Raw genomic sequence first — 115,343 nt, 5'->3', positions numbered from 1 at the left:
TGGGAATAGCAGCCATTTCGGTAGGCCCTTCAACTACAACAATCAAATTTTCGTTAAATAAAGCACTATTGCTGAGTCCTATGGATTGACGAATTCTCTCGAGCTGCTCGTTTTCTTCAACAGGATATTCAAACCGCCAAGGGCGATACTCAGCGTTATCAAAAAAGCGAATGCAATCCACAGAAACAGAATCAATGATATTAACAGCGTGTGTTGCCACAATAACTTGAGTGGTGGGGTATTTTCCTGCAAGATCCTGAAGTAATTCATTCACCAAACGCTGAGCAGCATAATCTAGGTTCACATCAGGTTCATCAAATAGGACGACAGTAGGTGTGGGTTCGCTAGTTTGATCCTCAATTTGATCTATGAGCATCTCGTGTTCCCATCGAAATATCCCTAGAGCCATCTCACGTTTTTTACCTGACCCAATTCGTGCCCAATCAATCTCTTTTCCATCGGGTTGGGTAATGAGTACTTTGCTGACTTTTAGCGCGGTGAAGGACGATTCGTCTAGCTTAATAGATACAGCCTGGACGATATTACAGTGTGTGGATAGAGCGGGTAACATGGTGTTTTTTGCGTGAGCGTTAAGAGCAGTTTCCACTTCCTCTCGCACGTGGGTTAGAGCCTTTTGGTGTCCATCTAATAATTCGTTCCTGAAGTACTTGTTTAGGTTATCCGTGATTACTTTGTCAGGACCAGTCTCTTCAACAGATGCGTACAAATTGACCTTAGGCAATGAACTTGCTACCTCATTAGGCAGTTGTATCCACCCATCACGCTTGGGTAATCGATCTCTATAGTTCTTTAATTCCGCGATTAGTGTAGGGTTTGTATCTGAAGTTTTAAACTCAATATCAAAGCGACTACAGAGCCCTTGTAATTCTGTCTTTTTCAGTTGTGTGAAGTCCCTATTTAAGTCAGGTTCGTCGACTATCTGAGCCTCTAGGTGGCGAAGAATAACATTATCTATCCTAGAATAAGTCGTTCTAACATGAAATTTATCGAAGTTTCTGGTTTCGAATTTGATATAGACTTCAAGAGTCTCAGATCGTTGTTGTTCTCCATTTACGACTTCGAACCAACAGTCGTCAGCTTCGAAAGTGCCGTCTTGGTTCAAAGCTTTATCAATAGCTTTCAGAAAGGATGATTTTCCACCATCATTTCGTCCTATCAGGACGGAAAATTTGCTAAGGTTTACTTCCCCGCTATCCCGAAAACATCGATAGTTCACAAGTCGAACAGACGTGATCTGCATTTCGAATTCCTTGAAGGCTACGAAGATAGAGTTCCAACTATTCCCTGCGACGCGCTCTGGGCAAAGCCGTGTTGCGATTGCGATCCTGCACCTGTTCGTCACTAAAGAACTCCTGCCATGTTTCTGAAGCACGAGTTCCCTCTCCTCCATGCGGTGTGAAACGCTTACGAATCTGGCAGATCACAGGCGTATTGACTGCCACACCACTGATGATTGCCTGCCCTTTGTTCAGTGCAGGTAGTTCTTTCAATAGATCGCGTCCAATGCTTTCAACACTCTCAGCTACTCGGGCTTGGTCAACTGGATTGACGATGCGAAGCAGAAACTGTGTGTTACATTGGGACAATACATCGGAGTCCAATTTTCCTGGGCGTTGGCTGATTAGTCCAACACCGACACCGAACTTACGTCCCTCAGAAAGCACCTGCTTCAAAACACCTGTACTGATTGTGTTTACATCGGCGGGGGCGAAGTTATGCGCTTCCTCAATTAGGACGAATACCGGATAGGGAGATAAAAGTCGTCATCCTCGTTTGCATCACCGCGCTCTGACTTGAGACGTGCCTGATAAATGCGTCGCATCAAACTTGCAACAATTACTTGCTGCTCACGTTGATCAACCTGATTAAGCTGCATAACCGTACATTGACCCGGCTTGAGCAACTCAGTCAACCTTGTTTGCGTAGAATTATCAAACACACGTTCAACACCAGTTTGGATTGTACTATTCAGTCGCCAGATTAACGCACCCGCAGATGAGCCGTAATCATTGTCTTCGTCGTTTGCAATATCCTCAAGTGCAGTTTCTAAGTCATTGATAGTCCAACGAGTGGAATCGCCATCATAATCTCGGCGACTCTGGTTTTGCACATTTTGATAAGCAATGCCAAGAACATATGCCATTCGATCTGAAAGATTTGGCAGCAAATAGCGCAGATCACCGATCGGAAGCGTGCCTACACGCATCTTAACTTGACCGGGTTTACGTATTGAGACTTCAGGGCGATAGCTTTCATCCGTGAAATGCGGATGATTCGCAATTTGAGATAATGTATCGTATTCGCCATGAGGGTCGATAACCAGCACGGCTGCCCGATTCTTTGAGTGCAGCATTTCCTCAACGAGCACACTGGCAGTATAGCTTTTGCCTGCACCCGTGCTGGCGATAATTGCTAGGTGGGTGCTCACAATCGCATCGATATCAATTGCAATATTTACATCTTCTTTTGCTCGACTGGATAACCAACCCATAGTAGCGGAACCCGGTTTATTTGATTTCGCCCGGCTCAGAACGCGGGACAGATAATCATTCTCCGCTAAAGAAACTGGGGTACCGACACGAGGTGGAACACCAGGATTGATGAAATCACGAAACGATTCGTCGTAATAGCCAATAATCTCAGCAGTCAGCTCACTTAGGTCACAGATTGTACCGCTGTAACCCACTGCTTCTGAGATAGTATTCGGATCAAGCGAGGGATCAGAAAGAAAGCTATCAGGATAAAGACGAATAGCTCGCCGCCCAGTAATTCTTGCGAGGATCGTTTGTGCAAATATGCTCCACATTCATATTGCATGTCACAAACTCGCCCAAACGGAGGCGCTGATCCGTGTCTGGCGTAACCATCAAGAATGTGTGGGGCTGCTCACCCGGAGATTTTACACGAGCCAGTACATCACTCATTCTTGTCCCCTCATGCTGCTAATTTGAAGTTGCCACTTTAGATCATCAGTAATTGCATGAAGTATCGGCTGGTTTTCTGGCATTAGTTTTCCGAGCTGTTGTAGAACGCCAAGCGCCAAATTTCGCGCCAATAATCCGGTTTGCCCCATCAAGTTGGGCATGTAAGTAAGTTGGAACTTGCCCTGATCTATGTGGAACTGCTTGACTGTTTCACTATCCAATTGACTCACAAGGGCTTCGTTCGTAGCCGCCAGTAAAGGCACTCCCTGTTGAATAGTGCCATCTACGTTCTGCCCAACAACCAGAATACCAACAAGAACGGCACGCTCATTCAAATAGTCTGGAGAGAAAATTCGCAAGTCGCTTTCTGTCGATAGTCGCGGCCCTAACCGTCCGAAATCTGGGTTCAACAGTACAGTATCGTATATCAAACCCACTAGATAGCGATTACCGTGATCGTTCATGTCGATCCTCACAAAAGTCCCAAACGCATAATCGGTGTTTTGCGGAATGTATTCCGCTTCACCTTGACCAACTACTTGGCACACATAGTCCGTGTGCGAGTTTGACTTAACAATTTTCCCCAGAATACACATTAGCGCCGACCCCGTTTGCTCATTGATTTTCGACTAAATTGTAGGGGAATTTCTTCACGTTCCGCGAATTGCTGAAACATCCGTTGAAAGCGTTCACGATCTTGCATTGTCAAAACAGCCGTTGCATCAGCCGTTTCCAGCGGATAGGGATACCCCAATCCCACAATGCACTCAGCGCGCACAATGTCCAGTGCCCATTCATATGTGTTGTCTTCATATAACCAACGTGGAAACTCGATACGCGCAGGCGCATTATCACGTGTTGTCTTTAGGTATGTGATACAAACCTGCTCATAATAATCATTGTCAATCACTTCATCATTGCGGCTACAGAAGTAAACTCGACTGCGATCTCCCCACTGCATTTGTTGACGCAGGAGTAGTGCATCACTGCTACGGACAATGCGGGTTCGCCCCTACAGCGTGCTGAATCAACGTCACAACATCTGAGGAAAAGCTGTTATCAATAAACCCAATGAGCGGCACTCGTGTTTCTTCAGATTTTGTCAAAAGATACTGTACTGCATTTGTGTATTGCTGCTGACGTTCAGGTTGCATGCCGCCCACAAAAGACACAATAAAGGATCCATCGAAGAAGGCAAGAGCACTCTTTCCGCGGTTGGATTCCAAAAACCGCACAATAGCCCTCACTTCTCCATTGAAACGTCGCCATTCCACCTCACGCTGTAAATCCTTATCCACTGCATTATCGAATTCCCGTGGTGTCAGCAGTTCTATCGTCACATCTTTTTCATAAGTCAACGTGCTAGCATGTGGATTCATGAACCAACTAATCTGAACCAACCCAACTTGGATTGACATTTCGCGTGCCGGTGTTATTTGAGAACCATCAGCCGCAAATGTCACTACATTCATCAGTCTTTCAGCTGCCCATGCTCTGGCAGCAGCGTGATGTTGCCAGTGAGTTTGAAACGGCAGGATCATAGGTTGAGTTGATTGCTCATCAGTGGGACGTGATCCCGGCTTAGCAACGTCTGAAATTGCCTCTTCGACTCTAGCCCGATCCATGTCTTTAAACTGCTCAAGAGAGGCTCGAAGCGCATCAAGTTCAAGCTTTGTCTCAGCTTCCATCTGCTTGAAGGTTTCCCGCATGTTCGTGTAGGACGCTACTAACACGATCAATATATAGCGGCATGACTCATCTCCACACGACTTACACCATTTTCCTTTGTAACATTGATTATGTGATTGCTTTCTCCAATGAACGTATCATCATGACTGATGACGAATAGCTGTTGGAGTCCCTTAATCTGGCTGAGACGCTCCGCAAGTTGTATGCGTCGGTTTTCATCAAGGTTGATGGTCGGCTCGTCAAGGAAAATTAAGCGGATACGGGTCATTTGTGTCAGCAGCGTTAGGCGAACTGACAGGGCGGCAATCATCTGCTCACCACCGGATAACACACTGAAGGGACGCGATTCACCGCTCTGTTCGAGATAGATACCGCAATCATCGGCACCCCAGTAAAGTCGCATCGTGAAGTCGTTGATGATTTCGCTGAAGTAGTTCGCCGCTACCTCTGAAACAATCTGAACTTTTACGCTTTCGAATACGCGGGCCAGCTTACGAATACTCTTTCTCACGAACTCGAAAGTTGTCTGTTCTTCTTTTAGTCGCTCACCAGTCGCCTGAAGTTCTTGAATCTGTGCGACGATGGCACGCAATTTCTTGATTTCCTCCTCCGCTTTCGAGAGTTGCTCCTTCAGACTTTCGATCTGTGTAGAAAGTTTTGTTTGTTTTGTATCAAGGTCTGCGTTCTTGCTGGAAAATTCGTACTTCTCCAGATTGAAATCTTCAAACCAGTTTGTCATATTGTTGAACGAGATCCTCCCAGTTGCTAGTAGCCTCTGCCAGTTCAGCCCTGATTTTGGCTAACTGAGTTTCACGCGGATTCAGCAGATCGGCAATCTGTTTGTTCTCGATGTAAAGCTTATGACCTTCAGCAGTGTCGTCACGCTGTTTACGCGAAGAATCCAGATCGTCATCAAGATTTTCGTATATTTGTACCTCTTCTTGGACTGCCTCAATTACTAACTGTGCAGAAGCAAGAGCCCCTTGTTTTTCCTGATGTTGGCTTTCCAGTGATTCGCGCTTATTTGCCTTACTCCGAGCTATCGCCTGCTTCTCACGCGGATTGTCCAAGGTGTCGAGTTCGGTCTTCAGCCGTTTTACCTCATTATCAATACCTGAGAGTTCGCTCAGGCGTGTTTTGCTATGTGTGATCTTATCAACGAGCACGATGTACTCGCCCTCTCGATGCTTAAGTTCATCCTGTGAGGGGAGATCAGCAATTTGCCCGTTAAGGTGAGCGATTTGCTGCATTCTGTCTGTACGATCAGTGGTTAATTCATTGATATGGCTGTTGTGCTGATCGAGAGCGACACTTGCATCTTTTAGGGCAACTTCCGCATAGGCAAAGGACTGCGGTGCATCTTCTATTTGACCCAATGAAGCCTGTAGATCGAGACTGTGCCTTTGACTTGTGATCTTCTTGTCGATACCCATTAGCGCAACTTGGTTCGCCAGTGCATCTCGTTCTATCTCAAATGATGCTTTTTCTGCCCCCCATTTTTGAGAAGGACTGTCAGTCGGGCAATGGTATCCTCGGTTTGCTGTCGCTCATCATTGAGCTTTCGCTCTTGTGTCTCGTAGTAGTCAATGGCTTCTGTGTGTGCTGTACCATCCATCGAACGACGACAAACCGGGCATACAGCATTTTCTTCACCGATCATCTCACGCATCTGGCGAACCTCGTCAAGATCACCGACAATACGTGCTAGAGAACTTTCAGCGACTGCTCTCTCGCCGGTCGTCTGAGTAGTTTTTTCATCTAGATCGTTGATTTGGCTATCAAGTTCCTCGCGCTTCGCGAGGTCTGCACTAATCTGCTTACGTTCACTCTCGGACTTTTCTAGTGCTGCCTCTTGCTGCTCGATTGATTCCTGTAACCGCTTGTATTCCTCGAAACGTTTGTCCGCACTACCAAAAAATCTGCCGAGCCGATTCAAATATCTTTTCGAGTGGAGATCGTCTGGCAGAGAGTTCATTGATTTGGATTGTCAGACGATCTTCTTGCTGACGAAGTTGTTCAACCTGTTCGGCTAACTGCTTACGCTCCCCTACTTTTTCGCGGAGTTCCTGCAAATCGGACTCAAGAGACTCGCGCTTTTGCTCATCAATTGTCCCCTGATCCAGAAGGCGAGCTCGTTCTTTCTGCTTCTCAAGACTCTGCGTCTGCTCATGCTCCAGATGTTCCTGCTTTTGAATCAGTGGTTCGAGTTGTATCACTTGTACTTCGGCAGTTTCGACTTCAGCTAGGTCTTTTTCAATTTGTTCAATTTGCAGTTTGGTGGTATCGATCTTCTTTTCGATTATTCGCTTGTTCTCGATGAGTTCATCCCGCTGTTTGCGCTGTTCTTCTAATCCCTTTAAGCATTCAACTGCCTCACTGTGCAACCGACGGAATTCCTCGTTTTCGATAACAATTTCGTGTGCTGCCTGTGAGTTATTAAAGTCATCCTGAGCAGTTATCAGGTTCTTTTGCAGATGCTGAATATCTTTGTTCGCCTGTTCGATTTGGCGATTGAGGATGTCTAATTGCTGCTTCTGCTGATCAAGCTGCTCCAGAGCGATTTTCAGAGTTTGGAGTTTAGCTACAAGTTCTTCGAATTCATCCTGTTTGGCCGCTATGTCGGTGTGGGTGGCTTGGACGCTGATTTCTAGATCGCGGAGGTGTTCTATTTGTCCTTCTTTGCGGGCGATATCATTCGCATTATTGTTAATCAGGTCTAAGATATGTTTTCTGGTTTCGCCCAATTCATTCCAGGCACCTTCGAAATCCTGAACACGTAACAATGAGTCGAAAGTCGCCTTGCGCCCCCTGGCGCTCTCAAGAAAAATTGCTGTGATTGTCCCTTGCTGTACACCAACCGTATTTTCAAAGAGCGGCTTTAAATCTTCTTGACCTTCAAGCTTGAGATGCTGGCATAACCATCCAAGTAAATCTTCTTTGGATTGAATACCTTCGTCGATATTGTCTTGAACATTAATGACCTTGTATCGAGCAGGAATGGCACGCTCAATGTCATAAACCCGATTATCATAGGCGCTATGTAAGCGGATAGTGATCTTTGTTGTCCCAGATTTGCCACGCCGTTCAAAATCGGATTGACTGTACGGCAGGGCATCAAAAAGGACGAAGCCAATTGCCTCTAGAATCGTCGATTTCCCGGCACCGTTTGCACCCGTGATAAGGTTGATACCTTCTTTGAATTCAATCGTTGTAGGCGTTGAACCGTAGCTTTGATGTTTTGAAGAGTAATTTTTTCGATAAACATCATTCGTCTCCCTTCGCATCATCAGCAAGAAAACTCAAGAATGCCTGATAGATATCTTTGGGAGGCTCATTACTAAGGGCTTTCTGCTTCATGCCGCGTAAGAATTGTCCCCACTGCTCCGAACGATCTCCGTATCCTTTTTTCACGTGCAATATCTGCCAAGACCTGACGTTCGAGTTGTTCGGCAGTCAGTTCATCATCGTAATCACCAATGATTTCCAGGTTATCCAATCGGGTATTGATACGAACGAGCAAACAACCCAGACTATCTTGAGCGAGCTGTCGTAGACCTTCAATATCCAGACGGCTCCTGTCGAATTTTAGGCTACCGGTCAAGAGCAAATTGACAACAGGTGGTTGTGTGTCTTGCCATCCCTTCTTCTCAACTTCAAGCTCTTCACGTAACCGATTTACTAAGGTATCGAAATCAGCATATCGAGTAATGGGGAATTCAACCATTCGAAAGGGTCGTCCGGAAATCACCCTTTTCCTGACTTCAGATTTACCATCATCATCGACTGTGACGATAAATGCACCTTTACTGCCAAAATGTGCTTCGTCAAAACTGTTGTTTTTTCGACAGCACCGGGATTGTAAATCCAAGGAGAATCGGCGGGAGCTTCATAGGGTTTGTGGAGATGTCCGAGCGCAAGATACTGAATGTGCTCGCGCAGTGGCTCTACATCTTCAAATCGCAACATGTCTGGCATATCGAGCATCTGACCTTCAATGCCTGTATGTGCCATCAAGACACTATAGCGAATACCGGACCATGAGAGATGAGATAATTCATCAACTATGGCTTCTAGCACAATTCGCGTGGAACCACCATACCATGGCATCCCAATAAAACGCACACCGTCGAGGTCGATATAACTCTGTCCTTCAACGACGAATTTCCTGTCTTCAGATGTCTCGAGTAGAACGAGCAATTCTCGCGAAGCGAGGTAGTCCAGCCAAGTTTTTACCTGCCCATATCTAGGACGATCATGATTGCCTGATATAGCAAAGGTTTTGATGTTGTGTTCTTGGAGCCTTTTTAGTCCGTTTTCAGCTTGAATAAGTGTTGAGGGGTCAACACTGGACTTATGGAATAAATCTCCAGTAATCAAACAGGCTTTAACGTTTTCTTCTACGGCACAGTTGACAATTTTCTGAAATGCAACGCCAAAGTCTTTAAAACGCTCTGGGTGGTTGTATTGTCGGTATCCGAGATGAATATCCGCTGCGTGAACAAACTTCATAGTATCAATCTCGACAAGAGTAAAACAATTCCGGCAAGCAATTTTTATTGTAGCGTGATTGGCTATGCAATACTATTGATGTTGCATTCAATGGCTTATTTAACTAACTTGATATAATAATAATTATCTGAATGTGTCGTACTGTCAAAGTTTCGGGACTGGCAAATGGGAAACGGCTAAACTCTTTTCGGGGCGGTTCTGAGTTCGGCAAAAGGGTGTGACACACACTCGATTTATTTCTTGCTGTAGTAGAAGTAGAGTTTCGCATGTAAATTCAGCAAAATTATCATGATAAGGGGCAGCAATGACAGAAAGCCTACAAGAACTAGAACGGATGATCGTGTTTCTGGCGAGCGGGCTGGTGGAACTGCACGATCAAACACTGAGAGGTGATTCAGTTCGTAGCCCCTACCCCAAAACATTGCAGCAGGGTATGCATAAGCTTGCTGCTGTCCAAGTCAATGCGGGTTTGTATCCGCTCAGCGGGCTTCAGGACTTTCTTGCTTTGGCACACGAACCGTTAATGATGTGGGAACTAGATTTTCCCGAGGAATTTGCTGAACCAACCGACAGATTAATGGATCGCGGGCTACCGACAAATTTCTGTCTACAGTGGGTCCATGAACAGGGTGCAGATGCTTATGAACAGGAACAATTGTTGCCAAAAGTAATGGAAATTTGTCGAAAAGCGCAGCAACCAGAGGCATACAGTAATTTCCGAGGACTGCTCATTCGTGAGCCAGTGATCGATTCCATGCGCTTACAGGAAGCGAAAATGGAGCCATCATTACGCCTATTAGCTGGAGAACTCGGTGAGGCATACAGGCAGCCCCCCTCAGTGCAGCTCAGGATGGTATTTTTCAACTCTGTAAGCACTGTGGTGGTCTCTTGTTACGAGTCGAAGGCGGTGATTTCCAATGTGAGAATGAGCGCTGTCGGTTACGTGGTACGGTCGTCGGCAATACGATAGAAGCAGACTCTGGTGTACTCTGGTTAACAGGTGGTTTACGCCGATATGTTGCTCAGCCGGGTCTCGCAGAGATCGAATTACAAGATGCACTGGAAAAGATGGGGTTAAATGTTGAAATGTGGCCCAACTTCGATGCATATGATTTGCGGATAATGATAAATGAGGAAGTGTGGGCTGTAGATGTCAAAGATTGGACAAACCCTTTCCGGTTGGCTCGGCAAGCCGGAGCGCTGCGGCAAAAACCACCGTGGGATCAGGCGTTTTACGTTTTCCCCGATGAACGCAAGCAACAACGTTCAGACTATCGAAGAGCTTTTGAAAATCAGTGGCAACGACCACCAAAGACGAAAGCATTAATGCGACGAGAGTTTCTGCGCGAAGTGCGCAAAAAATTGGAAGTGAGTTAACCATGCGGAATATCGGTGAGTGGCACTCGGAATTGAGCAGGATACTGAAAAAAAGTTGGAATGAAGAGACTCCAAGTTTTTCCGCAAGACGTTTATGTGAAATTGAATTAGGGCTAACAGCCTGTGAAGTGTTGGCACCTGCGCAGCCTGTTGATGCGTTGTGGGTATTGCTAACTGGCTACACATTACAGGCAGTGCGACAACTAAACTGGAAACCGGAACAGAGGTATGCTCTTGCAGTTGCGCGACACCTACTTCCGTATTTTCGAGGACCTTACGCATGGGACGAGGCAATGCGATGGTATCAACAATTGCCAAAGTACATACGTGGATATGACCTATCCAACGGCGCGCTGCAACGACACGACACAAGTGTGGCTCCTTGGCGGTTTGACCTATATCATGCGACACTTCAAAAGTCACCGCCCCTTCAAAAACGACCTGTACGATGGGCGAAGGCAGGAAATTATGCCTTTCGCAATGGTCAGCGTTATCAGGATGTTACTATCCCATCTCATTGGGTAAAACCTCTGCCACAAGGACACAACTTAACTCCGAAACCCAAACGTAAATCGCTTAAGGTTAAATGGGAACAGTTGCTTGAGACAGCGGGACAAATGGATAAGTTAATGCCCGGTAATGACTTTTGGAAGCGGCTAGATCGAATAAAGCTCACGTTGTGGGAACACGGCGAAATGCGTGTCAGCCCCACATTGGGAATTGATGGGCTATTACACCTAGCTGGTATGGTCAGTTCAGGAAAAAGTACATTGATGCAGGTACTTACTGTGTGGGCTGCTCAAAATGGTCTCCATGTAACAGTTGTACTTGGCGATGTCGTGAACGTACTCGAGTGGAATGCTCTATTTGTTGCTATAGGGCTAAATGCGGTACCTGTGATTGGCGGCTATAATCGGACTTTACATCTCAATCGCTTACATCGTGTTGAGTCACAACAAAACCCGGATGTGCCGCTCAAACCCCAACATGCGAGTTTCCAGTGGTTGGGGACGGTCTGTGCAGTAAACGGCACTAGCACCCGACCCACCTTGCTCGATCCACGTCAATTTCCTTGCAATCGTCTAGAAAAAACCGCGCAGCTTGATGATGACACGCCAGAATATTATGCCTGCCCCATCTACAACATATGTGGCGTTCACAAAACACAACGTGATTTACCGGAAGCGCAAATCTGGGTAGCTACACCTGCCAGTTTGCTTTATACGCGAGTTGCAGCTCAGATCAACGAAGAGTCTCTGCGATTTGGCGAATTAGTCTCGCGCCGAAGCGATCTGATTCTTGTCGATGAAGCTGATCGGGTTCAAACGCAACTTGACACAGTGTTTAGCCCCAGCGAAATACTTGCAGGGACAGGTGTAGACCCTTGGTTGAACCAATTATCAAGTGCCGTTGAAGAGCAAATTCGACGACGGGGACGCGAGACACTGATTACGCGAGATGTTGAAGCGTGGATGTCTGTTCAACGCAGCACCCAGATGGCGGCTGATAAACTATATGTCCTTCTTCTGCAACGAAAGACCGAACTTGCACGGTTACAACAGGATTATTTTACCGGTTGGACTGTTTGGGAGGCACTCGTCAGCGAAATTCTTGGCATAGCAGACTGGTCTGTCAGCCAGAAAAACACTGATGAAACCTATACCAAGTTGATGGGCGTATTCAACCGATTTGTGCGCAATCCTGTGGACAGCCGCAGTGACGATGACGCGTTCACAGAACGACTGCGCGATATTGTGCGTGCGCTTCTGACGGAACCAAGTTTGAGTGAAACTGACCGTCAGTTGCAAACCGAGTTGCGTGAAGTATTCCCGCAAGCAGTTGCAGACGATAAAAAATGGTCTAGGTGGGCAACCCATTTTGCATTTGCGTTAGTTGTAAGTGTCGTAAGTTGGGGGTCGACTATCTCACTCAAAAATTGGGAGCAGGTCAAGATTCCACTTGAGCTGAAAGACAACAATACCGCTCTATTTTACAACCCTCCACAAGATTACGATGCCGTGATCCCACCTGCACCAATGGGTAACGTGCTGGCTTTCCAGTATTTTACAGGAACAGAGTCCGAAAAAGCAGGTATTCTGCGATTTTTTCGCATATCGGGGGTAGGACGCTGGTGGCTCTTAAATCTTCATCGTTTGTTTGAAGCAGAAGGTATTTCTGGTCCAAACGTGCTATTGTTGTCCGGTACATCTTGGGCTGGAACATCCCCACTCTATCACATTCAGTACCCTATTGGCGGTATTCTACACGCGCCGCAACAAGAACTTGACGCCATTCAGAAGAACAGTCGATTTAGATATACCCCAGTTGTAGATGAAAAGCTTAATCGACCTATTTCTGTCAGTGGCACATCATATGCCAACCGACATGATGCCTTGCAAAAGATTCTTGTTCATTACACACAACCGACCGGACCATCTCGAACGGAACCTAGTCGTTTCGAGCAGGAGCGCGATAGCTTGCCCGTTGGACGCCAACGCTTGATACTACTCGTTGGAAGCTATGGAGAAGCGGAAGCAGTGCGAATCATGCTGGAGCAAATGCGACCCGACTGGCGTGGCAAAGTCTTCAATCTTGTGCGTGATGATGATAGCCCAATTGATAGCTGGATGGGAAGTGAGGCAACTCTCCAGCGTGGTCAGGTCAATCGCTTTGCTGAAACCGACGGATGGATTTTGACTGCACCATTACTCGCCATTGAACGTGGTCACAATATCCTTAACGAGAATAAACAGGCTGCTATCGGTGCAGCATACTTCCTAGTGCGCCCCATCCACGTCCCGATGACCTGAACTTACCTATTTCAGCTATCAATGCTTGGGCAATGGCGAATGGAATGAAGGATTGGGGAAAAGATATCCTAGAGTCAGGTCAGGAATTCCGCAATGCAGCATATGCAACTTGGCGACATTGGTTACGCTTGCCTTGGATTTACAGCACCCTACCCGTTGCTGAACGGGATGGCGTGACGTGGACCCAAATTGTCACGATCTGGCAGGTTGTCGGACGCCTTGTTCGTGGCGGAAGCCCTGCAAGAGTATATTTCGTCGATGCGGCTTTCAAAAGCAAGCGTGTTGAACCTGACGACGAAGAGAGCGATCCCATGTTAGTTCAGCCAGGCTTGTTGGTTGAAATGCAACGGTTGCTTGCTCCTTACTTTGATTTGCAAAGCAAAGTCGATCCCCTTGAACGTGTGCTGGTTCGAACACTCTACGAGCCGTTTTATAAAGCACTATCTCAAATAGGAGAAGTATAAACATGCCGAGATATACAAGTATCCAACCTCTCTCATTCGAGATTATTCCAAATGCAGAAGGGATGCAGGTTCAATACGAACGACTTGCTCTTCCTAACGATTTCAAGGAGGAGGTACTCGTTGCCTTTCAACAGCAGAAACCAAAAGCAAAGAGTCTACCAGTTGACGATCTTAATCGGTTGGTACGTTTGATATTGCCTGATGTTTACTCAATTGACAGTTATGCGGGACAGTTAGGAAAGAATTGGTTACGCGCTGCGCCTGGAAGTATCGATTCAAAGGCGATACGTGTCATATTAAATGCTTGGATGCATGCTCATAACCTTGATACTGTTTCTTTACCTCAGGTCGTTGATTTGCAGTGGCAGCCAGAGGTGATTCAATTGGACGATTGGACACAACATCCAAATGGAACAGCTAAAGCTGGTAATGAAGCAGTCTATGATCTGTTGCCCAATCTCTTGGCGCGTCGTATTGTCGGACAATCCCTTACAATTGGCGGGAATCCTCTCTTCTTTTTTCAGGTTGCAAAAGATCCTGGTGGAAAAGGAGTTGGATTAATTAGCTGGCCGCCATTGCAAACACCTAGACTACAAGGGGCAATTATGGTTTTATAGCTATTATCTAGATATTGCCATAGCTACTATACCATTTATGTCCGTTCCACAGATTAATGTGTATATGGGTATTCGGCGGTGGGTGTCAACATATCACGCTTTCTTGCCCAGAGAGCGGTTGAGTGTTTATATTCGCACGAAATTGCCTTATCTTAGCGGAATACAATCTGCACACAACTTTCAGGTAATTACGGCAAAAATCCATCCTCAATCGGACCAATCAAAGGCAGAATGGCATCTTGTTTGGTCAGACACATTACCGGAAATGTTGAGCTTCCTCAAATTGGATCCGAGATTGCCAGACCCTGAGCAACTCCGAAAAGCCCCCGCAGACTCGCTCAAACGCCAAGAAATGCCCAATATCGCTATGGTTTACTCTAATCGTATATCTGGCATACAGCATGAGGTTGTACCTGGTGTAAGTCCAGCAGATAGAGATGATTTGCTTACCGCACTCACTCCGCATTGGAGTAACTGGCTAAAACTAGCAAAACCCCTTCGAAAAGTCACTAAAACTAGTAAGACACGGAATGAGGATCCATTTCATAGTAAATCACCGGATTACCGCAAGCGTTGGGCACGCCTTCAGCAACAACATAGAGGAGCACCAATTGCTATTGAGGTACATTATCAAAATGATACCAGTCGTGATGCAATGCTTAGTACTCTCGCGGAACTACTCGATTTGACTAACCCAGTTACAGGGTCTCATAACCGCGATGGACAAACCTTGACGGTATCTACATGTCAATTAGGAGCAATCGGGGCAGAGCTACGGCGAACAAAAGGTGATAGTCTGCGCGATGTCGCACAGACACGCCGTGAAACAGTTGTGAATACTCTTGAAAGGCTGATATAACCACAATTGCACTAGTCGAAATATTAAGTAAGGAACAGTATGAAATCGGCACAGATCCCAAACAAACTCTGCGATCTGCTTTTTCACATACTGGTCGCTTAACACAGTTTTTTAATCCAATGAGTCAAAAGGAAATTGAAGCTTATCGTCAGGACAGTAGTGCTAGGAACAATGAAGGCGATGATGAGCAGAAAATACCTTATCGATTTACTAATGCTGCACTCGATGCACTACGCCAATTAGGAGTTCATACAGCAGGTTATCCTGTTCCGGGTAGGCGTTGGCTATTAAATGGTTGGGGTTGGAATGCAGCAGGATATTGGCTCGTCCGGCAATCACGCAAGAAAAGCAAAACCTTTCAGCAGCATTTTCTTCCAACCCTCGTTCTTATAGATGGAGAAAGTGGCATTGTTTATGCATGGGTCAGTGGTATGGAAGAGATGGCTCCCTACCATGAAGTATTGCTGTTAGCGGGACAGGGTAAACTTGAAGTTATTGGTAAGCATAATGAAGTAGCAACCCGCATCCCTCAGGACTTAGATCGAATTGGATTGAATCGAGACGTTGTCCTCGTGGTGGATGCAGCACAATCAAACATGCGTAATAAAGTTTGGCGCTGGCTTCAGGACCAGCGAATTTCACCAGATGAGATCGAATTTAATGATGGACAGAAATGGAGTCCTGAAGATCGCCCCCATTTGAGAGTGGTTCGTGTACGTAGCGTGGAACACGAAACACCGGAATGGTATGCGAAGGGTGACACAATTGGATTAAGTGCTGGCTTGCATAAGATAGGTAATCGCACATTCGTGAGCACTTCTCAGACTGCTACTACACAGCAGTTCAATAGAAACTTAACTAAAACAAACACAGCAAACGCATCAAGGGCAACGCCTTCCCCAGCCTACTATGAATTGACAGTTGGTATGATGCAACCTCATGACGATGCTGAATATGTTGCGGACTTTGTTCACATACTACGTGACGCAAGCACTCAATACCAAGACGAAACTGCACATGCACTACCATTGCACTTAGGCAAACTTATCGAGGAATATCTGTTATGGATTGAAGACGACGATGAGAATGATGAAATAGATGAGGATAAACAAGAATAAAATAGTATGTGCATTCGTATCATAAAATGTCACCGCTGTCACCGCTGTCATCAGTTGCAGATCGTCAGTTCATGAGCAGCTTTATGGGGTGGGGTATTTTTGGGAATCGTGCCGAAATGCCTTATCGAATGTGGTGACATGGTGACAGCGATGACACCCCGCATTGAGAGATGTCATCAGTGTCACCAGAGTCATCAGATCAAGAATCATGCTTGAATAGCGTCTCGATAGGTTTTATGCGTCTCAGCGTCACCGCTGTCCTCGGTGTCACCGTCGAACATTTCGCGTTTGAGGCACCAGACCCATGCTCTGTTTCCCAGTAACCGCTTCTGAATGGTTAGGCGACCATCGGTGGTATTGGGAATTAACCAGCCATCCTCGCGGAGCTGGTCACCAATGGATTTGGTCGTGAAGTTGAGCGACTGCGTGGGCTTCACCTCCCGGAGCGAGATTTCCGGCAGCAGATAGATAAAGCGCCCATCCTGATAACCGATGATCGGCGCGCCGGGTTTCACTTCCTCATCGCTGTCGAGATCGACGAGTCGTACATCGCCACTGGCGAGAAGCTGCCCCAATGTATCGATGAACACCTGTCCGGCGCGCTCCTCTTGCACCGCTTTCGCGGTCTGAACAATGCTGTCCTGCCACGCGGGCAGCCCATCGTCTGCGTCCCGTTCCTCTAAGAACTGGCGCAGCAGTCGGTAGACGGTGATCAGTGCCGCCCAGTTGCCAATTACGCGCCCGGTATTCGCTTGTCTGCCAAGCTGCGCCGTCAGCTTGGCACGGTAGCCTTTGACACTCAGTTCGTATTCGCGGGCAAGGTGACTTTGCAGCGTTCCCGCTTCGACCTGTGCGGCGATCCAGCTGGCAAAGTGTGCAGTGAATCCGGGGAGTGATGAGCGGTATGCTTCAGCCAGTGCCAACCGCTTGCCACCCGGATCACGCTTCTCCCACGGCGGGATTTCGAGGACGAGCATACGCGCCAGAATTGAGGCTTCGCCTTCGATAGTCGTCTCGCCAGTGGAGAGCAGCAGTCCGCGACACGGACGATCCTGCCGCACCTTCGAGTCCTTGGTCAGTCTGCCGCGCCCCATCCCACGCGAATAGGCGTGCAAGAACCGTGTGAAGGTCTTTTCATCCGAGTAGCACGGCTTCCAGTCATCGACCCAGAACAGTGCGTCAGCGAGCGCGTAACCCAAGACTTCGACCGTGTTGACGGTATCGCCCCACTGCGCGGGTGGTGTCGCGCGTGAACTGCCCGTAGAAGCTGGTCATCAGCGCGGCGATCCTTGCCTTGCCGCTGCCGGTCGTGCCAACCAGGTGCAGCGCCGGGCGCATCGCGGCAGGTGGGAAAATCGCTGTACGAGCGGGAGCAGGGCAAAGGCGGTCAGCGCGCCCGCCATGTGCGGCGGAAACACGGCAATCGCCGAATTGAAGGCGGCGAGGCTGTCTTCCCATGACGCATCAACCAAGCCGTACCCGCTCAGGCGGTTTTCGGAGTTCGACTTCGGGTGGTGACCTCGATTGCCCCTGCTGCGCTGACGCTCATCCCCGGCGTGAGAAATGCTCGCTGTCCCTCATGCTCCGCCCAACCGAGAAAGCGATAGGTCGTCTTGCGCGGAATCGCCCCCGATAGGCTCTGGATGGCGTGCGGGAGATGGCGGTGCATGGCGGGATAAACGGTGAAGATGCCGCTCGCCCGCCCCGTGATGAAGCGTCCAAAGCCATTGCTGTCGCCAAACAACTCACCGGGAATATCGAGGGTGGTGGTGTGCATCGGATGCTGCACCTGCGTCCGCATGATGTGTTCTTCCTGCCCGTCATCGTCAACCCGTGTGATCCATTCGATGATGCGCCCTGTCCAATCGGTCACGGGCTGACGGACTAACCCCCGTTCGGTCATCTTCTCGTAAACGATGCCCGTTTCGGTTTCCAGATAACGCCCGGCGGCAGACAATGACCTGATGCCTGACTGCGATCTGCCCTCACGACGCGCCTGCTGGTACATCTGATTCAGGTCTTGCACGCGAAAGGTGTCCCCGGCGATGGCGCGCAGCTGCTTGCGCGTTTCCGCCCACGCCAGCGGATCGAGCACCGCACATGCTTTGACGCCGCGCGGATTTCGTCCACTGTCGGTCGCGTCCCGTCACCGTCGCGCCGACCGTACCGATTGATGAGGGATCTGACTTGCTCCCGCCCAGATCGCTGTGTGGGAATAGGTTCACGCGGCGTGACGGCTGTAGGCGCTACGGATCGTCGCTATCGCCTCGCGTCCGCTGCATCCATCTGCAACGTAACGCGGGACAAGCTGCGACTCCGCTTCGACTGTGAATGACCCGCATCGCGCAGTTGGTACGCCGCTTGAAACAGTTCGGTATTCCGGCTGCCCTCCGTCGCCCCGGAAACGAGATAGTCCTCGGTGCGCTTCGGCAGAGGGTGCCGCCCATTCCCATTAAGCGTGACGACATTCAGGCCGTCGATCCGCTCGACCTGCGACTGGCTCTCCAACCAAGCGAAATCAGTGAGCGGGTAGCGCCGGAGCCGGTGGAGTTCGACCACCGTCACGATCACGCCACCTCTCTCTGGCTTGGTATTTACACTGCCAACCAATCTCATCACCGACGCAACCGACTTCACATACTGCGGATCGCCGCCGAGCGCGCTGAACAGTCCGCGCAGAATGCCCGCCGCCTGTTTTCGAGCCGCTTCATCTATAAGGGATGTCGGCTCGGAGAGCAGCCAGTAGGCGTGCAAGCCACCGCCGCTGTCGATGATCGCTGACGGCAGCGGGTTGAAAGCGTGCAGTTTTTGCCAGGGCCATCGCCCGGCGTGCCGATCGTCGTCACAGTCAAGATCGACCCACAGTGCGGGGAGCAGTGCCGCCAGCTTCCGCTTTGCCCTGCTCTCTGCGAACGCAAGCATGGCGCATAGTACAGCCCGTAGCCGCTCACGGTTCAAGGCGGTTCCGCGATTGAGCGCATTGGTCAGCGTGCGTTTATCCTCGACTTTGCTCCAGAACGAACGGGCATCCCGGTCGTTTGATGGATGCAGCGCAGTTCAAAATACAGTTCCTCCGGTGCGCCGCTGTATAAGGCGCGGAGAAAATCACGCCACTCCGGTCTGTTGCCGGAGGCGTCAGTTTGTGCGATACTCATATTCATTCCTATTCGATGACACACGGGGGTTTGAAGCGCGCTGGTCGCCAAACAAGAGCGCTCCATTCCCCTGTGTGCATGTCGGCTAAAAGTCGAAGTCGATGTCCAAATCCGGTGTTCGATCACTTTCCGGCGGTGAGAAATCCAACCGGCGCACATCGGCGAAGAAGGCTTCCCCGCTCCGCCCCGCTCATCTCGTTGATGCCATCGGCAAGCTGACGCAGCACCGCGAAATCCCCGCCGATCTCACTGTGCAAGAGCTTTGCCAACAAATCCGCCTCGTCGTGCTTCAGCCCGCCGATCAACGGGCGAAACTCCACTGCGTCATCTTTTTGCCGCTCCGGTAGTAGCCCGTCGCGCTGGTCTGTTCGTCCAGGCGCCGCGCTCCTACCCAGAAGTTGATCGCCCGTCATCCGTCTCGAACGTGCCACGAGCGGGCTGCTCGGTGATCGCCAACCAGCGCGGCGCGTGCTGCTGCCAGATCGTCATAGCGTCGTTCCCAGTCGGGACCGACGTAGCGTTCCATCTGCTCGACAGCCTGCTGCTCGGTCAAGTCATGCAGCATGGCAATGTGATCGACGCGCTTGTTCCGATTGAAATACAACGGCACGCGCTCGCCTGGGCTGTCGTCGTAGTAGGTGCCGGGCAGCACGATATGCGTGCGGGTCGTGCCGTCCTGGTGATTCCTGGATCGTCCGTTTGACGGTGATGGGTGACGAACGAGTATCCGAGTCCGCCGTCGATGCCGCGCTGCTCGAAGAACGCCTCCGTCGTCTGTACCGTGAGTTCGCGGACGAACTGCTCCCGCCGCTCCGCTGCGACCATCGCGATCAGATCAGGCTTGACGCTTGTAGACGAGGCTGAACAGCAGCACATGCTGCCTCTGGAATGCGTTCTCGCAGAGGCTGCGCGATCTCCTGACCGGATCCGCCCATGCCGTGATCCTCCCAACGCTCCCGTCCAGCGGCGTAGCGCGCGCCCTCGTCGCGGCTTTCGCGGTAGGTCAGGTAGCGCAGCAGTCCTTGGCGCGCTTCGGCCCGTTCGCGGTCGGTTTTTTGTACTGCACGTTGGCGACGCACATCTGCTTCCGATCCATCCTCAGCCTCCTGTCCGGCGACGCGTCACGCTCAACGAATGCCGCAAACTGCGCCCGCTTCGATTTCCGCGTCAAGTGCATCAATCTTCCCTCAAGGTCTTTTTGGCGATTGCTTGCGCGATCCGACCAGATCAGGCTGGTGCTGGAGGTAGATACCGACCGCCTCACGCACGAGCGCGGCACGGCTTGGTCGTGTCGCCCTTTGCGACTGCGCGTCCGGTGGATCTTCGTCCAGCTTACTGCCTGATCGGGCGTAAAGCCGACGGTGAAGCGGATTTTGTTCTTGTCCTTTTCATGCATCCTCTCCTTAGTTGTGTTCAAGTCCACGACGGCGCAGACTGCCGACCGGGTGAAAGGCGGAAGTACAGCCGTGTCAGACGCTCCGGAGCGGTGCTGCCCAGCGTCCGAACTGCGCCGCTGGTCTTCATTTGCTGGACTTCGACCGTCAGTCTGCCGAAGTCGCGGATCACCACGTCGTCGGACTGCGCCAGCGTCGCGCTCCAGCCACCTCGACCAGCACCTCCAACACGTCTGCAATCTGCTGCTGAGTCAGGTCGGGAAAGCGCCGTGCAGCCTGCTTGATCACCTGTCGATGGTTCATCGTTTTCTCCTTCCGGTTCACAAACGAACCGGTTCACTTTGACCCGCGAAATTGAGCGGTGGTGTAGACGGTACATGGTACCGTCTACACGTTCGGCGGGTGCTCTGCACCGCCGAACCGGCGCGCTGCCGCGAGGCGCTGCACCGAAGCCCCGGGGAGTGATTGAGCAGCCAGCGTTTTAGCTGGCTGTGTTCCGGGAGAGGGACAGGGGGCGCGTCCAAATATTGGACGACGAACAGCGAACGCGCCCCCCGCCTCGAACCGGAACGCCGACGCCGCCCAACGGACAGTCCCCGCATTGCGACGGCGTCGAACGGCTTTGGCTGCTGCATGGCGAACGATCTCACCATCCAACTTTCCCCATCTTTGCTTTGCGGCGCGCGAGCGCATCGTTTGACAGGCTATTGTCGAAGCTGCGTACGTGGCTGCGCCACGCTGATCGGTATTGGATTGACGCTGATTCGTCCGAGCAGCCCTTCCAGATAGGCAGGCATCTCGTTCAACGCCCCGCGTATCCATGCCGTATCATCCCTGAGTTGCAGCACGACACTTCCATCTACCGCGACGGCGGGTCGGCGCGTCGCTTCGTAGAGTGGCAGTCCCCGCACATACCCGCGCAGCAGTTCGCGGATCAACTTCCTGCGCTCGCCGTCCTGCATCCCTCCCACCATTCCAAGATGTCGCGGTCAGTATCGAAGAACGCCTTGAACGCGATTAGCTTGTGTTCCCGTTTGGGCGGTCGTTTGCTGCTCATCCCCCCTCGTTTTCCGGTTTTACCGCCGTCAAACCGCTGGTCTAACTGGTAAAACCCGCTCATCGTGCCGTCTCCGCGAACCGGGCATAGTTCAAGTAGCCCTGCGCGTTGGCGATCTGTGCCTGTTTGACTAACTGCGTCTGTGGATAGGCGCTCATTACGTCGCGCAGTACCAGTTCGCTCCGCCGCCCGGATAGATAGACCATCGACGGTCGTCCCCGCTTTCCACTTTCGCTGAGCAGGTTGCAGCGTGGCGCTCCGTAACGGTGCGAGGGCTTCCTCGACCTCCGCGCTGTAATCGACCAAATCGCCGCTGGCGCGGAACCGGCCCGTCCGGAGTACGTCCTCGACGATCTTGTAGGGCATCTTCTGGCGATAGTCCCGTTCGAGTGATTCCGCGATCCGCTCCTGCGCGGTGAATACGCCGCTCTCCACGCTCCCGCTCTCCGAGTCGATGTACTCGCCGTCGTCATCGAGCGCCACGTCAACCGTGTACGTCCCCACATCACACACGCCTGTCCGCATGAAGGTATGCGCGGGATTGAGATCGCCGCCGGGGTGAGCGTGCGCGAATAAATGGTCCCATACGGCTGCGGTATGACCATGACCTCGGTGACGTTGGCGATTACCTCCGCCGAGTCGGTTTGGACAAGATGCGTCCCCAACAGAGCCTTCTTGAGTTCAGCCGCATCCCGCATGTGATCACACGGCAACCCCGTCGCCAGTCGGATGTGAACAGCATCGCGGTTGTGAACGCCGTTGAAAAGCTTGCCGATGGCGACCTTCGCCAAGCGCAGCCGGAAGGCGTTTCCCATCGTCGCTTCGTTGGCGGTGCGTCCGCGCAAGCGGAGCAGTTCACCTGGCGGGAGCCGCGCCAGGTGCCAGATCGCCCACGAAACTACATGCCTTCGTCGTCGGTGATTTGGTCGCCGGGATGCCGATGCGCGATCTCCGCCTGCTGGAACTTGATCTCACGGGCGTGACCCGCGACCGACGGAAAGGTGATGACAGTCTCGCTGGTCACGGCTTTGACGACGCCATAGCCGATGTCCAGCCCGATGGTGATCACGCCGTTCGGCGCGACCGGAACGAGAGTATTTCGCCGCTTACTCATCTTGATCTCCTGAAGCATCGATAACAGCCTGTTCATCCGACGATTCGCCAGATGCGGCTGTAGAACCAACGGGATTGGGAAAGGTGCTGGCGATCTGGCGCAAACAGCGGGCGAGATAGCGAGAGCGGTCATTGTGTCCGCGCCCGTCCTCAGCAAGCTGGACATATTCCAACGCGAGATTGAGCGCCAGCCGGAACTGCTCTGCCAGTGGCAGTGTGTTCAGCCTTTCCAGATCGGTGGGCGGGGGGTGCAGTCGCTTGACCTCCGCAAACGCCCACAGCAGCACCTCACGGTCACGGGAAGCGCCGTAAGGCATGTGCAGTTCCACGTCTCCCGCGTCGGTGCTGACCGTGTGCAGAATCAAGCCGAGCGGGAGCAGCGCGGAATGCTGCTGCCACTGCCTGACCTGCCAATGTTCCCGGTGGGGAGCGTCTGACTACGTAAATCGACGATTTCTCCTGTTTCATGGGGTATCTCTCCTGAACGCGAAGAACCCGACCACGGTATTGGGATCGGCTTCAGGACGAACAAGTTTGGGGAGAGAACGGTTCTCGAACGCGCGGGCGACTTCGCTCAGGTCAAACGGACGCAACTCTTGTCGAGTTACTGCTCCATCAACAGATGAGTGTCTTTTTGGAGGGGAAATCCCGCCTCATCTTCGAGAACTGCCCGATCCGCGTGATCTTCAGTCAGCGGCAGGGCATGAATGTGTTCCGTGACGATGCCGCCTTCGCCCACTTCAACCAGCAGCACCGCGACATCATCGCGCAGCTGCCGCGTTTCCATTTTGTCCTCGACATACAGGACGAGGGGCTTTTCTACTTGTACGGGAAAAGTACCCCGGGCGAGTTGGCACGCTTCCGCACCACTTGACGAAAAGCTGACGGAGGAGAGATGACATGCCGGCGAAAAACGCGGCGAACGCGCCGTGGCAAGACCTTGAAAAGCAGGCGTACCACGCCTACCGGGAGTGGCCGATCTGGCTGGCGCTGCGCGAGCGGGAACTTGCCGAACGTGGGGCTGCCCCGCGAGCGGACAAGCGCCCGCCGCAAACTGCGGCTGCTGCTGAAGGAACTGAACGCGCGCCGTCTGGCGCGGTTGGAAAGGAAACTGCTGAATGAAACTCGTGATCGTCGAAACACCCGCGCAGGCGAAACGGCTGAGTGATGCGCTCGGTGAGGGCTGGCGCGTCGAACCGTGCTCCGGCATGGTGCGCGACCTGCCCGCCGACCAACTGGGGATCGATCTGGAAGCGGATTTCCGTCCGTCCTTCACCGTCGTGCCGAGCAAGGGCAATCTCGTCCGCCGCCTGATGAAGGCGCTGCGCAATTGCGAAGCGGTCTACGCGGCGACACCGCCCACCGGTGAGGGCGAAGCGATGGTGTGGCAGGTGCTAGCGCTCTCGCCCGATGTCAAGGACAAGCTGGTCTACCGGGTGACACTAACCGCGCTCACGCCCGACGCCATCCGCGCCGCCTTCGCCGCCCCACGTCCACTGGACATGAAGCTGATCGAGGCACACGCGGCGGAACGCATCCTCGACCGCCTCGTTGGGTGGAGTATCAATGTGACGGCGCGCCAGGCGCTTGGCTTCAAGACTGCCTTGACGTTTGACGGCATGGTCGCGCTGCGCCTGCTCACTGAGCGCGACGCGCAGCATGGTGCATTCACACCGGAAACGCGCTGGCGGGCAAGCGTGTCGTTCGTATCCGATGGCATGACCTTCAGTGCAAATGTGCTGAACGCTAAAGGCACAGCGCTGGTGATCCGCACGGCGGAACAGGCGCGACAGCTGGAGACGCTGCTCAAAGGCGGTCAGTTCTGGGTCGATAAGACCGGGCAGACGCTCAAAACGCAGCCTACACCCACTCCGCTCACGCTGCGCCGCCTGATCGAGATCGCGGCGCGTGACCTTGCACTCACCCCAGAACACACGCTGGCGCTGATCGCCACGCTCTATGACGCGGGCTGGATCACGTCCCCGGATACCGTCGCACCACCCGCCCTTCACGAAGCGGCGCAGGCATACATCCGCCGCGAGTTCGGCAAGGAGTATCTGGCGGCAGAACCGAATAACACCGCCGGGATCGCGCCTGCCGACGTGAGCCGTGCCCCGGAGTCGCTGCCGGGGGATGGGGCGGCAGTTTATGCGCTCGTCTGGAAGCACTTCATCGCCGCCCACATGCCGCCCGCTCAGGACAAACTGATGGGCGCGCGGATTCTGGTTGGCGTATCGAAAGACAAGCCGTATCCGCTCGAACTGCGGGCAACAGCGGCGCTGCTCTACTTTGATGGATGGAAACGGGTGCTGCCGTCCGACCGTCAAGACGCGGTACTGCCGATCTTGCCGGAAGGTGCTGCCTTGCAGCCTGCCAGCATCACGGTTGAAGCGGTGACGAGCGACGCGCCCGTGCCGTTCAGCGATACGGGACTGGTCGGCACGCTGGTGGACAGCGGGGTGAGTGTTTCTGCTGCGGTCACTGTGCTCACCACGCTCCGCACGGCAGGCTATGTGGATGGGGAAGGTTCGCTGAGGCTGACCGAAGTGGGGCGGACGGTCGTGGCGTATCTGGCAGAGCATTTCGGTGAACTCACCGCGCCTGCCTTTGCCCGTGAATGGGCAGCTAATCTTGAGCGCATCGCGTCCGGTGAGCGTCAGCGTGCCGACGTGCTGCGCGCGTTCTGGGAGCGTTTCGGCGCGACGCTGCGTCCGGTGCCCGCCGTGCGTGTGGCGGCGGAGCACAAGCCCATCGTCCTACGCCCGGTAGAGGAGGTCTAAGCGATGTCGAACCTGCAACCCCCGGACTGGGACGATCTGCCGCCCCCATCTGATCTCGATTGCTCGATGCCGGACGATCCATTTCCCGAGGAGTTGTTCGGCGGAAACAGCTACGACTACCTGCCGGACGACGATCCGTTCGAGCCATTCAGTCCGCCTGACTTGGAAGAAGTCGGCGCGCCGAGTGCGGCGGCACCCACCTATGACAGTGACGACGGGTGGGGCTGGCACGACGCGGCGATTGTCGCTGTCGGACGGGTACTGCCCGATGGCGAAACCGAGCAGTACAGCATCGGCGCAGTTGACCTGTACGCGAATGCCCACACCGGCGATCTGGGCGGCAGCTATCTGGAAATCGGCACCTTCGATGATATCGACGAAGCCGCCGCCTACTACCATGAGCTGAGCGGGGATATACACGCGCAGGGGCTGCTGCCATTTCAGATGGTCGATTATGCGACTGACCGAGCGGCGGAGCGTGCCGCCGAACGCGGCGACCCAGCTCCCGGATGGCGCGCTGCGAGTGACGTGGAATACGCCGCCTATGAGGAAATGCAATCGCTCGATGCGCCGTCTACTCCCGATCTGCCGCCGGACGATCTTGATCTAGAGGCGCTGTTCGCGGAACCGGAACCCATCCGCGATGTGGCAGAGATCACTGATTCTGCGACCTTCAAGGCGCTGCGTGAGATCGGCATTGATGCCAATGGCTTCGACCCGGAAGGCGATCCGCCGCCGTTCATTGATCCCGATACTGGCACAGCCTACTGGATTGGCGTCTTTCAGCCAGACAAGGGTGATCCCGACAATGCCGTGACCAGCATCCTCTCGCTCGGACGTGACCCGGAGACGGGCGAGGTTGAGGCACAGCTCGCGCCCGTCGTGCCGGGCGACTGGAACAAAGCATACGGTGCAGCGGAATACCTACTCGGCGTGGTCGAGAGAAGCGGTATCGAGCGGGCATTTGAAGCAGCGGAAGGGATGGCACTCGCCGCCGACCAGCGTGACCTGTGGGAACGCGAGCGTGGCATCCCACTTGAACCCGACGCGGCGCAGGATTTGGCGGACTATACCCGTGACCAGTGGGAGATTGACCTATGAACGAGACCTCCAAGAGTTTCTCCCTGCGGTTATCACCCGAAGATCACCTCCGGCTCGAACAGGTAGCAGCACGCTTCGCGTTGGATCGCACCGGCGCGCTGCGCCTGCTCATCCGCCGAGCGGCGGTTGGGCTGGCAGCCGATGGACGCTTCACCACCGTCGAACGTGGGCGCGCCGGGCGTGAAATCCCCGTGCGCTTGATCGAAAGGAGCGGTGATGACCGATTCTAAGGTCGCAAACGAACATCCCGATTGGGACGTGTACGACGATTTCACTGGCGCGGAGCAACCGCACGTTCTCCGCGATCCGACGCTGCCCGTAACGCTCTACGACACGCTCGTGCCGCTCGATCAGGAGGAGCAGTACGTCCCGAACCATCTGGATACAGACGGGACGGTCCATTTCTTCGCGGCGGTCGATGTCTCCAACGAACCGGATGGCGGCGATCTGGCGCACGAGCTGCGCTACTTCCGCGCCGCGCAGACCGACGATGGGCGGTTGGTGCATGACGCGCACCCGATCATGCCGTTGGACAGCCGGGGCGATTACGCATTTCCGCGCCAGACGCTCGAAACGATGCTCATGGACGGCGATCTCGACAACGCACAGGAACTCGCCTACCAGACGGCGCGGTCGCACGGGCTGGCGTTCCCCGAACCGGAGGCGCTGCCCGCGCTCAAGACGGGTGTGGACTACGCCTTTGAGGTGGGCGTGGGTGACGACGGCGATCCGGGGCTCGAAGCGGTCAAGCGCTGGCGCGACGGCGCGCAGGATCACGAAGCCCGCCAGCCGATTGCGCAGTATGGCATGAGCGAAGAAGCCGCACGCGATCAGGCGGAATTATCGGATGTGCGCGAGACACGCGGGCTGGAAGCGGCGATGAATCTCGCCGAGAGCATGGCGGTGTCGAGCGGCGCGCTCCACGACGGGCGCGACGATCCGCGTTTCTTCACCGACGGGCCGCCTGACCCGTTCACCACCAATGCTGAACGGGATCGAGAGATGGACGCGGATACGCAGCGACTCGCGCCGGTTGAACCCGATGCGGCGGTCGCTGCCTTTGAGGAACACTTCGAAGACTCAGCCTACCGCCTGCTCCAGCCCGTTGATCCGACGGTCAACTACTCCTTTGAAGTCATGCCTGCCGACCCGTGGACGCTGGAATTGACCGCCGACAAGTGGTGGTTGGAAGCCAACGGGCGCGTCGGTCACGAAGGGCAGACACTCAAGACGTACTCGCTGGAGTCGTATGAGTGGGAGCGCGAGATCGAGCGCGAAGTCGCAGCTATAGATCGCGAGAACCTGCACCGCACCTATCAGGACGAGGGGTTGGAAGCCGCCATGCGGAGGGCGGAGGGGATCGCGGTGGCAAACGGGGAACTGAACGCGAATCGTGCTGATGGACGGCTGTTCACCGAAGGCCCGCCCGACCGCTTCACGACGGTGCGGGAGGCGGAACTGGTGGGCTTGGAAGAGGCACAGGTCGGCGCACCGATTCGCGACATTACTAACGATGAGACGGCGGAGCTTCCCGGCGTTCGCGCGCCCGATGCGGATGCACCGGAACCGGGGAGTTGGGATGAACTGGTCGCGCAGCAGCAGGATCGCGTCGAACCGGAGTCTGATCCGCACTACTGGCAGATGCACTATCGCCCGGTCGAAACACCGGAGGGTGAGTCACTGGGGACGGCACTGTTCGTGACCGAGTTCCCGCAGCTTCCGCCCGAATTCGACGACTACATCGACGCGAACGGGATGGACGATTCGGTCTATCCGACCGAGGCGCGCACGTTGGAGATGGCGCACTTCGCCAATGACGAGGATGCGCGCAAGTTCGAGACGGAGTTTCGCTCGTATCTGGTGCCGGGGCTGCTCGACGGGCATGAGCTCGCACCAGAGGTGGCGAAGCTCGAAGGGTTGTCCGGCGAGTGGGAGGAGATTGACTATCGCGGCATCGTCGATTATATGAGCGGGAATCGCACCATCGTGCGTGAGGCGGACGACTGGCACCTGCATAATCCGAATGCCGAGCGAGAAGAAAGCGATCTGCCCGACATCTCACCTCTAGACTTCAGTATGTAATTATGAGCGCCCGGCATGACCGGGCGCTCGGTTTTTGCAGACGGGAGCTTGTTGAACATGAATTTATGATCAGCAAGGAAGGTAAACTTGCGCCTCAGTAAAAGTGTTTATTACACTGTTTATGTTTAGCTTTCCACCATACAGCATTGCCAAGCGACGCGCAATAAATAGTCCTAACCCCATACCTTGTCTTTCATATACGGTTCTCTCGTATTGTATGTAAGCATACTGTTGTTCGATTTGTTCAACGCTCATCCCTCGCCCAAAATCCTTAATCGAAACCACGTAGAACTGCCCGTCCTTTTTTCCAGTCACAACTATATACTTGTTTGAAAACTTGAGGGCGTTGTCGAGCAACTCATGTATTATCACTTTGAGGTCAGCTTCGCTTATTTTGACTTGATCGATTGCCTCTAGGCTTAACTGAATGTCACTAATTCTATCGTATTGCTTACCAACGAGTCGGGATTCTGCAGTAATAATTCCCTGAGGGCTGTGAACAAACTGAGACCTTCGACTTTCTATCTGAGCGGGATCAATTTCAGTAGACAATATACGCAAATAGATCAAGAATCGGTCGATGATTGTCCCCAACCTCACTGCACTGTTATGCATTTGCTGCGCCATACTACGCATAAAATCTGTGTCGTTTTCTGTGTCCATCAAAAGTTCTGCAAATCCTAGGAGCGTTGACAACGGTGTTCTGATTTCATGCGGAAGGCTAAACATAACATCTATACCCAGTGCATCAAGACGCTTTTTTACCTGTTCCTGAATCTCAATTCGCTCTAGTTCATCTCTTTCGGCTTCCAACGACGAGTGCAAAAAGGCGTCTTCATCGGCACTTGGAGTATTACGCGTAGCCCACTCTCTAGCTTCTAATAACCTAGGACCTCGGAACAACACATCGGGTGATTGATTGCGCAAAAGCCATTCAGTCACATTGGCTCTTAACATCTGCTGGATTCGAATATCATCTCGATAAGTATTGATCCAACCAGAAAGGCGATCCCATTGTCGTATGAGAGCTTCGTGACTTATTTCGACCATGTTTTTAGTGATCGTCAATAGACGTGCTTCCACAAATTCCGCAATTATTTCCTGTGCCAAGCTACTATGCGATTTATCTGTGAATAGTATTTCTCGTAGAGAAGCACGCCTTCTCGTCACACCCTGCTCAGCCAAGCCGGGTTCGATCAGTCTCATAAATATATGCCGTGACATATCACGATGGTTTGCAGAAGGCAACATTGAATATACTGTTTCGGCATGTAATGCAAGAGCACCGGATAGACCGCCAATATCCATGTAGGCTTGACGAGTGATGTTAAGTCCGTCTCGCTTCCTAAATAACTGATCCAAAGTAAATTGAAGCAGTGGAAGTGCACTATTTTCAGCGTGAACTTCGTACAATAAATCACCAACCAAATTTGCTTCAAACTGAATCTGAACATCTTCCTTTTGAGCGGGGCGTTCAATCACTTGGCGCAATTCATCAAGAGTCATAGGCAACACGGACTTACTGTATTGCTCGATGAGAGTTCCCAAGTTTTCATAATTCATGGGTCGATCATAAAAATCTGCACGAAGCGTGACAACGACCATGCATTGTGAACCCGTTTCCATTACAGCATTTACCAATAAGTCAACAAAATGCTTTCGCTTATTCTCGTCTGATGTTTGTGTAAATAATTCTTCAAATTGATCTATGAAGATAAATACTTTCGCACTTCGCTGTTTTGCTAGGCGACGTATTGTCAAATGCAGTCCCTTATTGCTCCTATCAAGGTCATCTGCAACAGAGCCGATGCTGCTGTCAAGTGCATTTGCCAAAACAATCGATAGCGCTTCAAGCGGATCGGCTCCAGGAAATACTGGATCAAGATAAATCCAAGTATTGCTCGTCGGTAATGCACTATTGCGCAGATGTGGGATTAACCCTGCCATTACAACGCTTGACTTGCCCGAACCGCTTGGTCCAATAACTGACAAGAAATTTGAAGTTCGTAGAACCTCTATCATTTCTGAAATGAATGTCTCTCGCCCAAAATAATCGTCCCTATCGCCTTCAGTAAATGGTCGAAGTCCTTTATAGGGATTTCTGGGTTCGAAACCTGGAGGAAGGGATGACCGAAATGTGGTTCCTGATGGAGATTCGTAAACTGAGGCAGCTGTTGTGATCTTCCTAAGTTCGCGCGTTAGTTGCTCGAACCCTGACTTGTAGTTGGAAGCGCGCATGTTGACATACTGGGTCTTGATCAAGTCTAGCGGCACACATTCTCCCCAGATTTCCCCATCTGCCCATACAGGGAAAACTGGACATCCATACATTCTCGCGACTTCCAGTTCCCCCTGGACATAACGTGATTCATATGAAGCTGGCGACGCAACAAGAACTAATGCATATGCACCTCGGATTGCATCCCGCAAACCTCTCTCCCAATTTGGAGTTCCTGCAGTCAATCCCTCTCGGTCTATCCAAATCCTTAGGTTTGCCTTCTGCAAGTCGTCACGTAAATTACTGACGAAGTCATTGTTGTGCGACGAATACGACAGGAATATGTGCTGCTGTTCCATGTAAAGTCTCAGACTCCGTAAGCGAAACATCTAGGCAGAATTCATGTATTATGTGCATGGTTCAGTTGATGCCGCAAGCGGTTGCTCACTTTCATTACGATCTGTCGGTTGAAGGTGCTATGCTGAGCATCCAGCATTTCTCCATGATCTTTAGGACGTAGGCGGATAACTGTTTTTAGTACGACGAAATTCTCTACCTCGATGCGCCCGCCGCTGACGAGTTCTTCAGTCCACACGTCGACCAACGTCTCAATCACGCGCTCCACGTCGCGGTTGCTCAGGCGCGTGCGCCGTCCAATTTCGCGTACCATCTTCTTCTTGTTCAAACTCATGGCGTCATCTCCGGTTGATTCTTCTTCCATCGGGCGCGCAGATCCGTTACGGTTGTAAGCTTGACTTTGCCTCCTGCGGCCAGTTCGGTCGTTGCTTTCACCTCCGCCAGCTTCGCCCGCGCCGCGATCTCGATGGTCGATGCGCCTCCAGCGATTCCATCCGCTGTGGGCACTTCGGCGGCTTGCGGTTCCGGGTCGTCGAAATCAATGCCGCGCTCCAATAGCAGTGGTTCGCTCCCCTTCGCTCCGGTCATGCTCCGTTTCCAAGCATCGCGCTCATAGAATCGTGTTAGCCGGGCGTTCAGGATCACCTGCGTGGCGAAGCCCGTTTCGACATAGCGGGCGAAAATCGTGCAGTTGCCCACCTGTGGCGTGATCACCTCATCGACGGTCAGCAGCGGACGCTGGCGCAGGTGGCTGTTTGGATCATCCTGATTGGCATCCGTCGTCGCTGTACCGCTCGCCTTGCTGTAGAACTCCGCCGTGTCCGCATCGCAGCCGCCGTAGATCACCTGCGTCGCTAGCCCTGTGAACAAAGCCTGCGTTCCTTCACGCCCGTAGATCATCTCGAACTGCCCCTTCGTCTGTGCGCCGATCAGGATCGAGATACGACGCTTGCGGACGAGGTTCACATCGGCGACCAGACTGTCGAGCTTGCCGAGTGTCGGGAACTCATCGAGGATCACACCGACCGGGACAGGCAAGGGGCCCTTGTTGCGTTCGCCAATCGTATCGAGGTCGAGCATGAGCTTGCGCAGCGTCGCGCCGAGATAGGAGGCATAGACGGCGCGCATTCGCCCCGGACAGGTCAAGACCACGACGGTGGGCTGCTCAACCACCAGTTCGGCATCGAAATCGGAGGCGGAGGTGTTGGCGCGCACGTCGATGGATGCCCAACCGGTGAGTGCAGTTGCCAGCGTCGCAATCACGTTTGATGCGACCTTGCCGTCCGATCCAACCGAGGCGATGAAGCTGTTTGCCAACAGCGCTGCGTCGTCTTTTTTCGACTTAAGGGCTTTCGCCAGCGCTTTCACGTCGTTCATGGCGTTGTAGATCGCGCCGAGGTTGTCGAAGCGGATCAGGCAGGCGGCGAGTAGCGCAGCGGCACTGTCCGTCCAGAAGCGGTTGTCGCCCTGCGCGGATGGCACCAGCACATCGGCAATCGCCCGCGCATCCGACACGTTGTCAATCCCCTGTGCGAGGTTGTAGCGCGGTCCGGCGGCGCTGGTCGGATCATGTACCACGACCAGATGTCGGGTGACAGCAGCATACTTCAGAATATGTGTGGTGATTTCGCCCTGCGGATCAGCCACGACGAGCGAATGCCCAGACAGCATCCGGTCGGCGATTGCTGGAAGGATGATGCCCTGCGTCTTGCCCGAACCCGGACCGCCGAGCGTCAAGATGCCGCGCGCCACGTCTTCTCCACCGAGACAGAACTGCCCAGTTCCGACATCGAGCCGCCGCTTCTGCTCGCCCCAGAACGCGCCGAGCAGGATCAAGCCTTCGGGATCAGGACGGCGAAAGCGGCGGTACTCGCGCAAGGTGCAGAAGTGCGACGACCCCAACGCCCCGCGCTTGATCATCGGCGCACGCAGACGATCGATTTTCTCGCGCAGCCAGCCGCCATTTCTAAGCAGGCTGTGCAGTCCGATGACGGTCATCATCAGCACAAACGCCAGAAATACTCCAAACAGGAACAGACGCATGGTGTTGATGCTGGTTGGTGCACCAACCAGCAGTTTGATCACATCACTGGTATTTGAGCGTCCCCGCTTCACTGCCTGATCGCCGAGCAACATCAGATAGACGGTTGCTACTGTCAACAGCACGAGCGTATAGGTTGCAGCGAGCAGAGCGCGCTGCATCCATGAGGCATTCGCGCCTTCATCGCTTGTCCTACGGATGCTCGCTCCCAGCACTGCCGCTGTGATTAACATTGTCATCGGCGCACAGCACAGCAGTGGAAAGAGCAATCCAGAGAGCGCGTCGCGCCCATCTGTGAACAGCCAGTAAATCATGGGCGCTCCTTCTTGCGACTGCTACGCCGCCCAATCCACCAGCCGATCAACGCGGCAGCGAACACGGTGAGATAGATACCTTCGCCGTTGGGTAACTTAAAAATGCGTCCGATAGCTGCTCCAGCCAGCACGAGCGTGAGCAGCGCGAATAATCCAAGCCAGTGATAATTCTGCATTGCACCTCCTAAAGGGAGAAAAAGTCGTCTAAAACAATCGCGTCGTCGCGCTGCACTTCTGCTTCAGGTTCTTCGCGCAGCGGTCGCCAATCGATACCACGCTCGTCAAGCATGTCGGCAAAGTGCTGCGCAGCGATATCACGGAATAGACGGTCATGCCCTTTCGTCGTGTTGTTGTAGACGGGGATGCGATCAGCCGTTGAGGGTGCTGTGCCGGGCAGAATCACATGCGTGTGCAAATGCTCCTGCGGCGGCTCACCGTCTTTGCCTTTCGTTTTGGCGCTGTGCATGAGAAAGCTGTATTCGGGGACATCGAAGCCGCGCTCGGTATAGTAGTCCTCAACGACGCGCTCGGTCAGTTCATAGAGCAGTTCGCGGCGCTGGTCTTGGGGAACGAGTTCCATTAGGTCAGGTGCAGGGGAGATCACCCACGTCCATGCAAGGACGTGCTTACTTTGCAGCGCGTCGCAATTCTTGAAGATTTCGCCGTAAGACACGCCCATACCGCGATCTTGCCAGCGCTCGTAGGCGTGGTTTTGTGCAAGGTGGTTGTTCTTTTTATCCCGATACTGCAAATATTTGAGCGTGGCTTTCAAGCCCTGCCGCCCCGTGCCGCGTCCGGCACGTTTGTGTCCCTTGTACGCCCAGTCAGGGATGATGATTGGCTTGCTCATGCGTCACCCTTCGGTGGGCGCAGCGCCGCAATCTGTTTGAGCAGTGCCTCGCCATCCCTCGCTGCGGCTGCCATCGCCTCATCAATGGCTTCGCCGCTCTCGTCCCCTAGCACGGTTGCCAGCAGGAACGTCAGCATCAGCATCTGAAAAGTGAGTGTACTTTCGAGCCGATCAAGCCGGGCTTGCAGTGAACGCTGGAAGTGGCGGCGGCTGCCAACCACATCCGACTGCTGATCGAGGTAGTGACGGATGGCATCACGGATCAGGTCGTTCTCTGAGACATCGCGTCCATGTTTAGCGGCAATCTGCGCCAGCAGATCGCGCATTTCCGGGGTCATACTGATACTGCGGCGGACGGTCTTGGTCGCCATTCAAACTACTCCACACTTTGCGCTGTTCCCATTGTGGCAAAGTGCGGCGGACGAACGGCTGTACGATTCCGGCTGCGGGTTGGGAATCGTACAGAGTCAGGATGGAGGATTCCGGGTCGTGTGTTTGCAATGCAGTTGAGGGTGTGGTGTTATGCTTTTCGGACGCAGCCCGAAGGGGTGTGTCCGGTGGGCGGGCATGTGCCTGCCCACGTTCCACGCTGCACCGCATGGTGCGGCGTGGGTGCGCCACGGAGAGGCGCACAATAGCCTCCACCGGCGTATGAGGTGGCGAGGTTTTTACCTCGCGCCCAACTCCGCCGATGATTCAGCTGCGCTGAATACACCGTCGGCAGCCTCCAATGCGCCCGTCTGCGACGGCTGCATTGCGGCGGGGTTGGTCGGCATCGCGAACGCGATGCGGCGCTGCTGCGAGGCAGCGCCATAGGTATGTGGCAGCGACGAGAGTATGAAATGCAATCGCAAACGTAAGTCTACAAGGCGAACATGAGATAATAGGTCGCACGCGTTATACTGTACTTAGTGGGAGTATTGTGGCGGCACGGATGATTACACCAACTGATCTACTCACTCAAATGAGGCAGGCTTCAGAGTTGTACTATAGACTTGTTGTGGTCTGTCAGTCCAAGATGGCTGAGCCAAGCTTACTGTATCGCGCCGCGTCGCAGACTGGCGCACGAGTCCTAAATGTCAATCTTGAACTGTCCAAGTTACTATTAGCGATGACGCAGAGACAGAGAAAATTGCAGCTCGGTTCCGCTCTAGAACAGGCGATAGCTGGCTTTGCAGCTCACGAAACAACAGTTGGCGAGTTTGTGTTTCTTGACCACATCGACATCCTGTTTGAGCCTAGCCTGGAAAGCAATCCACTTGCCTTGTTGCAGCGAGCATCCCGAAGCCGGGTCGTTGTTGCGGTTTGGCACGGTACAGTCGAGGATGGCGTTTTGACCTATGCTCAACCCAATCATCCTGCGTTTCGGCGTTATCCTGTAAAGGATTTTCTTGCGCTTCAGCTCGATTAAGCGACGACAAATTGAGAATAACTTTGGGGAACAGTATCAATGAAATACGGTGAACTGATTCAGTTTGATCCGATTGAGAGCGTGGTGCAGCTTCGTGAAGCGGATGCACTGGATGAAGCCCAGCGCTTAGTTTCGACCTATGTGATCTCCGATGAGATGGCAGATCGCCTCAAGACCGTGCTGATTCCCCAGCTACAATTTGAGTACCCGAACGACAACATGGGACTGCTCGTTGTCGGCAACTATGGCACCGGTAAATCGCACTTGATGTCGGTCATCTCGGCCATAGCCGAACATGCCGATCTGCTGCCCCATGTGACAAGTCCGGTTGTCGCTGAGGCGGCGACCGAGATCGCAGGTCGTTTTAAGGTCATTCGAACGGAAATCGGCGCAACCGAAATGTCCCTGCGTCAAATTCTGGTTGAAGAAATGGAAGCTGGGCTAGAAAGACTGGGGATCAGTTTTCAGTTTCCGCCGATGGATCAGGTAACCGGGCACAAACACCTGTTTGAAGACATGATGGCGCTGTTTCAGCAGGCATATCCTGATCATGGCTTGCTGCTCGTGGTGGATGAACTGCTGGACTTTCTTCGTACCCGTCCCGATCAAGCGCTCATCCTCGACTTGAATTTCCTCCGTGAGATTGGCGAGAGCGCCCGCGATCTGCGTTTCCGGTTCATTGCCGGGGTACAGGAAGCGATTTTCGATAACCCGCGTTTTCAGTTTGCCGCTGACAGCGTACGTCGTGTAAAAGACCGCTTCCAGCAGGTGATCATCGCCCGCCGCGACGTGAAGTATGTCGTCTCACAGCGTTTGCTGCGCAAGACGCCCCAACAGCGCGCCGCCATTCGGGAGCATCTCGCTCAGTATGCCAAATACTACGGCGGCATGAACGAGCGCATGGAGGAATTTGTCGATCTGTTCCCTGTGCATCCGAACTACATTGACACGTTTGACCGCATTGCCGTGATCGAGAAACGTGAAATCCTCAAGTCTCTTTCAGCGATCATGAAGGGAATGGTGAGTCGAGAGGTCCCCGTCGATCAGCCCGGACTCATCGCCTACGATGCCTATTGGGCTTCGTTACGGGGAAACGCCGCTTACCGCTCGATCCCGGATGTGCGCGAAGTGCAGGATTGCAGTCAAACGCTCGAAGACCGCGTGCAGCAGGCGTACACGCGACCGCTCTACAAAGCGATGGCGCTGCGGCTGATTCATGGACTGTCTGTCCATAGGCTGGCGGTCGGTGACACCAATTCGGCGATTGGCGCGACTCCGAGCGAACTGCGCGACAACCTCGCTTTGTATCAGCCGGGAGTCGATGATCTGGGTGGTGAACCCGCCGACGATCTGCTGACTGCGGTCGAGACTGCCCTGCGTGAGATCGTCAAGACCGTTAACGGACAGTTCATCACCTATAACCCGGACAACGGGCAGTACTATCTTGACCTGAAAAAGACGGATGACTATGACGCGCTGATTGAACGGCGCGCCGAGAGTCTGGACCGAGGTCAGCTTGATCGCTATTACTTTGTCGCATTAAGGGGCGTCCTCGAATTGACCGATGCACCTGTGGTGGCCACGGGTTTCAACATCTGGCAGTACGAGCTTGAATGGCGGGAGCATCGTGCCGGACGGCTGGGCTATTTGTTCTTTGGCTCCCCCAACGAACGTTCGACTGCCGTCCCCGAACGTGACTTCTACCTGTATTTCATCCAGCCCTATGACGCGCCCTACTTCAAGGACGAGAAGAAAAGTGATGAGGTCTTCTTTCGGCTGGCGAAACGGGATGATGAATTCGACAGAGTCATTCAGATGTACGCCGCAGCGGTTGACCTGAGTCAGAAATCCTCTGGACATGCTCAAAAGGTTTATCTCGACAAAGCAGCGAGTTTTCTGCGTGAAATGGCGAAGTGGCTGCATAAAAACCTGACCAGCGCGTTTGAAGTCACCCATCAGGGGAAAACGAAATCGCTGCTCGACTGGATCAAGGGCAAAGTGCCGTCAGGTGGAGGCACGCTGAATATCCGCGATTATGTGGATACCGTCGGCGGCGTGTGTTTGGCGGAGCATTTCCATGATCAAGCACCAGAATACCCGGAATTCTCGATCACGGTGCGCAGCACGACGATGGAAGGTCAGGTGCGTGATGCACTCCGCTGGATCACAGGGGCGCTGCGACCGCAGGCAGGTGCGGCGATTCTCGATGCGCTCGATCTGCTCGATGGCGACCAGCTTGCACCATATGATTCTAAATATGCCGCCCATATCCTTGACCTGCTGCGCAAAAAGGGCAGCGGTCAGGTGGTGAATTACGGCGAGATCATGGGCGACGACAAAGGCGTTCCGTACATGGCGGCAGATCGCTTCCGGCTGGAACCGCCGCTGGTAATCGTGCTGCTGGCGACGCTGGTCTACAGCGGTGACATCGTGCTGGCGATTGCAGGCAAAAAATTCGACGCGACCGGCATCAACGAACTGGCGAACACGCCTGTGCGCGACCTGATCCAGTTCAAGCACATTGAGCAGCCGAAAGACTGGGACCTGGCTGCGTTAAATGCGTTGTTTTCGCTGTTACGTCTTGGCGATGGGATGGTCAAATTGCTGACGAATGGTCATCCCGAACCAATTCAGGCAATGCAAAAAGCGACGGGCGAAAATATCACACGACTCGTGACGACGCAGCAGCAGATCCGCGACGGCTTCCCCTTCTGGGGGCGGCGGCTATTAGATGAAGCGACCGCTGATGCGCTGCGCGGGCGTATGGAGGCGACCAAGACGTTCCTTGAAAGCCTGCAACCGTATACGACGGCGGGCAAGCTGAAGAACTTCCGCATGGATGCGCGCACGGTGAAAGCCTACGATGATGGGCTGCGCGCACTGGCGGAAATTGAAGACTATCGCCAGTTAGTCGCCGAGATAGGCACACTTGCCAACTACCTTTCGACGGCGGAAACCGTGCTGCCCGCTGATCATGCGTGGGTGGCTGACGTGAAAGCAGCGCAGCAGACGTTACGCCAGCACATTGAAACCGGCGGCAGATTGGATGCCGAGGCACGCCGCGAGATGGCGCAGACGCTGACCGAACTGAAACGCGGCTACATTCGCATCTATCTTGATCTGCACGCCCGCGCCCGCCTCAGTCACGGGGATGATCGCCGTAAGGGGTCTTTGGTGCAGGATGGACGACTGGCGACGCTGCGCGCCCTGACGACCGTCGAGTTAATGCCGGTCGCGCAGTTGACGGAGTTAGAGCGCCTGCTCACCAGCTTGAAGACGTGCTTTACCCTGACACCTGCCAACCTGGACACTGCGCCCATCTGCCCGCACTGCGGCTTCCGTCCCAACGTAGAGAGCGTCGATGTCCCGACCAGCGTGGCGCTGGATCGGATTGATGCGGCGCTGGATCGGATGCTGGCGGACTGGACGCAAACGCTGATCGACAACCTGCAAGACCCGACCGTGCAGGATGATTTGGGACTGCTGAAAGCCGCTGACCGCGCGCTGCTTGACAGTTTCCTCGATGCGCGCGAGCTTCCCGACCCACTGAGCAAGGCGTTCCTCAACGCCCTGCGTGAGGTACTGTCCGGCTTGGTCAAGGTGAGCATCAGCGCCGACGACCTGCGCGCGGCGCTCCTAAGCGGCGGTTCACCGGTGACGCCTGACGATATTCGCAAACGCTTTGACGACCTGATTTCCGACAAGACGCGCGGCAAAGTTACCGCGAAAGTCCGTATCGTACTGGAATAACCCTGCATGACCGAGCCAATGAAAACTGACGCGATGTTCCCCGACTCCGGCACGCCCGCCGATCAGCCGGTCGAGTGCCTTGGGCAGACCTTCCCCGGTGATGCCGCGCGCCGCGACCATTACCTGACCCGCCTGCGGACGGCGCTGGAAGAACTGAACGCCAAACTGGGCGGCGTGACGTGGACGACGGTGGACGACGCGGTGACGCGCCTGAGCAGCCTTGAGCATTGGGCGCTTGGCGATGGCGACCGCCTACGCGAACTGGGGGAGCGGATGCGCGAGGCGGGACGCGGACAGGGACGCGGTAAAGACCTGCTGCAATTGTGGAAAGATGAAGTGGGCTTCCCGCACGGGGAGCTGGACGATATTCTGCGCCTGAGCGACCCACCCTACTACACCGTCTGCCCGAATCCGTTCCTCGGTGAATTCATCGCGTTCTACGGCAAGCCCTATGACCCGGCGACCAGTGACTACCGCCGCGAACCGTTTGCGGCGGACGTGAGCGAAGGCAAGAACGATCCGATCTACAACGCTCATGGCTATCATACCAAAGTGCCCTATAAAGCGATTATGGACTATATCCTTCATTACACATCTCCGGGGGATATTGTTCTTGATTACTTCTCGGGAACAGGAATGACCGGAGTCGCCAGCCAAAGCTTTGAACGTCTTGCGCTAGAAACTCTACCAAATGCTCAATTTGGAAATCGGCACGCTATCCTTATTGAATTGAGTCCGGCAGCAACCCATATCGCCAATAGTTACAATTTGCTTCTTCATAGCAACAGGGCTGAATTTACTTCCGCTGTGAAGCGGATTCTCAGAGAAGCCGAAGAAGCAGTAGGCGATCTATATTCAACGATTCATTCCAACGGTGCCGTAGGACGGATAGACTACACAGTCTGGTCGGAAGTCTTTATTTGTTCTAACTGTGGACACGAATTAGTCTTCTGGGAAATTGCTGTTGATCACGACAAGAGGAAAATCGGATCGGATTTCCAGTGCCCTAACTGTGGGGTCAAACATACCAAAAGCACAGTTGAACACGCATTGTCAACCGAATTTGATCCTGCAATCGGACACATCACAAAGAAGAACAAGAAGATTCCTGTCTTGATTGTGTACAAACTTGGCAACAAGACTTTTAGCAAAAAACCTGATGAAACAGATCTGGTGCGAATCCGTGAACTGGACAGGCAACCTCCTCGGTGGCAGTTTCCGACAAATCGGATGATGAATACGGGTAATGAGATAGAAAAATGGGGTGATGAATGGCGAGCCGGTTCATCGAACTTTGTTTACGTTCACGAAATATATACTAGACGCAACTCCGAAGTTCTTGGTTTTCTGTGGCAAAGGATCAATGAGTATCCTGACGCAACTACCCGAAGTCTGCTTCGCTTTGCGTTTACAGGTACTTGCATTGGGCATTCTCTTATGAACAGGTTTCGCTTTGATGTGTCGTTTCCCTCAAACACGACATCCGGTACAATGCGAATCACTTCACTTTCCAAAGAAACGAATTTTCTCGACCAGTTCAAAAACAAAGCATTGTTGCGTATTGCTCCACTTCTACAAAATGATATCGGTCGAACTACCATAATCAGCACGCAAAGCGCAACAAGTCTACACAATATACCTAGTAATTCTGTCGATTATATATTCGTTGATCCTCCTTTTGGGTCGAATATCGCATATGCAGAGCTGAATTTCGCTTGGGAAGCTTGGTTGCGGGTATTCACTTCACAATCCTCAGAAGCCATTGTAAGTAATGCTCAGTCTAAGGGGTTACTTCATTATCAATGGCTGATGCAATCCGCATTTGCTAGTGCATTCCGTTTGTTAAAACCTGGAAGATGGATGACTGTTGAATTTCACAACTCGCAGAATGCTGTGTGGAGTGCAATTCAAGAAGCCCTAGGTAACGCGGGATTCGTTGTAGCTGATGTTCGTACCCTTGACAAGCAAATGGGTACGTTCAAGCAAGTGAATAGCGTTGGAGCGGTTAAACAAGACTTGGTTATCTCCGCATACAAGCCAAACGGCGGACTTGAAGAACGTTTCCGGCTTGAAGCGGGCACAGAAAACGGCGTGTGGGATTTTGTGCGTACCCATCTACGCCAGCTTCCCATATTCGTCGCCAAAGACGGTCAGGTCGAGGTGATTGCCGAACGGCAGAATTATCTGCTGTTCGACCGCATGGTCGCGTTCCATGTGCAGCGCGGCGTCACCGTGCCCATGTCCGCCTCCGAATTCTACGCGGGCTTGGAACAGCGCTTCTCGGAACGCGACGGCATGTACTTCCTTGCGGAACAGGTCGCGGAGTATGACAAAAAGCGCATGACCGCCACCGAAGTGATGCAGCTCACCCTGTTCGTCACCGATGAAGCCTCAGCAATCCAGTGGCTCAAGCAGCAGTTGACCAAAAAACCGCAGTCCTTTCAGGATTTGCATCCGCAGTTCATGCGGCAGATCGGCGGGTGGAGCAAGCATGAAATGTCGCTCGAACTGCGCGACCTGCTCGAACAGAACTTCCTCGTCTACGATGGCGCGGGCGAAGTCCCCAGCCAGATTCACGCCTACCTTTCCACCAATTACAAAGACCTGCGTAACCTCGCCAAAGATGATCCGCGTCTGCGCGAAGAGGCGGCGGATCGCTGGTATGTCCCTGACCCGAACAAGGCGGGCGACCTCGAAAAGCTGCGCGAGCGCGCCCTGCTCCGTGAGTTCGCCGAGTACCGCGAGTCGAAGGCGCGTAAGCTGAAGGTCTTCCGGTTAGAAGCGGTGCGCGCAGGCTTCAAGAAGGCGTGGGGCGACCGCGATTACGCGACCATCCTCGCCGTCGCCGAGAAAATCCCGGACGCGGTTTTGCAGGAAGACCCGAAGCTGCTCATGTGGTATGACCAGGCGCTCACGCGGTCGGGGCGATAAACGGGAAGTCCGGCAAATCCTTCAGTTACCTTATGGCGTTCCACATTGCATAAGCGAATGGATGTTGCATAGAGGCGGAACATGGGAACGACAGAATTTCGAGCTGACGCACTTGTTGTCGGCGGTTCAGCCTCTGGCAACAGCAATTTAGCAATTGCAGTCGTAAAGGCTGTCCGTACCGCAGGTGGTCGCGATCTGCTGATCGCAATTGTGTGTCAAGCTACCGGTGGTTTACGTCACAGTCGGGTTGCCACGGTAACCGCAGATACAATCCTCGAAAGCATTAGTGCTGACACGCAAGCCGACATTCAAGAGATGCTCGTTGATGCGTTTCGTACTGCAAATCGCCGTGTTTACGAATCTATAAACCTAGACGAAGCATCAGTTCTCAATAGCTTCTCCGCAGTAGCCCTGACCGCAATTGATCTGGACCAAGGAAGCGATTCTTTCCGCCACCTCTATTGCGCGATTGCCGGTAGTTGTGCGATTTATCTAGTGCGCAATGAACAAGTCCAACGGTTGAGTCAAATTTGGACTTCAAGTTACATCGGAGAAAGCAAGGACATCGAGGTTCATGTCGCTTATGAGTGGGTAGGGCTGCAAAATGGAGATACTGTCTTCGCGAGTTTGCACGAGTTGGATACTCTCAGCGGGATTACTAATTCGCAGTACATTCGGACTAAGGAATTACTACACCATGCTTTGGATGAAGATCCTAGCTGGACAAACAAACGTCTAAGTGAATATGCTCAAGTTCGCGGCTGGATGGATGGCTATGCTGTCGCCATCGTACTTGCTCCCAGCGACGAGCGAAGAAATGCCTCAGACCTCCTGAAAAAGGAGCTCGAGCAATCAGAAGAACTTGACCGGTTGCAACTGGAACGTGAGCAAGTGGAGAGGCACCGGCTGCAACTGGAACGCGAGCAACAGGAATTCAGAAGAGCTAAGCAGCTTCAGCGGAGGTTGTCATTTTTGTATATCACTTTGCAATTTACGTGCGCTTTGGTCGTTGCTCTCACTGTTCTGTTGAATGACGCTTCCATGGATTATCGAGTTTCTCTCCAGACGCAGACCGCCTTTGCTGGAGCAGCAGCGCAGCAGATTGCCTATCGAGCTCAAACAGAGATCGCAGCTCAGGTTATACTTGAAACGCTTTCAGTGGCCGCAACCCGATTTGCTGTCTTGGCTACCTCAACTCCAACACCATCCCCCACCCAAACTTCACCCCCTACTGAAACTTCTAGTTCAGAAGCTATAGGCATTCGAGTTGCCAATGCATCCTACATGATCAAAACGCTGATTGGCACAGAACTGGGCAATGGGACTCTAAACATCTACTACAACGACTCGGTTGCCGGATCATCGACAATGCGGGTCGAACTTGAAATGTACTTCAACAACTACTACGTCACACCAACACCATTCGGTCCACGAACAGCAATCCCTGCGCCTATAACCCCCACTTTCGTCACCAGAAACGGCACATTAACACCAGAAACAAGCCCAACGCCGCATGTACCAAGGTATGTGGGCGATCCTGAAATCATCGAAATCTTTGAGCTTATGGGAGCATCGCTGGTGTGTCTCCCCACAAGCTTTGAAGGCTGCAATGCGGCTCCGAACGAAGTCCTGAGTCCTGATGATGTTCGTAGAATACCTCTCAATGGGATGAAGTGGTCGTGGATCGTATCTCCAGCAGAAGGAGCAGAAGGATCACATCAGCTCAGAATCGATCTGTGGCGTCCCTCGGAACGCACCGATGGCGCACAGCGCGCCGAGGTGATTTGGAGCCACGAATTCGAAGTTGAAGTACCCCCTACTTCTGGGGGAAACACCAATATTCCAACGGAGATTTGGGTCGCAGTGATCGGTGCGGCGTCGGCAATTGTGGTGGCGATCATCACACTGCGAAATCGGCGTGAACACGCAGCCGACAAGTCAACGAATGCCAAACCGGATTCAACCTTACCGCGCTTGAAGGTTTTCATCAGCTACCGGCGTTCCGGAGGTATGGGCTTCGCCCAACTAGTACATGATCGTCTCACAATTCGCGGTGTTGATGCCTTCATCGACACCAAAGACATTCACGAGGGCAGGTTTGCAGGGATCATCACGCAGAATATCGCCGCTTGCGATTATTTTGTCGTCGTTCTCGCGCCCACCACGCTTGAATCGGAGTGGGTCGTCCGCGAAATTAATCTTGCGCTGGAATGTGACCGCAAAATTGTGCCGATGCTAATTGACGGGTTCAAGCTAGAGGAGTCGGCGCTACCCGCGTCGATAAGGTCACTGAGCAAGATAAATGCGATTCCAGTGCCCGCTGAGTATGTCGATCCGGCGCTTGATCGCCTGTATGAGTTTTTGGGATTAGCCCCAACGGAGCGAGTATAGATCGATGCAGAGCGGGCAGTGGATATGGATTGAGAGCGAACGTCGCGTCGCCAAAGTGATCGATATGCAGACACTTTGGGGGGTGGAGACGGTTCGCGTTTGGATACCGGCGCTGGACGCTGTCAAGTCATTCGCCTCTTCACAGATTGCGCCGCTCACCGCCGAGAACGCCGGGCTGACCGCGCACCACATCGCCTACCTCACGGCGGCGGCACGCATCGCCGATGCGCTCAACGGCGATATTCTGCTCGCGCCGCTGTCGTCATCGGTCATCCCCCTCCCGCACCAGCTTTACGCGCTGTCTCGCGCGATGAGCAGTGACCGTATTCGCTATCTGCTAGCAGATGAGGTTGGCTTGGGCAAAACCATCGAGGCGGGGCTGATTCTGCGCGAACTCAAGCTGCGTGGTCTCGTCCGCCGTATTCTCGTCGTCGCGCCCAAAGGTCTAACGACCCAATGGGTATCCGAGATGCGTACACACTTCGGCGAGCGCTTCGAACTGATGGTGCCGGGCGAAATGCGGCTCTCGGAGGACAACCTGTGGGAGAAGTATGCACAGGTCGTCTGCCCGCTGGACTCCGTCAAGCCGCTCGACACGCGTCACGGGTGGTCGCGGGCGCGCATTGCCGAGTACAACCGCATCCGCTTTGAGGATTTGATCGCTGCGGGCTGGGACTTGATCATCATTGATGAGGCGCATCGCTTGGGCGGCAGCACCGAACAGGTGGCGCGTTACCGTCTCGGTCAAGCGTTGGCGGATGCCGCGCCCTATCTGCTGCTGCTGTCTGCCACGCCACATCAGGGCAAGACGGATGCGTTTCACCGCTTGGTCGCCTTGCTGGATGAAGATGCTTTTCCTGACTTGGGCAGCGTTGCACGTGACCGGGTTCAGCCGTATGTCATTCGGACTGAAAAGCGCAATGCAATCGATGGCGAGGGAGAGCCGCTGTTCAAACCTCGCCAGACGCGCCTGGCAAAGGTGCAGTGGAACCGCCGTCACGCGGTTCAGCAGCAGCTTTACGATGCCGTCACAGAATACGTCCGAGAAGGCTACAATCGGGCGCTGTTGGAGAAGAAGCGGCACATCGGCTTCTTGATGATCCTCATGCAGCGCCTCGTGACCTCGTCAACGTGGGCGATTCGCACGACGCTGGAACGCCGCCTCGACGTGCTGAACTATCCTCCCGAAATGCTGATGACGGGCAGCGTATCCTCGGAGGATTGGGCGGAGATGGATGGACAGGAGCAGCTTGAGACAGTGGTCATGACGCAGGCAGAAGCGCTGCGCAACGAGCGCGCCGAAGTCGAAATGCTGCTCGACCTGGCGCAGCGTGCGCAGGCTCAGTCCGCCGATGCTAAAGCCGAAGCGCTGCTGGAGATGATGTATGCTTTGCAGCGCGAAGAAGGCGACTCCGACCTGAAGTTCCTGATCTTCACCGAATTCGTCTCAACACAGGATATGTTGCGCGAGTTTCTGGAAGGGCGCGGCTTCTCGGTTGTATGCCTAAACGGTTCCATGGATCTCGCGGCACGCCAGCAGGTGCAGTCGGCGTTTGCAGCGAATACGCGCATTCTGGTTTCCACCGATGCCGGTGGCGAAGGCTTGAACCTCCAGCTCTGTCACATCGTGGTCAACTACGATATTCCCTGGAATCCCATGCGGCTGGAACAGCGCATTGGTCGTGTTGACCGCATCGGTCAGAAGCACACCGTTCGGGCAATCAATCTCATTTTGGAAGAGACAGTCGAGTATCGCGTCCGCGAAGTGCTGGAACAAAAGCTGGCGATCATCCTTGCCGAGTTCGGCATCGACAAAGCCGGGGATGTGCTGGATTCGGTGGAGTCAGCGCGGCTATTCGATGAGCTGTACGTGGACGCGCTGCTCCATCCTGAGAGCATCGATCAGCGCGTGGATGAAATCGTTCGAGAAGTGGAACAGGAAGCTGAGGCAGCAATCAATCAGGGCGTACTCCCGGCTTCCGAAGCGCCATTCACCACCGCAGATTTAGAGAACCTTTCAGCCCATCCGGTGCCCTACTGGCTCGAACGGATGACGACCCACTATCTGCGCGCGCATGGTGGGAAAGCTGAACAAATCGGGCGTTCCTGGTCGCTGCGCTGGCCTGACGGGAAAACCCAAAGCAATGTTGTTTTCTCGATTCAGGACACGTACTGGTTTCCTGATGCAACGCAGCTTTCGCTAGAAGATGAACGCTTGGCGCGCCTCGTACACGAGGCTGAAGCGTTTGTCGAAGGACAGCCCATCCCGCGCATTGCCGGGCATGGTATTCCCCCTACCCTACATGGGTTTTGGTCGCTTTGGAAACTGAGTTTGGGAAATACAGAACGTGCGCACACACTGGTACTGCCGCTGTTCGTCCATGACGATGGTCGCATACTTCAGCCTGCTGCGCGCTCGCTCTGGGAGAAGCTGCTTTCCGAACTTGTCGAGATCACTACGTTTCTCGAGGGTGCTAACGCGGAGTCGGCTTATCAGCAAGTACGTTTGATCGCGGAACAGCAAACGATGGCGCAGTTCGATCTGCTGGTTCAGAAACACAACACCTACCTTGAAGCAGAGCGACAGAAAACCGCGTACAGCTTTCAGGCACGTCGCCGTGCCGTTGAACGGTTGGGGCTGCCGGAGGTGCGGAGCTACCGGTTGAAGCAGTTGGCGTCAGAAAAAGAACGGCGTTATCGTCAGCTTGAGGCTGCTGCTCAGATTGTCCCCGTCTTGCAGCCTTATCTTCTCATTCGGGTTCAATGATCACATGAGCGAAACTTGGCACAACCTGATCCTTAAAGAATTCATTCCCGGTGTGCATCCGGTTACGTTGGTCATCGACCCAGATGGGCTGATGAGTGAAGAAACGCTGCTGCAGCGGATCGAAGCGCTTGGTTTTTCTGTGCTTCTTTATGATGATCCGGTGGAATTCCGCTTCACCTTCGAAACGCAGTTCCGGCAGCAGTGGGAATCGAAGGCTCTACGTGATCTCGTGGTGGTCACGCGCGCGTCGGACGAGGATCGGGATCCGTTTCCCTATGATTTGGCGACAATGGGACACCGATTGTCCGTGCATTTGTCGGATGTTTTCCCCCATCTCAGCGCCAATATCGTGCGCTCGCTGCCGCCTCCCGCCTGGCAGCGGCTGTACGAAGCCCAGCGTCAAAATGGACTCAACAGCGCGCAGGGTGAGATCAACAGTGCAGACTTCGTCCTGCATCATGTGTTTGGAATTGCGCCGGAAACTGCGAAGGAACCGCACGATCTGCTTAATCTGCTGCTTCGGCGTCACTATGGTGAAATGCCGCTGCCTGCGGTCGTCGAGAAACACCTGCTCAACAAACTCCGCCTGACCACACAGTTTGCAGCATGGCCGCTGGAGCGACTGCTCTCTGACCGGGCGTACTTTTTCGCTTTCTTGCAAGATCGGTGGCTGCCTTTCCTTGACCACCTGGCGGACAAACTCGGTCTTGAGACCCTATCTTTCTCTACTCAAGATATGCATCCACCTGTCCTGCTCCCGTTTCAGCATGAAGCCGTTCGTGTCTACGTGGATAACCTGTTCGCTGAACGACTTCTTTCCCCGGTTAAGCATCCCAGTGCAAGCGCGCTGGCTCGACGCGGAGACTGGATTGCACTGGGGCTGGACATCGATCCTCAGGCTGACTCCGTTCGCCGCATTAGTTTGCTGTTGAAAAGCTGCCGCGAAAATCTGCCGTCGGGCGATGCGGCATATATCAGTTGGTTTGAGTTTGCGAATCGTTGGGCAATCCTGAATACTGAACTCAATGGGTCGGAATCACTTCCATCTGTCATACAAAGCGATTTTGTCGAGCTGCAAACAGAAGTCGATAAGCGCTTTCAAGAGTGGGTCATTGCCAGATATAGCGGTCTTTACAACACTGCGCCCACCCCTCCCGTTATGGTGCATCATATTCCACGCTTTCTTGCACGACAGCTCACTGGCGATTCTAGACGCAAGCTTGCTCTAATCGTCGTTGATGGAATGTCCTTCAGCCAATGGAACGCGATAAAACGTGTCTGGCAGGATGGTAATGTGCAGATGGTCTATGAAGAACATGGGTTGTTCGCCTGGGTGCCGAGCTTGACATCGATTTCACGCCAAGCGCTCTTTTCAGGTCGCATTCCCCGCTCTTTTGAACCTCACATTCTGACAACAGCCAATGAGGGCAACTATTGGCACCAGTTCTGGGCCGATCAGAAACTCCCTAGCCAGCAGGTGGCATATGCAAAATCGGTAAATGATGATAATCTGGGAGGAGTTGAGAACATCCTTTCTGATTCGGGCTTGAGAGTAGTGGGCTTGGTTGTGGACACTGTGGACAAAATCATGCACGGTGAGCAGCTAGGTGCTAAGGGAATGCAGAATCAGGTCGTTTTTTGGGCGAAACAGGGGCTGCTCAGGGACTTGGTAGAGAAACTTCTCGGAGCCGATTTCGACATCTGGATCACCGCCGATCATGGAAACACCGAAGCGATAGGAATAGGTCGTCCGACAAATGAAGGTGTTCTGGCAGATCAAAAAGGTGAGCGCGTTCGCGTATATGGCGAGGAATCGCTCCGCAGTCGATTTGCGCAGGAATACTCGGCGACCATTCAGTGGACGGGTGTCGGACTGCCAGCATCATTCTTCTGCCTTATTCCAGAAAGGCGTCATGCGTTCATCACAGAGAAACGCAGGACTGTGACGCATGGGGGAATCAGCCTTGACGAACTCATCGTGCCGTTCATTAGTGTGAAACGGATGGAAAACACTTGAGTGCAGCAAAACCCGTGTTGGGATTCGATAGAAAAATAGCTCTGACATGGCTAGATGCCACCCTTCAGCTTGCGGCTGAGGGCTTATCCCCTGCTGAAATTCGGGGTCGACTGGATGCTATTCTCGAGGGGCAGGTTGCGGGTACTGCCCACAACAGCGCGCGTGGCAAAACCAAAACGGTTTTGCTGCATATCTGGGTCAATGTGCCGCCTCACATAGCAAGACTTCGAGACAAAGCCGTTGAGTTAGCGCATACCCTTGCGCCAGACCAGCGGATTGCCCTGCATTGGGGGATGTGCATCGCAACGTATCCATTGTTCTTGGACGTAGCAACGACAACCGGGCGGCTGCTTCAGATGCAAGATGAGGTCCCACTTGCTCAAGTTCAGCGCCGCATTGCCGATACCTGGGGTGAGAGAAGTACGCTGACCCGTGCCGTCCAGCGTGTGTTCAGAAACTTCGTGGACTGGGATGTATTGCAGGATGCGAATAGCAGCGGGACTTATGCATCTGCGCCGAAAATCGATCTGGCGCAAAGCATTCCACTTGAGCTGTGGCTGCTCGAAGCATTCATGGTGGGAAACAGTCTGGAAATACGTGAATTCAAAGACATTTTGGCTGCACCTTGTTTGTTTCCCTTCCGCCTTAATCTATCCAGTGCCAACTTTGAGGGTCATGCAGGACTTGACTTCGCGCGTCAGGGAGCAAGCAGTGAACTCGTCATCATGAAACAGCCGCTCCTCCTGTAAAGCGTAACAATCCTCCTTTATCGCCCCAGCAATATCCCCCTGCTATACTTTTCCATAAACACAGCGCACAGCAGAGGTGGTCATGGCGGATCAAGCGGAGATTGGCGGGGTGGCGAGGGCTGGCAAGCCCCGCAAACAAAAAGAAGGCGTATTCATCAGCTACGCGCGCAGAGACGGACTGCGAGCAGTCAAGGTAATTAACCGCAGCGGAGATGAGGAGTTAAAGGTATTCCGTGTATGAGTGACGTGCCACCGCCGAAACTTACTCTTTGGAAGCGTGTCGCCCAATTCTTTAGCGATAATGTAGCATTTCTGCTGCAACTGACCTCGCTGTTTGCGGTGGCGGGATTTTTCGTGATTCACACGTATTTAGAAACAGTGACCGGTCTTTTCACATATGAGGTCAATCCCGTTGTATATATCGCAGCGGGCGTGAATATGCTGGGCGGTACGTTTCTGTGGGTGATTGCTAACATCGTCCAGAATGGAGCGCCGGGATTTCTTCTTGGTTTGGTCCTCATCGTTGTCCTGATCATTGTTGGCTTCATTGTGCGCGGCGAAAAAGCCCAAAGATGGTTTGATCGAGTTCTTGTTTTCGCAGAAAAGTGGTCGCGCCGCCTCACCTATTTTGGATTGATCGTGGTTGCATGTCTGTCAGGTATCGCCTATGGCGTCCCTATCTACGGAATCAGCCCGCGTTCAGTAGGTGGCGGTGCGCCTGCAAGCGTTATTCTCGTCTTCAAACCGACGGAAGATTTTTACGCCCTCGGTCTACCGCTTTCAATGGACGCGACGCATACCTTGCGTTCACAACCAGTCGAACTGCTGATGGAGCTGCGAAACAGCTTGCTCGTGCGCGATCCGCAATTCAGCATCCCGTTCGTGGTACGCGACGATCTCTTGTTCTCAGTGATTGATGCATCGCGTTATACCATGCCAATTCTGCCCTTACCGCCTACACCGACACCGACGGTTGCAACGACTGTCACCCCTTAATTTGACGCTTTCGACTGCACTCGTCCGCTTGATTTGGAGATTTCATGGCACCGCATTTTTGGCATAAAGATATTGTCACTGTTTACGGCAGCGCACTCGGTTCGTTACGCAAGTTGTACAGTGGAAACCCGCGCGAGTGGCTAAAACAAAAATTGGAACAAGATGTTTTAGAAAAGACTGTAGGCGCATACGGAAAGGTCAACGTAAGTGATGAGTCTCCCGACAGTATAGCCGGACAATTTTATACCTACATGCCGGGGCACAGTTTCAAAGTCGAATATACTATCGATCTGCTCGAAGCTGATTATCTGCTTCCCCTTAACAGCGATAGAGCCGCCATTGCTGTTATCGATATCGGCTGTGGTGGCGCGACCGCGTCAACTGCGGTTGTCAATCGACTTCTGCGAGCAACGACTGCACCGGATACTCGTGTTCTATTTATTGGCATTGATACCAATCGGCACGCTGTGCAGTTGTACGACTGGATGATGCGTGGGCATTGCCAAATACCATCATTAGCTCAGCGTATTGCATATCGAGCAGTGACTAAAGGGATGCCCGAAGCGCTGACCTATACTGCAGAAGCGTTACGTGTAGTAAAAAGTAAATGGTCGATCCCATCAATCAGTGACTTGTGGGTCATTCAATCAAATGTTATGCGTCCGTTAAATCAATTGTGGCTCGCAGATCTCGATTTGCGGAAACAGCTGGGGCTTAATGCTTATAGCGGACTAATTCCGGATGACTTTGGAGATGTCGAAGCACGCGCCTACGAACAACTGCTTCAACTCACTGAAGCCGACCGGATGGTCATAATGACGATCGCAACCAAAGACAAAGATAAAGATGAAGATAAAGACGCACAATGGCAAGTCGCTGCAAGAACCTTTGGCGAATCGATCATCCGCGTCTTTTCGGAACGAGGGCATAAGACAACACGCCACACTCGTTCTGGAACAAATCTCATTGACCAACCACTCGCTGTAACCTACGCAAATCCAAGAGGAAGTTATTGGCGTACGCCATCCTATACCGGCACGTTTTACGCTGATATCGAGTATATAGAAAGCGAACGGTTTCATGCAGATCAGGCGTGGCAGGAGATAATCTCCATATCCAATCTTCAGCTTGCGTGGGCGCGTGTACGCGCCGCGATGATGCGTGAAGTGCTTGTTGATGAAATTGGGTTGAAATTGTTTGAGGCGAAGCTTCAAACGAACCTGCAATACATACGAAACCAACTCCTCACCTATACTAGCCGTCTTACTGATTATCCTCGCGTGTTTTATCGTGTTCCCAAGGATGAAGGAACCTATCGTCCTCGCGCTTTACAGTCCATCGAAGAAGAAATTCTAGCCGTCGCCATCATTCAAGTTTTGGGAAGAACTGTTCAAGAACTGATGACACGAAATTATGGATGCCGGCTTGCTGGAGGAAAAACAGAGTACCTGTATCACCCTTGGTTTCGTTCCTATGGACGGTTTCGGGATGCTGCAAGAAAAGCCATCTTTGGAAGCGACGAAGGTGCTTATGTACTGAGTGGTGACATCAAAAATTTCTATCCAAGTATTCCACAAGAACAACTGTTACAAGCCGTGTTCAAGAAGTTTCGTATTCAGCCGTCGTCGCGTGCTGCATGGTTAATCCGTCAACTCATTATTCGACATGAGAATAACAGAGACGGTATTTTGCAGGGACCCTTGGCGTCCGGTTTTTGGGCTAACCTCTACCTGCTTGACTTAGACCAGAAGTTTTCCGACGACTATAGAGAAGCAACATTATTTCGCTACGTTGATGACATCGTGTTTGTTATTCGTTCTTTAGAGGCTGCTGGAACAGTAAGGGAGGATTTGATCGTTAAAGCGAAAGAACTCGATTTAGAGTTGTCCCCTGAAAAAACCGACAGCAAACCTGAAACGGTAGAAGTCGCCAAAGAGGGATTTCAGAAAAATAAAGAGTTGGACAAGATGGATAAACGCTTTCGTCAATTAACTGACGGTCTATATTTCACAACTGCAAATTATCGATCACCGATTGCAACTTACGACAATGACTCTTGGTGGAACTTCGTCTCTCAATATGGGCAATGTCTAGCTGCTGCGAACATTTATGTCGAAAATTCAAGATTGAGCCGCAAATTGTGGCAGTATGTGCAAAATCCAACTTTAAGTTCGCAGCGACGGTTGAATATGCCCGGCTTTGCCCTTATCAACGACGCCGCACAGTGGGCTGAAGTATTCGCTCATGTAAATCCACAGTGGACGCGGAATTACGCTCAAATTAAACAAGAGTTATCGGCTATGTTCCGGAGAAATTGGCTCCTCTGGAAAGGTGTGCGGGAGACTTTGAGACAGCGGGAAGCCGATGTTGTACAGGATTCAAATCAAGAGGAATTGCAGGAAGAAATCAAAAAACTGAAAGCCGAAATGAAAAAACACCAATCCGTTATTGGATTTTCCCTGAATCGGCTTTCGCGGATTGGTTTTGAATCGGTGCTGGACGACATCGTGGAGATTTTTTGCTACTACCCCTATGTCATCAAGTCACCACGATTTATTCTGGAGCATTTAGCTTTACAAGGTCATGCTGGCACGCTTGACAACATTTTCTTGTGCCTTCAATCTGCTACATTTCCGGGCGCTTCGTTTATCCGTGCGTTATGGATGCGTTCGTTGCGTTCAACGTCCCTGCTAGATGGGCAGCCCTACATCGCCTTGTTGGAGCAAACATGCTTAAGCAGCACCCTAGGAAATGAAGATTCACTTGTTGAAGCATTGATGGCATCCGAAACACTGCTGTTCCTTCAAACGTATCGTCCAACCAAAACTGTCGTGTCTGACCTTCGCTCGCGTGCTAATGAAGTTGGGCGCGAGTGCGCTCCACTCGCACGTAATCTTTTGATGTTGGCTCGGAGATACGAAAACGAAGACCCCGATTATGACTGGGAGCAATGGCGTGAGGAAATGAACGAGGTGTATCCTTGGCAAATTGGAGATGAGTACAACTCGGACTCAGAATTGCTTGACAGTATGTTTCAGCCGGAACCTGATGTAATTCGCAATGACCACTACTATTCTCGGTATCCGGATAATGCAGACGAATTTGAGGGGGATTATTTTTAAGGCAGGAATGATTGCTGCCTTAGGCGTTTTGTGTCAATTCCACAAAAACCAGCGGCGCTCCATCCGATTTCAAGGGAGGAACATAATAATTTCTCATAGAGCGTGCGCGCAGGTTTATTATCTCGCCAGTCATAATTCGCCATAGTAGCGAATGGACTGTTCAATGTGCGTTTGCCACCTGAGCCATCACCCTCAGTAAAATCATCAACAACAATACGTCTAGCTCCAGACACGACAAGACGCTCTGCAAAGTTAGACGTATACGGTAAACAGGGACTGACGACGATTTGCACGGAGATTCCTGCTTGAGTAGCCTGTTGGACAATCTCGAATCGTTTTTCTATTGCGGGACCTCCGCCGAGATGTCTGATCATTGTTGCATTATCTGTTTCAATGGTTACAGAAAGCCAAGCATACGGTATAGATTGTATGCGATCAAAATCATGTGCGACAAGCGGTGAGCGAGTTTGGATTACCAGTAAGTCTAAATCCGAATATAAAGAAAAGGCATCCAAGCAGCGCTGAGTGACTCTATATTTCGCCTCCAACGGTTGGTAGGGATCGGTTGTGGAAGCCATAAAAATTCGCAGTTTGGCTCGTTCCGTATGAGACATACTCCTTAAAGTTTCTTCTAAGACAATCCCCGCGTTCTCCTTGACACCAACCAGTTCGCCCCATGCTTCGCCTTGTCCAAAATTTGTCCAATTTGGCATGAACTGTGCATAACAGAATGTTCCACATGAACTTTTCCCAAACCCGCAGCCAGTATATGGAGAAAGGCTATGCGTGAATGGAAAAGGTGCTGATGCTAAAAAACCCTTGCGTTGAGGTGTCAAAATCGATTTGACTTGTCGCGTGCTTATGTTCATTTTGCAGATTTTCCTCGTCACGATAATCATTGTAGTTCATCTGTTCGCTTTTCGATATGCAAACGCCATTTTGCGACAACCAAACAGTCTGTACTTACCTATCTCAAAATGGGATCTCCTCACCACCCACGTTGTGACCGTTGTCGCCGTTCTCGGCGCGATCCAGTAGGGCAAGGCGATGGGTGCATTGATGTCGAGGCTAAGCTGCAGTGTGCCGCCCTTGTGAATTCCAGCGTAACTTGAGACAGAATCCTACGTAACATGAGAAAAATCCAATGTAACTTGAGAAAAAGTCCTGTTTTTCCAGCATAACTTGAGAAAAGTGGTGCTGTCAGTCACCCGACAGCACCGGTGCGGACTGAGCTATTTTAGAACGGAATATCGGATTCTTCGCTGTGACCGTTGTCGCCGTTCTCGGCGCGATCCAGCAGGACGAGGCGGTTGGCATCGATGTCGAGGCTCGGCTGTGGCGTGCCGCCCTGATCCGTCCATGCGCTCAGACGCACCCACTCTGCCGTCACCTGCACAAGCGAGGACTTGTGGACGTACTTGACCGCGATGTCCGCCAATTTATTCCAGCACGACACCCGCACCCATACGGTCTGTTTTTCGCCCGCGCGGTTCTTGCGGCTGACCGCCACCGAGAACGACGCGACCGTCTGCTCACCCACCTGCCGCACCTGCGGATCACTGCCAACGTACCCGGTCACTTGCATATTCAACGAGCTGCCCATTGTGAACTCCTCGCGCTAGTGCGCTTTCGCTGTTCATCGACCCTGTGTCGATTTCTGCACCAGCCAGAGCAGGCGATCACGCCGACCATCACCCAACGGGCGCTACCCGATTGCGGTGAGCGAAGCGGCACAAGCCCGGAGCAATCGGGTCAAGCGAAGTCCGCAGGACTTTGATGGGGGGCGCGCCTGCTAGGATGGTCAGCGACAAATCGGCACGTTTTCAGGTCAGATGGACGAAGCGCCGCGCTGAAGGAGAAGGTTGGGCGCGACGGGGAGATTGTGTGACCGCAAAAGGCAGAACCGTGTGCCAGTGGTGAGCAAACGCGGCTCTTGGCAGAACGGCGCGATGCGGGGCGAAATGGCAGGATGGGCTGCGACGCTGGAAACGGCGGCATCAGCGGCGTGTCCACGCAAGCTGGAGAAGACGGCGGTTTGCGTCTGTGCGGACGGAACTGCACGCCAATCGAGCCAGATCGATGCAGCCCGGACTGCACGCGCCAGAGAACGGTTTGGTCAGCGAGGGGAACGATCCGGCGGATGAGGCTCAGCGGTCGCGCTCATCGGGGAAGTAAGTGCTTTTGAAGTTGTAGAGCGCGGGCTGCTCGCTGTGGCGGATACCTTCGTAGAGCGCACCGGTGATGCGATTCAGTCCCTTGTGCAGCTTCTCGCGGGCGTAGTTCTCATCGCCGTGAGCAAGCAGCTGGATTGCGGTCTGGGTCAGGTAGTCAACGGCGGCGAGGAGTTCGTATGCCATGCGTCCCTGCCACGAATGGACGCCATTAGCATGTGCCGTCGCCGTCTTGAGATCGTCCAAACCGCTGTAGGCGCGCAGCGTCCCTTTGGCGGTCGCCTCAAAGTCATCGATGCGAACATCGTCCAGCGCAAAGCGGCGCAGGAAGTCGCGTATCGCATCAACGGTGTGGAACGAGAGGAAGTTCTGCCCGCATTGCACCGCCAGCGGATGCCATGCCGTGGCGAAATCGGGATGGTCGCAGAGACCGAACGCCGTGTTTTGCAAGGCGACGAGGATATCCACAACGCGCGATTCATCCCTGTCAGCGTTCAAGTTGGAGGCGAGGAACTCGCCGATGGCGTTGTACTGCGCTGCATCGAAACGGTCATGATACCGCTGCATGGCAGCGGCTTTCAGATCGTGAGTCATGAGATATTCCTTTGTTAGATGGATTCAGTGAGACGAATGAGGGTGGTGATGGTATTCGGATCGGTCGGGCGCTGATCGATCTGGTGGAAAAGACGTGCGAGAACCGCGCTTGCAGAACTGTAAAGTGTGTACAGGCTGTCCTTGTACGGCAGCACCCATGTCCCTGCCGGGACACGTTTTGCGCCATCGCCCTGCAAAAGGAATGGTAGGAGCGGCATGGATGTGAATGTCCACCCGGTGGCGAAGACGAGCGGTTCCGCACGCTCGGCGGCATCGAGCGTCCAATCCGCACACAGGATGCGTCCGCTATCGTGCGCGAGATACGCACATTTCAGGGAGAGTCCGCCGAGATCGCTGAATGGCAGCCGAACGACTTTGATCAGGATGACGGGCTGCCAGTCGAGATGAGCCAACACTATGTGTACTCCTTTGCAAAATCATGTGTAGAAATATGAGCGTTCTGAGCTTATTGCGGAAATTTTGCAGAACAGTGATAATTCCTATCAATCAACAATCATTTTGGCTTTCGAGAACATGACTGACCCACAGCCGTCGAAAAATCCAAATCCGTTGCGTGATATTGGGGTGATCATTGCGATCATTGGAGGTCTCTTTGGTTTTATAGGAACTCTCTGCACGATAATCATTCCTCTTTTGGTTCGAGAACCGCCAGGAGCTATCGTCCAAGTCACTGCTCAAGCTCTCCAAACGCAGGGAGCATTTACGGCGGTTGCATTACAAATGACGCTTGAAGCGCAATTCACTGAAACACCCACGCAGACAGATCTCCCCACAGTTGTAATGATCTCCACAGATACATTGACTGTAGCGCCAACTTCAACTGCGACCGACACACCAACCTTGACGCTGACACCCAGCGACACGCCGAGTGCGACAGATTCAACTATGTACACAACAATCCCCTCAGCGACATCCGCCCCCACCCTCACACGAACGGTGACATTGAGTTGTCCTGCAATAGAGAACGTCCCCTTTGTGGTCGAACGCCGCGCCGATATAATTATGGTTTGTGCGATTACACATGCTGATCTTGGGCAAGTCTTCATCGAACTGGATGATACCCGACCCCGTTTGGGAGATATGTTCAATGGTAATTTGGAAGTCGATGCAGGGTATTGCTTCTGTATTGGACCGATGAATTCACCGAGTAGGAGCCCTACGGAGTGTGCTGATCTGGCGTATTGGCCCAACCGCACTGTCGAATTGAATGATTGGGGAAATGCTCAGTTCACGGTGGAATGGCAGAATAATAGACTGCGTTACGGGATAGATATCTGCCTGTACGGTGCGAAAACCTTATCCGCAGGGAGAACTAAGCGACGCGGCGGTAATCGTGGATGAGACCGTGCAAGATATCTCGCCGTTCGATCTGCCCTTGAGGGTTTGAAACCGGCAGCGGGATGGGCGTGCGTTGTTCGATACCTTGATGCGGGCGGGCACAATTATAGTATCTGATGTATTGGGTAAGGACGTCGTGTAGGTGCCGCTGGTCAAGCACGATGAGCCGGTCAAGGCATTCTTCGCGAACAGTACGGATCCAACGCTCAGCAAACGCATTGGCTTTCGGTGCGCGCACCGGGGTTTTGATGACCTCGATCGCTTCGGTTTCGAAAATGGCGTTGAAGACAGCCGTGTACTTGCTGTCGCGATCGCGGATCAAGAAGTGCGCCGGATAACCCGACTCCTCCAGCTGCCACACGAAGTTCCTTGCCTGCTGAATAACCCAAGGAGCGGTAGGATGCGCCGTGATGCCTGCGAGATGAACGCGGCGACTGCCGACTTCAATGAAAAAGAAGATGTACAGAGTTTGCATGCGCAGCGTCTCAACCGTGAAAAAGTCACACGCCAAGAGTTGGTGACGGTAGTGTTTCAAAAACGTGCGCCACGAGGTTGTTCGACGTTGGCGCTCTGGGGCGGGAGGAATGCCATGCCGGCGCAGGATGTCGCGGACGGTCGTTTCGCCGATCGTCACCGCCAGTTTTTTCAACTCCCCGTGCAGCTTACCCCCACCCCAACCGTTTTCGCGTGCCAACTGTAAAACCAATGCCTCAATCTCGGCATCGGTTCGCGGACGACCACCCCGGTTTTTCGCGGCGGCATACGTCCATTTCTTGCGAACCAAATCGCGATGCCAGCGCAACAGCGTGTCTGGTTGGAACAGGAGCAGAAAGTCGCCTAACTGCTCTCGCACTGGTCGCCCTGCCCGCTTGATCTGAGTTATGAGGGTAGCAAACAGAAGTTTCTCGAAGCGAGAGAGAGTCGGTGCGCGCTTCTGTCGACGGCGGACGACGGCCAGTTGTTGACGCAGGAATAGGATTTCCAAGTCTTTCTGATCAAGCGGTTGCCAAACGACACGCAGGCTGTCGAGCAGAAAGGCAATGAGTTGCTGCAGCGAATACCAAAACATAAAGAGCGGTGACCAAGTTGAGAACTGAAAGGCGGTATCTTACCAGACAAAATCGGCTCTTGGTCGAGAACACATCAGAATGGATAGTGTTTTCGCACCATACAGTATCCCGGTCCGACTTGACAACAGGCTTGTCCGCACCAGATCGGTTCCGACCTCTGTGCTGGACGAGCGTCGCAGGCGAGTCTACTCCATTTTCATATTTGGTGGTGAACTCCGTTCATCACGACTTGACACTGATATCAGGTTCAGCTATCCATTGCCCTGCTCCTTCTTTTCCCCCCCCCCCCCCCCCCCCCGGAGGGCCCCCCCCCCCCCCCCCCCCCCCCCCCCCCCCTTCCTCTTTCCCCCCCCGAGAAATTAAGGGACTTACCCGCTTCAAACCTGAAACCAGTTAAAGTGTAATGCAGCCCGTTTTGTCCCAGTGTGGATGTATGTTATTATGATTACACCCAGTTGCCCTTATGTAGTTATTCCGGTGAAATCATCTAGCTAAAGGGAAGTACTTATGCAAGTGCCACGTCCAATCACTGCTTTTTTGTTGGCAGTTGTATCCTTATTTCTGATGTCAGGAACGGTCATCGATTCTGTGCAAATGGTCGTTGCGCAGGTCGAAACTGCAATGCCGGGCGTGCCGCCTATTCCTGTGCCAACCGAGGAACCCGCACCCCCGACGGCAGAGCGAACCGAAGAAAGCACAGCGACCTCTGTTCCGCCTACCGCGACCAGTACCACGCTGAGGGTGGCCTTCACCGCCAGCCCCTCCAGCGGGAATGCGCCGTTGAGCGTCAGCTTCAGCGATGCCAGCAGCGGTGCCAGCTTCATGGACTGGCAGTGGGACTTCGGCGACGGCACAACTGCGACCGGTCAAGGGCCGCACAGCCACACGTATACCACCCCTAGCACCTATACCGCCAGCCTGACGGCCTTTAGCCCGGCGGGCAGCGGCACGGCCTCGCAGCAGATCGTTGTCTTTGAACCGCGCAGCACAGTTGAAGCGCGTTTCAGCTATCAGCAGACTGGCAACCTCGAAGTCTGCTTTACCAATACCAGCAGCGGCAGCATCATCGCCAACAACTGGAACTTTGGCGATGGCAGCAGCAGCACTGAAGCGAACCCCTGCCACACCTACCCGGCAAACGGTCAATACACCGTCACGCTCAGCGTGATGGGCGAGGGCGGCGAGACCTCCACCGCGTCAGGGACGGTTATCGTCCAGGCGGCAACTCAAGCGCCAGACGCCATTTTTTCCGCAGATCGGGTTAACCTGCCGCCGGGCGGGACGGTGCGCTTCACTGACCAAAGCACGGGTATCATCCGCACCTGGCAGTGGGACTTCGGCGATGGCACCAACAGCAGTGATCGCCAGCCATCACATCAATACAATGCTGAAGGCACCTACACGGTGACGTTGACCGTGACCGGCCCCGGTGGTTCCGACCAGGCGACCGCGACCATAACGGTTGCGCCGGAAGCCGTCCTGACCTGTTCGTTTAATGCGCCGGGGCGGTCTTTTGCCGGGCAAGCCGTCACCTACCGGAATACCTCCCGCGTGACGCCGGGCAGCTTCAGCGGATTCGTCTGGAGCATCGACGGTGAAGAAAGCGCCACCACCACTGACCTGACCGCGACCTTCAATGATGCAGGTACCTATACGATTCAGTTGGTGGGGACAACCGCCGATGGGCGCACTTGCCAGGCCGAACGCCGCGTCACCATTCAGCCTGCTGATAGCGTCATCGCGGATTTTAACGGCCTGCGGAATGTCCGCGTCGGGGAAGAAATTTGCCTGCGCGACCGTTCCCAGGGGCAGGTCGTTTCGTGGTTGTGGAACTGGGCAGATGGCACCACCAGCACCGACCAGAACCCCTGCCACACCTACACAACAGCTGGCAGTTATCCCGTCCGTCTGACCGTCAGCAGTGAAAGTGGCGCGACCGACAGCCGCACCCGCACCCTGAACGTGTTTGATCCGTCAACCATCACCGCAACCGGCAGCCCCCTGAGTGGCGTTGCACCGCTCATGGTGAACTTCAGCGCGACCGGGACGAACATCACCCGTTACGAATGGGCGTTCCCGGATGGCTCACGCGCCTTTGCGTCTAACACCCAATTCCAGTTCGACCAACCCGGCGAACACACCGTCACCGTGACCGGCAGTGGGCCGGTCGGGTCGGTTTCGGCTGACGTGACGATTCAGGTGCGCCAGCCGCTGTCGTTGCGGGCGGCCCTCGGTGCGTCCCCCTGGAACGGGGTCGCGCCGGTGGAAGTCTGCTTCACCGACCGCAGCGAGGGTGAAAGCCTCACGGGTTGGACGTGGAACTTCGGCGATGGCAGCACCAGCAATGAGCAGAACCCTTGCCACACCTACACCAGTGCCGGGGAATATGGTGTTCAATTGCAGGTCAGCAATAGCGACGGCATGACCGCCTCCGCCAGCAACATCGTCCGCGTCTACGACCCTGCTAACGGTGGGGCTTCGTTCCGTGTGCGCTCGGCTGATGAACTGAATATCTGCTTCACCAGCAGCATCGACCCCGGCTTCACTCTGGTGCGCTGGGAATTCGGCGATGGCAGCACCAGCACTGAATTCCAGCCGTGCCATGCCTATCCCGCCGAAGGGGTTTACAGCGTTTCACTCATCATCCGGGATGCCAGCGATGCAGAACGGGTGCTGACCGCCTCCATCGCGGTCAAGCAGGACGAGGCAGAAGAAGTAACCGCAACACCTGAACCCAGCGAAACCCCCGATATCAGCGTTTTTGACCCGGCACTGAGCAAGCTGGGTTACTTGCCAGCAGGCAGCACCGGTCTGCCAGGCGAAGAACTCCACTGGCTGACTTCTGTCACCAACAACGGTGGCGCAGTCGGGACGAATGTGGTTGTCGTCGATAACGTCCGCCCGGAATTGCGGATCGACCAGATATTGGTCGCGCCGGGCAGCACCTATACCGTGAATGGGCAGCAAGTTCAGGTGACGATTCCCACCTTGCTGCCGGGGGAGCGCCAGGACTTCACCATCATCACGACCGTCCTGACCAGCCCGCTCGACGGGGCGATCGATAACACCGTTCGCATTGATGCGACCGGCGACGCGGCAACTGCCACTATTCGCCTTCCAGGGATATCGATTATGGCGGCACCGCCAGCGCCCAATGGCCCCATCCCGCTGATTAACGGCGTGCCGGAGATCAGCGACTTTGGCGGCAGTCCGTTCTGCTTCACGCCCAACTTCACCAATGCCGGTACGAACGAAGGTTACGGCCCGTACATCACCGTCGTGCGGGATGCGAACCTGACACTCAACAGCATCAATTACCTAGGCGTTGACCTGACGATTGCGCCGTATCTGGTAGCCTCCGGTCTGCTGCCCGCCAACGACCTGATTGAAGGCCGCGCCATCCCCGGCACAGTTGGTCAGCAGTGGATTACGGTGCGACTGCCGATTGGCTCGGTGGAAACCACCAGCCCGGCCATCCCGATCCAGATTTGTATGACCAGTTTGCCGACGGCAGCGTTCGGTGTGCCGCTGCCGATCAACATCTACCCTGGCTACGAATTCGGGGATACCCCGACAGGTGCCAACGGCCCCATCTCCAACCTGAATGATCGCGGCCCGATGGATAACAGCGGCTCGTTCACGCCCATTCTGGTTACGTTCGACAAGAGCAATACGCTGCCTGAAAGCGAAGTGGTGCCAAGCTGCTACCCCGCGCCGCCGGTGGGTGCCGCTGGTCAGCCCGGCCCGGACTGCGCCGCGCCGCCCGGTGTGCAGTGGCCCTATGAATACATCCTGGCGATTGAACTGGCTCCGGGGCAAACCCTGACCACCAACGTTTTCACGGATACCCTCGACTCGGCCTTTGAATTCTATCCGTACACCTTCCCGGTGGTCGCCCCCATACTGGATGCCATCCGCACGACGGGCAGCACCTGCACCACCACTGGTGTCACCAGTACCTTCAATGCAGTTCCGATCACGGCGCTGCCCGCCCTGCAACCGCCGGGTGGTGGCACGCTGCAGGTGAACATCGCCAACATCGTCAACCCCAGCAGCGCGGATACCTGTGTCCTCCGGCTGCGCTATCGCGGTTTTATCAACGACATCCTCAGCGAGACAGCGGCCCCGACCAGCTATGTAGCGGTGAATAACGCCAGCTTTGTCTACAACCACGTCAGCGGCCCGCAGCCGACCCTGACCGACACCGATACCGTAGATGTTCGCAATCTGGAAATCCAGAAGAGCGCCTCGCCGACGACTGTTGCGCCCGGTGATGTGGTCTCGTACTCACTCTCGTTCCAGTTGAGCGAGTACATCGGCATTGAAGATCTGACTGTCATCGACATCATCCCAGATGGTATCGACTTCAATCCGGGTTCGGCTACCGTAACGGTGCCGGGGGTTGGCACCGCCGCGATCACCGGCGCAAACCAGACCATCACCTACGGGGCGAATACCGGCACGCTGTTCTTCAATGTCACGGGTGCGCTCCCGGGCCCGTATGCCAGCCAGGGAACCGTCAGCATCACCTACACGGGCACGGTGCGGCAAACCTACCGCCCAGGCGGAACCTTGACCGGGTACGTCAGCGCCAATGACGACATGGTGAACAACATCACCGCCAATTTCGTCACCACCGGCGGGCAGACCTTCAGCGATGAAAGCAGCGCCTCCATCACCGTCATCCCGAACACACTGACCAAAGACCTGGTGAGTACCCCGATTGACGCGGGAGCGGGCTTTGTTCCCGGCGAACCCGTCACCTTCCGGCTGGCTTTGGCAATCCCCTCTGGCGATACTCGCAATCTGGTAATTGACGACAACTTCCCGCTGCCGGTCTTCGACGTGGACGACGGCGACTTCGGCATCGAGGCCGGGACGATCACCCTGCCTGACCCGACTGGGCGTACACTGCCGTTTGATGTGCCCAACACCAACGGCTATTGTAGCAGCTACCCCAACGCCACCTTCCGGACTACACACGCCCGTGCGGTCTGCGATTCATCTACGGCACCAACGGCACTAACCTCCCAGTAGGCTCAACCATCACGGTGACGCGCTTCGGGAATACCGTGCGTCTGGCAGTGGATGCGCCGGTGGAGACCAACGTCACCGAAGAACGTCACATCGTGGTCGAACTGACGGCGGGCATCATCGACCGCCCCTTCAACGACGGGCTATTCCTGTCGAATCGCTCACAGGCGACTTACACCAATACCCTCGGCAGCGTGGTTACGCTGAACGCCGATGACTATGTGGACATCGCTGCCCCGGATGTACAAATCTGCAAGGGCATTTCAGGAACGACCAATGCCTCCAGCGTGGCGGTGGCGGGTGCGCCCTGCGCCATCACTGGCGTACCGAACAACGACCTGACCAATGTCGATGCGTCCGATGTGTTGACCTACACCATCACTGCTCGCAACGTAGGCAGCGCCCGCGCTTATGGTGTGGTCATCTCGGACAATGTAACCTCGCTCCCGCAGGCGACGGATTGTACGCTGGTCAGCGTGCTGAACGGCTCCGGGGCGGCGCTGGCGTACACCGGCACCTTCCCTAACCTCACTCTGACGAATCCGCTGCCTACAATCGGCAGCGTGGGCGTCACAACGGCGCAGGCGACCGCGGTTGTCACCTACCGATGCACCGTTGCCACCAATATCACGCCGATTTCGGACCCTGTCATCAATCAGGCGAGTGTGGCCTTCGCCGCCTTCAGTGATACGCTGCCGGGTGGCCCGCACGTCAACCCGCCGACGGTGCTGTTCCCGCCACGCACGGATGTGGCGAGCTTCACCACCACTGCACCGAACATCACCAAGACGCGCACCCCGGCTACCGCGACCATTGGCGACCTCATCACCTACACGCTGACGGTAGACATCCCCGGCGGCACGATGAACAACGTCACCATTGTCGATACGCTGGATGCGGGGCTGGCCTTTGTGGATTGCACCGGCGTGAGCGTCACGGCGGGCAACATCAATAGCAGCGTGGGCGCGATCAACACAGCGACCTTCTGCAACGATCCGGTCAATCCAGTCATCGCCGCCGGGGGCGGCATTGCCACCTGGAACTTCGGCAGCCTGACCGATCCCGGCAGCAACAACAACGACCTGGACACGATCACCATCACCTATACCGCCGTCGTCCTGAACACGGCTGCCAATGTGCGTGGGCAAGACCGCAACAACAGTGCCGTGCTGGGGTGGGATAACCCGGCGGGTGGGCGCTTCACCGACTCGGCCAGCGCACCGGATACGCGCCTGATCGAACCGACGCTGGAGGTCGATAAGTCGGTTGCGCCGGCTAGCAACCGGGATGCCAACGATCTCGTCACCTTCACGCTCATCGTCCGTCATGCAGCGGGCAGCAACGCCACCGCCCATAACATCGAGCTCTCGGATGTGATTCCGGCGGGACTCACCTACGTTGCCGGGTCACTGACCAATACCGATGGTGTTGCCCCGGCGACCCTGACCGAAGCCGCCGGCACCATCACCGCCACTTGGACAAGCCTGACGACTGCCCAGACCAGCACGCTCCAGTATCAGGCGCGGCTGGTGGCGAACGTCCAGCCCGCCCAGACGATCACCAACACAGCGAACATCAACTGGACGAGCCTGCCCGGCAGCCCGACCAACACCACCTATAACAGCCTCGGTGTGGAACGCACTGGCAATCCGGCGGATGTGGGCGGTGCAGCCAATACCTACCGGGCTTCAGACATCGCTACTGTAACCGTCGGCAATCCCTCGGCTGCCAAGACGGTCACAGCAACCTCGCTGGCGGATACCGGCAATGGTGCTGATACCGACCCGGATTTGACCATCGGTGAAGAAGTCACCTACCAGATCACCATCACCTTCCGCGAAGGCTTGACGCGCAATGCCGTCATCCGAGATAACCTACCCACTGGCATAGCCGTGCTGGGTTACGTCAGCAGCCGCATTGTCAGCATCGGCAGCAACCTAAGCTTCAGCACCGCAACTCCGGCGGTGGAGCTGGCTGGCACAACCAGCGATACCAACCTGGACTCGGTTCTCGACCGGGTTGACTGGTCACTCAGCGATGTCACCAATGTGGCGGATAATGTCGTCACGGCGGCGGATACTATCGTTGTCGAAGTAGTGGCGCGGGTGATCGACGTGGCCGCCAACAGCGGCCTCGCACCGACCCAGGATTTGAACGTCGTCAATACCGCGCAAATTCGCTACACCAATTTCGCCGGGACAACGGTTGCCCAAAACGGCACCACCACTGTCGATATTGTTGAACCTCGCCTGACCATCGACAAGAGCGCGAACGTCACCGACGCGGACGCGGGCGATACCGTCACCTATACGGTCGTGGTTCGTAACACCGGCACTGCCCCCGCCTACAATGTGGTCATCACCGACCCGCTGCTGCCCCAACTGGAACTCCTCGCTGGTACCGTCACGACCAGCGCCGGGACGATCACAACGGGCAATTCCGCTGCTGACACCACCATCCGCGTGGACACAACCTCTCTAGCGGTCAACGGCGTCATTACCATCACCTATCAGGCCCGGCTGCGGCCCAGCGTTTTCCCCGGTCAGCAACTCGTCAACACCGCCACGCAGACCTCCAACAGTCTGCCGGATGGCACCGGGCGTTCCGGCACCAGCAGCGATCCGGCGACGGTGGTGGTCATCCTGCCGCAATTCAACAAGGATATTGTCAGCACGTCGGAAGGCGCGACCTCCCCCGGCATTGGCACGACCAATCAGTATACGGCGGCACCTGATCTGGCGATTGGCGAAACCATCACCTACCAGATGACCATCACCGTACCAGAAGGCACCAGCAACACCCTGCGCCTGGTGGATACGCTGCCCAGCACGGGCGCGGGCGACCCCGGCACCCTGGCTTACATCAGTTCCCGCGTCGTCAGCATCGGTGCCAACATCAGCAACTCGGCGCTGGCGGTCGGCGCGCCGGGGGCGGTCGCTGGGCAGGCCATCACCTTCAACTTCGTCGGCGGAACACCGATTGCCAATACGGCGGACGGCATCTCCAACGCGGCTGATCAAATCGTGGTCGAGGTGGTGGCGCGGGTGAGCAACATCGCGGCCAACGTCACGGGTGACCTGCTTACCAACCGCGCTCGTCTGACCTATGACGGCGGCAACACGCTGGACGCCAGCGCAGACGCCGATGTGGTCGAGCCGAACCTGAACATCGACAAGACCGCCAGCCCATCCACCAACCTGAACGCCGGGGATGTCATCACGTATACGCTGGTGATTACACACACGGCAGCTTCCCGCGCGGACGCCTTCGACCTGCGGATCAGCGACACCATCCCGGCAGGGTTGACCTATGTGGCGGGGTCGCTGACCAACAGCGCCGGTGTGGCGGGGACTCTGGACGCCAGCGGCGCACCGACCCTGGTCATCACCTGGGATACTATCCCGCTGACGGGCAGCAGCACCATCACCTATCAGGTGACGGTGAACAACGGCATCACCCACGCGCAATCGCTGACCAATACCGCCAACCTCGGTTACTCGTCGCTGGATGATGGCACGCCGGATACCAACGACCCGAACGAGCGCACCTATACCGACAGCGACCCGGCGACGGTCACGACCAACCTAGCTCCGCTGTCCTTCACCAAGTCGGTGATCGACAGCTCAGGGGCCTATACTGGCGCGGGTCAGCACGGCGCAGCCCTCCCTGACTTGACCATCGGCGAGACTGTCACCTATGAACTGCGGGCGCGGTTGCAGGAAGGCACCACCCCCGTCACCATCACTGATACGCTGCCCGCTGGCCTGACCTTCATCAGCACCCAACTGGCACCGACCAACGGCGCGAACGTCACCATCACCAACGGCTTCCCTGCGCCGACCCTCGTCGGGCAGGTTATGACCCTGGCGCTGGGCAACGTGGTCAACGCGGCGGATAACATCGCCAATGCGGCGGATGATCTGGTAATCTGGGTGGTGGCTCGCGCCAGCGATGTCCCCGCCAACGTCGGCACCACCGGTGCCGACAAGATCAACACCGCCACCCTCAACTGGGGCGGCGGCACCCTCACCGATACCGAGACGGTCGAAATCGTCGAGCCGAACCTGAACATCGACAAGACCGCCAGCCCGACCAGCGGCCTGAACGCGGGTGACACCGTCACCTACACGCTGGTCATCACCCACACTGGCACCTCGACGGCGGACGCCTTCGACCTCCGGATCACCGATACGCTCCCGGCCGGAATCCTGTACGGCTCGGTGACGGCTGTCAGTTCAACCTGCGATGAACGGGCAGGTTGGTCGGTCGATACGGCGGGTCTGCCGGGGACGGTCATCTACCGCATGGATGACCTGCCGCTGACCGCGACCTGCACCATCACCTACACGGCGACGATTGCCAACACGGTCGTGAACGGCACCAGCCTGACCAACACGGCGGCGCTGCGCTACTCCTCGCTGGATGACGGCACGCCGGATACCAATGACGCCAACGAGCGCGTCTACAACGACAACGACCCGGCGACCGTCACCACCGATGTTGCACCCCTGTCCTTCACCAAGACGGTGATCGACACCTCGGAGGCGTACACCGGCGCGGGTCAGCACGGGGCGACTCTGCCTGACCTGACCATCGGCGAGACTGTCATCTATGAACTGCGGGCGCGGTTGCAGGAAGGCACCACCCTCGTCATCATCACCGATACGCTGCCCGCTGGTCTGACCTTCATCAGCACCCAACTGGCACCGACCAACGGCGCGAACGTCACCATCACCAACGGCTTCCCCGCGCCGACCCTCGCCGGGCAGGTCATGACGCTGACACTGGGCAATGTAGTCAATGCCGGGGATAACGTCGCCAACACCGATGACGACCTGGTGATCTGGGTGGTCGCCCGTGCCAGCAACCTGCCTGCCAACAACGGCAGCACGGGCGCGGACAAGATCAACACTGCCACCCTCAACTGGGGTGGTGGCACCCTCACCGATACCGAGATGGTGGAGATTGTGGAGCCGCTGCTGGACATCACCAAGAGCGCCACGCCCAGCATTGGTCTGGACGCTGGCGACATCGTGACGTACACCTTTTCGGTGACACACACGGCGGCTGCGACAGCGGATGGCCAAGATGTGAGCATCAACGACCTCCTGCCCAACCACATGACCTATGTCGGCAATGTGGCTGCTGTGAACGGCCCTGCGCCGACCGTCACCAACACCGCGCCCAACATCATCTTTAGCTGGGCGAACCTGCCGCTGGGCAGCACCTACACCTTCACCTTCGAGGTCAGGATTGACCCGACGGTTGGCCCAGCCGAGAGCCTGACCAACACCGCTACGCTCGGTTGGTCAACACTGCCTGGTGGCGATCCGAATGAACGCACCTACACCGATACCGCCAGTGCGGTCGTCACCACCCGCCCGCCGTCGATGGAGAAGACCATCTTCGCCACGTCGCTTACGGAAACGGGTTCGGGGCAACACAACCCGGCGATTGTAGACGTGAACATCGGCGAGACCGTCACCTATCACATGACGATCACCATGCCGGAAGGCACCGCACCGCTGACACTCACCGACAACTTGCCAGATGTGATGACAGTCGTCAGTTCGCAGGTCTACAGCCTAGGCGGGAATATCACCGCTGGTCTGGCGGTGGGCACGGCTGGTGTGACCAGCGATAGCAACTTCGCGGACGGTCTGCCTGACCGGGTGGTCTTTAACCTCGGCACGGTGCGGAATACGCCGGATGGTGTCGAGAATGCCAACGATCAAATCGTGCTGGAAGTGGTGGCACGGGTCGATGAAAACGCACTCAACCAAAACGGCGATCAGTTGACCAACACCGCCACCCTCGATTATGGTACTGGCAGCGTCTCCGATACGGAAACCGTCGAGGTGGTGGAGCCGGAACTCAACATCGACAAGTCGGCGCTGGTCGTCACCGGGCGACCGGGGGATATCATCGAGTACACGATAGTCGTGGAGCATAGTGGTACCTCCAACACCGCCGCCTACGATGTGGTCATCACCGATCCCCTGCTGCCTGACCTTGATCTGATCGTCGGCAGCGTGACCAGCACACGCGGGACGGTCATCACCGGCAATACCGCCGGGGATACCACCCTGCGCATTGAGGTCGGCACGCTCAATCCCGGCGCGACCATCACCATCACGTACCGGGCGCAGATCAGTCCGCTGATTACCCCACCCGTGACGTTCATCAACACGGCAACCCTAAACTACGATAGTGCGCCTGGGCCAGGTGGACGCCCCGGCACCGATGACGATACGCACACCATCCGCGTCAATGACGATTTGTACCGTTACTCGAAGACGGTGGTCGATACCTCGCTGGCGGACACTGGCGATAGCCAACTCACCAGTGCGCCGGATGTCACCATCGGCGAGCGCATGACCTTCCACATCGAGGCCTACCTGCCGGAAGGCACCACCACCAACTTCACCATCACCGATAACCTGCCATATGGCTTGATCGTCGTCAGCAGCCGCGTGGTGAGCATCGGCGGCAACCTGACCACAACCACCCTGGCGGTCGGTGATCCGGGTGTTCACTCCAACAGCAACTACACGGCGGATGCCTTCGATGATCGCGTGGTCTTCAGCTTTGGCGATACAATCAACATCATTGACGGCGTGGATAATGCCCTGGATATGGTACTGGTGGAGGTGGAAGCCCGCGTTTACGACAACGCCCTGCTCAATCGCGGTGGCGAAACTGTCACCAACGAGGCGCTCATCGACTACGGCCCGAACCAACGCCGTACCGAAGCCGATGTGGACATCATTGAGCCCAATATCGACCTGACCAAGACCTTCATCCCGCGCATCGAAGGGCGGGGGCATATCCTCGCCATGACGCTCGATCTGGTGAACAACGGCACCTCCATCGCCTACAAGGTCGCCCTGAATGACCCGTGGAACCCCGGACTGTGCCTGAATGATGTCACAGTGGATGTCTCCGGCGCACCGGGGACGACCTTCACCGATAGCTCGACCTCCGGCTGCGGTGGCATCATCCAGGTGGACTTCAACCAACTGGCGGTAGGTGCCAGGGTGCTGGTGACTGTCGAACTGACGATTGACCCGGCCCTGGAACCCATCCCGCAGGATATCCCCAACACGGCAACTGTCACCTACCAGTCGATCCCGGTCGGGCATCCTGACGAAAGCGAAGCCCGCCAGTACCGTGACGAAGCCACCGATGTGCTGCGTGTGGACGAACCCACCATCGAAATGACGAAGGTCGGCACCCCGCAATCAGTCCATGCCGGTGGGCTGCTCACCTACACCGTTACCGTCACCAACACGGGAGAGCCGCCGATTGACGCCTTCGATGCGGTCATCACCGATGTGCTGCCGGATGTGCTGACGTTTGTCTCTGCCACCTCCTCCAAGGGGAGGTGCAGTGCCAGCGGGCAGGTGGTCACCTGTATGCTGGACAGGCTGCTGCGCGGTGAAACCATCACCATCGTGATCGAAACCCGCGTCTCATCCAGCGCCGCCGGGACGCGCATCCTCAACCGAGTTGGCTTGACCACGCTGGAAGGTGTGTCTATCGAGGCGGAAGCCCCCAACGTGGTGGCGGACTTCACCGTGTGTAGTGTGGGCTGCCCGGATATCCAGCTTTACCACTCTGACCAGACCGGCGATTGGGAAATCTTCCGGCTGGTGGGCGGGGTGGAAGCTCCGGCGGATGCGGACATCAACCTGACGCAGAACCCGGCAGATGATGTCGAACCCAGCCAATCGCCGGATGGTCAGTGGATGACCTTCGCCAGCAACCGGGACGGCAACTGGGAAATTTACGTCACCCCGACCGATGGCGACCCCGGCAGCGCCCGCCGTGTGACCTACAATACCTTCGCGGTCGATACCGACCCGGCATGGGGGCCGACCGATTTCTTGGTGTACGAATCGACCCGCGACGGCAACTGGGAACTGTACCTGCTCGATCTGCGAACCGGCACCGAAACGCGCTTGACCAATAACCCTGCGGATGACCTGAATGCTCAGTGGTCGCCGGATGGCACGCGTCTGGTCTTCCAGAGCAACCGCAGCGGTCGCTGGCAACTGTACGAACTGAACCTGGTCACGGCGAACCTGCGTGTTCTCAGTGATAGCAGCGGCGACGACATGGATGCGTCCTACTCCAACACCGGGGATCGGATTGTCTTCCGGTCGGTTAATGGGGATGGCACCGTCATCAGCATCATGAATGCCGACGGCAGCGGGCGCATGGTCGTCAGTGACCGCAGCAGCCGCGCCGCCAACCCCGTCTGGTCGCCGGATGACACCCTGATTGCCTACCAGTCTGATCTGGATGGTGATCTGGACATCTACATCTACGGAGTAGGGGTGGGCCAAACCCGCAAACTCACCGAAAACGGGATTGATGACTACGCGCCAACCTGGTTATGCGACAGCCTGCGGGTTATGTTCACCTCGGATGCGCCGGATAACCCGGACATTTTCCAGGCGGAAGCCCTGCCGCTGACTGCACCAGCGATCAATGTACTGGAGGAGGCCGATCAACTGACCATCGACCCGAACCAGGACATCTACCCGCAAGGTGCGCCGAGCGAGGAGAATGCCAGCCTCGAAGGGACTCTGCCGGATACCATTTCGGCTGAACCCGGTCATACGCAGATTATGAACCTCGATGTGGCGGTCACGCCTCAAGACCGGACGCTGAATCGGGATGAAGTGTGGGAAGCTATCACAGGTTGTGTGGAGACTGATCTCACCTCTTCGCCGCCATCCTATGCGCTGAACCTGTTTCCAGTACCCTAACTTCGCCAATGAACACATACTGAGAACATCCATTGAACGGGATGCTCTCAGTTCTGCTACCGTTATTTTGAACTCTTGACGGCCGGTGTTTTCATCAATTTGTTTCGATCAACGATTCTAATCGCGATTTTGGGGCCGTTCCAACGAAATATATCATCAGTCCTGGAGTAGGACTTAGTTCGACTTTGCACATCAAGCAGCATAGGACAGGGTAGAAATGAGTGTGTCAAATAGAGGCTTGGGGATTTTGAGCAGGTCGGGTTCTTCGCTCGATATGTGAAAAGCCGGATAAGCTGTCCAGAGAAATTGGCGCACGAGCGCTGTAAAACGTCAAGGGGAGTGAAACTTTCGCATATGAGGCAACGCATGGACTTCCGAAAACACAACCAAATGAAGTAACATAGGGGAATGGCGAAGCGACAACTCCAACTCACCGAACAAGAGATCGGGCAGTTTCGAGAAGCGGAAACGCAGACACGTGATGTGCATGAATTGAAGCGGTTGCAAGCGATTCGTCTGTACGGGACAGGGATGCCGCTGGTGGCGATTCAAGACGTGACAGGAGCGGGAGAGAGTACAATTCGTCAGTGGGCGATGGCTTACCGGGCGGAGGGATTGACCGGATTGCGCTCCAAGGGGCATGGCAAGAACGCGAACAAATTAACCGATGAACAGCGCCAACAGATTAAGCAGCGTCTCCAGCAGTATCGTCCGGTGGATTTGCACCTGAGTGCTGGGGAATATTGGACGGTGAGTGACTTGCGGATCGCCGTCGAGCGGTGGTTTGGGGTCGTCTACCAAGATGAGACCAGCTACCAAACGCTGCTGCATAAGAGTGGCTTCAGCTACCAACGCACAACCAAAGTGTATCGCTCCCGTCCCAGTGAAGCGACGCTGGCTGACTTTGAAGCTGAACTGGAAAAAAGTGACCGATTTCTTGCAAGACCATCCCGACGGGCACATCATCGCTTTGGACGAGATGAGCTTGTATTTTCAGGCAACCACCACCCGCTTGTGGGCGCTGGTGGGGCAAACCCCAGTGGTTCGAGTCAGTCCGCAACGCGACCATGTCCATTTCTACGGCGCGGTCAACCTGCGCACGGGACATGAATTTGCGCTCCCCACCCCAGACATGACCAGCGAGACAACCGCTGCTTTTCTGCGTGACCTGCTCCTTGGCTACCCGACCCAACCGCTCCTGTTGCTCTGGGATCGCGCCAGTTGGCATAAGGGCGAAGCAGTTAAGCAAGTGATCGCAGACCATCCGCGCCTCACGACAGTCTTTTTTCCACCCGCTAGTCCGCATTTGAACCCCCAAGAGCACGTCTGGTCACAAGCGCGGGCGGCCGTCAGTCACAACCATACTTGTGCTACCTTTTCACAACTTACCCAGTCGTTTCTCAACTTCTTATCGTCGAACTTGTTTCCCTTTGCTTGGTTGAACAAGCATGCTCCTGCTATATTGTTTGAGGTCTAAACCGGAAGCCCATAAGAAGCCGACACGCTTCCCAATTGTGTGGGAAATTTCTGTCGGCTTACGCTGCAACTCATCTTCTTCCAAAGCAGAAGATTATGTTTTGCCAAGTCTACCGAAAATCATTTGCTAATTGATCTCAATTGTGACGATGCTAACATAGCCTTTTGGTACCCCTGAAACCGGGGGGTATTTTCGAGTTTATTTCAACTTGTAAACTGGCGTAGCATTCGCGTGACCCAGGGATTTTCAGTCACCCTCACAGAGATGATCGCCCGGTCACGATGAAGTTCAAGGTGATAGACATAGGTAGAACGGTAACTAGTGCATGAGTATTCCTGGCGCAATACGGTGCCTGCGATTTCCCAACCACTGTCAAGTGCCGTCAATAACGTATCGCCACCGACAAATATTTGTGACCGCGGACTCCAGTGGCGATAAATGCCGTTGTCTTCGAAGTTAACACTGGCAAGAGGTGCTTTGGTCATAGGCGCTGCTTCTCTATTACGAGAACGATGCGTATTTCTCCTCGAAATACCTTTTAGCCCATCCGCAGAAATACCAGCCAAATCATTTGTAGTCCGGGTTCTTATGTCGTGGTTTTCGATCATTCCCAACTGTCTTAGGGACGAGTCCGAACATTGAGCGAAGTTATCCATGCCTCAACCTTTCTACAATAATCCTTGAGATTCTGCCCAAATCCAGAACGATTGATCGGTTTATCCTAGTGCCAATATCGCAGCGGGATCCCCATAGAAGGCTCTCAGTAATGGCTGTTTAATCTTCGCCGTCCTCTTCATTCTCGCTCTCGTCTTCGGTCTCAGCTTCTTCGCTCTCACCAATTATCTCACTGGAGCGTACTTCGTCTTCGTCCTCATCGCCGCCACCACAGCCAGATAGAGTGAAGGTCAGCAGCAGCAGTATGATGAGTAACCATCGGGATAAGGGGTGATTTTTCATCTTTTCCTCTTTCGTTTTGAACAAGCGATTTTGATTTGTAAAAGCGATATTCGCGGGTCACGCAGTTCCGTCACTGTCCCTGACTGGCGGAATAACCGGGTTGCCCATCGAACAGTTCCCGCAGGATGACCCAGTGGCTTTTGAGACCACGCTCGATCAGTTCATTGGCCCCCTACTGGTTGAGACGCTCCTTTATGTCTTGATCGGTTAAACCGGCATCGATCGCCACGCTGAGATGGTCCAGAATCGATGTTGTTTCTTGGGTATGCCATGCTGATTTTGCAGGCGCAGTTGGCTTGGAGGCAACTTGTGTGATCGCCATTGATTTCCTTTTGCTCCGCTGATGAATCCGACCAGGGCTTTGCTCAAAATGAAAAAAGTCGACGTAACCCGCACATCAAGTGCGAATTCACGTCGGCTTACTTTGCAACCCGTCCACTTCTTAAACGAAGGTTTTCCTTCGCTGAAATCTACGCTTTGCCCAGTCTACCGAAAGGTTTTTATTCGATTGAAACAATTTTAGTTCAAAAGGAGTCTTGCGTGTCCCCCTAATCCCAGGGGGTACAGGGGGTCTTGATGATGTAAGACGCTTTAAACGAACTACTGATCCAAATTCACATCAACCGTGAGGACGACCACCCGCTCACCTGTTTTCGTACTCATGTCGGTATGGAGACTGATGAGGTTGCACCTGGCAATGTCCTTGACCATCGCCTCAATTAATGGACGCGAACTCTCGAATAACTGACGGCGTGTCTCTTTAACCAGTTCCCGCCCTTCGCGGCTCTCTGCCAGCTTCATTTCAGCCGGAGTCAGGATACCGCGTAATCAGACAAGAATCATATCCCCTAAAAAGGTCGTTTTGACATCCTGGGGTCCACGCCCTAGGTATTCTTTCTCGAACTTGATCATGGCTTTGGTTAATTCGGCTTCATGTTCGCCGCGCGTTTTGTTTCTCATTATGTTTATCTCTCAAACTCTGTTTCGAGATGACCGCAGCCTCTTCAGAAGTGAAGCCTGTATCAACTCGATATTTGCCATCCTATTGCTCACCTATCCATCCTCAATGGTACATCATTTTCTCCCAACTGGTGCGGCAAACGGGAATCGCTGGCTCAGAACTCAAACTCGTTGATGGAATTGGTATCTGCCCAGAAATGCCTTGATGAGGTCGAGCCATATTGAAATAGGCAACATACTCCTTGATCAGGCGGCGTAAGTGACGCTCGTTCAGAATGATCAGGTGATCTAGGCATTCGCGGCGCACACTTCCCACAAACCGTTCACACACGGCATTGGCTTTGGGAGCGCGAATCGGGGTGCGCAGGATCTCAATACCACTGGCAGCACGCTCGAACTCAGCGCCGTATTTCCGGTCGTTATCGCGAATTAAGAATCGAGGACGAGCGCCGAAGCGCCGAGGAATCTGCGGCGACTCATTGTGCCGGACTTCACCATGTCTCCTACTCCTTCATCAGCCACCGGACAGATAAACCGCGAAGGAGGTTGGAAGCGGTGGCAGGCTCACTCGTGGAGATTATCAAACAACTGTTGAGCCAGCGCAAATCATGCGGTGAGGTCCTCAGCGCGTTGTGCCAGCTTGCGGATCATACCGGAGAAGATCAAGCTGTGCAGTGGATACAAGATATACCAGTACAACAGGCCAAACAAACCTTTCGGCGCAAAAAATGCGGTCTGGATCAGATGGGTATTGCCGTCTTCTAGAGGTTCGGCTTTGAATTGCAGCCACGCGAGTCCAGGCACTTTCATCTCCGCTCGTAGCCGCAGCAGCTTATCACGCTCGACCGCTTCCACACGCCAAAAATCGAGCGCGTCACCCACGCGCACGTCCGCCGGATGTCGCCGTCCACGCCGGAGTCCCACACCACCCACCAATCGATCTAAAATTCCTCTCAAATACCATGCCCAGTTAAAGTACAGCCAGCCGTTGGCACCACCGAGGCTGGTAAAAGCGCGAAATACGGTACCCGGTGATGCCTTGACGAACTGCTGCCGCTGTTCAAGGATCATCCCTTCGTTCGTGGATAATACGGTCGGCACCTGATCGGGCTGACTGCTCACTAGTGCATCCGCCCAACTGGTTTCAACTTCACTTGCTTCCAACTTCTCAAGGGTTCGACTCACGGCTACGGCGAAGGTCGCCGGTTTAATGTCTGGGAAGAGCTTGCGGGCAGTATCACTGCGTACGACGACTTCGTTGCGCAGCCCTTCGATCAGCGGACGAGCAATGTCACCGGGGATCGGTGTGACCCAATGTACCCAGTACGATGACAAGCGCGGTGTCAGTACCGGTACGGGAATCATGTAGCGACGCAAACCACGAGCACGTGCATAGCCAAACATCATATCGCGGTAGGTGATAACTTCTGCTCCACCAATTTCGATGATCTGTCCTGCGCTCTCCTGATTATTCAAAGCGCTGACCAGATAATTCAACGTGTCACGGATTCCAATGGGTTGAATGCGGGTATAGACCCAGCGCGGGCAGATCATGATGGGGACACGCTCGGTCAGGTAACGAATCATCTCGAATGACAAACTGCCCGAACCGACAATCACCCCGGCGCGAAATTCCGTGACTGGAACGACAGACTCGCGCAGTGCGTCGCCGGTTTGCTGACGTGAGCGCAGATGCTGTGACAGCTCAGTAGCCGAATCACCCAACCCGCCCAGATAGACAATGCGCTTCACGCCCTGATGCTCGGCGGCGGCAGCGAAGTTTCGTGCTGCTCGCACGTCGCGTTCATGAAAATCATCGCCGTCGCGCATACTGTGAATGAGATAATAGGCAACATCAATGCCTGCCAGCGCCGCATCCAACGTATCTGGCTTAAGAACATCGCCCTGTACAACATCGACCTGTTCCAGCCATGCACGTCCCTGCAACCGGACAGAATCGCGCACCAGAACGCGCACCTGATGACCTTCCTCCAGCAACAACGGAACGAGTCTTCCACCGATGTAACCCGTAACACCGGTTACGAGGACATATTGAATCTCAGAATCTGAACCGCTATTCATGATTGTAACCTTGACCCGATATTCTTTGAAGAGGATTGCAACAGGTACGATTCCAGCCGTTGTTCCAGTCAGACGATGCTCGTCACTACAATGAAGATGTTGAGATTGTAAACCATGAATATAAGTGGGACCGAAGTGGGGCAAGAAGAAGAGATACCTTAGCCTTGTAGTAGCAAAAAACCCTTGTACGGTGGAAAAACCTTATTGGAGGGAAGAGTCAGGCAGATTCACGGTCGTGAGCGTGCAAGCTCTCCCCTTCCCCTCCCTGAATCTGGCGCACCGTTCACGTCGCTTGAGGTTCGCCTTCTTGCCACGCTTTTTGCAGGAGGGCCTTTCCACCAAATTGACCGAGCAGACGCGCACCCAACCACCAAAAACCGTACATCAGGAACACCATCAGGTATTCGATGGCCGGAATGCGGATGATCTCATTGGCTTGATACGGGGCACGCAGCACAAGATACGTGAACAGGATCGACAGCAAGTAGCCCGCGCCAAACAGATAATTCACCCACGCTTTGAGTCCCAAACCGTGCATCTGCGTGACGATGAAAATCGTCAGGAAGCCGAACAGGAACATGTAGACGATCCCCGTCCCTTGACCGAGTGCAACCATCGCGGCATGGGGCAGCACAATGATCTCCAGCAAGAAATTCCACTTCCGATCAAGATGCGTCCGCGTGAACATCAAGGAACCTTGCAGCATGACCAGGATCACATGCACGAAGCCGAAAACATGCCCGAACGTGGGAACCATCGGGTGAAACCAGAAGGTGAAGATCACCGCAAAGCTGAAGGCGTAGCCGTGATAGCGCCGCAGCCAGCCGTAGAACTCCTTGCGGAAGTTGATCTTTTTGCCGAAGACCATCCCCCGGCGGCGGTTTTCCATCGCAAGGATCACAAACAGCATCATGATCACCGTGAACTGCGCCGTCCAGCTTGGCAAGTCCTGTGCGATCCCGTCATAAAAGACCGCCGTTTGCACGTAATGCAGCACGATGAACACCGCATTGATCGCTAGTGCCCAATAATTCGCAGGGCGAAGCGTACCCGTATATTTGCTGTAGCGTTCTTGTGCCCACCAGGTCGTGCCCCAGATCAGCAGGTTGTGGAGTGCAAAGCCAATCCACGCGGTCGCAGCGTTCCAGAAGTTCGGAGTGGCAAGCTGCCACTCATAAAAAAAGCCGTCGCTGAGGTCCGGCGTGGCTAACTCAAAGCGTGTCAACCAGACGCCGAGCGCCACAATCGCCAAGCTGATGAACACTGTAAACCAGATGCCGAGAGTGAGCGCGGTGCGGTCAGAGACTTCGCGCGCTGCTGGTGGAGTCGTGTTCTCAACTGGGGTCAGAGCCGTCATACAGTACCGTTTCTGCGTGGATGCTTACGAGAAGTAAGGTTATTGGGGCGAATGATAGGCGTGGCAGATGAGGACGGTTTAAGCTTAAGATGGGAATTTCATAATCGCGTTGCACATCGCGTTGCGATCCCCCATTGTTTGCCTGTTCGAGGAGTGTCAGCATAGGCTCTGCCTCGCTCGACGCTCCAGCACACGAAACGGCTTCCCGATGATCGCACGTTGCAAATCTTTCCCGTCCGGCGCCATTCGGTAGGCTGAAGGCATGTTGAAGATCAGCGCAAGCAAGCACAGCATAAGATGATAAATCATAGCTTGGAGAATGAATCCTCTCTGCGGTAAACACATCGCTCCGTTTGAAAAAGTCGTCTACATCCCTGCGTCCTGCGGTCACGATTTGAATTGTCATGATCTCACTTCTCCATTGATCACGGTTTGAAGCCATTCCTTCACTCTGTTTTCGCCTGCCTGCTGATAGAACTCGCTCAGATCTTTGCCGCTCGGCACCTGCACGCACTTCACTGCCCCGGAGAGCGTCGCTAACTGTGCCGCCGCGCCTGCGCCGGCTGCGTCGGCATCCATACAGCCGATCACGCGCGGGACGCCCAACAGCGCTCCGTACCAACGGCGGTCGATGCGGGCATGACTGGCGCTGCCGATTGCCGCCGCCCGCGCGAAGTCGCCGCCAACCTGCCAGGCGATCAGCGCGTCGAATTCGCCTTCAGTGATGATGAGCGGCGTTCGTGGCAGAATACGATCCGCCAGATACAGGCAGCCGCGAATGTTGCCGCCACTCACCTGCTGGTAACGCTGCTCGCCCGCCGCCCGGCGCACCTTGATCCCCCAGATCGCATCCTCGACCACCCAGGGGATGAGGATGCCGCACGGCACATTCAAGCCTTCTATCTCACGCCACGCCGTCGGCGCGCCGGGGAGATACCCCAGTTGAGCAAGTTCGATGATCTTTTCGCTCAAGCCGCGCTCCCAGATCAGATAACCCCACGCGCGCTGCCCTTCCGGTGACCATAATCGAGCGCACGCTTCATCTATAATGTGTCGCGCTTTCACCTGCCACGTCGCATCCGGCGGCTGCGCGATCGGTTCGGGCGCACGGCGCACGGTGTTCAGCGTTTCGATCTGCGGGAGATCCCCGTTTGCCAGCCGTTCACACGCCTCATGAAAGGTGAGCTGGTGGTAGTGCTGCACCCACGCGATGGCGTCGCCGCCGGCGTCACACTTGCCAAAACAGCGCCAGTGGTGGGCATAGACCACCAGTGAATAGCCTTTGTGTTCGCTGTGCAGCGGACATTTGAACGCGACATAATCTCGCCCACGAAAGCGCGGTTTGCCGAGGTCACGCTCAACAAGCTGGCGCAGGTCGAGCTGTGCTTTGAGTTTTTCGACATCGATCATGCTGCTCACCTCCACTTTCGTCAGTGCTTTTGCCAGATGTCAAAAGTCAGAAGTTTCGACTTTCGTCATTCGTCATTGCTGCTGACGAAAGTTCGTTGTCACGGGAGAAACTGAGGGAAAGCAAACTCTTTTCATGTGGCTCACTTCCCTGCACGAGAGAAACTTTCGTCATGACTCGCTCGACGAAAGTTCCCCCTTCGCTCAACTTTCGTCATGACGCTTCTGACGAAAGTTCGGCGTGAGTGACCCGGTAACCCCGTGCGCTCCGCCCACTGGTTTTGCGCTCGGCAATCTCGATCACCCCATCGTCGATCAGGGCTGCCAGCGTCGCGTCCACTTCCTTGCGCGATTTCACCCCGGCACCACGCAGAATGTCCCGCGCAGATGGCGGTCGTTCCCCATGGCGCGCGATGAAGTCCAGCACCTTCTTCTCGTTCTTCACGTCCACACCGATGCTCAGCTCGTCGAGCAGGCGATGCACCGATGTGCGGTACTCTTCAGCGAGCATCTGTCCCCGCGCCCAATGCGCTGTTGTGAGGCGCGGCGTGTTGGGCATTCCTTCGTCCGTCCAATCCATAATTGCCAAAATTAGCGCCAGCTTGAGCGCCATCGTCGAGAAACGTCCATAGTTGCCGCGCAGTCGATCATCAAGGTTGCGACGGGGATCAGTCATGTCGTGCAGCGCGGCGTAGTAGGCGTTGAACAGGTCAAAGACTGCCGGTTCCATCGTCGCGCCGATGGCGGGATGCTTGACCGGTTCATCCAGATCGTGGAGTGCGAACTCGTCCGGCGGCATCGGGAAGGCGTTGTAAACCCGCAGCAGCCGCGTTTTCAGATCGGACGGAAACTCGTGCGTGTCGAGGTTGTGTCCGTTCAGCACGCACTTGATCTCGCGCTCCGTCGGGGTCAGGCAGAGGAAGCGTGCCATCAACCCGTCCTCCCACTCGCTGTCGGTGATGTAACGTCCCAACCGCGCGGGCGTGGTCGCGCCGATCATCGCCAGCGCCGGGTTGTAGACGATCAGCTTGCCATCGCCCCGTAACTCACGTTCCAAACGACGGGGTGCGTCGAACATTTCCATCATCGTTTCGGTGTGTCCTTCCATGTACTTCTTCGGAATGAGCATCTTGCTCGCCTCGTCGATGAGGATGCCGCGCTGACCGGCGAAGCGTGCCGCGAGGTCTTCGTTCTTGCGCTCGAACGGCAGCAGCTTGTCGTAGTTGGCGGGCTTTTCGCCCGCGAGCTTGGCGACCAGCATTTCGGGCGAAGTCGTCGCGGGCAAGAGCAGGTGCGGCATGGTGTCACGCACCATATCGGTGATCGCGTTCAGCCCGGTCGATTTGTGGTAGTAGGTCGTCGGCGCAACCCACAGGTAGTACAGATTCGGGTAGATGTCGCCGAACCCCAAGCGCAGCACGCAGCGCCGCGCTACCGCCAACCCGACTGCCCACAGCGGACCCGACTCCAAGAAGATGCGCGGTGTCATCGGCGAGCGCTGGCTCAACCACGCGAGACAGTCGCGGTGAAAACCGCCGACCGTCTCAGCGGAGGCGTGTAACTTATCGGTAAGCTGTGCCGCCTTGGGCAGCGGCGGCACGTATGCTTCCTCTGCCGATTGACTCGAAGTCGGCACCGGGGAGTAGGGATCGACGCGCAAGACCTGCGCGCTCAGTTCAGGATCGCGGGTCAAAATCTGCTGCAAGATCGACCAGTGGGTGCGATCGTGCTGCCAATTGAGGGACGCCAACAGCGACTCAACGAGTGGGCTGAGGCTCAATCCAACGGGAATATCCAGCATCGATACGGCGCGCCGCAGCGCGTACGCATCGTGTTCGTTCAGGTTCATGATGATAAGCTCCCAGGCAATACTGAATAGAACTCGTGCTAAAAAACACGGTTTGATGTGGGAATTCAGTTGCACATGGGGGCTGGCTGTGATACATTGTGAGTGTCGAGTTCACAGTGTAGCCTCAGCCGCCGCCCACGCGCCTCATCAGCAGTGGGCATTTTCTTTTTCTACGGCGGTGCGCGTGTTCTGGTCATCAGTCAGTCCTCAAATATGTCTACACGTGTAGACATATTTACTCTTCCGTCAAGTAACGTTCTGTTTCACTGATGAGCTTCCGCATCGCCTGTAACCGTGCTCGTGCGATAGCAATATCACCTTCTTGTCGTATCAAGGCGCGCGCCAATTCTTGTGGTGTCGTCGCACTGATACTTTGGGTGACTCGTGCTACTTTCACCGCCGACGGTGAAATATCATCTGCCGAATCTTTCGTTTCAAGGAATGCATCCCCTTCGCAGATTTCTTTCACCTGTTTCATTGAAAGCTTGAAATCAATGATTTGGCGCACAATTTCGGCATGATACTCAGATGCTACGTTGAGTACGTAGCGCAATTTACCCTCTTCGATGTTATGGCGGTCAGCAAGTTCTAAAGCTTCGTCGGACAGTCTCAGTAGAATTTTGAGATGACTAAACTGTCCACGTTTGATCCCGCCCATCGCGCTCAGGATCATGTCGGTATACTCGCGCTTCGCTCGCAAATCCAGTTCTAGCGCTTGACGGTAGAAATCATTCCCGACGGCATAGGCGGGAATCTCGTAGCCATAAACGGTGAGCAGCAGTAGCGCCGCTTGTCGTGCCAGCGCAACCGCCGTCAACCCAGAGCGAGCGGTATTCTCCTTCGCCTGTCGAAACACCGAGGACTGCTTTTCAGGAATGATGATGCACGGGATCATGCCGTCACCTGTGTAACCGGGGATGAAGTCGCGCAACAGCCATGTCGCCCAGTAACGGCGTTCACCCGTCTCAATGCGAAAGAGACGGGTCACACCCTGCGATACATCGACAACTGTCAGCGGATTGACCTGTCCATCGTCGCGAATGGTGATCGCCAGATTGACCAGATCGCGCAGCAGTGTTTCTTCTGGAGATAGGTTGACCACTGGTTCATCATCGCGCTCATCGTCCCCATTCGGCAGCAGTTCGAGGACGTTGTTGAACGGTCTTCCACGCTGACGCGCGGCAATTTGCACGATCTGAACCAGTTCGCGCAGTGCTTGTGTGGGTGTCACGCGGTTGTTGTGAAAATTCAGATGAATGCTCTCTGGCAGCACACGGCGCGGTTGCAACGGATCAGGACGCACCATCTCCAGCAGGATACGCTCGACGCGAATTGATTTGTCCGTGAACACCGGCGGCACATCACCCAGCAGGTCACCGGTCACCGATGCGAGCAGATCATCAATCCGCGACGTATTGCCGTTCTTTGCCTGTGCCATCATTCGCCACCTTTGGAGAGATAGCGAACGAGGGAGGCGACCACCTGCATGTAGGCTTTGCTTGCGGACGAGCGCGGATCGTAGGTGAACAAGCTTTGATGGTTGCGATGCGCGTAGGACACGGCTTCGTTCGACGGGATCACGCCGAGCAGCAGCTTGCCCAAGACAGCGTGTCCCTTCAATTCTGCCAGCAAGTGATTGTGACCGCGCACGCGGGTATCCATCTTCGTCACCAACAGCCCACTTACACGCAAGTTGGGATGTCGCCAACCCTCGCGAATGTCGTTGATCTTCTGAATGACGCTGGTGAGACCAACCGTTTCGAGATAACGCGGCTCGACCGGGATGATAGCATCCGTCGCGGCGATCAAGCCCATCTCGGTGAGCAGCGAGAACGAAGGGCGCGTGTCGATGACAATCGCGCCATACTGGTTGGCGATTTTGCTCAGTGGATCGGCGAGACGATAGGGCGCTCCCGCCACGCCCATCAACTCACGCTCTGCGCCTTCGAGCATGGGGGAGGCGGGGAGAACGTGCAGGTCTTCATCCCACTGACTTGGCACGATGCAGTTCATCAACGTCTGAGGCGCATTCTGGCGTTCTGCCATCAGCACGGTGTACAGACTGTCGTCCGTGCCATAGTCCTTGCGTCCGGTCGTGACCAGCGACGCATGTCCCTGCGAGTCGGTATCGATGATCAGCACACGTGGATTGGCGGCATTGGCGCGGCGCAGCAGATTGACGATGCCAAATGCAATGTTGGTGGCGGATGTCGATTTCCCGACACCCCCTTTGTGGTTGGTGAATACGAACGAACGAGTCATTACCAGTTCCTCTCAGTAACCCAACAAACTGTCGAATTCGCTGTGGCTGGCAAGGACTTCACGGAGGTGTGGTAAAGTGACATCCGGGAGTCTTGCTGGCACGGGCAGCGAGCTTCAAGGTGACTGGGGGAGTCGCTAGCTCTCCCTCTCACCGCAAAAGCCGAAGCTAGTGTAGGGTTGAGAGGCGCACGAGATGTGCGTGATAGGGGAATTGAATGCGTTGGATAAAAGTTGAGCGATTTAAGCTAGGGGATTGTTCGGATAAGTTCCTGCTGTTCCCGCACGATTGGAGCTGATTCGAACATGCTCCGAGAGAACCGACGGTAGTGATACCGTCGGTTTTCTTTTCCGCTTTTCCCGCTTGCTTTGCTTCTTGACCATCCGTATTTCTTGGGTCAGATCGCGCAGATAAGCAAACGGCGTTCTCAATTCCAGTGATACATTTCCGGCATCATTCACAACGACCCGACTTACGACTTGGCGCAAGAGTTCTTTCTGATCCTTACGCTCCAAGCCATTATACAGCGTTCCAATCCGCGCGATAATTTGCAGCGCCATGTCTAAGTTGTCAATGTGCACCTGCTGACTAACCGTTAGGGTTTCAAGGGTGCGCCGCACCTGATTGCGCCGGTCTTGCCACTCGGCCCACAACGCATCCCAAATCTCTTCACTGATCTTGCCCGCTGCATAGAGACGCGCAGTCCGGTTCTCCTCTTCGTCAGTCGCTTTCAAGACCGCTTCGAGGCGGGCACGTTCATCAGGGCGCGCGCCACCGATCTTCGTATTCAAATCAGAAGTGTATGCAGCCCGAATCAATGGTAACAAATCGGGATCAACCTGAATACGCTGCAACTCCTTGCTGACACGCTTGTCAATTTCGGAACACAGAAAACTCACGCCACCGGCCGCTGCGACTCGATAATACGGCGTACCACCTGTAAGGTGGAAAAACTTCATCCGAGGGGAATTCAAGCAGCATCGCGATAGTAATCGTGCAGAACGCCGCCAAGAACATCGCGGCATCGGATGACTCCTTGTGGAGAACGTGGTCTGGGAATTGGCACTTGCTGATCGAGTCCCTGATGAGGACGAGACACATTGTAATAATCGATGTATTCCTTGAGAACACGGATGAGATGCCGCTGATTCAAAATCAGCAGGTGGTCAAGACACTCCTGACGAACTGAACGCACCCAACGTTCAGCGACAGCATTCGCTCTCGGCGCTCGAAACGGCGTCCGTACAATGTCAATGCCTTCTGAGACGAAGACCTGATCAGAAGCCGGTCGTGAATTTGCTATCCTGGTCATGAATGAGGAAACGCAGCGGTATGCTCGACTCGTCCAACTGCCAGACGAACTGCCGCGCCTGCTGAGTAACCCAAGCAGTATCGGGGTGGGTGGTGCAACCCGCGAGATGGACGCGACGTGAGCCCAGTTCGATAAAGAAGAGGACATACAGCGTCTGCAAATGCAGCGTTTCGACCGTGAAGAAATCACACGCGAGCATCTGCTGTCGATAGTGGTTCAGAAACGTCCGCCACGAACTCCGACCGCGTTGGGGCGCGGGCAGGAGACGATGACGGCGCACGACGTTCTTGACGGTCGTTGGATCAACGACGACGCCGAGTTTCAACAACTCACCTTGGATTTTGTCGTACCCCATGCGCGGGTTCTCGCGCGCGATCTGCACGATCAGCGCCTCGATCTCGGAGTCTAGCTTTGGACGTCCTCCGTGGTTTGGTCGCCGAAACGTCCATTTCCGACACACCAGTTCTCGATGCCATTTCAGCACCGTTTCCGGTTGAACCAGCAACACGGTGTCGCGCAAACGCTGCTGCCACCGCTGCGTTTGTCTCTGCAAACGGGTCGTGAGGGCAACAAGCATCAGCTTCTCAGGACGTGAGAGACGCGGTTTCTTCTTGACTTTGCGCTCCAGTACGCGGAGTTGCTGCCGGAGGAGCGCAATCTGCAGGTCTTTCTCGTCAGGCGCCAGGCGGATGGACGCAAACAGGTCAACGATGAGCGTGGTGAGACACAGTAGGAAGTGATAGACCATCAGTCAGGGGATCACGTCTCGGATAGCGAACAACCGGAGAGAAGCATAGCACGATCTTCCCTTCTAGTTGAGGCACGGGCCGTGTCAGACGGAGTTGTATGGCTTTTCTGGAATGGCTCCCCGACTAGCTTCCTGAGATCGTGGCTGGTTGTGGAGCTGAGTGAGCAGATGGCAAAGACTGAGGGAGGAAACTTGAGGATGAAGGGTAGTGGCTAGTTCGTGCGCGCCTCCTCTAGCATGTGCTTGAGATACGCTTGGAAGGGCATCAGCAGCCCGAGCAGACCTTGGATCTCCCTCTCACACAAAGAGCGTACCGCCCTTAAGGACATGAAACACTTTGCGCGTGGCATCGAGCAAGACACCCACTCGGGTTCCAGCATGAGCATAGCCAACGTAGTAATCGTATCGTCCGACGGAGATAATGCCATTGCGTCCAACCCGACGACGGAACAAGCGACGATGATAATGGGTGAGCCAAAGCATCGGGGTCGACCATGTCCGGTATTGGGGGAGCACTGGCAGTTGTGGGAAGGCCTCGTTCGGTGGGCGGTTGCCACACGCTAAGGATTGGTGAGCGCGTTCATGGTTGTAGAAGTCACGGTAGATTTGTAACTGGTCAGCCGCCTCGCGCCAATCCTTTGGCGGGTTCACCCATAGACACTCGTGCTTGAGGGTGCGGATAGAGCGTTCAACGAATGGTTTGTGCTGGGGTTTTCCGGGTTGAACCACGTCCGGTTCAACGCCGACGCAGCACAAGAAGCGCATGAGCGGTGAGGGATAGCCGTCGGTCAGCCACTTTCCAACAAACCGGGCATCATTGTCAAACCGCAGTTGGCGTGGCAGTCCTAGGCGCAACAGCAAAGACGCAACTGCCAGCAGTGCAGTTTCAGCGTTGTAGTGTGCCTGCGTCTGTGTATCGACGAGAATGGAAGTTCCCCGGTCGACGACCGACAAAAACTCGAGAGCGTCGCTCACCTGTCCAAAGTCCATCTCCCAGTGCTGCATCGGCTCAGGACGCTCAAGGGGATGATGTTCGTGGACTCGCGTCGGGATACGTCCTGCTTCCTTCAATATACGCCAGATGGTGCGGGTTGAGCGCGGTAGATACACCGCCCGCTGACGTAAAACCGGGTCGTGATGGAGGTGGTAGAGAATGGGCTTGGCACCGACTACCCGCCCGTAGCGAGCTTTGAGTTCATCACGAAGACTGAGGATGGCATCGCGAACGAGCGCTACCACTTGAAATGGATGTCTCGTTGGCACTCGAGGACGGCTCTTAAACATCGCCAGCGACGGCGGTTCTGCTTCCCGAAACCGTTTGAGCCACTTCTTCACCCAACTCAGACTGCGTGCTAAGGTGTGCGCCAGGTGAGCTAAGGTCCAGTCTGGATACTGACGGCGTAATTGAAACAGGCGAATGCGGTCCAGTTCCCATTCGGCTTCCATCGTTTTTCCTCCCTCTTCGGTTGCTACCGTGAAGCTTAACGGGTTACGATGTTAGGAAGCCAGTCGCGGAACTATTCCAGAAAAGCCATACAACCTCATCTGAGGAGATCCGCCGCGCTCGCGAAGCCCCCCCCCTCCCCCCTTATCGCGGGGTGGCCCCGGGAATTGGGCTCTCTTTCCCCTCTCTCTCCGGCGGGGCCCCCCCCCGCCGCCGGGCCCCGGACCCCCCCCCCCCCCCGGGCCCCCCCCCGCCCCCTTACGGCCGCCGGCCGCGAAGCCCCAAGCACCCGCGGCCCGCGCGCGCCGCGCCCCGGCCCCCGGGCCCCCCCCCAGCCCGGGCCCCCCCAGCGGCCGCGACCACCGGCCCCCCGGGACGCCCGGGGGCGCGGGCCCCCCCCCCCCGCCCGCGCGCCCGCCAAAAACCCCCCCCCCCCGGCGAGAAAGGGAGGCCCCCACAAAAAAAGGGGGGCGCGCAAGCCCACAAAACGGCCGGAACCCCCGGGGGGCCCGCGCCGAAAAACAACAACCAACGCCCCCCCCCGAGGCGGAGGTTATTCCACCATACAGGGGGTGACTAAGGCAGCGAGGATAACCCGCGCTTTGCCCCCGTCAACCACATAGTGCACATGGTACCCCAAACGACTATGTCCTGGTTGGCTGTACATCGGGGTAGCATCCGGGTCGGTCACACAGACGGAGGTGTCTGCTTGGCGTGGTTGCGTGGTATGTGTACGATATCCCACTCTGCGTTGTCCGCTGTAATGAGCCACCAACCCGCGAGCGTGCTCATCTAATGTCGAGTTACTGGGCTTCAAGCCAAACAACGCCTGCATATGCAGGTGCGCTTCCCACTGAAGACGTGGGACTTCCTTGTTCCGACTCGCGTTGGCTCGCACTCTGGTCCCGTCGAAATACAGTTCGTGCCCACGAACTAAGCCCGCCCTGCAACAACGTTCGACAACTTCTTCGAAGAAACGCTGAAAGGTGTCGAGCCCGTAACGGTCTCGGATTCTGCTCAGCGAGCTATGGTGGGGTACGACTTCACCTAGGTCATACCCCAGATACCAGCGTTGAGCGAGGTTCACCTTCACTTGTTCCATGAGTTGCCTTTCCGAGCGGATGGCTTCAAAGAACATAATAAGTTGTAGTTTGAAGTATACGATGGGGTCGATGGAAGGGCGTCCCTTCCGTTGCGCGTAACCGTCTTGAACTAATTGACGTACAAAGCTCAAATCCAGCTTGGCTTCCAACTGTCGGTAAAAGTGGTCACTCGGCACTAGATCGTCTAAACAAAGTGCCTTGTGTGTCTCAAAAACTCGCTCTTTCCGCCCCAACATCTTTCGACCGTCTTCAACTTTGCTCCGTTGTTGTCATTCTCCTAGCTTCAATGACTTTTTCAACAGGCTGCTTTGACGACTTACAGTTTTACACTTTGACGTTTTACAACCCCCACACGTTTAACTCGGATACAATGAGACGAGAAACTTAGGTTGGCCATCAATTAAGGGGTGCAATGAACAAAAAATACGTTGATGAATTTGGGGAGATCCACAAGCAAATACAATTTTCTTTCTGGATTGGCATTTTGCTGTGTGCGTGGCTGGGCAGTATCTTCGCGGTGAGTACAGCGGTCACTTATTACTGTGTCGCCGTAATTTTGTTATGCTTGATCAGCTACCCTTTTCGACAAATGGGGTTTGTGGCGGCTACGGTTGTTTTCATGGCCGGGCTTTGGCTGCTAACTGCCTTCATGCTCTTGAATCACCCGCACACGTTATTTGTAGGCATTCTGGCCGTGCAGATCCCGGTCGTCAGCCATTTGACCAATAATCGCATCGGGGCAGTTGTCGCGTTGGGCAGCTCATTGAGTATAGCGACGGGCACACCCGAGGATACGGTCACCTACATCACTTTGATCTGGATGCTGTGGGGCGTCGGGTTCATCCTCTCCCGCGGTTTGGTTGATGCGATTGAGATCTCGCTCAATTACCAGCGTTACATGTTAATTCAGATGGATGAAGCACGTTCCAGCCGGGCGCAATTGGCCTTTTTGTCAAAGAGCTTAAGCGAAGCGCAAGAACGCCTGCAGCATATGAACAGTCAACTGCGCCATGCGCGCGATGTGGCGGAAGATGCACGCCGCGTAAAAGCACTGTTCGCCGCCAATGTTAGCCATGAACTGCGGACACCGATCAATTTGATCGTGGGTTTCAGCGAAGTCATGGCGATGACGCCGGAAGCTTACGGCGTTCCCCTGCCTTCAGCGTATCGACCGGATGTGCGTGCAATTTACCGTAACGCCAAACACCTGCAAAGTCTGATCAACGACATCCTCGACATCTCGCAGATCGAGGCGGAACATCTGGCCATCATCCGGGAATACAGCGATCTCAGCTCTGTTTTGCAGGAAACCGCCGACATTGCTCGGGGCATGATCGAGGAAAAAGGTCTCAATCTGGTCGTCAATCTGCCGCCGGAACTGCCACACATCTGGATCGATCAGACCCGTATTCGCCAGGTGGTACTCAATCTACTGGGGAACGCAGTTCGGTTTACCGATCGGGGCAACATTACTATGTCGGCTGCGGTGCTTGAGGATGCTGCGGTACAGATCGATATACGTGATACGGGCATCGGGATTACCCCGCAGAATATTGATCGCGTCTTCGATGAGTTCTATCAAGTCCCAGATCGCCACGGGCAGCGGGGCGGTGCGGGGTTAGGGCTAACCTTGAGTCGCAAGCTCGTGCAGCAGCATGGCGGGCGAATGTGGGCGCAAAGTCTGGGCATCCCCGAGCAAGGCAGCACCTTTTCGTTCACCTTGCCCCTGACCAATCACCTGCCCGCCATTGCGCTGCACAACACTACGAAACCGGGACAATCACCCGCTTATCGCAAAGTCATGATCGCCGATCCTGACCCTGCGGTGCGGCATCTGTTTCGCGGCTATTTTCGCAACAGCGAAGTGGTCGAAGCGCATCATCCAGAATCTGCTCTGCCGTTGATCTCGGCACTGCGACCAAATGCCGTTATCGCTCACTTCCGCAGCCTGACGCCGCAGGGAATTGAAGCAATTCAGGTGGCAAGCCCAGAGACGTCGATCATCGAATGTGATTTGCCGAGCGGCCGGCGGGCGATGCAAACGCTCGGAATTCACGAGTACCTCGTCAAACCGATCTCGCGCGAAGGCATTCTAGCAGCCATCGAAAACCTGAATTGTGCGGTGAGCAGCATCCTCATCATCGACGACGAACCCGATGTGGTTCGGATGTTCCGCCGCATGCTGCAAGCCACACTGCCAATCTGCACGATTCGACAGGCATATGGCGGACACGACGGATTGTATCAGATGCGCGCGCAGCGACCCGATGTCGTGATTCTGGATATCCTTATGCCAGATATCGATGGTTTCTCGGTCATCGAGGTAATGCAATCCGACTCCAACTTATCACGAATTCCGATCATTGTCGTCTCGGCCAAAGGCGCTGCAGAAGCGATTGTGCCGCGGTTGTCCGGCGAGATCCGAATCGCCCGTGCTTGTGGCTTTGAACCCATCGAACTCGTCAATAGTCTGGATGCGTTCGTCAGTCAGTTGAAGCCGTATTTTGATCAAGAAGGGACAAGAAAGCCAGTTGATTAGGCGGTTTCTTTAGAAATCCGCGCGCACCCAGCGATAAGGCGAGGTCGGGCGTTTCCAGAACCGAACATACGAAGACCGGGATATTGCGCAGCGTAGTATGCCCTTTGAGGCGCTGCAAAGTTTCCCAACCATCTTGTTCAGGGAGCATCACATCGAGGATGATGAGGCTCGGCTCGCTGGTCTGCGCAATTGCCAGACCTTCGCGGCCACTGGCTGCGCCGATGACGTTATAGCCAGAGGCCGCGGCATAGCGTCGGAACAAATCCACTACATCCGGGTTGTCATCGATAACGAGGATGGTATGTTCTTCGTAGGGGACGAGCAGCGTGAAGTCGGGATCATCGTCGGTCGCTTGCAGGCAGCGTAAACTGAGACTCTGAGCAAAATGCTGCCATGTCTCGTCCGCCATGATGTGCTGCATCAACAGGGGACTGGTGGTAGGACTCAAGCCGAACAGGTGAATCTGGAGCAGGTTGTCGCTCAGTTCATAGCAGATGGTGAGTTTGCCATCGTCATTAGCTACTTTGACCACCTGCGACAACAGCCAAATCAAACATTGGCGCAAAAGCAGCTGCGAGATGCGTACAAAGGCGGTATCCTGATCCAACTTTTCCAAATCAATGTGCACATGGTGCTGCTCTGCCAATTTCTCGACCGCTTGAATCGCGCCAAGGATGAGATCGTCAATATCACTGCGCTTGTTCGCCTCAGGATGCTGAGTGTAGGCGCGCTGGATTTCGGGACTCGAGCGTGATTGATGGATGTCCCTGTGGGTCGGCGGGCTGACTGACGTACAACCAAAGGATTTGACTCAACGCCTCCAATGCACGGCGATGTTCGCGATAAAACTGCCGATGACTAAGGGCTAACTGGTGCATGATCTCCTGCACCGGTGTCTCATCCACGTAGCGCAGCATCAAAATGTGATAGGGACGTGTTTGCTTAGACCGGTATCCCGCTTCATCCTTGAGTTTGAGCGCTTCAATTTTGTCGATGATGATCTGGCGCGCTGCCTGCACCTGCCGCGTTCCGGGCAGATCTGGGGCGAGGCGCTGTACTAACGGATTGCTCTGCAGCATCGTAAAGTCATACAGGTTGGCGAGACATTCCCGTACCTGTTCCTCAAATTCTGCCGGGTAAATGGTCACATTCATTCGTCTCTCTGTGCACAATGTGGCAGAACTATGGCACACCAAGGGCACATTCTGCATGATAACGTCATGCTGTCAACATATACCACGAGGCATAGGGTTCAGCCACAAGCGTTTCCGATCAAGCACCTCAGCTGGATACGCGTTGGCAAAGGAGGTCATGGACACGAATTGACACATGAGATTACAGATCATCTCGCTAGTTTTATATTACTTGGTAGGAGATCGCTGATGAAGACAGTCAAGTTACTCGCAATATTTCTGCTTCTTCTCGTCCTGACGGGCACACTTGTTTCCGCACAAGATGAAGGTGGCTTTCTGGAAGTTTGGGATCAATTCGAATACTACGGAATGACGGCGGCCGGTCCTGCGCTCGAGATCATTCATGCCGCATGGCAGGAAGAAAACCCGAATGTTTTTCTTGATCGTTCGGTCTTTGGCGGCGGTTTGCCCATCCGCAATGCCGTCGAGTTGGCGCTGAACTCTGGCGATGCGCCCGATGTGTTTTACTCATGGCCTTCGGGCGCGGGCTTGACCGCGTATGCACGTGAAGGATTCCTCCTCGACCTCACCCCCTACGCCGATCAATACGGTTGGTGGGATCGTCTGCCACAGTGGGCTATTGAGCGTAACATGTATGATGGCAAGCTCTACGCCTATCCGTGGGAACAGGATCTCGAATACGTCTACTACAACACGCGCATCTTCAGCGAACTCGGTCTTGAACCGCCGCAGTCGTTTGACGATATCCTGAATTGGTGTCAGGTAGCCAGCAGCGCGGGATACATCCCGATCGCGCTCGGCAACGGTACGCAGTGGCCGGCTGCCAACATGTTCACCGATATGGTCGCGCTGGTGGGCGGTCGGCAAGTCGGTCTGGAAGTCCTGCGCAGCGAAAGCAACTGGAACCGCCCTGAGCTGGTCGAAGCCTTGGAAATGATCCTCCAGATGGTCGACGCCAACTGCTTCTCCGAAGGCTTCAACGGCGTTGAGTACGGCGACTCGCTTGGACAGTTCTATACTGGGCGGGCGACCGCCATTTGGACAGGCACATGGGTCATCCATGATGTGGTGGGCAATGTGCCGCAAGGCGAACTCGACATCTTCTACATGCCACAGTTGAAGGAAGGCCTCCCGCAGGCGACCCACATGTCGGAAGGCTCAGCCTACTACATCTGGTCAGGTACGGAGAACCCCGATCTCGCAGCCGCTTACATCAACTTCATGACTTCGCCCGAGTGGGTATCCACCTGGATCGAACAGGGTTACACCATCCCAATTCAGGCGCAGCCGATTGACTGGTCGCAGTATGACCTCGACCCGGTGATCGAAAAAGCGTTCAGCATTGGGCAGGCGATGCAGGATGTCAACGTGGATGCTTTCCACACGACGACCGCGCCAAATGTCGTCCGCCAACTGTATCAAGGGATGCAGGGCGTACTAAGCCGCGAATTGACCATCGAGGAATTCCTGAACGCGATGGACGAGCAGGCCGCCATTGCCGTTGAACTGGGCCAAGTCTGGGCTCCAGGCGAAAGACAGCAGTAATTCGCCGTACTAAGTTCGCTGAATAACACGTCTGGGGTGTGTTCACCCGCATCCCAGACGTGAGATTTCTGTCCTCGCCTACGAATGACATCGGCTTTCTAAATGAACATAAGCAGATCCGTAACGCTCTCGAAAAAAATAAAGCCGCTGCTGTTTATCGCACCGGCGCTGATTTATCTCGGCATTTGGATTTACTATCCCATCATCCGAAATTTTGTCCTCAGTTTCATGGATGCCCCAACCCCACGTTCCCGCGATTACTTCTTTGTCGGCCTCAAAAATTACGCCACCCTCTTTCAGGACGAAGTGTTTTTAGGTGCGGTCTGGCATAACATCATCTGGGTGCTGCTGAGCATCGCCATTCCGGTGGTGATCGGGTTTTTGCTCGCGGTGCTGCTCTCTGGTCGTCGTCGCAGCCGCTTGATTTACGCCAGCATCTACTTCATCCCACACACAGTTGCCGCGTTGATCGTCGCGATTGTCTGGCGTTGGATTTATGACCCGAACATTGGGCCGTTGAATCAAGGTCTGGAACTGCTCGGTCTGGCTGGTTGGACGCGACATTGGCTCGCCGATGAATCGATTGTGCTCTTCTGTCTCAACATGATGGGCAGTTGGTCGTATGTCGGCTTTGTCGTCCTCATCTTCCTCGCTGGTTTACAGAACATTAGCCCGGAGCTGTATGAAGCCGCTAAGCTGGATGGCGCGAACGCGGTGCAGCAGTTGATCCGCCTGACGATCCCCCTGCTCCGCAATACAATCATGTTCGTGGTGGTGTACACGATTATCAATTCGATGAAGTTCTTCGATCTGGTGTTTGTGGCGACCAATGGCGGCCCGAATGATGCCAGTCAGATCGTCGGCGTCTATATCTATAACATCTTCCTCCGTGAAGGGCGCATCAATTATGGCGCGACAATGAGTACGGTGCTGACCGCCATCATTCTCGTAAGCAGCATTTTTATCATTCGTCACATTGTCCGGGATCAGGAAATATGAAGACGACGATCGCTTCGCGATTGCCAATCAGCCGCAAGGCACACCAGCGCTATGGCGCATCCAGACTTTTCGGTAATGTCACGATCCATGCGGTGCTCATCATAGCCGCCATTATCGCGCTGTTTCCGATCTATCTGATGTTCAACGCATCGCTCAAATCGTCACAAGAGCTGTTTCAGAGCATCGTCGCGCCGCCTATAGCTCCGCGCTGGAGCAACTTCAGCCTGATCCTTGTGGAGCGCGGTTATTACCGCAATGTCATCAACAGCTTTGTGCTCGCGGCTTCGACTACAGTGATCTCGGTCGTGCTGTCCGTGCTGGCAGGCTACGGTTTTGCGACCTATCGTTTTTTCGGCAAGCAGGTGTTGTTCATCACCGTGTTGATAGGGCTGATGGTATCGGAAACGTCCGTGCTAATTCCCGTATACAACCTACTGCAGGACCTTGATCTGCTTAACACCCGTGTCGGCTTAATCCTGCCGCAGGTGGCGCTCGGGTTGGCCTTCGGCGTGTTTCTGATGACCACCTTCTTCAAAGAGATTCCCAAGTCCATGCTCGAAGCCGGCATCATCGATGGTTGTTCGGATGTGCAGCTGCTGCGCTATGTCATCGTTCCGCTGTCGCGTCCATCGATTATGTCTCTCGGTCTGATCGAGTTTATGTGGGCATGGAACAGCTTCTTCTTCCCGCTCGTGATCGCCACACGTCAGGAGGTCAAGCCGATGAGCGTGTCAATCATCGACTTCATGGGACGTTTCACCTTCAACTATGAGCTGGTTGCCACCACCACCGTGATTATGTTTGCCCCCATTCTCGTTGTCTATCTGCTGACTCAGCGCAGCTTCCATCAGGGCATCACCTTCGGCGCAATCAAAGAATAAAGGATACTTAAACATGTCTAAATCGAATTGGCACAGTGATTTTCGCTATCGTTTTCCGCTCACAGTGTACGACAGTCTGGGCGGGGGGCGCGACGATGAGCCGGTGGCGCTGGCGCTCGCCTTTCCGATTGTGCGTCCGCATCCGACTGGACTATGCTTAACTGACAGCACAGGTACGACTATCCCGCTTCAGATCGCGCAATCGACGATCGGCGCAGATGGCAAACTCGAAGCAGCAATGATCCATTTTCTTGCGTCAGTTGCTCCCGGTGCGGGCAGCCACACCTACTATCTCTACTTTAGCCCAGACGCTCATCAACCAGAGGCATACACGGGCATTCAGCAGCTGCCGAGCGCGCTGGCTGATGGTTTTCGTCGATTAGATACAGGACGCTTATGTGCTTGAACTCTGCCGCGGCACCGCAGGGGCACGGCGGCAGCAAATGGGGTATTCGCCACTTCGAAGACAAAAATCAGAGCATCAACCTGATCAAGAACAACAAAAATGCGTTCGGAGGCGTATATGGGCCATTCTTCACACCGGAAAATGGGCTGGTCAATCCGCCCGCGCACGCGATTGCCGACTTCGAGGTGATCACGGAAGGCCCTATTCTGTGTCAATACCGGATGAAAGTAAATGTGCCGAACGGACTGCTCCCCGAACTGACGAATAAGTCAATCGATGTGGTGTGGTCATTCTATTGGAAGTCATCATGGTTTGTCCGCACGTATTTTGTGGATGAATACGAGACGAAAATTGACGGCAAACCGGTACGCAATCGCATCACCGTTGGCGATGAAATCGAGAGCGGCAAAAACAACCTTCTCCTCTCCACCTACCGCCACTACGACGGCACACGCTACCGTGCAGGCGACCTGTACGCCGAGATTTTACTCCAGCGGCTGAAAGATTTGCAGAACCGCAACCCGGAAGCGGTCAGTGCGGCGATGGCCAAGCTTGGCATTGATCCGGCAGAAGACCCGGCGAGCTGGCACTGGGACAATTACTGGCGCATGTTCTGCGTGCTGGAAATGGCCCTGCCCCGTGAAGTGTTGACCGAAGAAGTCGAGCGTATCTGGAAAAGCGCCAACCAGATCGTGTGGTCGGACAAAGAGCACAATCTGATGAAATACACCGATGATGCCGTCGACGTGAATCGCGAACCGCAGCAAACGATCTTCCCGCTCAACGCGCAGAAGACATGTGAGTACAGTGCGCTCACCGATTACTCGTTCGTGCGCTACGTCAATCGCCCGATTCCACGTATGCAAATTGTGCAGCGTTACGACAGCGGGTGGGTCAACTGGGGAACGAACGGCGAGAATGAGTACCCTGAGCTGCCCTCCGGTTCGACGATCTGGTCGGCCTATGGGCAGTTCGCAGATTGGAAAGCAGAAGTCGATCGCATGGAAACACCAGTTGCTGTGGCCGTTGGCGCACTTGAGCGTCACTACCCACTTTAGAATGTATGCTGTGCTGCTACCCCTTACTTAGGAGTTGATGGTTATGAAAGCAGTTCTTTTTCCCGGTGGCAAACAAGTTCAAATTGTTGAGCGACCCGTTCCGCAGCCGGAAGCGGACGAAGTGCTCATCCGCACGCGGGCATCGGCGCTGTGTCGCAGCGATATGAGCCTCTATAACGGCAATCCGATCGTCGGCGGGGATGCGACGCTGACGGGTCAAATCATCCCCGGTCACGAAGCCGCCGGTGAAGTCGTCCAAGTAGGTCAGGGAGTGACCGAGGTCAAAGCAGGCGACCGGGTGGCTGTCTACCTCGCCTTCGGCTGTGGCTCGTGTACGCATTGTCGCAACGGCGACCTGATGCTCTGCGATCAGTGGAAGTGTCTCGGCTTCGATCTCAACGGTGGCGATGCGGATTATGTCATCGCCCCGGCGTACAACTGTCTCAAACTGCCCGACACCCTCTCGTTCGAGGCGGGCGCAGTCATGACTGATATGGTTGGGACGCAGTATCACACGCAAAAGCGACTCGACATATCCGGGACAGATACCGTCGCGATTTTCGGCATCGGGCCAATGGGATCGGCGGGCATTCTCATTGCGAAGGGGCGCGGGGCGCGGGTGATCGCCGTCGACGTACTGGACAGTCGTCTAGAGATGGCAAAGCAACTGGGCGCGGATGAAGTGGTCAACAGTTCGACGGAAAACGCGGTTGAACGCCTGCGCGCCTTGACGGGCGGACGAGGCGTCGATGCGGCGATTGACTGCTCCGGCCATCCGGTCGCGCAGAATGCCGCGCTCGATGCGGCGCGTAAGCTCGGCAAGGTCGCGTTTGTAGGTGAATCGCGTTCGACGACTATTAACCCCAGCGACCAGATGATCCGCAAGCTGCTGACCGTGATCGGTGCGTGGTACTTCCCCATTGGTGAATGGACAGAATTGGTCAATTTCGTCGTCGAACGTCAGATTGCAGTAGACAAGATGATCACACATCGGTTTTCGCTCGACCACGCTGCCGAAGCCTTCCAACTCTTCGATCAGCGACAGACGGGCAAAGTCGTTTTTGTGTGGGATTAACAACACTCTGGAGCACAAAATGAAACTTTCATTCAATACGTGGGTCTATTCGAGTTTTCCCGTGTGGGTTCCTGCCTATCCGCTCGAAGAAACAATCAAGCGTTTGGCTCGCATCGGCTATGACGGCATTGAGATCGGCGCGGCAAGTCCGCACGCCTACCCGAAGTATTTGAATCACGAACGCCGCCAGTTCATCAAGCAGGTGCTGGACGACAACGGGATCGCTGTGTCCAGCATGCTGCCGGCCCCCGGCGGCGGCCCCGGCTATAACCCGGCTTCGATCCTCCCGGAAGAGCGGCAGGAAACCGTACAACAGTATCGAGAAGTGATCGAATTATGCGCACAGTGGGGTGGCAAAACCGTCATTTATCTGGCGGGCTGGCAAATCTTCGGCGTGTCCCGCGCGCAGGCGTGGGACTGGAGTCGGAGTTGTCTGGTTGAGGTCGCGAAAATCGCCGCCGACCACGGCGTGACGATGGTAGTCGAACCCCAAGCGGTGGATACCAACCTGATCGAAGGTTGCGACGATGCAATCCAGTTGATGGAAGACGTCGGCGCGCCAAACGTCAAATTGATGTTTGACACGATCCATGCCATGTATCGCAGCGAAGTCTTGACCGACTACGTCTATCAGATGGGCAAGAATCTCCATCATCTGCATTTGTCCGACAATGACCGACTGCCGCCAGGGCAAGGTCGCGGCGATTTCGTTTCGCTGGTCGCGGCACTCAAAGAAATCGACTATCAGGGCTATCTGACAATGGAGATCGCCTTCAATCGCCGGGATATTGAACCGGACAAATGGCTCGTCAAGCCTACGACTATATGAAGTCGTTGGTGCGGTAATTAAAGCCGCAAACTTTCTCTGCCAAAATCCATCAAGAGCCCTGAACAGTCTGTTTCTAGGGCTCTTAGGACTATACGAAATAGGATTATCTTCGGCCAATTGCTTCCCTAGCACAATGTCTTAGAACGAAACGTGTTTCTACTTTGAAAAAGGTTAATCCACTGATTCGCTCACAGCTTCACGTGTTCTACCCCCGATAAAATGGCTCATCCGCAAATTGATGTTGTTGGCGAATCGACGCAGGAGGGAGTGTGAGGGAAAATACGCTGAATAAGGTCGTGTTTCCAGCCTCAACTTCACAAGGAGTTCCATGATGTCTTTGCAGCCTCGATTGGTTTCGGAAATCCCCGAAGAGACGCAGTGTGTTGCGAAAGCCGCTTTTCGTCAAGGCAATCGGGCGATGCAGATGCGCGATGAGCTGGGAACGCTCTTCACCGACGAGCAGTTTGTCGATCTGTTCCCCAAGGTCGGTCGTCCTGCCGAAACGCCGTGGCGATTAGCGCTGGTGACGGTACTGCAATTTGCAGAAAACCTGACGGATCGCCAGGCAGCAGATGCCGTGCGCGGACGGATTGACTGGAAGTATGCCTTGAGTCTGGAGTTGACCGATGCAGGTTTCGACTTCTCGGTCACGAAGCGTCATCTCTTGAGTTGGTCAACCTTCCTGCGGTCACTATCCTATGGCAGCTCTGGCTGCAAAACTTCGACCAAGAGGATGGTCACGTTCGTTTACGGGAGGCGAAGGACCAACCACCGTCGGCGCAACGCATTGCTTCTCCCTACGATGTGAAGGCGCGCTACAGCAGCAAACGCGATGTTTCCTGGACGGGCTACAAAGTTCAGCTGACGGAAACGTACGCTACGGACCTCCCGCATCTCATCGTCAACGTCGAAACCCGTTCAAGTACGGAACCGGATCATTCCGTTACTCCCATTGTGCATGACCATCTCGCCCAAAAGGGCTGCCTCCCGGCTGAGCATTTCGTTGACCAGGGGCTATATGTCGGTCGAACAGCTGGCTAATGCCTAGGAGTAGCACCAGATTGAACTCATGGGCGCGGTTCCAGATGAGAACAGCTGGCAAGTGCGCCAGTCCGGCTATGACAGCCGCCATTTCAGCATTGACTGCGAGCATACTTCTGCGGTGTATCCCCAAGGGAAACGCAGTTGCAGTTGGTCGCTAGCCAAGACGCGCTCAGACCGTGTATGGTGGAAAAACCTTTGTATGGCTTTTCTGGAATGGCTCCCCGACTAGCTGCCTGAGATCGTGGCTGGTTGTGGGCCTGAGTGAGCAGATGGCAAAGACTGAGGGAGGGAACTGGAGGATGAATGGCTGTGGTTAGTTGGTGCGCGCCTCCTCTAGCATGTGCTTAAGATACGTTTGGAAGGGCATCTGCTGCCCGAGCAGCCCTTGGATCTCCCGCTCACATAACAGCATACCGCCCTGAAGAACATGAAATACTTTGCGTGTGGCATCGAGCAAGACACCCACTCGGGTTCCAGCATGCGCATAGCCAACGTAGTAATCGTATCGTCCGACGGAGATAATGCCATTGCGTCCAACCCGCCGACGAAACAGGCGACGATGATAATGGGTGAGCCAAGTATCGGGTCGACCATGTCCGGGACGGGGGGAGCACTGGGAGTTGAGGGAATGCTTGACCCGGTGGACGGTTGCCACAGGCTAAGGACTGGTTGGCACGCTCATGGTTGTAGAAGTCACGGTAGATCTGTAACTGGTCAGCCGCCTCGCGCCAATCCTTTGGCGGGTTCACGCATAGACACTCGTGCTTGAGGGTGCGGATAGAGCGTTCAACGAATGGTTTGTGCTGGGGTTTTCCGGGTTGAACCACGTCCGGTTCAACGCCGACGCAGCACAAGAAGCGCATGAGCGGTGAGGGATAACCGTCGGTCAGCCAATTCCCAACAAACCGGGCATCATTGTCAAACCGCAGTTGGCGTGGCAGTCCTAGGCGCAGCAGCAAAGACGCAACTGCCAGCAATGCAGTTTCAGCGTTGTAGTGTGTCTGCGTCTGTGTATCGACGAGAATGGAAGTTCCCCGGTCGACGACCGACAAAAACTCCAGGGCGTCACCACCTGTCCAAAGTCCATCTCCCAGTGCTGCATCGGTTCAGGACGCTCCAGGGGATGACGTTCGTGTACTCGCGTCGGGATACGTCCTGCTTCCTTCAATATACGCCAGATGGTGCGGGTTGAGCGCGGTAGATACACTGCCCGCTGACGTAAAACCGGGTCGTGATGGAGGTGGTACAGAATGGGCTTGGCACCGACTACCCGCCCGTAGCGAGCTTTGAGTTCATCACGAAGACTGAGGATGGCATCGCGAACGAGCGGTACCACTTGAAAAGGATGTCTCGTTGGCACTCGAGGACGGCTCCTAAACATCGCCAGCGACGGCGGTTCTGCTTCCCGAAACCGTTTGAGCCACTTCTTCACCCAACTCAGACTGCGTCCTAGGGAGTGCGCCAGGTGAGCTAAGGTCCAGTCTGGATACTGACGGCGTAATTGAAACAGGCGAATGCGGTCCAGTTCCCATTCGGCTTCCCATCGTTTTTCCTCCCTCTTCGGTTGCTACCGCGAAGATTAACGGGTCACGATGTTAGGAAGCTAATCGAGGAACTGTTTCAGAAAAGCCATACAACCTCATCCGAGGGGAAATTCAAGCAGCATCGCGATAGTAATCGTGCAGAATGCCTCCGAGAACCTCGCGGCATCGGATGACCCCTTGTGGAGAACGTGGTCTAGGAATAGGCACTTGCTGATCGAGTCCCTGATGAGGACGAGACACATTGTAATAATCAATGTATTCCTTGAGAACACGGATGAGATGCCGCTGATTCAAAATCAGCAGGTGGTCAAGGCATTCTTGACGAACTGAACGTACCCACCGTTCAGCGACGGCATTGGCTCTCGGCGCTCGAAACGGCGTCCGCACAATGTCTATGCCTTCTGAGACGAAGACCTGATCGAAGCTGGTTGTGAATTTGCTATCCCGGTCATGAATGAGGAAGCGCATCGGTATGCTCGACTCATCCAACTGCCAGACGAACTGCCGCGCCTGTTGAGTAACCCAAGCAGTATCGGGGTGGGGGGTGCAACCCGCGAGATGGACGCGCCGTGAGCCCAGTTCGATAAAGAAGAGGACATACAGCGTTTGCAGTTGCAGCGTTTCTACGGTGAAGAAATCGCACGCGAGCATCTGCTCTCGGTAGTGCTTCAGAAAGCTGCGCCACGAACTCTTGCCGCGTTGAGGCGCAGGCAGCAGGCGATGACGGCGCAGGACGTTCTTGATGGTCGTTGGATCAACGACGAAGCCAAGTTTCAACAACTCGCCTTGGATTTTATCGTACCCCATGCGCGGGTTCTCTCGCGCGATCCGCACGATCAGCGCCTCGATCTCGCCGTCAAGCTTTGGACGTCCTCCGTGGTTTCGTCGCCGAAAAGTCCACTTCCGACGCACCAGTTCTCGATGCCATTTCAGCACGGTTTCCGGTTGAACCAGCAACACGGCTTCGCGCAGTCGCTCCTGCCACCGCTGCGTTTGGCGCTGCAAACGGGTCGTGAAGGCAACGAGCATCAGCTTCTCAGGACGCGAGAGACGCGGTTTCTTCTTGACTTTGCGCTCTAGCACACGGAGTTGCTGCTGGAGGAGCGCAATCTGCAAGTCTTTCTCGTCGGGCGCAAGGCGGATGGACGCAAACAGGTCAACGATGAGTGTGATAAGGCACAGTAGGAAGTGATAGACCATCAGTCAGGGGATCACGTCTCGGCTAGACATTAATAGGAGAGAAGCATAGCATGGTCTTCCCTTCTATTTGAGGTCATGGTCGGTGTCAGACGGAGTTTTTCCACCATACAAGTATGGAGATCTGTCCAATCGGCGCGCGGAACACACTGGGCGTACAACCCGGTAACAGGAACCGACAGTAAGAAGATACAGAACAGCAGCCACTATGCCCGTCTACGCACTGATGAACTCCCTTCAGACTATGGTGTTGGGCGCGCTTTGACCCATTCAGATTTGGAGCCCTTGCTCAACACTTCAGCCTCAGTTTAAGGGAAGGCGCAGGGGCGTTTCTTCGGAAAATGGGTTGAGTTGAAGGGGGATATTTGCTGCGGCGGATATTCTGGCAGATGTCGGAACTCAATTAGGGCAAATGTCTGGGAACAATGTTATTCACCCGGCGTATTGCCCCTGTAGACCAACGGTTACCCTAAGCTGAAAGATGACGCTAACGCTGCTGCCAGATCGTGAGCAGCACGAGATTGATCAGCACAAATATGCCGAACACAACGGCGGCTCGATGCTGTCCTGCAAACCACAACGCACATACGCCAAGCAAGAACAGGATGACTTCAACCATCAAGCGCAGCGGATCAGCCAGTCGATGATTCGCTTTGGAGGCGATCCACACTCCCCAGATGACTGCCGCAGCCAGCGACGCGCCAATACCCGCTGCCCAACGGAGAACGCCGCCGTTCCCCTGAAAACCTCAGTGCCCCAACGTTGCCAGCAGCCCCAGTTCCAGCAGAAATCGTAAACCTAAATTCAACGCCGTCATGTTGACTTCTCCGCTTGAGCTTTGAGCAACGCGAGCGAAGACGCGATTGATTTCGTCAGGAATGCCCGGTCAAACCAAGCCAGCAAGCGCGTGAACCAGCCCGACAACGATTCCTCGACCGTGACCCGCGTGCCTTCGGGAGTCGCCTCAAAGTGCCACAGATGAATCGCCTTCATGCCTAGCGAACCCCCCGTCCAGCCAATCTGGTGGCACGGGTCAACCACTTGCAGCGTCGACGTAATCGCCAAGCCCTGCGCTTTCCAGCGAAACACGCTGCCTGCTTTCAGTTCACCTTCTAGCACTGCGCGGTTGATATTCGGCTGCCACTGCGTCCACTGCTCGATATTCGCTTGCAACGCCCAGACTCGTTCAAGCGGCGCATGGATGAGGATGGAGTCACGGGCGGTCACCGGTGCATTCGTATCAATCTGCATGATGTTATTCCTCACAAGACGAGTATGAACTCAGCATAATGGACGTGTACGTCCGAATCTCTACCCGAACGGGTAGAAAACATGTCAGGCGATCAGATGGAGTTCACGCGCCCGCTCAATCGCTTGAGTCCGGTTGCCCACGCCGAGCTTGCTGTAGATTTCTTTGAGATACCACTTGACCGTATTCACCGAGACGAAGAACTGATCCGCCATTTCCTGATTGGAAAGCCCCTCCGGCAGCCGCCGCAGCACTTCCAGTTCCCGTTCGCTGAGCGGATCGAGCAAGTCGGGATGCCGCCCTTTCGCCGGATTCAGATCGCGCTCTACCTGAAGGATGCGTGCTGCAAACGGATGGCTGACCACTTTTAGGATCGGCTGAAGGGCGGCAAGCTCGTCAAGAAAAACGCGCACATAGCCTTCTGGGGCGGCGAGTTCCAATGCATTAGAAACGATGGCTTGAGCGCGACGTGGTCTTCCCTGCTTGAAATGGAGAACAGCGAGCAAGACATACAACCGGGCGAGAATCGTGGACTGGCGCTGCTGCTCCGCGACGGCGATCAACCGGGTTAAGCGAGCGTACGCCGCCTCGAAATCCTCCAGAGCGAGGTAAGCGCGGACGAGTACTACCTGCTCGATCTGGAACCACCAGTGAAACACAATCAGTTCGCGCTCGATCCGTTCGGCGTGACGCGCCACCCATGACTCTACGAGATGCAATCGTTCGGTTAGGAGATGCTGCCATGCCTGACAGGCGGCGGCAGTCTGGACGAGCCAGGGCACGCCGACGGCAGCCGCTTGTTCAGCCAATTGATCGAGGTACTGCTGCGCGCGGTCGAACTGCCCGCTCGTCTGTCGAAGGCGCGCTGACCAGATCAAGCCATCAATGATGATGTCTGCTACTTCGCCTTCCTGTCCGCGTTCCAGCCCGACGTCAAAGTAGTGACGCGCCGCATCAAGTTCATTGCGCTCATAGGCGATGCGTCCGGCGGCAATATCGGCGAAACCGCGCAGAGGCGACAATTGGGCATGATGCTGTTCAAGGGTCGTTTCGATCCGAGTGAGGAAACTGGCGGCAGATTGCATGGATCCCCGCTCCAGTTCCACTTGCGCACGAAAAGCGCAGGATGTGACCAGCGTGTGAAGATCGTTCGCCTGCCGCGCCAGCGCTATCGTCTGGTCGTTGTAGTCCTGCAGCGCAGGCAGATCACCGCGCATCATCGCGGACGAGGTGAGATTCATGGTGGTGAATGCCTGCCACACCACATCATCCGGCGCAAGCGCGGCTTTTGCCTGTAAGGTCAACTGATAACCAGAATCGCCGCCGTCGAGGATGCGCCTCATGAACGCGCGCAAACTCAAAATGCGTCCGCGCCACTGCCCCGCATCATCTGCTTGCGACAGGGCATGTTCAGCGTGGCTAAGGTACGTCTCCATCTGCCGCAGTGCGCCAGCGGGCAGCATCGTCCATGCTTTGAGCACACACAACCCCGCCGACGCTTCGACGACTTCCGGCGGGAGCTGATCCGACCAGCGCAGCAGGCGCTTGAGTTCGCCCCGTACCCAGAAATAATCGCTGTAGCGTTCGATTAGCCGCGCCGCTTGATCCCAATGTTCGCCCGCCAAGGCGTAGTGAATTGCCTCGGAAGATAACCCCTGTTCGTCACACCACGCGCTCGCCAATTGATAGAGCCCGCTGATCGCTTCAGGATACTCTTTTTTGAGCCGAAAGCGCAGCAAATCGGCAAATAGATGATGATAGCGATACCATGTGCCGTCATCGTCGAGCGGGATCAAGAAGAGATTCATCTGCCACAGCGTATCGAGAATCGGCGCGGAGTCATCAATTCCGGTCAGCCGGGTGCATAAGGGCGCGCAAAAACGCTCAACGACCGCCGTTTTCAGGAGAAACGACTGCAATGCTTCGGTGAGTTGATTAAAGACCTCCTCAACCAAATACTCGGCGATATAGCGATTGCTCCCCGTGAACGCCTGAATGAATGCCTTCACATCGGTGCGTCCGCGCAGCGACAGCGCGGCGAGCTGCACCCCGGCAATCCAGCCTTCGGTGTGCTGTTCGATGGCGGCAATGTCATCGTGTACGAGCTTCAAACCCATTCCCTGATTGAGGAACTGGTCCGTCTCGTCTAAGCTAAAGCGCAGATCGGCGGCACGGATTTCGGTCATCTGCCGTCGAGCGCGCAGGCGTGCCAGCGGGAACGGCGGATCGCTGCGCGTGGTCAGGATCATATGCAGGTTCAATGGCAGGTAGTCGAGCAGGAAAATCATTCCCCGGTGGAGGTCTGGGTTTTCGATGACATGGTAATCGTCCAATGCCAGCACCACCCGCTGACCGGATTGTCCGATCTGATTGAGCAGTTCCGTCAATAGACTCTTGATCTCCGGCAGCGCAGTGCCGCTTAACCCGTCGAGCCGAAGATTCAGCGTAGGGCAAACCTGCTCGAATGCCGCGATCAGATAACGCAGAAAGCGCGCCGGATCGTTATCCTCGGCATCGAGCGCGAGCCACGCCAGCGCCACATTTCCCGTTTCGCTGGCAAACCAGTCCGCGATCACCGTCGTTTTCCCCGATCCGGCGGGTGCAGCGATCAACGTGAGTTTGCCCGCCAGTCCGGCATGGAGCTGATTTATCAGGCGTGGACGGCGGATGTGATCGGGAGACGCTTCAGGCATGTATAGTTTCGTCGACACCAGAACGTTGTCCACAGTCAAACCCTATAGAGTATCAAAATAGTTAATTACTATGTTCATTATAAACATTTGGGAGATTTTGAACATTACCCCGATTTCTACCCGATGGGGTAGTGAACGCCGACGGTCATTTCCATAGTATGAAGTCATCGTAAACGCAGCAAATGACCTCTGAAAGGGAAAATCATGAGTCTCAAACACTGGATTCCGCTTCTGATCCTGATTGTTGCGGTGGGAATCGGCGCGGTCGCGATGAACAGCAGCTCAACAACATCGTTCCATGATACAGCGCCAACTGTCTACCAAATTAGCGCGGGCGGTTTCAGTCTCATCCTCCCTGACGATTGGATGATCAGCAGTGCGTCTGCCAATCCGTGGGGCGTGGAATACTATGTTGGTCCCGCCCCATTGACCGATGGCATGAACAGCTATGTGCTGGTAGCCGATGTGTCCCTACATGATACCCCGGCGGAAATTGAGCGTCTGCGTCAGCAGTGGGCAAGCGCATCTGTGAGTGTATCCGCTGCACAGATCGACGAACGCCCCGCGACGCACGTGCAGATCACCCTTGAGGATGGGAGCATCCTTGATCATTACCTCGTCGAAAACAGCGGCAGTCTGTATTCGCTCTGGTTTCATGAAGCCGACAGTCTGAGCACGCGCCACGACATCCTCAATAACTTCCGCTTCATTGAGTCGTGAACCGCTGACCCTATGCCGTGCTATCGCGTTGAGGTGGCAGCGCTGCTGGACGAAGACTGGCGGCTGTGGTTTGAGGGCTGGGAAGTCATGCAGATCGCAGACGGAAACTCGGTTTTGACCGGAAACGTCCGCGACCAGACCGAACTGCATGGGCTTCTCGCCCGCCTCCGTGACCTGAATTTGAAACTCATTTCTGTAACTCTGGAAGCCAATGATTAATGAGGAGAGGAAAGATAATGAAACGTCTACTGTTCGTCGTCACCCTGATCACGCTGTTGACTCTCCCCAGAGTTGTGAGCGCTCAACCCACTGCGCCACGCTATGAGCTGACCGCCTGCCCCATGCCCGTTCCCACAGGGGTAGTAGTCGAGTGCGGTTACTACGAAGTGCCGGAGAATCGCACTCGTCCGGACAGCCGCCTCATCCGGCTGCCGTTCGCCATCCTCAAGAGCCAGAGCGCGAGCCCGCTGCCCGATCCCGTCGTCTTTCCGTCAAGCGGCGGACCCGGCGGCAGTTCGCTTGATTCGCTGGCGGCGTACACGGGATCGCTGTATCTCCGTGAACGCGACTTCATCTTCGTCGAACAACGCGGCAACAAGTACGCGCAGCCCGCACTCGACTGCCTCGATGTACAGATGGCGATGTTCGCCAATTTCACGACGAATGATGCACGGGAAATCGAAATTGAGCGCGAAGTCGCCGCCGCAGAAGTGTGCCGGGATCAGCTCGTCGCACAAGGCATCGATTTGACGACCTACAACACCGTCGAGAGCGCCGCTGATCTGGAGGCTCTGCGGCAACTTCTCGGCTACGAACAGTGGAATCTGGTCGGCACCTCCTACGCGGCGCGTCTGGTGCTGGCGACGATGCGCCTGTATCCCGACGGAATTCGAAGCGTCGTGCTCGATTCAGTCGATAACCCCGCTGTCAACATGTATGAGCAGAATGTCCCAACGCTGGCACAGGCACTAAATACGTTGTTCGCTAACTGTGCAGCCGATGCGGAATGCGGTGCCGCTTATCCCAAACTGGAAGTTCATTTCCAGACAGTCATCGACCGCGCCAACGCCGAGCCACTCGCTATCCGCGTCACCCATCCAGTGACCGAAGAGCCAGTCATGCTCAACCTGATGGGAGATGATCTCATCATCGGCATCTTCAACGCGCTCTACCAGCGCAATACGATCCGGTTCCTGCCGTTCATCATTGAAGAACTCTATGCGGGCAATGCCAGCGTGATCGAGCCGGTGGCACAGGTAGGTTTCAGCAATATCTTCTCGCGAGCACAGGGGATGCACTATTCCGCCGAATGCCACGAAGAAATTCCGTTCAACGATTTTGAGCAGCAGCGCGCACTTGCCAGCCAATATCCAAAACTGGCGAACTTCCTCCCGTCGATCTCTGTCCCGGCTATCTGCGCGATCTGGGGCGCGGGCACCGCCGATGCCGTCGAAACCGAAGCAGTTACCAGCGACATTCCCGCGCTTGTCCTCGCCGGAGAATATGATCCGATCACCTCTCCCACTTTCACACAGGCAGCGGCCAATCAACTGAGCAGCAGCTATTTCTACCTACTGCCGTATTTCGGACACGGGATACAGGATCAAAGCAGTTGCGCCAACCAACTGGCGGCGGCATTTATCAGTGATCCGTCACGCGCACCCGCACTCGACTGTCTGCAAAACCTATCACCGCTGAATTTCGTCACTACGGGTGCAGACATTCTCCCGACGCCATTGATCTACCGACTCAATCGGGAAATCAGCGCCAGTCGGAACATCGCGCCGATTGCCGCCGCTGCACTCGCCGTGATAGTGCTGATCGTGCAACTAGGCGCTTTCGCGGTCAGGCTGGCGACCCGGCGGCTTGCCCGATGGCTGATCGCTCCCTGGTTACTCGCCACCGGGATTGCCGTGTTGAATCTGCTGTCCCTCGTCTGGCTGTATTTCATCGTCGCGGACACCGATGTCACGCTCCTCGGCTTTGGCTTGCCGTCATCCGCCTCGCTGTGGCTGCTGCTGTGGCGCGTGAACCTCGCCCTCACGCTGATCGCAGTGCTGATACTGGTATGGCTGTGGCTGAAGCGGAGTACGATGGTCGTAATGACGCTGGCGAGCGCGCTCAGTGGACTGGCGCTGCTGCTGATCTGGAGTCTGTATCACGGCAGTTTGCCTCTGATTTAGACTGCAACCTCACCAACCTACTCTCCAGCGAGTGATAGTATGGAGAGTAGGTTATCAAGCCGAATTACACACCCGGCTAGATTCGCTCCGGCATGACTTGAGCCTGCGTGATCAAGCCAGCGACCGCCTGCTCAAATCGGCGCTGCCAGTTTCCTGCGATCAGGGGTTTGATCAGCCCCATCAGCGTACCGTGAAACACTTCGACATTGATGATTCGTGTTCGGTTCTCACCCAGCGACTCAAACTTCCAGAGGTGGCAGGGCTTCATTCCTTTTCGTCTTTCCACCACATGACCTGTTCCTGCGGGATCACCGTGCCGACGGTTTCGGCGGAGATCACTTTTCCGAGAGGAAATCCGAGATCGAGTGTTTGCTCGAAACGCCGCCCAACCCTGTAGTAGCAAAAAACCTTATCCACACTGTATCTTCCCTAGTTGAGTATGACAGTCGTCAACGAGCACACGCCCATCAGCTTGCGCCGGTTGCCGTCACTGTGCTGATTACTTTTCGCACCTGATGGAGAGCAAAGAATCGACCGTTCGACGGCGGCTTAGAAGTCTGGCATAGAAGAAATCGGGCCGTGTCGCGGTAGTCGTGATGATGCGGGTCGGACAAGATCGGCAGGATGCGCAGCTCTGTGAACCGAGGATTGGAATACGTCCAACCTCCGAAAACCGTTCACACCGTACACAGATCCTGAGGGAAGAAGTGAAGAGTGTGTAGGGTGTGAACGGTTTTTCGCTTCCTTATATAGCACTACACTGGTAAAACATCGTACCGACGCATCATATCGAGAACTTCCTCCGGCTGGATCGCGTAGGTGACCCCATCATTTGCTCGGTTGCGCCGCCCTTCGTCCGCCAGATGCAAGCGCTTAATGATGTGGCCGATCCATTGCCCATCGCCCATCCGATCGGAGGTCTGACCAAGCAACCGGGCCACCCGCTCCCGCAGGTCATTCGCTTTGATCCACGTCAGTTGATTGCGTCCTCGAGTAAGCAATTCGAGCGCTTGCAGAACAGCCTCCTCCCGATCGCTGAGCGCCTTGCCTTCGCTAATCTGCTCATCCATCTCGGCGGTCGTCGCAATGGCTTCAAGTAGGCCCGAAACACCGCCCTGCTCCTCGAAGAACGCCGCTAGCGCGACGAGCGGCGACCAGAGTTCACCGGAACGGTTGTGCAGCGTATGTAACGTCGGACGCTCTGAGTAGTTGCTGTAGACCGTTTTGAAGTGGGTCAATGCGAGAGTATAAAGCTGATGTCGGAGCCCTGCCCCATCAAAGTCCGGCGGAAACGAGGGCATTTTCTTGTCGGTGCGGCGCATCGGAATGGCGATGCAGCGCGACGCGAGAATGTCTTCAAGACCCGCGATGGCTGCTAGGATTTTGGGTGAATAGACATCGAACGCCTGGGGCTTCATATCCTCGCCGATCAGGCGAATCGCCGGCATGCCCTGCTTATACCCGCTGTTGAGCAGCTGGCGGATCTGCTGCATGCCCGGGTCTTTGGGATTATGGTAGCGTTCGGCTTCGTCGATCCCGACCGTGCAGCTCGTGTAGTGGATGAGCCGAAACATCGACGGTCCAGTCGGGTCGGAAGTCGTCACCATGTTGAAGGCCAGTGGTTGCAGCACGCGCATCACCGTTGACTTCCCGCTGTTCTTCGGCCCGTTCAGCGCGAGATAGGGATATGCCGGGAACATGGTGTAGAAGTACGTCCCCATCGTCCACAGCGTCAGGATCGCACTTTCGACCGGCGAGCGAAAATCGACATAGCGCGTGAACAGGTCGTGCACAGCACGAAAGACCTGACCAGCATCGACCGTCTCGCCGTTGAGAAACTTCTGGATATCGCTAAAGCGCCAGCGCATGAGGAATTCGGAGCCTTCCGGCATCACCCGCAAAGCCACTTCATGCCCGTCCAGCTTGATGATCTGCGCATCACTCAAGCGCACCAGTTCACGAGATGAGGTCACCAGATACGGCTGCGTGTTGAGTCTCTTGTCCTTGGTACGTTCGACGACCGACACGGTGACGATGGCCACGTCGCGCTGAAAACCCAGTGCGGGCGAGAGCAGCGGAATGTCATCGCCGAGAATCTGCGGCAGATCATCATCTTCCGTATGTTCCTCTTGTTTACGAGCCGCGCGCATCAGGTCGTTGAAGGCGCGACCTTTCATACCCTGTTTTGCCAGCGCTGAACGGAACTCACTCAATTCCATTTCATCCAGATCGATGGCGTGGGTGAACAACGCCCGGATCGCATCCTTCTTTTCCAGACCATCGAGAAACGCGACCCGCTCGATCTCGGTCTGGAGCCACGTTTTCGCCTTATTGAGCACCGCCTGCACCTCCTCAGTACTACCTCCCTGCAACAGCCAGTCGTTGGCATCCTTTACACCAGTGGGCAACCGGGGAAGCAGCGCGGAATTGCCGAGCTGCCGCGCCAGCGCCTGATTCTTCTGCAGAGCATCCGGCGTGTTATCGAGCGCGACAAAGATGCGTCGATGCTTCCGCAGTGCCATCAGCTGATCATCCGAAACATACATCCCGGTTACCGCCAGCGCAGGAAAACCCCACTCGCCAAACGTGATGGCGTCCGCTTGCCCTTCGACCAGCACCAACTGATCTGCCTCTGGAGTGTAAAGGTGATTGCCATACGGACGGCGCTCCCCAATCAACTCGCGTGGTGGGTTGTAGTGCTGTTTCCCACTGACCGCCCGTCCGCTCAGATACCCCAAACGCCCCCGTTCCAGATGGGCGTAGACCAGCATCCCGGCGGGGAATTTGGCGATCACACTCCGCCACTTGTCGGCGAGGTTCAAGTCGGCAACCAGCTTCCGTTTGTCTGACGGCATGAACCCGAGCCGCGCATTCCGCACGGTCGCCAACTGCCACCCACGCGTCTTCGTCACATAGTCGAGCGCAGTCGGCGTACTCAGCAGCGCCTCGTGCAAGCGCTGGATGAGTTGGCGTTCCGCCCAACTCGGCGACTGGCGAAAGTCGCCCCCTCCTCAATGCGGATGCCAGCCCGCTGGGCCAGATAACGAGCAACTTCCATAAACATGGCGGCGTCGCGGTTGTTCCAGCTTGAACCATAATTAAGGAAGTGACGGCCGACAAAGTCGAACACATCTCCGTGTTCGCTGCGGGAATTCCAAAAATACAATCCGGTCTGTGGTGTCACCACCAAGCTGTCGTGTTCCACACTGGCCAACCGGGTGCCCTGCCGCTTGAGCGCGAACTTCTCACCAATCAGCTGTTCAATGGGGTTAGCGGAGCGAACCT

102 protein-coding genes and 4 pseudogenes (2 of these 106 only partly in view) are annotated in these 115,343 nt (G+C 54.9%); 41 read left to right on the top strand and 65 right to left on the bottom strand.

Going from position 1 to position 115,343, the window contains the following annotated elements; translation table 11 throughout:
- From IPK17_RS35995 to IPK17_RS35940, 12 genes are all read right to left on the bottom strand, one after another.
- Positions 1 to 1,261 carry the 5' portion of an ATP-dependent nuclease gene (locus tag IPK17_RS35995; protein ID WP_343422543.1) on the bottom strand. Its footprint begins 539 nt before the window's first position, so 1,261 of the gene's 1,800 nt are visible here — the first part of the coding sequence; the start codon lies at positions 1,259 to 1,261; its stop codon lies beyond the left edge, outside the window.
- A gap of 37 nt (positions 1,262 to 1,298) precedes the next feature.
- A complete protein-coding gene (locus IPK17_RS35990; protein ID WP_343422542.1) occupies positions 1,299 to 1,694 on the bottom strand; it encodes an ATP-binding protein in 396 nt (131 codons plus the stop codon).
- A 56-nt stretch (positions 1,695 to 1,750) separates the two neighbouring features.
- Complete coding sequence (locus IPK17_RS35985) at positions 1,751 to 2,827, bottom strand: ATP-binding protein (protein ID WP_343422541.1); 1,077 nt, start codon at positions 2,825 to 2,827, stop codon at positions 1,751 to 1,753.
- Positions 2,828 to 2,941: 114 nt separating this feature from the next.
- Positions 2,942 to 3,541, bottom strand: a complete 600-nt coding sequence (locus IPK17_RS35980; RefSeq protein WP_502749800.1) for a DUF8166 family protein — start codon at positions 3,539 to 3,541, stop codon at positions 2,942 to 2,944.
- On the bottom strand, positions 3,541 to 3,945 hold the full coding sequence (locus tag IPK17_RS35975) for a DNA double-strand break repair nuclease NurA (RefSeq protein ID WP_343422607.1): 405 nt from the start codon (positions 3,943 to 3,945) through the stop codon (positions 3,541 to 3,543). Before IPK17_RS35975 ends, IPK17_RS35980 begins: the two co-directional genes overlap by 1 nt.
- On the bottom strand, positions 3,935 to 4,633 hold the full coding sequence (locus tag IPK17_RS35970; RefSeq protein ID WP_343422539.1) for a DNA double-strand break repair nuclease NurA: 699 nt from the start codon (positions 4,631 to 4,633) through the stop codon (positions 3,935 to 3,937). The genes IPK17_RS35975 and IPK17_RS35970 overlap by 11 nt, the downstream gene beginning before the upstream one ends.
- Positions 4,634 to 4,680: 47 nt before the next feature.
- Positions 4,681 to 5,373 (bottom strand): hypothetical protein, encoded by a 693-nt coding sequence (locus tag IPK17_RS35965; RefSeq protein WP_343422538.1) that lies wholly within the window; start codon positions 5,371 to 5,373, stop codon positions 4,681 to 4,683.
- Positions 5,357 to 6,067 carry a hypothetical protein gene (locus IPK17_RS35960; protein ID WP_343422537.1) on the bottom strand — a complete coding sequence of 237 codons (711 nt, stop codon included), beginning with the start codon at positions 6,065 to 6,067 and terminating at the stop codon, positions 5,357 to 5,359. The genes IPK17_RS35965 and IPK17_RS35960 overlap by 17 nt, the downstream gene beginning before the upstream one ends.
- Positions 6,068 to 6,099: 32 nt before the next feature.
- The gene (locus IPK17_RS35955) at positions 6,100 to 6,570 is read right to left on the bottom strand and encodes a hypothetical protein (RefSeq protein WP_343422536.1); all 471 of its coding nucleotides are present in this window, start codon (positions 6,568 to 6,570) and stop codon (positions 6,100 to 6,102) included.
- Positions 6,542 to 7,921, bottom strand: coding sequence for an AAA family ATPase (locus tag IPK17_RS35950; RefSeq protein ID WP_343422606.1), 1,380 nt, complete (start codon positions 7,919 to 7,921; stop codon positions 6,542 to 6,544). The genes IPK17_RS35955 and IPK17_RS35950 overlap by 29 nt, the downstream gene beginning before the upstream one ends.
- A gap of 50 nt (positions 7,922 to 7,971) precedes the next feature.
- Positions 7,972 to 8,358 carry a hypothetical protein gene (locus tag IPK17_RS35945; protein ID WP_343422535.1) on the bottom strand — a complete coding sequence of 129 codons (387 nt, stop codon included), beginning with the start codon at positions 8,356 to 8,358 and terminating at the stop codon, positions 7,972 to 7,974.
- A 20-nt stretch (positions 8,359 to 8,378) separates the two neighbouring features.
- Positions 8,379 to 9,143 (bottom strand): metallophosphoesterase family protein, encoded by a 765-nt coding sequence (locus tag IPK17_RS35940; RefSeq protein WP_343422534.1) that lies wholly within the window; start codon positions 9,141 to 9,143, stop codon positions 8,379 to 8,381.
- Positions 9,144 to 9,447: 304 nt separating this feature from the next.
- On the opposite strand from IPK17_RS35940, the gene IPK17_RS35935 reads away from it, so the two are divergent.
- From IPK17_RS35935 to IPK17_RS35905, 7 genes are read left to right on the top strand one after another with little or no spacing between them, the layout of a single operon-like run.
- Positions 9,448 to 10,113, top strand: coding sequence for a pPIWI_RE_Y domain-containing protein (locus IPK17_RS35935; protein ID WP_343422533.1), 666 nt, complete (start codon positions 9,448 to 9,450; stop codon positions 10,111 to 10,113).
- Positions 10,032 to 10,520 carry a restriction endonuclease-related protein gene (locus IPK17_RS35930; RefSeq protein WP_343422532.1) on the top strand — a complete coding sequence of 163 codons (489 nt, stop codon included), beginning with the start codon at positions 10,032 to 10,034 and terminating at the stop codon, positions 10,518 to 10,520. The genes IPK17_RS35935 and IPK17_RS35930 overlap by 82 nt, the downstream gene beginning before the upstream one ends.
- 2 nt (positions 10,521 to 10,522) lie before the next feature.
- Positions 10,523 to 13,330: a pPIWI_RE_Z domain-containing protein gene (locus IPK17_RS35925; protein WP_343422531.1), complete on the top strand. Its 2,808-nt coding sequence runs from the start codon at positions 10,523 to 10,525 to the stop codon at positions 13,328 to 13,330.
- 32 nt (positions 13,331 to 13,362) lie between these two features.
- The gene (locus tag IPK17_RS35920; RefSeq protein WP_343422530.1) at positions 13,363 to 13,794 is read left to right on the top strand and encodes a hypothetical protein; all 432 of its coding nucleotides are present in this window, start codon (positions 13,363 to 13,365) and stop codon (positions 13,792 to 13,794) included.
- A 2-nt stretch (positions 13,795 to 13,796) separates the two neighbouring features.
- Positions 13,797 to 14,411: a pPIWI_RE module domain-containing protein gene (locus IPK17_RS35915; RefSeq protein WP_343422529.1), complete on the top strand. Its 615-nt coding sequence runs from the start codon at positions 13,797 to 13,799 to the stop codon at positions 14,409 to 14,411.
- A 37-nt stretch (positions 14,412 to 14,448) separates the two neighbouring features.
- The gene (locus IPK17_RS35910) at positions 14,449 to 15,270 is read left to right on the top strand and encodes a pPIWI_RE module domain-containing protein (protein WP_343422528.1); all 822 of its coding nucleotides are present in this window, start codon (positions 14,449 to 14,451) and stop codon (positions 15,268 to 15,270) included.
- Entirely contained in the window at positions 15,267 to 16,388 is a 1,122-nt protein-coding gene (locus IPK17_RS35905) for an RNaseH domain-containing protein (protein WP_343422605.1), read from the top strand. The genes IPK17_RS35910 and IPK17_RS35905 overlap by 4 nt, the downstream gene beginning before the upstream one ends.
- Positions 16,389 to 16,594: 206 nt before the next feature.
- Here the strand turns inward: IPK17_RS35905 and IPK17_RS35900 are convergent, their stop codons facing one another.
- From IPK17_RS35900 to IPK17_RS35885, 4 genes are all read right to left on the bottom strand, one after another.
- Positions 16,595 to 17,587, bottom strand: a complete 993-nt coding sequence (locus IPK17_RS35900) for a hypothetical protein (RefSeq protein WP_343422527.1) — start codon at positions 17,585 to 17,587, stop codon at positions 16,595 to 16,597.
- Positions 17,588 to 17,662: 75 nt separating this feature from the next.
- Positions 17,663 to 17,860: a hypothetical protein gene (locus tag IPK17_RS35895; RefSeq protein WP_343422526.1), complete on the bottom strand. Its 198-nt coding sequence runs from the start codon at positions 17,858 to 17,860 to the stop codon at positions 17,663 to 17,665.
- 11 nt (positions 17,861 to 17,871) lie between these two features.
- Complete coding sequence (locus IPK17_RS35890) at positions 17,872 to 18,483, bottom strand: hypothetical protein (RefSeq protein ID WP_343422525.1); 612 nt, start codon at positions 18,481 to 18,483, stop codon at positions 17,872 to 17,874.
- Positions 18,484 to 18,647: 164 nt separating this feature from the next.
- Positions 18,648 to 19,310, bottom strand: a complete 663-nt coding sequence (locus IPK17_RS35885; protein WP_343422524.1) for a hypothetical protein — start codon at positions 19,308 to 19,310, stop codon at positions 18,648 to 18,650.
- A gap of 334 nt (positions 19,311 to 19,644) precedes the next feature.
- On the opposite strand from IPK17_RS35885, the gene IPK17_RS35880 reads away from it, so the two are divergent.
- Positions 19,645 to 19,890, top strand: a complete 246-nt coding sequence (locus tag IPK17_RS35880; protein ID WP_343422523.1) for a hypothetical protein — start codon at positions 19,645 to 19,647, stop codon at positions 19,888 to 19,890.
- Positions 19,891 to 19,952: 62 nt separating this feature from the next.
- On the opposite strand, the gene IPK17_RS35875 is transcribed toward IPK17_RS35880, so the two are convergent.
- Positions 19,953 to 20,195 (bottom strand): hypothetical protein, encoded by a 243-nt coding sequence (locus IPK17_RS35875; protein WP_343422522.1) that lies wholly within the window; start codon positions 20,193 to 20,195, stop codon positions 19,953 to 19,955.
- Positions 20,196 to 20,251: 56 nt separating this feature from the next.
- Here IPK17_RS35875 and IPK17_RS35870 point away from each other — a divergent pair, with 56 nt between their 5' ends.
- Positions 20,252 to 20,407, top strand: a complete 156-nt coding sequence (locus tag IPK17_RS35870) for a hypothetical protein (RefSeq protein WP_343422521.1) — start codon at positions 20,252 to 20,254, stop codon at positions 20,405 to 20,407.
- Between the two features lie 139 nt (positions 20,408 to 20,546).
- Here the strand turns inward: IPK17_RS35870 and IPK17_RS35865 are convergent, their stop codons facing one another.
- From IPK17_RS35865 to IPK17_RS35830, 9 genes and pseudogenes are all read right to left on the bottom strand, one after another.
- Positions 20,547 to 20,939 carry a hypothetical protein gene (locus IPK17_RS35865; protein ID WP_343422520.1) on the bottom strand — a complete coding sequence of 131 codons (393 nt, stop codon included), beginning with the start codon at positions 20,937 to 20,939 and terminating at the stop codon, positions 20,547 to 20,549.
- Positions 20,940 to 20,956: 17 nt separating this feature from the next.
- On the bottom strand, positions 20,957 to 21,112 hold the full coding sequence (locus IPK17_RS35860; protein ID WP_343422519.1) for a hypothetical protein: 156 nt from the start codon (positions 21,110 to 21,112) through the stop codon (positions 20,957 to 20,959).
- Positions 21,106 to 21,240, bottom strand: coding sequence for a hypothetical protein (locus tag IPK17_RS35855; protein ID WP_343422518.1), 135 nt, complete (start codon positions 21,238 to 21,240; stop codon positions 21,106 to 21,108). The genes IPK17_RS35860 and IPK17_RS35855 overlap by 7 nt, the downstream gene beginning before the upstream one ends.
- 401 nt (positions 21,241 to 21,641) lie before the next feature.
- Positions 21,642 to 21,899, bottom strand: a complete 258-nt coding sequence (locus IPK17_RS35850) for a hypothetical protein (protein ID WP_343422517.1) — start codon at positions 21,897 to 21,899, stop codon at positions 21,642 to 21,644.
- Positions 21,872 to 22,519, bottom strand: coding sequence for a hypothetical protein (locus tag IPK17_RS35845; protein ID WP_343422516.1), 648 nt, complete (start codon positions 22,517 to 22,519; stop codon positions 21,872 to 21,874). Before IPK17_RS35845 ends, IPK17_RS35850 begins: the two co-directional genes overlap by 28 nt.
- Positions 22,520 to 22,587: 68 nt before the next feature.
- A pseudogene (locus IPK17_RS40855) lies at positions 22,588 to 22,809 on the bottom strand (ParM/StbA family protein); the annotation flags it as partial.
- A gap of 83 nt (positions 22,810 to 22,892) precedes the next feature.
- A complete protein-coding gene (locus tag IPK17_RS35840; RefSeq protein ID WP_343422515.1) occupies positions 22,893 to 23,108 on the bottom strand; it encodes a hypothetical protein in 216 nt (71 codons plus the stop codon).
- Positions 23,101 to 23,424 carry a hypothetical protein gene (locus IPK17_RS35835; RefSeq protein WP_343422514.1) on the bottom strand — a complete coding sequence of 108 codons (324 nt, stop codon included), beginning with the start codon at positions 23,422 to 23,424 and terminating at the stop codon, positions 23,101 to 23,103. Before IPK17_RS35835 ends, IPK17_RS35840 begins: the two co-directional genes overlap by 8 nt.
- Positions 23,425 to 23,711: 287 nt before the next feature.
- Positions 23,712 to 23,894, bottom strand: a complete 183-nt coding sequence (locus IPK17_RS35830; RefSeq protein WP_343422513.1) for a hypothetical protein — start codon at positions 23,892 to 23,894, stop codon at positions 23,712 to 23,714.
- A gap of 113 nt (positions 23,895 to 24,007) precedes the next feature.
- On the opposite strand from IPK17_RS35830, the gene IPK17_RS35825 reads away from it, so the two are divergent.
- Genes IPK17_RS35825 through IPK17_RS35805 form a run of 5 tightly spaced genes read left to right on the top strand, consistent with a single transcriptional unit; the run spans position 24,008 to position 29,070 of the window.
- Entirely contained in the window at positions 24,008 to 24,229 is a 222-nt protein-coding gene (locus tag IPK17_RS35825; RefSeq protein ID WP_343422512.1) for a hypothetical protein, read from the top strand.
- A complete protein-coding gene (locus IPK17_RS35820; RefSeq protein WP_343422511.1) occupies positions 24,226 to 25,887 on the top strand; it encodes a type IA DNA topoisomerase in 1,662 nt (553 codons plus the stop codon). Before IPK17_RS35825 ends, IPK17_RS35820 begins: the two co-directional genes overlap by 4 nt.
- Before the next feature lie 3 nt (positions 25,888 to 25,890).
- Entirely contained in the window at positions 25,891 to 26,988 is a 1,098-nt protein-coding gene (locus tag IPK17_RS35815) for a hypothetical protein (RefSeq protein WP_343422510.1), read from the top strand.
- Complete coding sequence (locus tag IPK17_RS35810; RefSeq protein ID WP_343422509.1) at positions 26,985 to 27,218, top strand: hypothetical protein; 234 nt, start codon at positions 26,985 to 26,987, stop codon at positions 27,216 to 27,218. The genes IPK17_RS35815 and IPK17_RS35810 overlap by 4 nt, the downstream gene beginning before the upstream one ends.
- A complete protein-coding gene (locus IPK17_RS35805) occupies positions 27,205 to 29,070 on the top strand; it encodes a hypothetical protein (RefSeq protein ID WP_343422508.1) in 1,866 nt (621 codons plus the stop codon). Before IPK17_RS35810 ends, IPK17_RS35805 begins: the two co-directional genes overlap by 14 nt.
- A 69-nt stretch (positions 29,071 to 29,139) precedes the next feature.
- Here IPK17_RS35805 and IPK17_RS35800 read toward each other — a convergent pair whose 3' ends face one another.
- From IPK17_RS35800 to IPK17_RS35770, 7 genes are all read right to left on the bottom strand, one after another.
- A complete protein-coding gene (locus IPK17_RS35800; RefSeq protein WP_343422507.1) occupies positions 29,140 to 31,647 on the bottom strand; it encodes an nSTAND1 domain-containing NTPase in 2,508 nt (835 codons plus the stop codon).
- Positions 31,648 to 31,688: 41 nt separating this feature from the next.
- A complete protein-coding gene (locus IPK17_RS35795; RefSeq protein ID WP_343422506.1) occupies positions 31,689 to 32,009 on the bottom strand; it encodes an HU family DNA-binding protein in 321 nt (106 codons plus the stop codon).
- The gene (locus IPK17_RS35790) at positions 31,976 to 34,000 is read right to left on the bottom strand and encodes a type IV secretory system conjugative DNA transfer family protein (protein WP_343422505.1); all 2,025 of its coding nucleotides are present in this window, start codon (positions 33,998 to 34,000) and stop codon (positions 31,976 to 31,978) included. Before IPK17_RS35790 ends, IPK17_RS35795 begins: the two co-directional genes overlap by 34 nt.
- Positions 33,997 to 34,176, bottom strand: a complete 180-nt coding sequence (locus IPK17_RS35785; RefSeq protein ID WP_343422504.1) for a hypothetical protein — start codon at positions 34,174 to 34,176, stop codon at positions 33,997 to 33,999. The genes IPK17_RS35790 and IPK17_RS35785 overlap by 4 nt, the downstream gene beginning before the upstream one ends.
- Positions 34,177 to 34,184: 8 nt before the next feature.
- Positions 34,185 to 34,850, bottom strand: coding sequence for a hypothetical protein (locus IPK17_RS35780; RefSeq protein ID WP_343422503.1), 666 nt, complete (start codon positions 34,848 to 34,850; stop codon positions 34,185 to 34,187).
- On the bottom strand, positions 34,847 to 35,221 hold the full coding sequence (locus IPK17_RS35775; protein ID WP_343422502.1) for a ribbon-helix-helix protein, CopG family: 375 nt from the start codon (positions 35,219 to 35,221) through the stop codon (positions 34,847 to 34,849). The genes IPK17_RS35780 and IPK17_RS35775 overlap by 4 nt, the downstream gene beginning before the upstream one ends.
- 297 nt (positions 35,222 to 35,518) lie before the next feature.
- Positions 35,519 to 35,698 carry a hypothetical protein gene (locus IPK17_RS35770; protein WP_343422501.1) on the bottom strand — a complete coding sequence of 60 codons (180 nt, stop codon included), beginning with the start codon at positions 35,696 to 35,698 and terminating at the stop codon, positions 35,519 to 35,521.
- A 74-nt stretch (positions 35,699 to 35,772) separates the two neighbouring features.
- Between IPK17_RS35770 and brxF the strand changes: the two genes are divergently transcribed.
- The 9 genes from brxF to IPK17_RS35725 all read left to right on the top strand — a co-directional run bounded on the left by brxF (position 35,773) and on the right by IPK17_RS35725 (position 54,984).
- Complete coding sequence (gene brxF, locus IPK17_RS35765; RefSeq protein WP_343422500.1) at positions 35,773 to 36,261, top strand: BREX-3 system P-loop-containing protein BrxF; 489 nt, start codon at positions 35,773 to 35,775, stop codon at positions 36,259 to 36,261.
- A 39-nt stretch (positions 36,262 to 36,300) separates the two neighbouring features.
- Positions 36,301 to 40,011: a DUF6079 family protein gene (locus IPK17_RS35760; protein WP_343422499.1), complete on the top strand. Its 3,711-nt coding sequence runs from the start codon at positions 36,301 to 36,303 to the stop codon at positions 40,009 to 40,011.
- 6 nt (positions 40,012 to 40,017) lie between these two features.
- On the top strand, positions 40,018 to 42,942 hold the full coding sequence (locus IPK17_RS35755; RefSeq protein WP_343422498.1) for a DNA methyltransferase: 2,925 nt from the start codon (positions 40,018 to 40,020) through the stop codon (positions 42,940 to 42,942).
- An 81-nt stretch (positions 42,943 to 43,023) separates the two neighbouring features.
- The gene (locus IPK17_RS35750; RefSeq protein WP_343422497.1) at positions 43,024 to 45,333 is read left to right on the top strand and encodes a TIR domain-containing protein; all 2,310 of its coding nucleotides are present in this window, start codon (positions 43,024 to 43,026) and stop codon (positions 45,331 to 45,333) included.
- A 4-nt stretch (positions 45,334 to 45,337) separates the two neighbouring features.
- Positions 45,338 to 48,100, top strand: coding sequence for a DEAD/DEAH box helicase (locus IPK17_RS35745; protein ID WP_343422496.1), 2,763 nt, complete (start codon positions 45,338 to 45,340; stop codon positions 48,098 to 48,100).
- Positions 48,101 to 48,104: 4 nt separating this feature from the next.
- Positions 48,105 to 50,117 (top strand): BREX-3 system phosphatase PglZ, encoded by a 2,013-nt coding sequence (gene pglZ / locus IPK17_RS35740; protein WP_343422495.1) that lies wholly within the window; start codon positions 48,105 to 48,107, stop codon positions 50,115 to 50,117.
- A complete protein-coding gene (locus tag IPK17_RS35735; protein ID WP_343422494.1) occupies positions 50,114 to 50,866 on the top strand; it encodes a hypothetical protein in 753 nt (250 codons plus the stop codon). Before pglZ ends, IPK17_RS35735 begins: the two co-directional genes overlap by 4 nt.
- Positions 50,867 to 51,103: 237 nt before the next feature.
- Positions 51,104 to 51,862, top strand: coding sequence for a hypothetical protein (locus tag IPK17_RS35730; protein ID WP_343422493.1), 759 nt, complete (start codon positions 51,104 to 51,106; stop codon positions 51,860 to 51,862).
- 44 nt (positions 51,863 to 51,906) lie between these two features.
- Complete coding sequence (locus IPK17_RS35725) at positions 51,907 to 54,984, top strand: RNA-directed DNA polymerase (RefSeq protein WP_343422492.1); 3,078 nt, start codon at positions 51,907 to 51,909, stop codon at positions 54,982 to 54,984.
- On the opposite strand, the gene IPK17_RS35720 is transcribed toward IPK17_RS35725, so the two are convergent.
- The 4 genes from IPK17_RS35720 to IPK17_RS35705 all read right to left on the bottom strand — a co-directional run bounded on the left by IPK17_RS35720 (position 54,981) and on the right by IPK17_RS35705 (position 58,165).
- On the bottom strand, positions 54,981 to 55,853 hold the full coding sequence (locus IPK17_RS35720) for an SPL family radical SAM protein (RefSeq protein ID WP_343422491.1): 873 nt from the start codon (positions 55,851 to 55,853) through the stop codon (positions 54,981 to 54,983). The genes IPK17_RS35725 and IPK17_RS35720 overlap by 4 nt on opposite strands.
- A gap of 368 nt (positions 55,854 to 56,221) precedes the next feature.
- A complete protein-coding gene (locus IPK17_RS35715; protein WP_343422490.1) occupies positions 56,222 to 56,587 on the bottom strand; it encodes a single-stranded DNA-binding protein in 366 nt (121 codons plus the stop codon).
- A 544-nt stretch (positions 56,588 to 57,131) separates the two neighbouring features.
- Positions 57,132 to 57,749: a hypothetical protein gene (locus IPK17_RS35710; protein WP_343422489.1), complete on the bottom strand. Its 618-nt coding sequence runs from the start codon at positions 57,747 to 57,749 to the stop codon at positions 57,132 to 57,134.
- A gap of 14 nt (positions 57,750 to 57,763) precedes the next feature.
- Positions 57,764 to 58,165, bottom strand: a complete 402-nt coding sequence (locus IPK17_RS35705; protein ID WP_343422488.1) for a hypothetical protein — start codon at positions 58,163 to 58,165, stop codon at positions 57,764 to 57,766.
- A gap of 64 nt (positions 58,166 to 58,229) precedes the next feature.
- On the opposite strand from IPK17_RS35705, the gene IPK17_RS35700 reads away from it, so the two are divergent.
- Entirely contained in the window at positions 58,230 to 59,111 is an 882-nt protein-coding gene (locus IPK17_RS35700) for a hypothetical protein (protein WP_343422487.1), read from the top strand.
- On the opposite strand, the gene IPK17_RS35695 is transcribed toward IPK17_RS35700, so the two are convergent.
- Positions 59,083 to 60,177, bottom strand: a complete 1,095-nt coding sequence (locus IPK17_RS35695) for an integrase core domain-containing protein (protein ID WP_343422486.1) — start codon at positions 60,175 to 60,177, stop codon at positions 59,083 to 59,085. The genes IPK17_RS35700 and IPK17_RS35695 overlap by 29 nt on opposite strands.
- A 595-nt stretch (positions 60,178 to 60,772) precedes the next feature.
- On the opposite strand from IPK17_RS35695, the gene IPK17_RS35690 reads away from it, so the two are divergent.
- From IPK17_RS35690 to IPK17_RS35675, 4 genes and pseudogenes are all read left to right on the top strand, one after another.
- Complete coding sequence (locus IPK17_RS35690; protein WP_343422604.1) at positions 60,773 to 65,215, top strand: PKD domain-containing protein; 4,443 nt, start codon at positions 60,773 to 60,775, stop codon at positions 65,213 to 65,215.
- Between the two features lie 14 nt (positions 65,216 to 65,229).
- The gene (locus IPK17_RS35685; protein WP_343422485.1) at positions 65,230 to 73,986 is read left to right on the top strand and encodes an isopeptide-forming domain-containing fimbrial protein; all 8,757 of its coding nucleotides are present in this window, start codon (positions 65,230 to 65,232) and stop codon (positions 73,984 to 73,986) included.
- Positions 73,987 to 74,394: 408 nt separating this feature from the next.
- Positions 74,395 to 74,817 (top strand): annotated as a pseudogene (locus tag IPK17_RS40850) (helix-turn-helix domain-containing protein); the annotation flags it as partial.
- A gap of 73 nt (positions 74,818 to 74,890) precedes the next feature.
- Positions 74,891 to 75,463 (top strand): IS630 family transposase, encoded by a 573-nt coding sequence (locus IPK17_RS35675; RefSeq protein ID WP_343422483.1) that lies wholly within the window; start codon positions 74,891 to 74,893, stop codon positions 75,461 to 75,463.
- A gap of 203 nt (positions 75,464 to 75,666) precedes the next feature.
- Here IPK17_RS35675 and IPK17_RS35670 read toward each other — a convergent pair whose 3' ends face one another.
- The 16 genes and pseudogenes from IPK17_RS35670 to IPK17_RS40845 all read right to left on the bottom strand — a co-directional run bounded on the left by IPK17_RS35670 (position 75,667) and on the right by IPK17_RS40845 (position 91,178).
- Entirely contained in the window at positions 75,667 to 76,119 is a 453-nt protein-coding gene (locus IPK17_RS35670) for a hypothetical protein (protein WP_343422482.1), read from the bottom strand.
- A 118-nt stretch (positions 76,120 to 76,237) separates the two neighbouring features.
- Positions 76,238 to 76,420, bottom strand: coding sequence for a hypothetical protein (locus IPK17_RS35665; RefSeq protein ID WP_343422481.1), 183 nt, complete (start codon positions 76,418 to 76,420; stop codon positions 76,238 to 76,240).
- A 172-nt stretch (positions 76,421 to 76,592) separates the two neighbouring features.
- Positions 76,593 to 76,742, bottom strand: coding sequence for a hypothetical protein (locus IPK17_RS35660; protein WP_343422480.1), 150 nt, complete (start codon positions 76,740 to 76,742; stop codon positions 76,593 to 76,595).
- Between the two features lie 278 nt (positions 76,743 to 77,020).
- Positions 77,021 to 77,380 (bottom strand): annotated as a pseudogene (locus IPK17_RS35655) (Na-translocating system protein MpsC family protein).
- A 103-nt stretch (positions 77,381 to 77,483) separates the two neighbouring features.
- On the bottom strand, positions 77,484 to 77,747 hold the full coding sequence (locus tag IPK17_RS35650) for an integrase core domain-containing protein (RefSeq protein ID WP_343422603.1): 264 nt from the start codon (positions 77,745 to 77,747) through the stop codon (positions 77,484 to 77,486).
- A gap of 239 nt (positions 77,748 to 77,986) precedes the next feature.
- Positions 77,987 to 79,462 (bottom strand): SDR family oxidoreductase, encoded by a 1,476-nt coding sequence (locus IPK17_RS35645; protein WP_343422479.1) that lies wholly within the window; start codon positions 79,460 to 79,462, stop codon positions 77,987 to 77,989.
- Positions 79,463 to 79,745: 283 nt separating this feature from the next.
- Positions 79,746 to 80,819: a hypothetical protein gene (locus IPK17_RS35640; protein ID WP_343422478.1), complete on the bottom strand. Its 1,074-nt coding sequence runs from the start codon at positions 80,817 to 80,819 to the stop codon at positions 79,746 to 79,748.
- 402 nt (positions 80,820 to 81,221) lie between these two features.
- Positions 81,222 to 82,229, bottom strand: a complete 1,008-nt coding sequence (locus IPK17_RS35635) for a CHC2 zinc finger domain-containing protein (protein ID WP_343422477.1) — start codon at positions 82,227 to 82,229, stop codon at positions 81,222 to 81,224.
- Positions 82,230 to 82,440: 211 nt separating this feature from the next.
- Positions 82,441 to 84,075: a DUF3987 domain-containing protein gene (locus IPK17_RS35630; RefSeq protein WP_343422476.1), complete on the bottom strand. Its 1,635-nt coding sequence runs from the start codon at positions 84,073 to 84,075 to the stop codon at positions 82,441 to 82,443.
- A gap of 235 nt (positions 84,076 to 84,310) precedes the next feature.
- Positions 84,311 to 85,516: a ParB/RepB/Spo0J family partition protein gene (locus tag IPK17_RS35625; RefSeq protein ID WP_343422475.1), complete on the bottom strand. Its 1,206-nt coding sequence runs from the start codon at positions 85,514 to 85,516 to the stop codon at positions 84,311 to 84,313.
- A complete protein-coding gene (locus IPK17_RS35620; protein ID WP_343422474.1) occupies positions 85,513 to 86,337 on the bottom strand; it encodes a ParA family protein in 825 nt (274 codons plus the stop codon). Before IPK17_RS35620 ends, IPK17_RS35625 begins: the two co-directional genes overlap by 4 nt.
- 240 nt (positions 86,338 to 86,577) lie before the next feature.
- On the bottom strand, positions 86,578 to 87,294 hold the full coding sequence (locus IPK17_RS35615; protein WP_343422473.1) for a hypothetical protein: 717 nt from the start codon (positions 87,292 to 87,294) through the stop codon (positions 86,578 to 86,580).
- An 11-nt stretch (positions 87,295 to 87,305) separates the two neighbouring features.
- Positions 87,306 to 87,647, bottom strand: coding sequence for an integrase core domain-containing protein (locus IPK17_RS35610; RefSeq protein WP_343422472.1), 342 nt, complete (start codon positions 87,645 to 87,647; stop codon positions 87,306 to 87,308).
- Positions 87,613 to 88,395, bottom strand: coding sequence for a helix-turn-helix domain-containing protein (locus IPK17_RS35605; protein WP_343422471.1), 783 nt, complete (start codon positions 88,393 to 88,395; stop codon positions 87,613 to 87,615). Before IPK17_RS35605 ends, IPK17_RS35610 begins: the two co-directional genes overlap by 35 nt.
- 297 nt (positions 88,396 to 88,692) lie before the next feature.
- Complete coding sequence (locus IPK17_RS35600) at positions 88,693 to 89,841, bottom strand: integrase core domain-containing protein (RefSeq protein WP_343422470.1); 1,149 nt, start codon at positions 89,839 to 89,841, stop codon at positions 88,693 to 88,695.
- A gap of 551 nt (positions 89,842 to 90,392) precedes the next feature.
- Complete coding sequence (locus IPK17_RS40845) at positions 90,393 to 91,178, bottom strand: transposase (RefSeq protein ID WP_350341671.1); 786 nt, start codon at positions 91,176 to 91,178, stop codon at positions 90,393 to 90,395.
- Positions 91,179 to 91,354: 176 nt separating this feature from the next.
- Here IPK17_RS40845 and IPK17_RS35595 point away from each other — a divergent pair, with 176 nt between their 5' ends.
- Positions 91,355 to 93,481 carry an ATP-binding protein gene (locus IPK17_RS35595; protein WP_343422469.1) on the top strand — a complete coding sequence of 709 codons (2,127 nt, stop codon included), beginning with the start codon at positions 91,355 to 91,357 and terminating at the stop codon, positions 93,479 to 93,481.
- Here IPK17_RS35595 and IPK17_RS35590 read toward each other — a convergent pair.
- On the bottom strand, positions 93,426 to 94,109 hold the full coding sequence (locus IPK17_RS35590; protein WP_343422468.1) for a response regulator: 684 nt from the start codon (positions 94,107 to 94,109) through the stop codon (positions 93,426 to 93,428). The genes IPK17_RS35595 and IPK17_RS35590 overlap by 56 nt on opposite strands.
- Before the next feature lie 79 nt (positions 94,110 to 94,188).
- Positions 94,189 to 94,635 carry a hypothetical protein gene (locus IPK17_RS35585; RefSeq protein WP_343422467.1) on the bottom strand — a complete coding sequence of 149 codons (447 nt, stop codon included), beginning with the start codon at positions 94,633 to 94,635 and terminating at the stop codon, positions 94,189 to 94,191.
- Between the two features lie 228 nt (positions 94,636 to 94,863).
- Here IPK17_RS35585 and IPK17_RS35580 point away from each other — a divergent pair, with 228 nt between their 5' ends.
- The 8 genes and pseudogenes from IPK17_RS35580 to IPK17_RS35545 form a co-directional block, all read left to right on the top strand.
- Positions 94,864 to 96,180 carry an ABC transporter substrate-binding protein gene (locus tag IPK17_RS35580; protein WP_343422466.1) on the top strand — a complete coding sequence of 439 codons (1,317 nt, stop codon included), beginning with the start codon at positions 94,864 to 94,866 and terminating at the stop codon, positions 96,178 to 96,180.
- Positions 96,181 to 96,282: 102 nt separating this feature from the next.
- Positions 96,283 to 97,179, top strand: coding sequence for a carbohydrate ABC transporter permease (locus tag IPK17_RS35575; RefSeq protein ID WP_343422465.1), 897 nt, complete (start codon positions 96,283 to 96,285; stop codon positions 97,177 to 97,179).
- A complete protein-coding gene (locus IPK17_RS35570) occupies positions 97,176 to 98,060 on the top strand; it encodes a carbohydrate ABC transporter permease (RefSeq protein WP_343422464.1) in 885 nt (294 codons plus the stop codon). The genes IPK17_RS35575 and IPK17_RS35570 overlap by 4 nt, the downstream gene beginning before the upstream one ends.
- Before the next feature lie 13 nt (positions 98,061 to 98,073).
- The gene (locus IPK17_RS35565) at positions 98,074 to 98,466 is read left to right on the top strand and encodes a hypothetical protein (protein ID WP_343422463.1); all 393 of its coding nucleotides are present in this window, start codon (positions 98,074 to 98,076) and stop codon (positions 98,464 to 98,466) included.
- Positions 98,457 to 99,524: a hypothetical protein gene (locus IPK17_RS35560; RefSeq protein WP_343422462.1), complete on the top strand. Its 1,068-nt coding sequence runs from the start codon at positions 98,457 to 98,459 to the stop codon at positions 99,522 to 99,524. Before IPK17_RS35565 ends, IPK17_RS35560 begins: the two co-directional genes overlap by 10 nt.
- Positions 99,525 to 99,567: 43 nt before the next feature.
- Positions 99,568 to 100,599, top strand: a complete 1,032-nt coding sequence (locus IPK17_RS35555) for a zinc-dependent alcohol dehydrogenase family protein (RefSeq protein WP_343422461.1) — start codon at positions 99,568 to 99,570, stop codon at positions 100,597 to 100,599.
- A gap of 19 nt (positions 100,600 to 100,618) precedes the next feature.
- Positions 100,619 to 101,428 carry a sugar phosphate isomerase/epimerase family protein gene (locus IPK17_RS35550; protein WP_343422460.1) on the top strand — a complete coding sequence of 270 codons (810 nt, stop codon included), beginning with the start codon at positions 100,619 to 100,621 and terminating at the stop codon, positions 101,426 to 101,428.
- A 331-nt stretch (positions 101,429 to 101,759) separates the two neighbouring features.
- Positions 101,760 to 102,077: pseudogene (locus IPK17_RS35545) on the top strand (transposase); the annotation flags it as partial.
- Between the two features lie 793 nt (positions 102,078 to 102,870).
- Here the strand turns inward: IPK17_RS35545 and IPK17_RS40840 are convergent.
- From IPK17_RS40840 to IPK17_RS35540, 3 genes are all read right to left on the bottom strand, one after another.
- Positions 102,871 to 103,335, bottom strand: coding sequence for an integrase core domain-containing protein (locus IPK17_RS40840; RefSeq protein WP_350341680.1), 465 nt, complete (start codon positions 103,333 to 103,335; stop codon positions 102,871 to 102,873).
- An 80-nt stretch (positions 103,336 to 103,415) separates the two neighbouring features.
- On the bottom strand, positions 103,416 to 103,988 hold the full coding sequence (locus IPK17_RS40835) for a hypothetical protein (RefSeq protein WP_350341679.1): 573 nt from the start codon (positions 103,986 to 103,988) through the stop codon (positions 103,416 to 103,418).
- Between the two features lie 139 nt (positions 103,989 to 104,127).
- A complete protein-coding gene (locus tag IPK17_RS35540; protein WP_343422458.1) occupies positions 104,128 to 105,216 on the bottom strand; it encodes an integrase core domain-containing protein in 1,089 nt (362 codons plus the stop codon).
- Between the two features lie 478 nt (positions 105,217 to 105,694).
- Here IPK17_RS35540 and IPK17_RS41195 point away from each other — a divergent pair, with 478 nt between their 5' ends.
- Positions 105,695 to 106,009 carry a hypothetical protein gene (locus IPK17_RS41195; protein WP_343422457.1) on the top strand — a complete coding sequence of 105 codons (315 nt, stop codon included), beginning with the start codon at positions 105,695 to 105,697 and terminating at the stop codon, positions 106,007 to 106,009.
- A gap of 17 nt (positions 106,010 to 106,026) precedes the next feature.
- Here IPK17_RS41195 and IPK17_RS35530 read toward each other — a convergent pair whose 3' ends face one another.
- Entirely contained in the window at positions 106,027 to 106,464 is a 438-nt protein-coding gene (locus tag IPK17_RS35530; protein ID WP_343422456.1) for an SRPBCC family protein, read from the bottom strand.
- Positions 106,465 to 106,548: 84 nt separating this feature from the next.
- Positions 106,549 to 109,155, bottom strand: coding sequence for a winged helix-turn-helix domain-containing protein (locus IPK17_RS35525; RefSeq protein ID WP_343422455.1), 2,607 nt, complete (start codon positions 109,153 to 109,155; stop codon positions 106,549 to 106,551).
- 204 nt (positions 109,156 to 109,359) lie between these two features.
- Between IPK17_RS35525 and IPK17_RS35520 the strand changes: the two genes are divergently transcribed.
- The 3 genes from IPK17_RS35520 to IPK17_RS35510 are packed head-to-tail and all read left to right on the top strand — an operon-like array spanning position 109,360 to position 112,058.
- A complete protein-coding gene (locus tag IPK17_RS35520; protein ID WP_343422454.1) occupies positions 109,360 to 109,875 on the top strand; it encodes a hypothetical protein in 516 nt (171 codons plus the stop codon).
- A gap of 12 nt (positions 109,876 to 109,887) precedes the next feature.
- Positions 109,888 to 110,094 carry a DUF8691 family protein gene (locus IPK17_RS35515; protein WP_343422453.1) on the top strand — a complete coding sequence of 69 codons (207 nt, stop codon included), beginning with the start codon at positions 109,888 to 109,890 and terminating at the stop codon, positions 110,092 to 110,094.
- A gap of 17 nt (positions 110,095 to 110,111) precedes the next feature.
- Positions 110,112 to 112,058: an alpha/beta fold hydrolase gene (locus IPK17_RS35510; RefSeq protein WP_343422452.1), complete on the top strand. Its 1,947-nt coding sequence runs from the start codon at positions 110,112 to 110,114 to the stop codon at positions 112,056 to 112,058.
- 76 nt (positions 112,059 to 112,134) lie between these two features.
- Here IPK17_RS35510 and IPK17_RS35505 read toward each other — a convergent pair whose 3' ends face one another.
- The 4 genes from IPK17_RS35505 to IPK17_RS35490 all read right to left on the bottom strand — a co-directional run.
- Positions 112,135 to 112,326, bottom strand: coding sequence for an SRPBCC family protein (locus IPK17_RS35505; RefSeq protein WP_343422451.1), 192 nt, complete (start codon positions 112,324 to 112,326; stop codon positions 112,135 to 112,137).
- Entirely contained in the window at positions 112,323 to 112,475 is a 153-nt protein-coding gene (locus IPK17_RS35500) for a hypothetical protein (RefSeq protein WP_343422450.1), read from the bottom strand. Before IPK17_RS35500 ends, IPK17_RS35505 begins: the two co-directional genes overlap by 4 nt.
- Before the next feature lie 338 nt (positions 112,476 to 112,813).
- Positions 112,814 to 115,012 carry a hypothetical protein gene (locus IPK17_RS35495; RefSeq protein WP_343422449.1) on the bottom strand — a complete coding sequence of 733 codons (2,199 nt, stop codon included), beginning with the start codon at positions 115,010 to 115,012 and terminating at the stop codon, positions 112,814 to 112,816.
- Positions 114,994 to 115,343: the 3' portion of a hypothetical protein gene (locus IPK17_RS35490; RefSeq protein ID WP_343422448.1), read on the bottom strand. Its footprint extends 19 nt past the window's final position; only the last 350 of its 369 coding nucleotides appear in the window; its start codon lies off the right edge, out of view; the stop codon is at positions 114,994 to 114,996. Before IPK17_RS35490 ends, IPK17_RS35495 begins: the two co-directional genes overlap by 19 nt.

The sequence above is a fragment of the Candidatus Flexifilum breve genome (genome assembly GCF_016713355.1).
The sequence above is the reverse complement of the archived record's forward strand: the minus strand, read 5'-3'. Positions and strand labels throughout refer to the sequence as shown.

What these genes read in the sequence shown, in the direction of transcription:
- IPK17_RS35785 (WP_343422504.1), bottom strand. Translation starts at nt 34,176, where the DNA reads ATGCAGAATTATCACTGGCTTGGATTATTCGCGCTGCTCACGCTCGTG.
- IPK17_RS35760 (WP_343422499.1), top strand. Translation starts at nt 36,301, where the DNA reads ATGAAATACGGTGAACTGATTCAGTTTGATCCGATTGAGAGCGTGGTG.
- IPK17_RS35960 (WP_343422537.1), bottom strand. Translation starts at nt 6,067, where the DNA reads ATGGGTATCGACAAGAAGATCACAAGTCAAAGGCACAGTCTCGATCTA.
- IPK17_RS35805 (WP_343422508.1), top strand. Translation starts at nt 27,205, where the DNA reads ATGACCGATTCTAAGGTCGCAAACGAACATCCCGATTGGGACGTGTAC.
- IPK17_RS35795 (WP_343422506.1), bottom strand. Translation starts at nt 32,009, where the DNA reads ATGGAAGAAGAATCAACCGGAGATGACGCCATGAGTTTGAACAAGAAG.
- IPK17_RS35595 (WP_343422469.1), top strand. Translation starts at nt 91,355, where the DNA reads ATGAACAAAAAATACGTTGATGAATTTGGGGAGATCCACAAGCAAATA.
- IPK17_RS35530 (WP_343422456.1), bottom strand. Translation starts at nt 106,464, where the DNA reads ATGCAGATTGATACGAATGCACCGGTGACCGCCCGTGACTCCATCCTC.
- IPK17_RS35835 (WP_343422514.1), bottom strand. Translation starts at nt 23,424, where the DNA reads ATGCCTTACGGCGCTTCCCGTGACCGTGAGGTGCTGCTGTGGGCGTTT.
- IPK17_RS35570 (WP_343422464.1), top strand. Translation starts at nt 97,176, where the DNA reads ATGAAGACGACGATCGCTTCGCGATTGCCAATCAGCCGCAAGGCACAC.
- IPK17_RS35670 (WP_343422482.1), bottom strand. Translation starts at nt 76,119, where the DNA reads ATGGATAACTTCGCTCAATGTTCGGACTCGTCCCTAAGACAGTTGGGA.
- IPK17_RS35610 (WP_343422472.1), bottom strand. Translation starts at nt 87,647, where the DNA reads ATGACCAGGATAGCAAATTCACGACCGGCTTCTGATCAGGTCTTCGTC.
- IPK17_RS35950 (WP_343422606.1), bottom strand. Translation starts at nt 7,921, where the DNA reads ATGATGCGAAGGGAGACGAATGATGTTTATCGAAAAAATTACTCTTCA.
- IPK17_RS35555 (WP_343422461.1), top strand. Translation starts at nt 99,568, where the DNA reads ATGAAAGCAGTTCTTTTTCCCGGTGGCAAACAAGTTCAAATTGTTGAG.
- IPK17_RS35780 (WP_343422503.1), bottom strand. Translation starts at nt 34,850, where the DNA reads ATGAGCAAGCCAATCATCATCCCTGACTGGGCGTACAAGGGACACAAA.
- IPK17_RS35925 (WP_343422531.1), top strand. Translation starts at nt 10,523, where the DNA reads ATGCGGAATATCGGTGAGTGGCACTCGGAATTGAGCAGGATACTGAAA.
- IPK17_RS35520 (WP_343422454.1), top strand. Translation starts at nt 109,360, where the DNA reads ATGAGTCTCAAACACTGGATTCCGCTTCTGATCCTGATTGTTGCGGTG.
- IPK17_RS35870 (WP_343422521.1), top strand. Translation starts at nt 20,252, where the DNA reads ATGGGTGACGAACGAGTATCCGAGTCCGCCGTCGATGCCGCGCTGCTC.
- IPK17_RS35940 (WP_343422534.1), bottom strand. Translation starts at nt 9,143, where the DNA reads ATGAAGTTTGTTCACGCAGCGGATATTCATCTCGGATACCGACAATAC.
- IPK17_RS35665 (WP_343422481.1), bottom strand. Translation starts at nt 76,420, where the DNA reads ATGAAAAATCACCCCTTATCCCGATGGTTACTCATCATACTGCTGCTG.
- IPK17_RS35605 (WP_343422471.1), bottom strand. Translation starts at nt 88,395, where the DNA reads ATGGTCTATCACTTCCTACTGTGTCTCACCACGCTCATCGTTGACCTG.
- IPK17_RS35920 (WP_343422530.1), top strand. Translation starts at nt 13,363, where the DNA reads ATGGCGAATGGAATGAAGGATTGGGGAAAAGATATCCTAGAGTCAGGT.
- IPK17_RS35935 (WP_343422533.1), top strand. Translation starts at nt 9,448, where the DNA reads ATGACAGAAAGCCTACAAGAACTAGAACGGATGATCGTGTTTCTGGCG.
- IPK17_RS35810 (WP_343422509.1), top strand. Translation starts at nt 26,985, where the DNA reads ATGAACGAGACCTCCAAGAGTTTCTCCCTGCGGTTATCACCCGAAGAT.
- pglZ (WP_343422495.1), top strand. Translation starts at nt 48,105, where the DNA reads ATGAGCGAAACTTGGCACAACCTGATCCTTAAAGAATTCATTCCCGGT.
- IPK17_RS35600 (WP_343422470.1), bottom strand. Translation starts at nt 89,841, where the DNA reads ATGGAAGCCGAATGGGAACTGGACCGCATTCGCCTGTTTCAATTACGC.
- IPK17_RS35620 (WP_343422474.1), bottom strand. Translation starts at nt 86,337, where the DNA reads ATGACTCGTTCGTTCGTATTCACCAACCACAAAGGGGGTGTCGGGAAA.
- IPK17_RS35615 (WP_343422473.1), bottom strand. Translation starts at nt 87,294, where the DNA reads ATGAAGTTTTTCCACCTTACAGGTGGTACGCCGTATTATCGAGTCGCA.
- IPK17_RS35985 (WP_343422541.1), bottom strand. Translation starts at nt 2,827, where the DNA reads ATGTGGAGCATATTTGCACAAACGATCCTCGCAAGAATTACTGGGCGG.
- IPK17_RS35710 (WP_343422489.1), bottom strand. Translation starts at nt 57,749, where the DNA reads ATGACTCACGATCTGAAAGCCGCTGCCATGCAGCGGTATCATGACCGT.
- IPK17_RS35830 (WP_343422513.1), bottom strand. Translation starts at nt 23,894, where the DNA reads ATGGAAACGCGGCAGCTGCGCGATGATGTCGCGGTGCTGCTGGTTGAA.
- IPK17_RS35885 (WP_343422524.1), bottom strand. Translation starts at nt 19,310, where the DNA reads ATGCTTGCGTTCGCAGAGAGCAGGGCAAAGCGGAAGCTGGCGGCACTG.
- IPK17_RS35690 (WP_343422604.1), top strand. Translation starts at nt 60,773, where the DNA reads ATGGTCGTTGCGCAGGTCGAAACTGCAATGCCGGGCGTGCCGCCTATT.
- IPK17_RS35820 (WP_343422511.1), top strand. Translation starts at nt 24,226, where the DNA reads ATGAAACTCGTGATCGTCGAAACACCCGCGCAGGCGAAACGGCTGAGT.
- IPK17_RS35725 (WP_343422492.1), top strand. Translation starts at nt 51,907, where the DNA reads ATGGCACCGCATTTTTGGCATAAAGATATTGTCACTGTTTACGGCAGC.
- IPK17_RS35865 (WP_343422520.1), bottom strand. Translation starts at nt 20,939, where the DNA reads ATGCATGAAAAGGACAAGAACAAAATCCGCTTCACCGTCGGCTTTACG.
- IPK17_RS35965 (WP_343422538.1), bottom strand. Translation starts at nt 5,373, where the DNA reads ATGACAAACTGGTTTGAAGATTTCAATCTGGAGAAGTACGAATTTTCC.
- IPK17_RS35845 (WP_343422516.1), bottom strand. Translation starts at nt 22,519, where the DNA reads ATGCGGACAGGCGTGTGTGATGTGGGGACGTACACGGTTGACGTGGCG.
- IPK17_RS35825 (WP_343422512.1), top strand. Translation starts at nt 24,008, where the DNA reads ATGCCGGCGAAAAACGCGGCGAACGCGCCGTGGCAAGACCTTGAAAAG.
- IPK17_RS35980 (WP_502749800.1), bottom strand. Translation starts at nt 3,541, where the DNA reads ATGTGTATTCTGGGGAAAATTGTTAAGTCAAACTCGCACACGGACTAT.
- IPK17_RS35645 (WP_343422479.1), bottom strand. Translation starts at nt 79,462, where the DNA reads ATGAATAGCGGTTCAGATTCTGAGATTCAATATGTCCTCGTAACCGGT.
- IPK17_RS35945 (WP_343422535.1), bottom strand. Translation starts at nt 8,358, where the DNA reads ATGGTTGAATTCCCCATTACTCGATATGCTGATTTCGATACCTTAGTA.
- IPK17_RS35815 (WP_343422510.1), top strand. Translation starts at nt 25,891, where the DNA reads ATGTCGAACCTGCAACCCCCGGACTGGGACGATCTGCCGCCCCCATCT.
- IPK17_RS35525 (WP_343422455.1), bottom strand. Translation starts at nt 109,155, where the DNA reads ATGCCTGAAGCGTCTCCCGATCACATCCGCCGTCCACGCCTGATAAAT.
- IPK17_RS35910 (WP_343422528.1), top strand. Translation starts at nt 14,449, where the DNA reads ATGTCCGTTCCACAGATTAATGTGTATATGGGTATTCGGCGGTGGGTG.
- IPK17_RS35715 (WP_343422490.1), bottom strand. Translation starts at nt 56,587, where the DNA reads ATGGGCAGCTCGTTGAATATGCAAGTGACCGGGTACGTTGGCAGTGAT.
- IPK17_RS35660 (WP_343422480.1), bottom strand. Translation starts at nt 76,742, where the DNA reads ATGGCGATCACACAAGTTGCCTCCAAGCCAACTGCGCCTGCAAAATCA.
- IPK17_RS35880 (WP_343422523.1), top strand. Translation starts at nt 19,645, where the DNA reads ATGTCCAAATCCGGTGTTCGATCACTTTCCGGCGGTGAGAAATCCAAC.
- IPK17_RS35695 (WP_343422486.1), bottom strand. Translation starts at nt 60,177, where the DNA reads ATGTTTTGGTATTCGCTGCAGCAACTCATTGCCTTTCTGCTCGACAGC.
- IPK17_RS35720 (WP_343422491.1), bottom strand. Translation starts at nt 55,853, where the DNA reads ATGAACATAAGCACGCGACAAGTCAAATCGATTTTGACACCTCAACGC.
- IPK17_RS35745 (WP_343422496.1), top strand. Translation starts at nt 45,338, where the DNA reads ATGCAGAGCGGGCAGTGGATATGGATTGAGAGCGAACGTCGCGTCGCC.
- IPK17_RS35625 (WP_343422475.1), bottom strand. Translation starts at nt 85,516, where the DNA reads ATGATGGCACAGGCAAAGAACGGCAATACGTCGCGGATTGATGATCTG.
- IPK17_RS35560 (WP_343422462.1), top strand. Translation starts at nt 98,457, where the DNA reads ATGTGCTTGAACTCTGCCGCGGCACCGCAGGGGCACGGCGGCAGCAAA.
- IPK17_RS35550 (WP_343422460.1), top strand. Translation starts at nt 100,619, where the DNA reads ATGAAACTTTCATTCAATACGTGGGTCTATTCGAGTTTTCCCGTGTGG.
- IPK17_RS35630 (WP_343422476.1), bottom strand. Translation starts at nt 84,075, where the DNA reads ATGAACCTGAACGAACACGATGCGTACGCGCTGCGGCGCGCCGTATCG.
- IPK17_RS35790 (WP_343422505.1), bottom strand. Translation starts at nt 34,000, where the DNA reads ATGATTTACTGGCTGTTCACAGATGGGCGCGACGCGCTCTCTGGATTG.
- IPK17_RS35505 (WP_343422451.1), bottom strand. Translation starts at nt 112,326, where the DNA reads ATGAAGCCCTGCCACCTCTGGAAGTTTGAGTCGCTGGGTGAGAACCGA.
- IPK17_RS35585 (WP_343422467.1), bottom strand. Translation starts at nt 94,635, where the DNA reads ATGAATGTGACCATTTACCCGGCAGAATTTGAGGAACAGGTACGGGAA.
- IPK17_RS35540 (WP_343422458.1), bottom strand. Translation starts at nt 105,216, where the DNA reads ATGGTCTATCACTTCCTACTGTGCCTTATCACACTCATCGTTGACCTG.
- IPK17_RS35635 (WP_343422477.1), bottom strand. Translation starts at nt 82,229, where the DNA reads ATGATCGATGTCGAAAAACTCAAAGCACAGCTCGACCTGCGCCAGCTT.
- IPK17_RS40845 (WP_350341671.1), bottom strand. Translation starts at nt 91,178, where the DNA reads ATGTTGGGGCGGAAAGAGCGAGTTTTTGAGACACACAAGGCACTTTGT.
- IPK17_RS35640 (WP_343422478.1), bottom strand. Translation starts at nt 80,819, where the DNA reads ATGACGGCTCTGACCCCAGTTGAGAACACGACTCCACCAGCAGCGCGC.
- IPK17_RS35855 (WP_343422518.1), bottom strand. Translation starts at nt 21,240, where the DNA reads ATGAACCATCGACAGGTGATCAAGCAGGCTGCACGGCGCTTTCCCGAC.
- IPK17_RS35915 (WP_343422529.1), top strand. Translation starts at nt 13,797, where the DNA reads ATGCCGAGATATACAAGTATCCAACCTCTCTCATTCGAGATTATTCCA.
- IPK17_RS35730 (WP_343422493.1), top strand. Translation starts at nt 51,104, where the DNA reads ATGAGTGACGTGCCACCGCCGAAACTTACTCTTTGGAAGCGTGTCGCC.
- IPK17_RS35575 (WP_343422465.1), top strand. Translation starts at nt 96,283, where the DNA reads ATGAACATAAGCAGATCCGTAACGCTCTCGAAAAAAATAAAGCCGCTG.
- IPK17_RS35565 (WP_343422463.1), top strand. Translation starts at nt 98,074, where the DNA reads ATGTCTAAATCGAATTGGCACAGTGATTTTCGCTATCGTTTTCCGCTC.
- IPK17_RS35580 (WP_343422466.1), top strand. Translation starts at nt 94,864, where the DNA reads ATGAAGACAGTCAAGTTACTCGCAATATTTCTGCTTCTTCTCGTCCTG.
- IPK17_RS35840 (WP_343422515.1), bottom strand. Translation starts at nt 23,108, where the DNA reads ATGAGTAAGCGGCGAAATACTCTCGTTCCGGTCGCGCCGAACGGCGTG.
- IPK17_RS41195 (WP_343422457.1), top strand. Translation starts at nt 105,695, where the DNA reads ATGACGCTAACGCTGCTGCCAGATCGTGAGCAGCACGAGATTGATCAG.
- IPK17_RS35800 (WP_343422507.1), bottom strand. Translation starts at nt 31,647, where the DNA reads ATGGAACAGCAGCACATATTCCTGTCGTATTCGTCGCACAACAATGAC.
- IPK17_RS35515 (WP_343422453.1), top strand. Translation starts at nt 109,888, where the DNA reads ATGCCGTGCTATCGCGTTGAGGTGGCAGCGCTGCTGGACGAAGACTGG.
- IPK17_RS35750 (WP_343422497.1), top strand. Translation starts at nt 43,024, where the DNA reads ATGGGAACGACAGAATTTCGAGCTGACGCACTTGTTGTCGGCGGTTCA.
- IPK17_RS35970 (WP_343422539.1), bottom strand. Translation starts at nt 4,633, where the DNA reads ATGGAAGCTGAGACAAAGCTTGAACTTGATGCGCTTCGAGCCTCTCTT.
- IPK17_RS35510 (WP_343422452.1), top strand. Translation starts at nt 110,112, where the DNA reads ATGAAACGTCTACTGTTCGTCGTCACCCTGATCACGCTGTTGACTCTC.
- IPK17_RS35775 (WP_343422502.1), bottom strand. Translation starts at nt 35,221, where the DNA reads ATGGCGACCAAGACCGTCCGCCGCAGTATCAGTATGACCCCGGAAATG.
- IPK17_RS40840 (WP_350341680.1), bottom strand. Translation starts at nt 103,335, where the DNA reads ATGCGCTTCTTGTGCTGCGTCGGCGTTGAACCGGACGTGGTTCAACCC.
- IPK17_RS35755 (WP_343422498.1), top strand. Translation starts at nt 40,018, where the DNA reads ATGACCGAGCCAATGAAAACTGACGCGATGTTCCCCGACTCCGGCACG.
- IPK17_RS35850 (WP_343422517.1), bottom strand. Translation starts at nt 21,899, where the DNA reads ATGCAGGACGGCGAGCGCAGGAAGTTGATCCGCGAACTGCTGCGCGGG.